85 protein-coding genes and 1 pseudogene (2 of these 86 only partly in view) are annotated in these 115343 nt (G+C 51.6%); 41 read left to right on the forward strand and 45 right to left on the reverse strand.

Annotated features, from left to right (window positions below; genetic code table 11):
* From GW590_RS09565 to serC, 6 genes are all read right to left on the reverse strand, one after another.
* On the reverse strand, window positions 1–2159 hold the 5' portion of the coding sequence (locus tag GW590_RS09565) for a ComEC family protein (protein ID WP_169402787.1). It extends 133 nt beyond the left edge of the window; the window shows 2159 of its 2292 coding nt (coding positions 1–2159); it begins with the start codon at window positions 2157–2159; its stop codon lies off the left edge, out of view.
* A 268-nt stretch (window positions 2160–2427) separates the two neighbouring features.
* Entirely contained in the window at window positions 2428–2712 is a 285-nt protein-coding gene (gene ihfB / locus GW590_RS09570; protein ID WP_009636638.1) for an integration host factor subunit beta, read from the reverse strand.
* 121 nt (window positions 2713–2833) lie between these two features.
* On the reverse strand, window positions 2834–4507 hold the full coding sequence (rpsA, locus tag GW590_RS09575) for a 30S ribosomal protein S1 (protein ID WP_211186715.1): 1674 nt from the start codon (window positions 4505–4507) through the stop codon (window positions 2834–2836).
* 178 nt (window positions 4508–4685) lie between these two features.
* Window positions 4686–5384, reverse strand: a complete 699-nt coding sequence (gene cmk / locus GW590_RS09580; protein ID WP_169402789.1) for a (d)CMP kinase — start codon at window positions 5382–5384, stop codon at window positions 4686–4688.
* Between the two features lie 410 nt (window positions 5385–5794).
* A complete protein-coding gene (aroA, locus tag GW590_RS09585) occupies window positions 5795–7078 on the reverse strand; it encodes a 3-phosphoshikimate 1-carboxyvinyltransferase (RefSeq protein ID WP_169402790.1) in 1284 nt (427 codons plus the stop codon).
* A gap of 133 nt (window positions 7079–7211) precedes the next feature.
* Window positions 7212–8297, reverse strand: a complete 1086-nt coding sequence (gene serC / locus GW590_RS09590) for a 3-phosphoserine/phosphohydroxythreonine transaminase (protein WP_169402791.1) — start codon at window positions 8295–8297, stop codon at window positions 7212–7214.
* Window positions 8298–8696: 399 nt separating this feature from the next.
* Here serC and ycaO point away from each other — a divergent pair, with 399 nt between their 5' ends.
* The 5 genes and pseudogenes from ycaO (at window position 8697) to pflA (ending at window position 15558) form a co-directional block, all read left to right on the forward strand.
* Window positions 8697–10460 (forward strand): 30S ribosomal protein S12 methylthiotransferase accessory factor YcaO, encoded by a 1764-nt coding sequence (ycaO, locus tag GW590_RS09595; RefSeq protein WP_169402792.1) that lies wholly within the window; start codon window positions 8697–8699, stop codon window positions 10458–10460.
* Window positions 10461–11094: 634 nt separating this feature from the next.
* Window positions 11095–11949, forward strand: a complete 855-nt coding sequence (gene focA / locus GW590_RS09600; protein WP_169402793.1) for a formate transporter FocA — start codon at window positions 11095–11097, stop codon at window positions 11947–11949.
* A 97-nt stretch (window positions 11950–12046) separates the two neighbouring features.
* Window positions 12047–14329 carry a formate C-acetyltransferase gene (gene pflB, locus GW590_RS09605; RefSeq protein WP_169402794.1) on the forward strand — a complete coding sequence of 761 codons (2283 nt, stop codon included), beginning with the start codon at window positions 12047–12049 and terminating at the stop codon, window positions 14327–14329.
* 224 nt (window positions 14330–14553) lie between these two features.
* Window positions 14554–14744 (forward strand): annotated as a pseudogene (locus GW590_RS24330) (site-specific integrase); the annotation flags it as partial.
* Window positions 14745–14817: 73 nt separating this feature from the next.
* A complete protein-coding gene (gene pflA / locus GW590_RS09615) occupies window positions 14818–15558 on the forward strand; it encodes a pyruvate formate lyase 1-activating protein (RefSeq protein WP_169402947.1) in 741 nt (246 codons plus the stop codon).
* A 727-nt stretch (window positions 15559–16285) separates the two neighbouring features.
* Here pflA and GW590_RS09620 read toward each other — a convergent pair.
* From GW590_RS09620 to GW590_RS09680, 13 genes are all read right to left on the reverse strand, one after another.
* Window positions 16286–17431 (reverse strand): MFS transporter, encoded by a 1146-nt coding sequence (locus tag GW590_RS09620; protein ID WP_169402795.1) that lies wholly within the window; start codon window positions 17429–17431, stop codon window positions 16286–16288.
* 127 nt (window positions 17432–17558) lie between these two features.
* Window positions 17559–18122 (reverse strand): ferredoxin-type protein NapF, encoded by a 564-nt coding sequence (napF, locus tag GW590_RS09625; RefSeq protein WP_169402796.1) that lies wholly within the window; start codon window positions 18120–18122, stop codon window positions 17559–17561.
* Window positions 18122–18730 carry a Tat proofreading chaperone DmsD gene (gene dmsD / locus GW590_RS09630; RefSeq protein ID WP_169402797.1) on the reverse strand — a complete coding sequence of 203 codons (609 nt, stop codon included), beginning with the start codon at window positions 18728–18730 and terminating at the stop codon, window positions 18122–18124. Before dmsD ends, napF begins: the two co-directional genes overlap by 1 nt.
* Before the next feature lie 52 nt (window positions 18731–18782).
* Entirely contained in the window at window positions 18783–19640 is an 858-nt protein-coding gene (locus GW590_RS09635; protein ID WP_169402798.1) for a DmsC/YnfH family molybdoenzyme membrane anchor subunit, read from the reverse strand.
* A gap of 1 nt (window position 19641) precedes the next feature.
* Entirely contained in the window at window positions 19642–20259 is a 618-nt protein-coding gene (locus GW590_RS09640; protein WP_169402799.1) for a DMSO/selenate family reductase complex B subunit, read from the reverse strand.
* Window positions 20260–20339: 80 nt separating this feature from the next.
* Window positions 20340–22796, reverse strand: a complete 2457-nt coding sequence (ynfE, locus tag GW590_RS09645) for a selenate/tellurate reductase subunit YnfE (RefSeq protein ID WP_169402800.1) — start codon at window positions 22794–22796, stop codon at window positions 20340–20342.
* Between the two features lie 408 nt (window positions 22797–23204).
* Window positions 23205–24497 carry a serine--tRNA ligase gene (gene serS / locus GW590_RS09650; protein ID WP_169402801.1) on the reverse strand — a complete coding sequence of 431 codons (1293 nt, stop codon included), beginning with the start codon at window positions 24495–24497 and terminating at the stop codon, window positions 23205–23207.
* Between the two features lie 219 nt (window positions 24498–24716).
* The gene (locus tag GW590_RS09655; protein WP_169402802.1) at window positions 24717–26060 is read right to left on the reverse strand and encodes a replication-associated recombination protein A; all 1344 of its coding nucleotides are present in this window, start codon (window positions 26058–26060) and stop codon (window positions 24717–24719) included.
* A 7-nt stretch (window positions 26061–26067) separates the two neighbouring features.
* Window positions 26068–26679: an outer membrane lipoprotein chaperone LolA gene (gene lolA / locus GW590_RS09660; RefSeq protein ID WP_169402803.1), complete on the reverse strand. Its 612-nt coding sequence runs from the start codon at window positions 26677–26679 to the stop codon at window positions 26068–26070.
* A gap of 244 nt (window positions 26680–26923) precedes the next feature.
* Window positions 26924–30376: a DNA translocase FtsK 4TM domain-containing protein gene (locus GW590_RS09665; RefSeq protein ID WP_169402804.1), complete on the reverse strand. Its 3453-nt coding sequence runs from the start codon at window positions 30374–30376 to the stop codon at window positions 26924–26926.
* Window positions 30377–30502: 126 nt separating this feature from the next.
* Window positions 30503–30997 (reverse strand): leucine-responsive transcriptional regulator Lrp, encoded by a 495-nt coding sequence (gene lrp, locus GW590_RS09670; protein ID WP_009636652.1) that lies wholly within the window; start codon window positions 30995–30997, stop codon window positions 30503–30505.
* A 615-nt stretch (window positions 30998–31612) separates the two neighbouring features.
* Window positions 31613–31798, reverse strand: a complete 186-nt coding sequence (locus GW590_RS09675) for a hypothetical protein (RefSeq protein ID WP_169402805.1) — start codon at window positions 31796–31798, stop codon at window positions 31613–31615.
* Between the two features lie 88 nt (window positions 31799–31886).
* Complete coding sequence (locus GW590_RS09680; RefSeq protein ID WP_169402806.1) at window positions 31887–38897, reverse strand: LysM peptidoglycan-binding domain-containing protein; 7011 nt, start codon at window positions 38895–38897, stop codon at window positions 31887–31889.
* 387 nt (window positions 38898–39284) lie between these two features.
* Here GW590_RS09680 and trxB point away from each other — a divergent pair, with 387 nt between their 5' ends.
* The 7 genes from trxB (at window position 39285) to GW590_RS09715 (ending at window position 47548) form a co-directional block, all read left to right on the forward strand.
* Window positions 39285–40253 (forward strand): thioredoxin-disulfide reductase, encoded by a 969-nt coding sequence (gene trxB, locus GW590_RS09685; protein ID WP_169402807.1) that lies wholly within the window; start codon window positions 39285–39287, stop codon window positions 40251–40253.
* Between the two features lie 299 nt (window positions 40254–40552).
* Window positions 40553–42319, forward strand: a complete 1767-nt coding sequence (gene cydD, locus GW590_RS09690) for a heme ABC transporter permease/ATP-binding protein CydD (RefSeq protein WP_169402808.1) — start codon at window positions 40553–40555, stop codon at window positions 42317–42319.
* A 2-nt stretch (window positions 42320–42321) separates the two neighbouring features.
* Window positions 42322–44079 (forward strand): heme ABC transporter ATP-binding protein/permease CydC, encoded by a 1758-nt coding sequence (gene cydC / locus GW590_RS09695; protein WP_169402809.1) that lies wholly within the window; start codon window positions 42322–42324, stop codon window positions 44077–44079.
* A 66-nt stretch (window positions 44080–44145) separates the two neighbouring features.
* Window positions 44146–44865, forward strand: a complete 720-nt coding sequence (gene aat / locus GW590_RS09700) for a leucyl/phenylalanyl-tRNA--protein transferase (protein ID WP_169402810.1) — start codon at window positions 44146–44148, stop codon at window positions 44863–44865.
* Window positions 44866–44973: 108 nt separating this feature from the next.
* Window positions 44974–45192, forward strand: coding sequence for a translation initiation factor IF-1 (gene infA / locus GW590_RS09705; protein ID WP_002211347.1), 219 nt, complete (start codon window positions 44974–44976; stop codon window positions 45190–45192).
* 354 nt (window positions 45193–45546) lie between these two features.
* Complete coding sequence (locus GW590_RS09710; RefSeq protein WP_169402811.1) at window positions 45547–47091, forward strand: inositol phosphate phosphatase SopB; 1545 nt, start codon at window positions 45547–45549, stop codon at window positions 47089–47091.
* Window positions 47092–47200: 109 nt separating this feature from the next.
* Window positions 47201–47548 (forward strand): type III secretion system chaperone family protein, encoded by a 348-nt coding sequence (locus GW590_RS09715; RefSeq protein WP_169402812.1) that lies wholly within the window; start codon window positions 47201–47203, stop codon window positions 47546–47548.
* A gap of 93 nt (window positions 47549–47641) precedes the next feature.
* Here GW590_RS09715 and clpA read toward each other — a convergent pair whose 3' ends face one another.
* Together clpA and clpS are read right to left on the reverse strand one after the other, a co-directional pair.
* Window positions 47642–49921, reverse strand: coding sequence for an ATP-dependent Clp protease ATP-binding subunit ClpA (clpA, locus tag GW590_RS09720; protein ID WP_169402813.1), 2280 nt, complete (start codon window positions 49919–49921; stop codon window positions 47642–47644).
* Between the two features lie 27 nt (window positions 49922–49948).
* Window positions 49949–50269 (reverse strand): ATP-dependent Clp protease adapter ClpS, encoded by a 321-nt coding sequence (clpS, locus tag GW590_RS09725; RefSeq protein ID WP_169402814.1) that lies wholly within the window; start codon window positions 50267–50269, stop codon window positions 49949–49951.
* Between the two features lie 534 nt (window positions 50270–50803).
* Here clpS and cspD point away from each other — a divergent pair.
* Together cspD and GW590_RS09735 are read left to right on the forward strand one after the other, a co-directional pair.
* The gene (gene cspD / locus GW590_RS09730; RefSeq protein ID WP_169402815.1) at window positions 50804–51031 is read left to right on the forward strand and encodes a cold shock-like protein CspD; all 228 of its coding nucleotides are present in this window, start codon (window positions 50804–50806) and stop codon (window positions 51029–51031) included.
* Between the two features lie 275 nt (window positions 51032–51306).
* Window positions 51307–52257: a VirK/YbjX family protein gene (locus GW590_RS09735; RefSeq protein WP_169402817.1), complete on the forward strand. Its 951-nt coding sequence runs from the start codon at window positions 51307–51309 to the stop codon at window positions 52255–52257.
* A gap of 16 nt (window positions 52258–52273) precedes the next feature.
* Here the strand turns inward: GW590_RS09735 and GW590_RS09740 are convergent, their stop codons facing one another.
* The gene (locus GW590_RS09740) at window positions 52274–54100 is read right to left on the reverse strand and encodes an ATP-dependent nuclease (protein ID WP_169402818.1); all 1827 of its coding nucleotides are present in this window, start codon (window positions 54098–54100) and stop codon (window positions 52274–52276) included.
* A 246-nt stretch (window positions 54101–54346) separates the two neighbouring features.
* On the opposite strand from GW590_RS09740, the gene GW590_RS09745 reads away from it, so the two are divergent.
* The 7 genes from GW590_RS09745 to GW590_RS09775 all read left to right on the forward strand — a co-directional run bounded on the left by GW590_RS09745 (window position 54347) and on the right by GW590_RS09775 (window position 63983).
* Window positions 54347–55246 carry a lysine exporter LysO family protein gene (locus GW590_RS09745; protein WP_169402820.1) on the forward strand — a complete coding sequence of 300 codons (900 nt, stop codon included), beginning with the start codon at window positions 54347–54349 and terminating at the stop codon, window positions 55244–55246.
* A 187-nt stretch (window positions 55247–55433) separates the two neighbouring features.
* Entirely contained in the window at window positions 55434–57086 is a 1653-nt protein-coding gene (gene hcp / locus GW590_RS09750; protein WP_169402821.1) for a hydroxylamine reductase, read from the forward strand.
* Window positions 57087–57132: 46 nt separating this feature from the next.
* On the forward strand, window positions 57133–58146 hold the full coding sequence (gene hcr / locus GW590_RS09755) for an NADH oxidoreductase (RefSeq protein WP_169402823.1): 1014 nt from the start codon (window positions 57133–57135) through the stop codon (window positions 58144–58146).
* A 227-nt stretch (window positions 58147–58373) separates the two neighbouring features.
* Window positions 58374–60095: a ubiquinone-dependent pyruvate dehydrogenase gene (gene poxB / locus GW590_RS09760; protein ID WP_169402824.1), complete on the forward strand. Its 1722-nt coding sequence runs from the start codon at window positions 58374–58376 to the stop codon at window positions 60093–60095.
* Between the two features lie 139 nt (window positions 60096–60234).
* Entirely contained in the window at window positions 60235–61248 is a 1014-nt protein-coding gene (ltaE, locus tag GW590_RS09765) for a low-specificity L-threonine aldolase (RefSeq protein ID WP_169402825.1), read from the forward strand.
* Window positions 61249–61335: 87 nt separating this feature from the next.
* The gene (locus GW590_RS09770; protein WP_169402827.1) at window positions 61336–62790 is read left to right on the forward strand and encodes a DUF2867 domain-containing protein; all 1455 of its coding nucleotides are present in this window, start codon (window positions 61336–61338) and stop codon (window positions 62788–62790) included.
* Window positions 62791–62951: 161 nt separating this feature from the next.
* A complete protein-coding gene (locus GW590_RS09775) occupies window positions 62952–63983 on the forward strand; it encodes an NAD-dependent epimerase/dehydratase family protein (RefSeq protein WP_169402828.1) in 1032 nt (343 codons plus the stop codon).
* An 84-nt stretch (window positions 63984–64067) separates the two neighbouring features.
* Here GW590_RS09775 and GW590_RS09780 read toward each other — a convergent pair whose 3' ends face one another.
* On the reverse strand, window positions 64068–64913 hold the full coding sequence (locus tag GW590_RS09780) for an N-acetylmuramoyl-L-alanine amidase (protein WP_169402830.1): 846 nt from the start codon (window positions 64911–64913) through the stop codon (window positions 64068–64070).
* Window positions 64914–65235: 322 nt separating this feature from the next.
* On the opposite strand from GW590_RS09780, the gene artP reads away from it, so the two are divergent.
* The 7 genes from artP (at window position 65236) to sanA (ending at window position 73152) form a co-directional block, all read left to right on the forward strand.
* Window positions 65236–65964, forward strand: coding sequence for an arginine ABC transporter ATP-binding protein ArtP (gene artP / locus GW590_RS09785; RefSeq protein ID WP_169402832.1), 729 nt, complete (start codon window positions 65236–65238; stop codon window positions 65962–65964).
* 69 nt (window positions 65965–66033) lie between these two features.
* On the forward strand, window positions 66034–66765 hold the full coding sequence (gene artJ, locus GW590_RS09790) for an arginine ABC transporter substrate-binding protein (RefSeq protein ID WP_169402834.1): 732 nt from the start codon (window positions 66034–66036) through the stop codon (window positions 66763–66765).
* 11 nt (window positions 66766–66776) lie between these two features.
* The gene (gene artQ, locus GW590_RS09795) at window positions 66777–67493 is read left to right on the forward strand and encodes an arginine ABC transporter permease ArtQ (protein ID WP_169402835.1); all 717 of its coding nucleotides are present in this window, start codon (window positions 66777–66779) and stop codon (window positions 67491–67493) included.
* Window positions 67493–68161: an arginine ABC transporter permease ArtM gene (gene artM / locus GW590_RS09800; protein WP_169402837.1), complete on the forward strand. Its 669-nt coding sequence runs from the start codon at window positions 67493–67495 to the stop codon at window positions 68159–68161. Before artQ ends, artM begins: the two co-directional genes overlap by 1 nt.
* A 1131-nt stretch (window positions 68162–69292) precedes the next feature.
* A complete protein-coding gene (gene cdd, locus GW590_RS09805; protein ID WP_169402838.1) occupies window positions 69293–70177 on the forward strand; it encodes a cytidine deaminase in 885 nt (294 codons plus the stop codon).
* A 227-nt stretch (window positions 70178–70404) separates the two neighbouring features.
* Window positions 70405–72102, forward strand: coding sequence for an NAD-dependent malic enzyme (locus GW590_RS09810; protein ID WP_169402840.1), 1698 nt, complete (start codon window positions 70405–70407; stop codon window positions 72100–72102).
* A gap of 288 nt (window positions 72103–72390) precedes the next feature.
* Entirely contained in the window at window positions 72391–73152 is a 762-nt protein-coding gene (gene sanA / locus GW590_RS09815) for an outer membrane permeability protein SanA (protein ID WP_169402842.1), read from the forward strand.
* Between the two features lie 51 nt (window positions 73153–73203).
* Here sanA and GW590_RS09820 read toward each other — a convergent pair whose 3' ends face one another.
* The 8 genes from GW590_RS09820 to GW590_RS09855 form a co-directional block, all read right to left on the reverse strand.
* Complete coding sequence (locus tag GW590_RS09820; RefSeq protein ID WP_169402844.1) at window positions 73204–75912, reverse strand: polysaccharide lyase family 8 super-sandwich domain-containing protein; 2709 nt, start codon at window positions 75910–75912, stop codon at window positions 73204–73206.
* Between the two features lie 406 nt (window positions 75913–76318).
* Window positions 76319–77329: a galactose/methyl galactoside ABC transporter permease MglC gene (gene mglC / locus GW590_RS09825; RefSeq protein WP_169402846.1), complete on the reverse strand. Its 1011-nt coding sequence runs from the start codon at window positions 77327–77329 to the stop codon at window positions 76319–76321.
* Window positions 77330–77347: 18 nt separating this feature from the next.
* On the reverse strand, window positions 77348–78868 hold the full coding sequence (mglA, locus tag GW590_RS09830) for a galactose/methyl galactoside ABC transporter ATP-binding protein MglA (RefSeq protein ID WP_169402848.1): 1521 nt from the start codon (window positions 78866–78868) through the stop codon (window positions 77348–77350).
* A gap of 173 nt (window positions 78869–79041) precedes the next feature.
* A complete protein-coding gene (mglB, locus tag GW590_RS09835; protein WP_169402850.1) occupies window positions 79042–80040 on the reverse strand; it encodes a galactose/glucose ABC transporter substrate-binding protein MglB in 999 nt (332 codons plus the stop codon).
* 289 nt (window positions 80041–80329) lie between these two features.
* Window positions 80330–81361 (reverse strand): HTH-type transcriptional regulator GalS, encoded by a 1032-nt coding sequence (gene galS, locus GW590_RS09840; protein ID WP_169402852.1) that lies wholly within the window; start codon window positions 81359–81361, stop codon window positions 80330–80332.
* A 254-nt stretch (window positions 81362–81615) separates the two neighbouring features.
* Window positions 81616–82773, reverse strand: a complete 1158-nt coding sequence (gene yeiB, locus GW590_RS09845; protein WP_169402854.1) for a DUF418 domain-containing protein YeiB — start codon at window positions 82771–82773, stop codon at window positions 81616–81618.
* Between the two features lie 84 nt (window positions 82774–82857).
* Window positions 82858–83520 (reverse strand): GTP cyclohydrolase I FolE, encoded by a 663-nt coding sequence (folE, locus tag GW590_RS09850; RefSeq protein ID WP_169402856.1) that lies wholly within the window; start codon window positions 83518–83520, stop codon window positions 82858–82860.
* A gap of 124 nt (window positions 83521–83644) precedes the next feature.
* On the reverse strand, window positions 83645–84772 hold the full coding sequence (locus tag GW590_RS09855; RefSeq protein ID WP_169402857.1) for a YbfB/YjiJ family MFS transporter: 1128 nt from the start codon (window positions 84770–84772) through the stop codon (window positions 83645–83647).
* Window positions 84773–84909: 137 nt separating this feature from the next.
* Between GW590_RS09855 and ptrR the strand changes: the two genes are divergently transcribed.
* Both ptrR and fghA read left to right on the forward strand, forming a co-directional pair.
* Window positions 84910–85821: a putrescine utilization regulator PtrR gene (gene ptrR / locus GW590_RS09860; RefSeq protein WP_169402858.1), complete on the forward strand. Its 912-nt coding sequence runs from the start codon at window positions 84910–84912 to the stop codon at window positions 85819–85821.
* Entirely contained in the window at window positions 85805–86656 is an 852-nt protein-coding gene (gene fghA / locus GW590_RS09865; RefSeq protein WP_169402859.1) for an S-formylglutathione hydrolase, read from the forward strand. Before ptrR ends, fghA begins: the two co-directional genes overlap by 17 nt.
* Window positions 86657–87358: 702 nt before the next feature.
* Here fghA and gsiD read toward each other — a convergent pair.
* The 6 genes from gsiD to GW590_RS09895 form a co-directional block, all read right to left on the reverse strand.
* Complete coding sequence (gene gsiD / locus GW590_RS09870; RefSeq protein WP_169402860.1) at window positions 87359–88276, reverse strand: glutathione ABC transporter permease GsiD; 918 nt, start codon at window positions 88274–88276, stop codon at window positions 87359–87361.
* An 8-nt stretch (window positions 88277–88284) separates the two neighbouring features.
* Window positions 88285–89205 carry a glutathione ABC transporter permease GsiC gene (gene gsiC, locus GW590_RS09875; RefSeq protein WP_169402861.1) on the reverse strand — a complete coding sequence of 307 codons (921 nt, stop codon included), beginning with the start codon at window positions 89203–89205 and terminating at the stop codon, window positions 88285–88287.
* A 93-nt stretch (window positions 89206–89298) separates the two neighbouring features.
* The gene (gsiB, locus tag GW590_RS09880) at window positions 89299–90822 is read right to left on the reverse strand and encodes a glutathione ABC transporter substrate-binding protein GsiB (RefSeq protein ID WP_211186719.1); all 1524 of its coding nucleotides are present in this window, start codon (window positions 90820–90822) and stop codon (window positions 89299–89301) included.
* A gap of 60 nt (window positions 90823–90882) precedes the next feature.
* Window positions 90883–92799: a dipeptide ABC transporter ATP-binding protein gene (locus GW590_RS09885; protein WP_169402862.1), complete on the reverse strand. Its 1917-nt coding sequence runs from the start codon at window positions 92797–92799 to the stop codon at window positions 90883–90885.
* Between the two features lie 73 nt (window positions 92800–92872).
* Complete coding sequence (locus GW590_RS09890) at window positions 92873–93871, reverse strand: isoaspartyl peptidase/L-asparaginase family protein (RefSeq protein WP_169402863.1); 999 nt, start codon at window positions 93869–93871, stop codon at window positions 92873–92875.
* A gap of 305 nt (window positions 93872–94176) precedes the next feature.
* The gene (locus tag GW590_RS09895; RefSeq protein WP_169402949.1) at window positions 94177–94407 is read right to left on the reverse strand and encodes a DeoR family transcriptional regulator; all 231 of its coding nucleotides are present in this window, start codon (window positions 94405–94407) and stop codon (window positions 94177–94179) included.
* A gap of 343 nt (window positions 94408–94750) precedes the next feature.
* Here GW590_RS09895 and moeA point away from each other — a divergent pair, with 343 nt between their 5' ends.
* Together moeA and moeB are read left to right on the forward strand one after the other, a co-directional pair.
* Window positions 94751–95995 (forward strand): molybdopterin molybdotransferase MoeA, encoded by a 1245-nt coding sequence (gene moeA, locus GW590_RS09900; protein ID WP_169402864.1) that lies wholly within the window; start codon window positions 94751–94753, stop codon window positions 95993–95995.
* A 4-nt stretch (window positions 95996–95999) separates the two neighbouring features.
* Window positions 96000–96755: a molybdopterin-synthase adenylyltransferase MoeB gene (moeB, locus tag GW590_RS09905; protein WP_169402865.1), complete on the forward strand. Its 756-nt coding sequence runs from the start codon at window positions 96000–96002 to the stop codon at window positions 96753–96755.
* A gap of 56 nt (window positions 96756–96811) precedes the next feature.
* Here moeB and GW590_RS09910 read toward each other — a convergent pair whose 3' ends face one another.
* From GW590_RS09910 to GW590_RS09925, 4 genes are all read right to left on the reverse strand, one after another.
* Window positions 96812–98407: an ABC-F family ATPase gene (locus tag GW590_RS09910; RefSeq protein ID WP_169402866.1), complete on the reverse strand. Its 1596-nt coding sequence runs from the start codon at window positions 98405–98407 to the stop codon at window positions 96812–96814.
* Window positions 98408–98832: 425 nt separating this feature from the next.
* The gene (locus GW590_RS09915) at window positions 98833–99705 is read right to left on the reverse strand and encodes a nucleoside-specific channel-forming protein Tsx (protein WP_169402867.1); all 873 of its coding nucleotides are present in this window, start codon (window positions 99703–99705) and stop codon (window positions 98833–98835) included.
* 310 nt (window positions 99706–100015) lie between these two features.
* Window positions 100016–100480 carry a DMT family transporter gene (locus GW590_RS09920; RefSeq protein WP_169402868.1) on the reverse strand — a complete coding sequence of 155 codons (465 nt, stop codon included), beginning with the start codon at window positions 100478–100480 and terminating at the stop codon, window positions 100016–100018.
* A gap of 32 nt (window positions 100481–100512) precedes the next feature.
* Window positions 100513–100944: a DMT family transporter gene (locus GW590_RS09925; RefSeq protein WP_169402869.1), complete on the reverse strand. Its 432-nt coding sequence runs from the start codon at window positions 100942–100944 to the stop codon at window positions 100513–100515.
* A 141-nt stretch (window positions 100945–101085) separates the two neighbouring features.
* On the opposite strand from GW590_RS09925, the gene GW590_RS09930 reads away from it, so the two are divergent.
* Window positions 101086–102027, forward strand: a complete 942-nt coding sequence (locus GW590_RS09930) for a LysR family transcriptional regulator (protein ID WP_169402870.1) — start codon at window positions 101086–101088, stop codon at window positions 102025–102027.
* A gap of 1608 nt (window positions 102028–103635) precedes the next feature.
* Here the strand turns inward: GW590_RS09930 and GW590_RS09935 are convergent.
* The gene (locus GW590_RS09935; RefSeq protein ID WP_169402871.1) at window positions 103636–104736 is read right to left on the reverse strand and encodes an endonuclease/exonuclease/phosphatase family protein; all 1101 of its coding nucleotides are present in this window, start codon (window positions 104734–104736) and stop codon (window positions 103636–103638) included.
* 12 nt (window positions 104737–104748) lie between these two features.
* Window positions 104749–106413, reverse strand: a complete 1665-nt coding sequence (gene eptB, locus GW590_RS09940) for a kdo(2)-lipid A phosphoethanolamine 7''-transferase (protein WP_169402872.1) — start codon at window positions 106411–106413, stop codon at window positions 104749–104751.
* Between the two features lie 523 nt (window positions 106414–106936).
* Here eptB and GW590_RS09945 point away from each other — a divergent pair.
* The 3 genes from GW590_RS09945 to GW590_RS09955 are packed head-to-tail and all read left to right on the forward strand — an operon-like array spanning window position 106937 to window position 108965.
* The gene (locus GW590_RS09945) at window positions 106937–107557 is read left to right on the forward strand and encodes a hypothetical protein (protein ID WP_169402873.1); all 621 of its coding nucleotides are present in this window, start codon (window positions 106937–106939) and stop codon (window positions 107555–107557) included.
* Window positions 107558–107581: 24 nt separating this feature from the next.
* Window positions 107582–108208: a cytochrome b/b6 domain-containing protein gene (locus tag GW590_RS09950; RefSeq protein WP_169402874.1), complete on the forward strand. Its 627-nt coding sequence runs from the start codon at window positions 107582–107584 to the stop codon at window positions 108206–108208.
* Window positions 108201–108965, forward strand: coding sequence for a molybdopterin-dependent oxidoreductase (locus GW590_RS09955; protein WP_169402875.1), 765 nt, complete (start codon window positions 108201–108203; stop codon window positions 108963–108965). The genes GW590_RS09950 and GW590_RS09955 overlap by 8 nt, the downstream gene beginning before the upstream one ends.
* Before the next feature lie 102 nt (window positions 108966–109067).
* On the opposite strand, the gene ompX is transcribed toward GW590_RS09955, so the two are convergent.
* Window positions 109068–109598 (reverse strand): outer membrane protein OmpX, encoded by a 531-nt coding sequence (ompX, locus tag GW590_RS09960; protein WP_169402876.1) that lies wholly within the window; start codon window positions 109596–109598, stop codon window positions 109068–109070.
* Between the two features lie 503 nt (window positions 109599–110101).
* Between ompX and rhtA the strand changes: the two genes are divergently transcribed.
* The 5 genes from rhtA (at window position 110102) to glnQ (ending at window position 114959) form a co-directional block, all read left to right on the forward strand.
* Complete coding sequence (gene rhtA, locus GW590_RS09965; protein ID WP_169402950.1) at window positions 110102–110995, forward strand: threonine/homoserine exporter RhtA; 894 nt, start codon at window positions 110102–110104, stop codon at window positions 110993–110995.
* A 644-nt stretch (window positions 110996–111639) separates the two neighbouring features.
* On the forward strand, window positions 111640–112143 hold the full coding sequence (gene dps / locus GW590_RS09970) for a DNA starvation/stationary phase protection protein Dps (protein ID WP_169402951.1): 504 nt from the start codon (window positions 111640–111642) through the stop codon (window positions 112141–112143).
* A 580-nt stretch (window positions 112144–112723) separates the two neighbouring features.
* The gene (gene glnH / locus GW590_RS09975; RefSeq protein WP_169402877.1) at window positions 112724–113467 is read left to right on the forward strand and encodes a glutamine ABC transporter substrate-binding protein GlnH; all 744 of its coding nucleotides are present in this window, start codon (window positions 112724–112726) and stop codon (window positions 113465–113467) included.
* A 113-nt stretch (window positions 113468–113580) separates the two neighbouring features.
* Entirely contained in the window at window positions 113581–114240 is a 660-nt protein-coding gene (gene glnP / locus GW590_RS09980; RefSeq protein WP_169402878.1) for a glutamine ABC transporter permease GlnP, read from the forward strand.
* Entirely contained in the window at window positions 114237–114959 is a 723-nt protein-coding gene (gene glnQ / locus GW590_RS09985; protein WP_169402879.1) for a glutamine ABC transporter ATP-binding protein GlnQ, read from the forward strand. The genes glnP and glnQ overlap by 4 nt, the downstream gene beginning before the upstream one ends.
* A gap of 132 nt (window positions 114960–115091) precedes the next feature.
* On the opposite strand, the gene GW590_RS09990 is transcribed toward glnQ, so the two are convergent.
* Window positions 115092–115343, reverse strand: partial view of a phage integrase gene (locus tag GW590_RS09990; protein WP_169402880.1) — the 3' portion only. Its footprint extends 732 nt past the window's final position; the window shows 252 of its 984 coding nt (coding positions 733–984); its start codon lies beyond the right edge, outside the window; it ends in the stop codon at window positions 115092–115094.

The raw sequence follows: 115343 nt of genomic DNA on the forward strand, positions 1-115343 counted from the left end.
CAGATCACCCCATTTTCACGGTAACTTTGTTTTATTTTTTGCGCCGGTAAACGCCAGCGATTAAAGCGAGAGGCAGAAGCCATTGCGACTTCAGGTCTGCTGGCCCGCAGAAAAGGGCCAATTGAGGAAGTACGACTGCCGTGGTGCGGTACTTGTAATAAATTGACCGCTAAATGCGACCGTTGATATTTAACTAACAAGGTTTCGGCCTCGCGTTCAATATCTCCGGTCAGTAACAGACTGAATGTCCCGTCGCTGACGCGCAAGACACAGCTTTGGTTGTTACCGGCATGGTCATGAGTGGACGGTGGCCACAGCACGGTAAATAACAAACCTTGCCAATGCCATTGCTGTCCCTGACGACAGGGTGAATAACCCTGAAATGAGGCGCGGATTGTCGCCTCGGGAAAGGCCGCGCTTATTCGGTCGGTGCCGCCGTGATGGTCCAGGTGACTATGGCTGATAATGATTTGCTCAACAGCCAGATTACGCCACTGCAGATAGGGCAGGATCTGCATCTCGGCCTGTGAGCCGCCTTCCCAGCGATTGCCGGTATCATAGAGCACGGCGCGACCATTCTTTTCAATCAACACCGCCAGTCCGTGGCCAACATCCAGCATATCCACTCGCCAATTCTCTTTTTCACGATAGCTGGACTGTCGCCAGCAGAATATCAGTACGCATAGCGTCAGTACGTTGAGCGGATAGCTATATAGCCAGCCCATACGCCAGAGGATAACGCCAAGCCAGCCGGTAACACCCAGGACCAGAGTGCTCTCCCCTAACGGCAGCCAATAAATCTCGGCCCGCCACAGTCCGGTTAGCATCCAGGAGAGCGAGCGATCCGCTGCCCACCACAGCACCGCGTTCAGGGAAAGCGCCATATCAAAGGGCAAGTGATTTAAAAACAGCGCCGCCAGCACCAGCGGCACGGTGACCAGCGAGACAATCGGCACCGCCCACAGGTTGGCAAAGAAAGAGGCAAGACTCAAACCGTGAAACAGGGCAATCTGCATCGGTAGCAGCAGGAAGGTCATCCCCAGTTGCAGATGCCCCCAGCGCAGCCAGGCCCAATACCAATGCCGTGAAAACCGCGCCGCCAATGGCACCCATTGAAACCAGAAAATCAGCGCTGCCACAGCAAAACACGACAGCCAAAAACTGTCTGAAAGGATATTTAGCGGATCGCTACACATCAATAATGCCACGCCCCACAGCCAGACTTGCCAGGGATGGCAGTGCACCCGAAACAGGCGCAGCAGCAGCCATAGCGAGATAGCAACGGCGGCGCGCATGGCAGGCGGATTGACGCCGGATAGCCAGGTGTAATAGAGCATGGTTATGCCGCTAAGCAGCAGGGGGAAACGATAGTCTATCCAGCGTATTGGTAACAGATACTGGATGGCGCGCGCCAGCAACCAGCCTATCAGCGCCGCTACCCCGATATGCAATCCGGAGATGGCCATCAGATGCGCGGTGCCGGTCATTTTAAATAATTGCGCCAGCGGTGAGTCGAGTAACGAGCGTTCACCAAATGCCAGCGCCAGCAGGATCGGCATATTGTCGACGCCGGTCAGTTGCCGCTGCACAGCGCTAATCACCCGCTGACGCGCTGTGCATGCCGTGGTTAACGGCGTTGCCGCGTCCACATGTCCGTTTAGAGTTTGTCGGTTAGCCACAGCCCAGCGCTGTCCATCAAAGCCACCGAGATTAAGTTGGCTGTGCACCGGGCGTAAACTTAGGGTCAGCAGCCAGCGCTGCCCTGCGCAATAGTCAGCGGGAAGGTCCTCGCTGGATATGCGCGCCGCCAGCGGCGGGAATACCCGCTGACCGTTAATCTCTTTTAAGGCAATCAGCAGATTATGCTTATCTTCTCGCTGCAAAAACGGGGTGATCACCTCGGCGACTACCTGCTGTTTCCGCCCGCTAAAATCGTCGGTTTGCTGCAAAATTTGCTGCGCGTTGACGGTGGCCCATAGAAAAGCGGCTAGCGCAATGCACAGCAATTTACTGAGTCGATAAGGCAAATAACCGGCAATAGCGGTGATAAGCAGCAAAACAATACCCAGCGTGAGGTCGGGTAATACCGGCAGCACCGTCAGCGGCAAGATCCCGGTTATCAGCGCCAGCGCCAACTGGCTGAGTGTGATTTTGATCATCTCGCCTCCTTACAATATTAGCCCAAAGACCGACCGAATGGAGAGAGCAGAAGCGGGAAGTCTCTGTGCGACCGTCGCCTGGCGGCTGGCGGTGCAGAAAGCAGATTGTTGTCAAAAGACGCGGTGGGGGCAATCTTCAGCGATTAAGGTTGCGAGGCATTACGCAGATTATCTGCCAGGGTTGAGGCCATTTAAACAAAAAAAAACGGTGTCCGTTAAGACACCGTTTTGTTCGCAGTAGGCATACACCCAGGTTGAGGATTAATCCTCAGCCATAAATGTTCGCACGGTCGCGCAACTCTTTGCCTGGCTTGAAATGAGGAACGTATTTACCGTCCAACTCAACTTTGTCACCAGTTTTAGGATTACGTCCAACGCGCGGAGCACGGTAGTGAAGAGAAAAACTGCCGAACCCGCGGATTTCGATGCGTTCACCATCAGCTAAGGTTGCAGCCATATGTTCAAGCATCTCTTTCACGGCATCCTCAACGGCTTTCGCCGGAACATGAGAGTGCTGGCCTGCAAGTCTTTCAATAAGTTCAGACTTGGTCATATAACCTCCAAGCTTTGCAGCTAAACTACCGTATAGAAGCGGTTAACAAAACCGCTTCCCGTTTTATAACCTGAATCGTTAACGTGACAGCAGAGCTGCCACGCTGGCGACTTTGGCTATATTACTCGCCTTTTGCCGCTTTGAATGCTTCAGCCATTGCGTTGGAGAAGTTGGTTTCGTCTGGTTTGTTGTTAACCACAGCGATAGCATCTTTCTCGTCAGCTTCGTCCTTGGCACGGACGGACAGGCTAACAACACGGTTCTTACGGTCAACACCGGTGAATTTAGCTTCAACTTCATCACCAACGTTCAGAACCAGAGTTGCGTCTTCAATACGGTCGCGAGAAGCTTCAGAAGCACGCAGGTAACCTTCTACACCGCCTGCTAATTCAACTGTAGCACCTTTGGCGTCAACTGCAGTGACTTTACCAGTAACAATAGTACCTTTCTTGTTTACAGACAGGTAGTTATTGAACGGATCTTCAGCCAGTTGTTTCACGCCCAGGGAGATGCGTTCGCGCTCTGCGTCAACCTGCAGAACCACAGCTGCGATTTCGTCGCCTTTTTTGTATTCACGTACTGCTTCTTCGCCTGCAACGTTCCAGGAGATGTCAGACAGGTGAACCAGGCCGTCGATGCCGCCGTCCAGACCAATGAAGATACCGAAGTCAGTGATTGACTTGATTTTACCTTCAACACGGTCGTTCTTGTTGTGGGTTTCTGCGAACTGCTGCCATGGGTTGGCTTTACACTGTTTCAGGCCCAGAGAGATACGACGACGTTCTTCGTCGATGTCCAGAACCATAACTTCCACTACATCACCAACGTTAACAACTTTGGATGGGTGGATGTTTTTGTTGGTCCAGTCCATTTCAGACACGTGAACCAGACCTTCAACGCCTTCTTCGATTTCTACGAAGCAGCCGTAATCAGTCAGGTTAGTTACGCGACCAGTCAGCTTGGTGCTTTCTGGGTAACGTTTAGCGATAGCGACCCAAGGATCTTCGCCCAGCTGTTTCAAGCCAAGGGATACACGGGTACGTTCACGGTCGAATTTCAGAACTTTAACAGTGATTTCGTCGCCAACATTTACGATTTCGCTTGGATGCTTAACGCGTTTCCAGGCCATATCGGTAATGTGCAACAGGCCGTCAACACCGCCCAGATCAACGAATGCACCGTAGTCAGTGAGGTTCTTAACGATACCTTTAACTTCCATGCCTTCCTGCAGGTTTTCCAGCAGTTGATCGCGCTCAGCGCTGTTCTCAGACTCAATTACTGCACGACGAGAAACAACAACGTTGTTGCGTTTCTGATCCAGCTTGATGACTTTGAACTCAAGATCTTTGCCTTCGAGATGCAGCGTGTCGCGAACAGGACGAACGTCTACCAGTGAACCTGGCAGGAACGCACGAATGCCGTTCAGCTCAACGGTGAAACCGCCTTTAACTTTACCGTTGATAACACCGGTAACAGTTGCAGCTTCTTCATAAGCTTTTTCCAGCATCAGCCATGCTTCATGACGCTTAGCTTTTTCACGGGACAGCAGAGTTTCACCGAAGCCGTCTTCCACAGCGTCCAGCGCAACATCAACTTCGTCGCCTACCTGGATTTCCAGTTCGCCCTGTGCGTTTTTAAACTGTTCTGCCGGAATAGCAGACTCAGACTTCAGACCGGCGTCAACCAGTACGATGTCTTTGTCGATAGACACAACAACACCACGGACGATGGAACCCGGACGGGTTTCGATTGTTTTTAAGGATTCTTCAAAGAGTTGAGCAAAAGATTCAGTCATGTTGATAATCTTTAGGTTCTTAAGTTTAACGTCCATCTGGCTTCATGCTGGATGGGGTTGTTTCAAATGCCCCGCTACCGTCCTGGCGGCGAGGTTAAAAAAAACGATAGCCAAAACTGGCACTGAATGGCTATTCTCGATAAAACAAGAACAGTTCAGCACCAGATAATGGCGCGGATCACCGGGTTTGTTTTTGCGGTAATCCTAGAATTTCAGTGGCATACGCCAGCGCTTGTTCGATAACTGCGTCGATGGACATACTGGTTGAATCCAGTATTAACGCGTCCTCGGCAGGAACTAAAGGCGCAACAGGCCGATTACGATCACGGTCATCCCGTTCTTTTATCTCGGCTAAAAGACGTTCAAAGTTAACACTAAAGCCCTTTTCCTGCAACTGTAGCATTCTTCTGTTTGCACGTTCTTCAGGACTGGCATCGAGAAAAATCTTCACTGGCGCATCGGGAAACACCACGGTGCCCATATCTCGACCATCGGCGATCAGCCCCGGCAGATCTCTGAAAGCCCGCTGGCGGCGCAGTAGCGCCTCACGAACCCGAGGGAAAGCCGCTGCCTGTGATGCCGTGTTGCCTACGGTTTCGGTGCGGATCTCCTGACTGACATCCTCACCCTCTAAAATGACGTTTAATTGTCCATTGTTGGCCACAAAGCGAACATCGAGATGTGCAGCCAGTGGCACTAAAGCCTCTTCGGAGACAATATCGACCTGATGGTGCAGCGCAGCCAATGCCAAAACGCGATAAATGGCGCCCGAATCCAGCAAGTGCCACTCAAATGCTTCTGCCAATGCCTTACAAAGCGTGCCTTTACCGGCGCCACTTGGCCCATCAACGGTTATCACCGGAGCTATAGCCGTCATTTCACTCTCCTTTCGGTGGGGAAAACCCTCATCATTAACCCAAAGGGGGCTAATTCAGGTGCAGCATTATACGCTGCCTTTTTCCTAACTGTTACCCTGCGTCAGCAACTTACGAAAAATAAGCCTCAGTCGCAGATGAAATTGTTAACTCAATCAACAAATCAGGATAACTAAGTTTAGCGACGAGAAGATGACCATGCCAAAAAAAACGGATATCAGTGATATCCGTTTCAGACTGCTGACAAAGTCCGTTATTAGGGAGAGTGCACCGTTGGGGTCGTAGCGGGCTTGCCCGCCGGAGCGCCCCTAGGTGTGCTATGCCCGGGTATCTCGATCATCAAGACAACTTTGTCATCAAACTCAAACGGATATCAGTGATATCCGTTTTAACCAGCTTATGTGCGCTTCGCTCAGGCCAGGGTACTGATTGCCGCCAGACGTTCGAAGTAATCAGGGAAGGTTTTGGCGGTACATTTCGGATCAAGAATAGTCACGGGGGTATCGGACAACGCCACCAGCGAGAAACACATCGCCATGCGGTGATCGTTATAGGTGCCAATTTCGGCGAAGGTCAACGACGCCGGAGGATCGATACGAATATAGTCCTCGCCCTCTTCCACGGTAGCGCCCACTTTACGCAACTCGGTCGCCATTGCCGTCAGGCGATCCGTCTCTTTTACCCGCCAGTTATAGATATTGCGCAGCGTGGTTGGCCCCTGGGCAAAAAGTGCGGCAGTAGCAATGGTCATGGCAGCATCCGGGATATGATTCATATCCATATCAATGCCGTGCAACTCACCGCGGCTGCATTCGATATAGTCATCCGCCCAGCGAATGGTGGCGCCCATTTTTTCCAGCACGTCGGCAAAACGAATATCGCCCTGCATGCTGTTCTTGCCAATCCCGGTGACACGCACTGTGCCGCCCTTAATGGCCGCTGCGGCCAGAAAATAGGATGCTGAAGAGGCATCGCCTTCCACCAGATAATTGCCCGGTGACAAATACGTCTGTTTGGCCTGCACGCGGAACTGCTGGTAATTTTCGTTGACCACCGTCACGCCAAAGGTTTTCATCAGATTCAGGGTGATATCGATATAAGGTTTTGACACCAGATCGCCTTTGATGCGGATTAGCGTATCGGTTTCCGCCAAAGGTGCGGTCATGAGTAGCGCGGTAAGAAACTGGCTGGAAACACTGCCATCAACGCTGATTTCCCCGCCTTTAAAACCGCCGCGCAGGCGCAGGGGGGGATAGTTTTCCTGTTCCAGATAATCAATTTGGGCACCACCGAGACGCAATGCATCGACCAGATGGCCGATGGGACGTTCTTTCATGCGCGGTTCACCGGTCAGTACCACATCTTGCTGGCCTAAACACAGCGCCGCCGCCAGCGGACGCATGGCGGTGCCAGCATTGCCCAGGAACAGTTCCAGCGCCTGGGTCTGTGGGAAAATACCGCCCAGACCGTCAATTTCGCAGTGGGTGCGGTCGGCCGACAAACGGTGGGTAACTCCCAATTGTGTAAGCGCATTGAGCATATGGCGAACATCATCGCTGTCGAGCAAATTGGTCAAACGCGTGGTGCCACGGGCAAAAGCCGCCAGTAACAGGGCACGATTGGATACGCTTTTTGAGCCAGGTAAGTTGATGCTACCGTTAACCAGAGCAACAGGTTGTAGGGTCAGGGCTTCCACAGAATATCCATCCTTACTATCTTTTCATTATTCATCTAAAAACATAACCCCGGACGCGATGCCGGGGTTAGGCTTCATAACCAGCACTCCTGTAAAAAGAAGTGCAAATCAAACAGTTGGCAATAAAACTAACTTAAGCGTGACGTTTTTCAAAATCGGTCATAAACGAGGTCAACGCCTGTACGCCAGCCAAAGGCATGGCATTATAGATGGAGGCACGCATCCCGCCTACCACGCGATGGCCTTTCAGCGCATGCAAACCGGCATCTACCGACTCTTTCAGGAACAGGGCATCGAGGGCTGAATCGGCCAACTGGAAAGGCACGTTCATACGCGAACGGTTAGCGTCGGCCACCTGATTGCGATAGAAATTGCTGCTATCGATGGTGTGATAAAGCAGCTCGGCTTTCGCCTGGTTGCGTTTTTCCATTTCTTGCAGGCCGCCCTGCTCTTTCAGCCACTTGAATACCATGCCAGACAGGTACCAGGCAAAGGTCGGTGGCGTGTTGAACATGGAGTCGTTGTCGGCCAGCACTTTATAGTCGAGGATTGACGGCAACTCTTTACGCGCTTTACCCAGCAGGTCGTCGCGGACAATAACCAGCGTCAGACCAGCAGGACCGATGTTTTTCTGTGCGCCGGCATAGACGATACCAAAACGGCTAACATCAATAGGACGCGAAAGGATGGTAGACGAGTAGTCCGCCACTATCACTTTGTCGCCAAAATCAGGCATTTCGTCAATGGCCAGGCCGTCGATGGTTTCATTCGGGCAGTAATGCACATAAGCGGCATCCTTGCTGAGTGTCCATTGGCTCATTGGCAGCAGAGCACGCTTGTCGCCCTGAGTGGTGGTAATATCAATAACGTTAGGGGTGCAATATTTTTGCGCTTCTTTTACTGCGCTATGCGCCCAGTAACCGCCATCGATATAATCTGCCGTTGCCTTGTCGCCCAGCAGGTTCATCGGGATCGCCGCGAACTGTGCACGGGCACCGCCGTGACAAAACAGAACCTTATAGTTCGAGGGAATATTCATCAGGTCACGAATATCCTTTTCGGATTCTTCGGCTACCTGGATAAACTCCTTGCTGCGGTGACTGATTTCCATCACCGAGGTACCGAGACCGTGCCAGTTGCAGAGTTCTTGTTCAGCACGACGTAACACTTCAGCCGGGATCATCGCCGGACCTGAGCTAAAATTATAAACCTGAGTCATTTCCCCTCACCACTTCTCTTAGATAGTCATTCATTTGAAAGCCTGTAGATACCCGGCACGCTGAAAACTATCGGGTATTGTTGTTGCCGGTTCGCCATCTTGACCCGCTTGCCATAGCAACAACCATTTTATCGGTTTTATCACTGGTATCCCATTGCTGCAATGGTTATTCATCCTTGAGTCATAATCAGTAATAAATTTCATACCCTGTGGCCTGATATTCTTTCTGCTTTTCCCCAAGCATCCGCTCTCTGACGGCGATCACAAAAATTTGCCGACAAGTTACCGCCTGATCACCACGAATTCGACGGTTATTAACAATCATGTAATGAATACGTGGAGCTAAAAGGGAAAACCCCGTATCATTGCGCGTTTTTAGAACGCATATAAGTGAACTCAATGACGCAAACCTTTATCCCAGGCAAAGACGCGGCGCTGGAAGTCTCCATCTCCCGTTTTCAGCAAAAACTCACCGACCTCGGTTTTAATATTGAAGAGGCCTCGTGGCTGAATCCGGTTCCACACGTATGGTCGGTGCATATTCGCGATCGCGATTGCCCGCTGTGCTTTACCAACGGCAAAGGAGCCAGTAAAAAAGCGGCATTAGCCTCGGCGCTGGGCGAATACTTTGAACGCCTGTCTACCAACTATTTCTTTGCCGATTTCTATCTTGGCAAAGCCATTGCCGAAGGCGAGTTTGTTCACTATCCCAATGAAAAGTGGTTCCCTGTACCGCAGGATAACAGCCTGCCCGCCGGGATCCTCGATCCACGTCTGCATGCGTTTTACGACGAAAATCAGGAACTGACCGCCAGCGATCTGATCGATCTGCAATCCGGCAACCTCGAGCGCGGTATCTGCGCCCTGCCGTTTACCCGTCAGTCCGATCTGCAAACCGTTTATATTCCGATGAACATTATCGGTAACCTGTATGTCTCTAACGGCATGTCGGCCGGTAATACCGCCAACGAAGCCCGCGTACAGGGGCTGTCCGAAGTCTTTGAACGTTATATCAAAAACCGCATTATTGCCGAATCTATCAGCCTGCCTGAGATCCCGGCTGAGGTGCTGGCCCGCTACCCTGGCGTGATTGAAGCCATCGCCAAACTGGAAGAGGAAGGGTTCCCGATCCTGTCCTATGATGCGTCACTGGGTGGCAACTACCCGGTTATCTGCGTAGTGTTGTTTAATCCAGCCAATGGCACCTGCTTTGCCTCGTTCGGTGCCCACCCTGATTTTGGTGTCGCCCTGGAGCGTACCGTCACCGAGCTGCTGCAAGGTCGCAGTCTGAAAGACCTCGACGTTTTCACTGCGCCGACCTTCGACGATGAAGAAGTGGCGGAATATGCCAACCTTGAAACCCACTTTATCGATTCCAGCGGTCTGATTTCCTGGGATATGTTCAAACAGGATGCCGACTACCCGTTTGTTGACTGGAGTTTTAGCGGCAGCACCGAAGAAGAATTTGCTACGTTGATGGCGATCTTCCAGAAAGAAGATGCCGAAGTCTATATCGCTGATTACGAACATCTGGATGTTTACGCCTGCCGCATCATTGTTCCCGGCATGTCTGATATCTATCCGGCCGAAGACCTGCTGATGGCCAACAACAGTATGGGCGCGCATCTGCGTGAACAGATCCTGGCGCTGCCAGACAGCGAATTTACGCCAGAAGAGTACCTCGGCATGATCACCGCCTTCGATGATGAAGGTCTGGATGACTTCACCCGCGTTCGCGAGTTGCTGGGTATTGCCAGCGGCAAAGATAATGGCTGGTACACTTTGCGCGTCGGTGAACTCAAGTCAATGCTGGCGCTGGCCGGTGGTGACTTTGAGCAGGCACTGGTCTGGGCTGAATGGGCTCATGAGTTTAACGCCTCGGTCTACACCGCAGAGCGCAACAACTATTATCGTTGCCTGCAAACCTTGTTGCAGTTGGCGCTCGAGCCTGAACGCGATGCCGCGCAGTATTACAACGCCTTTGTGAAGATGTACGGTCAGGATGCCGTTGAACGTGCCTCGGCAGCTATTAGCGGTGAAGAGCGTTTCTATGGCTTGTTTGCCGTGGATGCCGATCTGCGCGCACTGCCTGCCCATCAGGGTCTGCTGGCCGCGTATGAGAAACTGCAGGTTGCCAAAAAACGCTATTGGTCAAAAGCCTGACGGACAACGATCACCCAACCGCATTACCTTAATATACCGGCGGGAAACTGCCGGGCAGACTGCTGACAAAATCCGTTATTAGGGAGAGTGCACCGTTGGGGTCGTAGCGGGCTTGCCCGCCGGAGCGCCCCCAGGTGTGCTATGCCCGGGTATCTCGATCATCAAGACGACTTTGTCATCAAACTCACCGGCGGGAAACTGCCGGTTTTTTATTGCCGATAAGAAGCTTGTCGGCCTGCAGATGCTTTGCAAGCTGGCGATACGCGGTTTGACTCTTGTACAAAAGAAGGGTTAAATGTCGGCAAATTAAAAACAGCTCAGGTTTTTCCCACCAACAAATGCCCGTTTTTATTTCTGAATAGTGATTTTTTCAACCACGACATTAAACAAAATTTAACAATCACAGATAAAATGCAATCTCTCAAGTCATTTACTTTTGTTGAATTAAACTTTTTCTGTAAAATTTAAAAAATTGTTTATACTTAATAAACAACGAGTTATCTAGAAAACACCCCCTTACTGCTTAGTTCCTGTACGACACGTTTAGTCTGCTTATGATCCAAATCAATATCCAGACTATACTGCCTTGCTACTATTAGTCATGTAGTACATAGCCCTTATAGAGAGAGTTAATGTGAACACTGACAACCCCTTCAATTTAATATTACCTGCGGCAACAGCAAAAATCGCTGAAGATGCCGGGGTATATAAAGCTACCAAGCAGCCGATTAAAACCTTTTTTCTGGCTATCACTGCCGGTGTCTTTATCTCGATTGCCTTTGTTTTTTACATTACCTCAACGACCGGGACCTCATCCGTTCCTTTTGGCTTGGCCAAATTGGTCGGAGGTATCTGTTTTTCCCTGGGATTAATGCTGGTTGTTGTTTGCGGCGCGGATTTGTTCACCTCAACGGTGCTTATCGTTATCGCCAAAGCCAGCGGCAGGATCACCTGGGGTCAGCTGGCACGCAATTGGCTGAATGTCTATATTGGTAACTTGATCGGTGCACTGTTTTTCGTAGGGCTGATTTGGTTCTCGGGCATGTATATGACCGCCAATGGACTCTGGGGGCTGAACGTTTTACAAACCGCCGACCATAAATTACATCATACCTTTGTAGAAGCCGTATGCCTGGGTATCCTGGCAAATCTGATGGTATGCCTGGCGGTGTGGATGAGTTACTCTGGTCGCAGCCTGATGGACAAGATGTTCGCCATGATCCTGCCTGTTGCCATGTTTGTTGCCAGCGGTTTTGAGCACAGCATTGCCAACATGTTTATGATCCCGCTGGGGATCGTCATTAAAAATTTCGCCACTCCTGACTTCTGGCAGGCAGTAGGCAGCGCACCAGAAAAATTTGCCGAACTGAATATTTCCAACTTTATTATGGACAACCTGATCCCCGTCACTATCGGTAACATTATTGGCGGCAGTCTGTTGGTCGGCTTAACGTACTGGGTCATATATCTGCGTGATGAGCAACATTAAGTTTGATGGTGCTTGTTGCGAAAGTTTCAACTGGTTTTCAAGTCATTCCGTTAACGCTATTTCTTGAAAAAAAATCATATTAGAAGGTAGGTGCAAAATGTCCAAGCTCAATGAAAAATTGACCACCGCATGGCAGGGTTTTAGCGCTGGTGACTGGCAGAATGGAGTCAACGTACGCGACTTTATTCAGAAAAACTATGCCCCTTACGAGGGTGACGAGTCTTTCCTGGCTGGTGCAACCAAAGCGACCTCCACTCTGTGGGACAGCGTTATGGAAGGCATCAAACAAGAGAACGCTACCAAAGCGCCTGTTGATTTTGATACCGACGTTGTTGCAACCATCACTTCTCACGATGCCGGTTACATCAATAAATCTTTAGAAACCATCGTTGGTCTGCAAACTGACGCGCCATTGAAACGTGCCCTGATCCCATTTGGCGGCATTAAAATGGTTGAAGGTTCATGTAAAGTTTATGGTCGTGAACTGGATCCACAGATCAAGAAAGTCTTCAGCGAATACCGTAAGACTCACAACCAGGGTGTGTTTGACGTTTATACCAAAGACATTCTGAACTGCCGTAAATCTGGTGTGCTGACCGGCCTGCCTGATGCATACGGTCGTGGCCGTATCATCGGTGACTATCGTCGCATCGCACTGTACGGTATCGATTTCCTGATGGCCGACAAATACGCTCAATTCCTGTCACTGCAAGACCGACTGGAAAATGGCGAAGACCTGGAAATGACCATCCAGCTGCGTGAAGAAATCTCTGAACAGCATCGTGCCCTGGGTCAAATCAAAGAAATGGCAGCCAAATATGGTTATGACATTTCTGGTCCTGCTACCACCGCACAAGAAGCTGTACAGTGGACTTACTTCGGCTATTTGGCTGCGGTTAAATCTCAGAACGGCGCTGCCATGTCATTCGGTCGCGTATCTACCTTCCTTGACGTATTCATCGAACGCGATATCAAAGCCGGTAAACTGACTGAAGAACAAGCTCAGGAACTGATTGACCACCTGGTCATGAAACTGCGTATGGTGCGTTTCCTGCGTACTCCTGAATATGATGAACTGTTCTCCGGTGACCCAATCTGGGCAACAGAATCTCTGGCAGGTATGGGCGTTGATGGCCGTACTCTGGTTACCAAAAACAGCTTCCGTTTCCTGAATACCCTGTACACCATGGGGCCTTCACCAGAACCGAACATGACCATCCTGTGGTCTGAAAAACTGCCAGTTAACTTCAAGAAATTCGCAGCTAAAGTCTCTATCGATACTTCATCAATTCAGTACGAAAATGATGATTTGATGCGTCCTGACTTTAACAACGACGACTACGCGATTGCTTGCTGCGTGAGCCCAATGGTTGTGGGTAAACAAATGCAGTTCTTTGGCGCACGTGCCAACCTGGCAAAAACCATGCTGTATGCAATCAACGGCGGCGTGGATGAAAAACTGAAAATCCAGGTCGGTCCGAAAGAAGCACCAATGATGGACGACGTGCTGGAATACGAAAAAGTGCTGGCCCGTATGGATCACTTTATGGATTGGCTGGCTAAACAGTACGTGACTGCGCTGAACATCATTCACTACATGCATGACAAATACAGCTATGAAGCTGCATTGATGGCACTGCATGACCGTGACGTTTATCGCACCATGGCTTGTGGTATCGCTGGTCTGTCTGTTGCTGCCGACTCACTGTCAGCAATCAAATATGCCAAAGTCAGCACCATCCGTGATGCCGATGGCCTGGCAATCGACTTCAAAATTGAAGGCGAATATCCACAGTTCGGTAACAACGATTCACGCGTTGATGACATCGCCTGTGACCTGGTAGAACGTTTCATGAAGAAAATTCAGAAACTGCGTACCTACCGTGGCGCTGTAGCAACTCAGTCAGTACTTACCATTACTTCTAACGTTGTATACGGTAAGAAAACCGGTAACACTCCAGACGGTCGTCGCGCTGGCGCACCATTCGGACCAGGTGCCAACCCAATGCACGGTCGCGATCAGAAAGGTGCTGTTGCCTCTCTGACCTCTGTTGCCAAACTGCCGTTTGCCTACGCTAAAGATGGTATCTCTTATACCTTCTCTATCGTTCCAAACGCACTGGGTAAAGATGATGACGTTCGTAAAGCTAACCTGGCTGGTTTGATGGATGGTTATTTCCATCACGAATCTTCCATCGAAGGCGGTCAACACCTGAACGTTAACGTTATGAACCGTGAAATGCTGTTAGACGCGATGGAAAACCCGGACAAATATCCGCAGCTGACCATCCGTGTATCAGGTTATGCCGTTCGCTTTAACTCATTGACCAAAGAACAGCAACAAGACGTTATTACTCGTACCTTTACCAAAACCATGTAAAGGATGTTGCCAGGCCATTAATTTACCTGCGGGCAGATAAATGGCCTAAAATAGAGGCTCCACAACTGTGGGGCCTTTCTTCTATCTGATATCTGACACTCCATCGCAACAAGCAATCTGTTTTGCCAGAGGTCTAGCCCACTGGTTCGCTGGCAAAACAGTTTTCACGTATAAAAACTCAATACTTGGTAACACCCATAATATCTATAGTACTCCAGGTGTAGCGGCACAGATTCGCCACGCATTTTATGGTGAATGGAGGTAATATTATTACACTACAACGAATTTTGGGGCATTCCAGCGGACAACAGATCCTGGTTTATGCGCACTTTGCACCGCCGTTGAGCACGATGCAGTCTCATTGAACCCACTTAACGGAGTGTCCATATCATGTCCACGAATCTGCACTACTTAGGACTAAGTGAAACTTTATGACTAACTTAACCAATTGTAATCCAACGGAAATAGCCGCTGAATCAGAAGAGAAGGTGCCCGTACTCGGTCGCATCCACTCCTATGAATCCTGCGGTACCGTTGATGGCCCTGGCATACGCTTTATCGCGTTTTTCCAGGGTTGCCTGATGCGCTGTCTGTATTGCCATAACCGCGATACCTGGGACACCCACGGCGGTAAAGAGATTAACGTCGAAGACTTGATGAAAGAGGTGGTGACCTATCGCCACTTTATGAATGCCTCCGGCGGCGGTGTGACCGCTTCCGGCGGTGAAGCGATATTACAGGCCGAGTTTGTACGCGACTGGTTCCGCGCCTGCCACAAGGCGGATATCAATACCTGTCTCGATACCAACGGCTTTGTCCGTCGCTATGACCCGGTGATTGACGAACTGCTGGATGTTACCGATCTGGTAATGCTGGATCTGAAGCAGATGAATGACGATATTCACCAGAATCTGGTCGGGGTATCCAATCATCGCACACTGGATTTTGCCCGCTATCTGGCTAAACGCAATCAACGTACCTGGATACGCTACGTGGTAGTACCAGGCTGGTCAGATGACGATAAGTCGGCGCATATGCTCGGTGAATTTACCAAGGATATGACCAATATCGAAAAGATTGAGCTGCTGCCGTATCATGAGCTGGGCAAACATAAATGGATTGCCATGGGCGAAGAGTATGGTCTCGAAGGCGTCAACCCGCCGACTAAAGAGATTATGGAGCGCGTAAAAGGCATTCTCGAAGGTTATGGTCATAAGGTTATCTATTAAGATATCCCCTCCCCCCGGTCACTTACATTAGTAAGTGACCGGGGTAAGCGAAGGCAGCCAACGCGGCTGTAGCCTGAAAGATGACTCTCTTTATTCCCCTATAGATTTCAGGTTACAGCAAGGCGGCAACTGAGCGCATCCCCGGGAGCTTACACTAGTAAGTGACCGGGGTAAGCGAAGGCAGCCAACACGGCTGTAGCCTGAAAGATGACTCTCTGTATTCCCCTATAGATTTCAGGTTACAGCAAGGCGGCAACTGAGCGCATTCCCGGGAGCTTACATTAGTAAGTGATCGGGGTAAGAGAAGGCAGCCAACACGGCTGTAGCCTGAAAGATGACTCTCTTTATTCCCCTATAGATTTCAGGTTACAACAAGGCGGCAACTGAGCGCATCCCCGGGAGCTTACATTAGTAAGTGACCGGGGTAAGCGAAGGCAGCCAACGCGGCTGTAGCCTGAAAGATGACTCTCTGTATTCCCCTATAGATTTCAGGTTACAGCAAGGCGGCAACTGAGCGCATCCCCGGGAGCTTACATTAGTAAGTGACCGGGGTAAGCGAAGGCAGACAACGCAGCTGTAGCCTGAAAGATGACTCTCTTTATTCCCCTATAGATTTCAGGTTACAGCAAGGCGGCAACTGAGCGCATCCCCGGGAGCTTACATTAGTAAGTGACCGGGGTAAGCGAAGGCAGCCAACGCAGCTGTAGCCTGAAAGATGACGGGGAATTTAGGCAGCGGCGATCGGCGTTGATCGATGATCCGCTTTTCGCAGCAACATCACCAAATAGACCAGCGCTACCGCCGCAATACTAATAAACAGCACGCCATCGGAATAGTTTTGCATCAGCATTGCGGTCATACTTGGTCCGGCAAGGCTCCCGAGAGTGTAGCTCATCAATAATGCCTGGTTCATGGCCACCAGCTCGTCGGGATTGACCTTTTCGCAAGCCCAGGACATGGCCACCGGATAGAGCGTAAATCCGGCACAGCCAAGGATAAACAGCGCGGGGGCCATGGCATAGCCGCTGAGCATCGCCATACAGGCCAGGATAACCACAAATACCTGGACGCGCAGCACGATCAATCGACCATAACGGTCGGCCAAACGCCCCACCGGCCATTGACCGATAATGCCGGAGCTGATCAACAGCGCCATCCAGTAACCTACATCGGCATCATCAAGACCTCGATGCGCCAGAAACAGCGGCATCAGGCCGTATAGCGAGCCCAATACCACGCCCGAAATAATACAGCCATGAAGGCCCAGGCGGGCACTGCGTCGTCTAAACATTGGCCAGACGGCGACATGGGATTGCGCACTGTCCTGGTTGACAATATGGGCAAACAGCAGTGGCAGCATGGCGATAACAATCAGCGCCGTCACCCAGGGGATCACACTTAGCAACTGGGTGGGAACTTTGCCTAACAGCAGTTGGCCTGCTACGGTGCCGATATAGTAGACGATCATATAAGCCGCCAGCAGTTGCCCGCGATTCTTCAGGGTGCCGCTGCGCAATAATGCGCTCTCCACCACCACCCAAATCAGCGCACAGCCGATACCGGCGATAAAACGCCAGCCGATCCAGGCAAAAAAGTTGCCGGAAAAAGCCAGCCCGGCGGTCGCCACGGCAAAAAACAGACATGAAAGTTGATAGCTGTTGTTAAAACCAAGCCGTTTAATCAAACGACCGGCGATCAGCGTTCCCAGCAGATTCCCCGCATAGTAAGAAGAGCTGACCAGCCCGACCTGCCAGGTAGGTAATGACTCATGGGTCAGCCACAAAGGCACCAGCGTGCTTAACACCGCCATAGAGACGGTCAACAGTAAAAGGCCACAGAGCAGCAATATCACCGGGCGAGAATAAGCAGACATAGGGAATGACCGACCAGAAATGCAATGAAATTGGCGGCATCATGCCATTGGCGAGATAAAAGTCAATCGGCTGAAATTGGCGTTGCGCACAATCTGCATTGTCATGATTTAAATAACTCATCAATCGCTAGCCGGGGTAAAAGTCAGCCTTAATGGTGAGGGTTATAGCTCCATGATAACAAACAAATTTACATTTACCGCAACCGGTACATTGATCGTTTTTAACCACAGGTTGATGATGTTGATTAAAAAATATCGCTGAACCTGGACAGGCAATTTCACACATACGACAGCCATCATCCAGTCGGCCAAGACACTGGCTGGAAATCACCGGCCGTAACCCGGTATCCATGGGTAAAGTGGCATCAAGAGCGTCTTTGCTACAGGCACGGGTACAGTCGGCGCATAAATTACAATCGGCATAATCGACCTGCAACTGCGCTTTTTGCTGCTCAAGATAAATAATACCGTAGGCACAGGCCTGTACGCAGTCGCCACAGCCATCGCAACGTTGCAAAAACAGCGGTTCAACGACGGCCTGCGGCGGTCGCGGCACCTGGCGACGCCATACCTGCGTAGTCGGTGCCGGTAACAGCGCCTGCTTGCCAGGCTGTAACAGGCTGCGAAACAGGGCACGTCGACTGATCGTACGCACGCTCATCCAGGCACGGTAATAACGGGCATCGCGCATTAGTAGTAAAGCTCCACTTCCTTGATATTACCTGCGCAGCGCTGCTGCCACCCTTGCAAGGTAGCACGGGTCAGCAAGGCGATAGCCTGATAGAACGGGTGCTGCGCCCCTTGCTGCAACCGCTCCAGGTAGCGCCCGCTCCAGCATAAAAGATGATCGCCAAGAAATTCGGGCAACCATTGCGGTTCCTGCTCCGCCAGCCAGGCGGCCATCATCAGCATCAGCCCGATATGATCCTCCGGTTCTGCCTGATCAAAATGGGGGGCGATGCCGTGGGACTGCATCCATTGCCGCAGTTGCAGCGTCGAGGTACCAAACAGCACGCTCTCTTTATCCAGGTAGACCGATCCCCACGGCGGTGCCGGCAAAGCATAGGGACCAATAAACAGGCGCTGAAAAGCGTCGCTTAGTGACTCGGGATAAGTTGCACTTGCCGCTATATCATTGGCGATGGCCGCGCTAAGCGCATGACTAAGGTCAGGCCATTGTGCCAGCCCCTCTTCTTGTGCCAGGAGTCGAATCAACGGCTGCACCTGTGGCGACTCGGGGGGAAAATAGAGCAGTGCCCCCAGGATCCTGCCAGTCACCCCGATCAATGCTGTGGACATGGTTACCTCATAGCCCGGCGGCAAGTGCATGGGTAACTTGCCGCCAATAAAATCAACCGGCAATAGCCAGTCCAACGGTCATATGCAAACCATAGAAGATCGCCCGACCCAGCATTTCACCGGAGAACACCAGAACAAAAGCCAACACCAGGGAAGCAATCGCCGGTCGTTTGCGCAGAATAAGCGGACACAGCCAACAACCTAGTCCCAGCACCAGCAACAGCAGCCGCCAGACTGATAACAGCGCATAATCAGGTATCAGGGTCGAGGCTGACTGTAGTGAAGTGTGGATCGTCGCCAGATCACTGCTTTGTAAAATCACCGCCGACAGACTGATTAATAGCGCCAGCACGCTAATCGCCGGTAAAATACGCAACGCTGCCCCCTGAATATCCGCACCGCGCAACAATAAATAACCCAGTAGCGGACCGGCAATCAGCACGGTCATGATGAAGGAAATCGCGGTAAAACCGTTATCCCAGGTAGGAACAGTATTGATGGCATACACCCGACACATGGCATACACAAAGCCGAGTGCAGCGATCAGCGTCAATCCCAGCCAGACCCGACCTAGCGCCAGCGGCATTTTTTTCAGCGTCGCCAGCAGCCAGTAGATGCCACCGAGAGCGAAAAACAGTGAACCACTGCCGATTTCATTACTTAGCGGCGAAGCCCCCAGACGGTTAAGGGAGTTCAGGGCGCGCAAAGGGGAGCCAAGGTGCAACACCGAGGCAATAAAGGCTATCGCCATCAGGACCCAGAGAAAAAACATGGCCAGGTGAATACGGCTTCGCTCTTGCGCTGTAAGCCGGGTAAACAGTGCCAACGCCAGTACAATAAAACCGCCCACTACGCACTGCCCGAGGACCGTAAAGACCATCAGGGGCCATTCTTGCCATCCGTTTCCCATCTTAAACCTCCTTCGGATTGGCCAAAAAGCCGCTGGTATCGCCTACCGGGCGGCACTGGGCATTCGGCTTAATCACAATATTAGGTTGGGTAAAGTGCGCCGCGGGCAAGGGGGCCACTTCGGCCAGCGATCCGTATTTGGCACGCAGTTCGTCAATGGGTGCCATATCCAGCGCACGCAGCGGGCAGGATTCGACGCAGATCGGTTTTTTACCCTCGGCCACCCGCTGGTAGCAACCATCACATTTAGTCATATGTCCCTTGGCGGCGTTGTACTGTGGCGCGCCGTAAGGACAGGCCATATGGCAATAGCGACAGCCGATGCAGATATCCTCATCGACCACCACAAAGCCGTCTTCCCGCTTGTGCATGGCACCGCTGGGACACACTTTGGTACAGGCCGGATCGGCGCAGTGGTTACAGGCAATCGACAGATAATAGGCAAAGACATTCTGCTGCCATCCGCTGCCATCCTGTTGCCACTCGCCCCCGGCATACTCATAGATACGGCGGAAGCTGACGTCCGGCGTCAGATTCTTGAAGTCTTTACAAGCCAGCTCACAGGTTTTACACCCGGTGCAGCGACTTGAATCAATATAAAAACCATATTGTGTGGTCATCGAACACTCCATTAAACCTTAGCCACCCTGACCATCATCCGGCCAGGGTCAAAGCACAACGCACCCTTTGCTGCTGTGGTTTATACCTTTTCGAGCTGGATCAGATTGGTATGTTGCGGGTTACCTTTCGCCAACGGAGAAGGTCGTTGCGTGGTCAGCGTATTCATACAGGCCCCGTGGTCGACGCGATCGCCTTGCATATCGGCCTGATGCCAAGCGCCCTGCCCCATGGCCACTACGCCGGGGAGAATACGCGGTGTGACTTTTGCCGCTACCCGCACTTCACCACGGCCATTAAACACGCGCACCTTGTCACCGTTGCTAATGCCCCGGCTCTCGGCATCGAGAGGATTAATCCAGATCTCCTGGCGACAGGCAGCCTGTAGAACATCAATATTGCCGTAGGAGGAGTGGGTACGAGCTTTATAGTGGAAACCAAACATCTGTAGCGGATACTTGCTGCGTAAAGGGTCGTCCCAACCTTCAAAGGTGGAGGTGTAAACTGGCAACGCGGTAATGATCTCGTCTTCAGCCAGCTGCCACTCAGCGGCAATTTTTGCCAGTGCGGCGGAGTAAATCTCGATTTTTCCCGAAGGGGTACTCAACGGATGGGCAACGGGATCCTGGCGGAAGGCTTTATAGGCAACAAAGTGTCCGTCAGGATCTTTACGCTTGTAGATCCCCTGCTCACGCAGCGTTTCATAGGCAGGTAGCGCCGGATCTTTTGCCAACATCTTGTTATAGAGAAAATGCAGCCAATCCCGCTGGCTTCGACCTTCGGTGAATTTTTCATAGACCTGCGGGCCAAGTCGTTTGGCGACTTCGCTCATCATCTCATAGATGCCTTTGCGCTGAAATTTTGCCGAGGTCGCAGGCTGGCTGAAGATCAGGTAGCCCATATTGCCGGCGTAATCATTGGGGATAATATCTTCCTGCTCGGTCGTCATCAGATCGGGTAGCAGAATATCGGCATACTTCGCCGATGAAGTCATAAAATTCTCAATCACTACGATCATTTCGCACTGGCTGTCGTCCTGCAAAATATCGTGGGTTTTATTGATTTCAGAATGCTGGTTGGTAATGGTGTTACCGGCGTAATTCCAGATAAACTTGATCGGCACATCGAGTTTGTCTTTGCCACGGATACCGTCCTTTTTAGCGGTCATTTCCGGGCCGCGCTTGATGGCGTCCGTCCAGCTAAAGCAGGAAATCTGGGTTTTAACCGGATTACTCAGCACCGGCATACGCTCGATGGTGATGTTATAGGTAGACTCGCGCGCGCCGCTGTTACCGCCGTTAATGCCAACATTACCAGTGAGGATCGCCAACATGGCGATAGCACGGGAGGTTTGTTCACCGTTGGCCTGACGCTGCGGTCCCCAGCCCTGAGAAATACACACCGGCTTGGTCTGGCCGATTTCACGTGCCAGTTTGATAATACGATCGGCAGGAATACCGGTGATTTGCGATGCCCATTGCGGGGTTTTTGCCAGGGCGTCGTCACCCTGACCGAGAATATAAGCCTTATAATGGCCATTGGCCGGTGCCCCGGCAGGCAGGGTTTTCTCGTCATAACCCACGCAATAGTTATCAAGAAACGGCTGATCGACCATATTCTCGCTGATCAATACATAAGCCATCCCGGCGACCAGCGCGGCATCGGTTCCTGGCCTGATAGGCAGCCATTCGTCTTCACGACCGGCTGCGGTATCGGTATAACGCGGATCGATGACCACCATTTTAGCGTTGGATCGCTGACGTGCCTGCTCCAGAAAATAGGTGATGCCGCCGCCGCTCATGCGGGTTTCTGCCGGGTTATTGCCGAAAAGCACCACCAGTTTGCTGTTTTCGATATCGGAGGTACTGTTGCCATCATTACTGCCGTAGGTATAGGGCATAGCACAGGAGATTTGCGCGGTACTGTAAGTGCCGTATTGACCTAAATAGCCGCCATAGCAGTTCATCAATCGGGTCACCAACGAGGCGGTGGGTGACGATCGGGTAATATTGCCCCCCACTACGCCGCTGCTGTAGTTGATATACACTGCTTCATTACCGTATTTCGCCACAATGCGTTTTAAATTATCGGCGATTTCATCAAAGGCCTGTTCCCAGCTGATGGGCTTGAATTTACCTTCGCCGCGCTTGCCGGTGCGCTTCATTGGATAGTTGAGCCTTTCCGGATGATTCATACGTCGGCGCATTGAACGCCCGCGCAGGCAGGCCCGCACCTGGTGATAGCCATACTGGTCATTACCGGTATTATCGGTTTCAACCCAATAGACCTCATCATTGCGCACATGTAAACGCAGGGCGCAGCGGCTACCGCAGTTCACTGAGCAGGCACCCCACACTACTTTATCTTGCGGCTGCGCCGCCTGGCTATTCTCGGGTGTTGCGGGAAAGGCCCGGCGGCTAAAAGGAGGAATAATGCCCCCGGCGGCGGCGACCAATCCGGCCAGCGCCGAGGTTTTCATCAGGTTGCGGCGACTGATACCGTTGCCGTTGGTCGGGTTATCTGATTTGCTTGCTGACATGCTTCTGCTCCCATAGATGACATCGCCAACAAAAATGCTGCTGGTCACTGAGCAACTGACTATGGATAGCGCAAGAAAAATTTAAGATAAGCGATATCCATATTTAATCTATGGATATTACCTTTAAGCAGGTTAATTACTTTGTCTGCTATCAATAAAAGGGAAATGGCGGCAACTGGATAGCAGAACTGTGCCATGGATCAGGTTTAAAAAAAAGCGCCCATAAGGCGCTTGAGTTTGATGACAAAGTCGTCTTGATGATCAAGATACCCGGGCATAGCACACCTAGGGGCGCTCCGGCGGGCAAGCCCGCTACGACCCCAACGGTGCACTCTCCCTAATAACGGACTTTGTCAGCAGTCTGAAGCGCCCAAAAGGCGCTTTTTTACAGCATAGGACGAAATGACCTTAGCCGATAACTTCCAGTCCGCGCATATATGGACGCAGCACTTCCGGCACTTCAATACGGCCATCCGCCAACTGATAGTTCTCTAGCACGGCAACCAGCGTACGCCCTACAGCCAGACCCGAACCGTTAAGGGTATGCACCAGACGCGGTTTTTTCTCGGTTTTGCTGCGGGTGCGAGCCTGCATGCGACGTGCCTGGAAATCCCACATATTGGAACATGAGGAGATCTCGCGGTAGGTATTTTGCGCCGGCAGCCACACTTCCAGATCGTAGGTTTTGCTGGAGCCAAAGCCCATATCACCGGTGCAGAGCAGTACTTTACGGTACGGCAGATTCAACAGTTGCAGCACTTTCTCGGCATGGCCGGTTAATTCTTCCAGCGCCTGCATGGAATCTTCCGGACAGACGATCTGTACCATTTCGACTTTGTCGAACTGGTGCATACGGATCAGACCACGGGTATCACGACCGTAGGAGCCCGCTTCAGAACGGAAGCACGGGGTATGCGCCGTCAGCTTCAGCGGCAGCAGCTCTTCTTCCAGAATTTCGTCACGCACCAGGTTGGTCAAAGGCACTTCAGCCGTCGGGATCAGCGCATAGTTGCTGCTGTCAGCTTCTTCGTCCAGCGGTTTGGTGTGGAACAGGTCTTCGCCAAACTTAGGTAACTGACCGGTACCAAACAGCGAATCCTGGTTGACCAGGTAAGGCACTACCGCTTCGGTATAACCATGCTGTTCAGTGTGCAGGTCGAGCATAAACTGCGACAATGCGCGGTGCATACGGGCGATCTGCCCTTTCATCACTACAAAGCGCGCACCGGTCAGCTTGACACCAGCAGCGAAATCCAGCCCATCGGCCAGTTCACCGAGCGAAACATGATCGCGGACTTCAAAATCATACTGACGCGGTTCGCCCCAGCGGCTGACTTCGAGGTTTTCGGTTTCGTCTTTACCAACGGGAACAGAATCATCCGGCAGGTTAGGAATAGCCAGGGTGACAGCACGGATTTCGTTCTGTAGTGTTTCCAGCTCCGCCTTGGCAGCATCCAGCTTCTCACCCAGTTCGTTAACTTCCTGACGCAGGGCATCGATGTCTTCACCGCGAGCTTTTGCTGCGCCGATCGATTTCGATCGCGCATTTCTTTCGGCCTGAAGATTTTCTGTTTCAACTTGCAGTACTTTGCGGCGCTCTTCTTGAGCGCGCAATGTTTCTACATCGAGTTTAAAACCTCTGCGAGCGAGTTTTTCTGCAACTGCGTCTAGCTCATTACGCAGCAGATTGGGATCGAGCATGCTAATCCTGTTCGTGTTGTTTACCCTTCAGCACTCGACGACAGCCTGCGACCATTACGCATAATTCCCCTCGATGAAACCGACAGGTTGCTGCGCATTGATTGCCTTGCCGCATCGTCAATGACGTTGGGTAGATTGAATAATGTTTGTTATCACATGCCACCTGAACCGGCAACATGTCAAAGAGTTATCAGCCGTAACCTTACCGCAACAGCCTCTTTATCGGTAGCGTTTTGTCGGGCTATTTTGATCTTGTTCGTGCAACCAGGCCAGCTTTTCAGCGATCTTGGCTTCCATCCCGCGAGCAGTGGGAAAATAGTACTGGCTGTCGGCCATTTCCGGTGGGAAGTAGTTCTCCCCGGCGGCATAGGCATTGGCTTCATTATGCGCGTAGCGATACTCGGCTCCCAGGCCCATCTCTTTCATCAGCCGGGTGGGTGCATTGCGTAAATGGTCGGGGACGTCGTAATCTGCATGCTCTTTGGCATCACGCATGGCAGCGGCAAAGGCAGTGTATACCGCATTGCTTTTCGGTGCACAGGCCAGATAAACAATCGCCTGGGCAATGGCTCTCTCTCCCTCTGCCGGGCCTATACGAGTAAAGCAGTCCCAGGCGGCCATCGCGACCTGCATGGCGCGCGGATCGGCGTTGCCGATATCTTCTGACGCAATGGCCAGCAGTCGCCGGGCCACATATAGCGGGTCGCCACCGGCGGTAATAATGCGCGCATACCAATAGAGCGCGGCATCCGGTGCCGAACCGCGCACCGATTTATGCACCGCGGAGATCAGATCATAAAAACGATCGCCCTTGTTATCAAAGCGGGCACTGCGTTCGCCAGAGATCTCTTTTAACAGTTCCGGCGTCAGCGTACGTACTCCCTGGGCATCGATTTCAGCCATATCGGCCATCATTTCAATGCTGTTTAACGCACGCCGTGCATCGCCATTAACCAGTTCGGCCAACATGCGACGCGTCTCGGCAGGAACCTGGATATGCTGATTGGCATAACCCCGTTCGACGTTGTTCATGGCCTGGTCGATAACCTGCTCAATTTCTTCGCTGGTCAGTGATTTAAGCAGATAGACGCGGGCGCGGGACAATAAGGCGGAGTTAAGCTCGAACGACGGATTCTCGGTAGTGGCACCAATAAAGGTGATAGTCCCGTCTTCAATATGGGGCAGAAAGGCATCTTGCTGGCTTTTGTTAAAGCGATGCACTTCATCTACAAACAGGATAGTGCGCCTGCCGACATCACGATTTTGCCGCGCGCGTTCAATCGCCTCGCGGATCTCTTTGATGCCGGAGGTGACGGCCGAAATGCGCTCGACATCGGCATTGGCATAACGACCAATCAGTTCTGCCAGCGTGGTTTTTCCGGTACCCGGCGGTCCCCATAAAATCATCGAATGCAGTTGTCCTGCTTCGATGGCCCGCGGCAGGGGCTTGCCGGGTGCCAGCAAATGCTGCTGACCAATGTATTCAGCCAGGGTCACCGGCCGCATACGCGCGGCCAGGGGCTGAAATTCATTATTGGAAAAATCCAGTGACAGGTTACTCACAAGGTCCTCACTGACGCTGATCGTCTACCGTAACACCCTTAGGTGGAGTGAATTTGAATTTCGCATCATCAACCGCGGCATTTTGCTCACCTTTCAGCGCATAGGCGCTGCGTTGACCATCCTGTTCGACGGCGGTAAAGCTCTTAATGGTCCCCGTTGGCGTAACGGTAATCGCAAACTGTTTCAGATTACCGGCGGCGGACTTGGGGGTCAGATTAAAATCATCACCTTTTTGCGTCACGTTGTAATTGGCCCAATCGCTGCTGTCGTTACGGGTGATCAGCATAAACGGCGTATTGCCGGTGGCATTTTTCAGCCAGGTGGCGGTCACCTGTTCAACAAAGGGGTTGTAGAACCATAAGGTTTTACCGTCAGAAACCAGAATACTTTCATCTGGCGTAGTCATATGCCAGTTAAACAAGTTGGGACGTTTTACCCACAGTTGGCCTTCGCCCTGCTGCACATTGGCACCGTCAGCACCGGTTACCGTCTGGGTAAAGCTGGCATGGAAGGTATTCAGTTTGCCTAAACGGCTTTTTAAATCGCTGCTGGCATCCGCCAATACCGATCCGGAAATAAATGCAGTCAACAAACAGCCTACAGCCAATAATTTCTTCATTGTTATTGTTACCTTAAAATCCATTGCGAACAGACGATCTCGCCCAACCATTGGGGGGAACATCCAGGGGAGACAACCCCAGTTACCTAACTTTAGCCCAAGCCCATTGTGCTTTGATAGCTCAATCGTCTGATATAGTTTGCTTTTACGCTTCTTTGCATTCGGCTGATTGATAGGCAACCAGCGAAATGGCAGCGAACAGAATTGCCAAGGGCCGCTTTCGCGGCCCTTTATGCTCCTGCCATCAGACTTCGTGCGGTGGCGGAGCCAGAACTTCGCGGTTGCCGTTATGGCCTGGCGCACTGACGATAGACTGCGCCTCCATTTGCTCGACAATGCGCGCCGCCCGGTTGTAACCAATGCGGAACTGACGTTGCACCCCCGAGATTGAGGCACGGCGTTTTTCGACCACAAACGCCACGGCCTGATCGAACAGCGGATCAAGCTCCTCGCCCTCTTCCAGTCCCAGCGCACCGCCTTCGCCCTCTTCGCCGCCGCTAAGAATGTTGTCGACGTACTGCGGACGACCACGGGCTTTCCAGTCCTGAACCACGGCATGGACTTCCTGATCGCGAACAAAAGCGCCGTGCACACGGATCGGAATCGAGGAGTTAGGGGCCATATACAGCATATCCCCCATACCCAGTAACGACTCGGCGCCGGACTGATCGAGAATGGTACGCGAATCGATTTTGCTCGATACGGTAAAGGCAATACGGGTCGGTATATTAGCCTTAATCAAACCGGTAATGACATCCACCGAAGGGCGTTGAGTCGCCAACACCAGGTGGATCCCGGCGGCACGGGCTTTCTGCGCCAGGCGGGCAATCAGCTCTTCGACTTTTTTACCGACGGTCATCATCAGGTCGGCAAACTCATCGACCAGCACGACAATAAAGGGCTCTTTAGCCAACATGCGCGGTTCGTTGCCCATGCTGTCGCTTGGTTTCCAGAACGGATCGGGGATTGGCCGGCCCATCGCTTCGGCTTCTTTAACTCGTTCGTTATAACCGGCGAGATTACGCACACCCAGGGCAGACATCAGCTTGTAGCGGCGTTCCATTTCGCCCACACACCAGCGCAGTGCATTGGCCGCGTCTTTCATATCCGTGACCACTTCGGTCAACAGATGCGGAATGCCTTCATACACCGACAGCTCCAGCATTTTTGGGTCGATCATAATAAAGCGCACATCTTCCGGCGTCGCTTTATACAACATGCTGAGGATCATGGCGTTAACGCCAACGGATTTACCAGAACCGGTGGTACCGGCAACCAGCAGGTGCGGCATTTTTGCCAGATCGGCCACCACCGGCTCACCGGCGATATCTTTACCCAATACCACGGTCAGCGGCGACGGATCGTTTTTGAATTTCGCACAATCCAGCACTTCTCGCAGATAGACCGTTTGACGCTTTTTATTCGGCAACTCAAGGCCGACATAGGGTTTGCCGGGAATAACCTCGACAATACGCACGGCAACGGTTGACAGGGAGCGCGCCAGGTCACGGGAGAGATTGGAGATACGTGCTGCTTTGACACCCGGTGCCAGATCCAGCTCAAAACGGGTGATTACCGGCCCCGGCAGTTTATCGACCACCACCGCCTTGATGCGGTAATCATTCAGACGCGCTTCAATCAGCTGTGCCGTTTGCTCAAGGGCAAACATATCCACCGGTTCTTCTTCCGCCGGGGCCGAAGTCAGCAAATCCAGGCTCGGCAACGGCGTGGTTGGCTTGCTCATTGGCTGTTCATTGCGCATCAGGAATGGATGGATCAGGCTGTCCATTGCCGGTTTGGCCGGTTCAGGTGCCGGCTGAGGAACCACAGTGGCCGGCGCGGCACTCTGACTATAGGCAGCAGGCTGAGGTGAGGCTTCAGTCTGCGGCGGCAAGGTAAATAACGGTTCCACCGGGCTATCATCAACCAGATCGGCCAGCGGAGAAAAATTGAAGGCGTCATGGGTGCTGATATTTTGCCGGGTGATCGGCTCATGGCTAAAAGCGGGCTCGGCGGCTGTTTGCTGTATTTCGTGCGCGGGTTGCTCGGCAGGCTGATAGCGTGCCTCTTCGCGGGCAGCAAACTGCTGACGCAGTTGCGCCTGTAACAGGGCATCTTCGTCATCTTCAACTTCAACCTGCTCAGCGGTTTCATCACCATAGCGCTGATTCTGCTGGGCCACCCAGGCCTCGCGGAGGGCGGCTTCCTGCAACGCGGCTTCGTCAGCGGCGGCGGTATCTTGCTCTTGTTGAGACAGCGCTGCCTGTGCCTGCTGCGATTGTGCCTGCAACGCCTGCTTTTCTTGCAGCTCGGCCATCCGCTGCGAAGGTAATTTAATGCCATAAGAGGCCAATTCACGGCGGGTTGGCAGTTTCACCGGGTTAGGTCGCGGCAACTCGGGACCGAAACCTTTTTTGACCTGGGGTTTATCCTCACTGACAGCGCTAAATGCCGGCATAAAGGTGCTGTCACCCACTGTCGACTGCGCAGCATGCGCCAGCCCAGGAGTGACCGCTGCCGTAGTGGTGGTGGCAGTCAGAGTTGCCGCCACGTTATCCACGTCAGGTGTGGTATGGAAATCAAAGGGTGAACGCGATGGCGCAGGTTCGGCTGCGCGGTTCCAGTCTCCCCATTGCGGCTGGTCGTCGCGGTGCGTCAGCGGAGCCACAGTAGGTTGAATGCTACGCGGTGCCGGGGTTTCCTCGGGGAGTTCGAAACTGTACAGCGGTGGTGTTTCCGGCACAGCAGGCGTCGCCTCAATCGGTACCACAGGCGGCGCAACCGGCGCAGCCGCAATAACAGGAGTCGGTGTTACTTCAATGGGGTCTACCGTCGCCGCAGCAGGCTGCAATGGCTGGACAGCGGCTGTGGACACCAACTCGCGCAGCGACGGCGCAGAGAACAGCACATCATCGTCGTCGTCATCAGCCTCAGGCAGTGGAGCAGCCGCAAGGGGCGCAGCAGCTACCGGCACAGGGGCCTTTTCGACTCTCTGTATATCCTGATGGTCTTGACGATCGTCATCTTCCTGATGCCCATGGTCATCATAGCGATCGTCGTAATCGTAATCATCATCACGACGCGAGCGGTTGGTCATAAAGGTGGTGACACCCAGCACCACGCCACCGATTTTCTCGGCAATGGTCAACCATGACCAGCCGGTGAACAAGGTCAGACCAGCGGACCAGACGCACAGCAGCACCAGGGTGCCACCAACGTTATTAAACCACGGCATCATCGCCGTTCCGAGCAGACTGCCGATCACCCCGCCAGAGGCAAAGTAGTAGAGGTCGTCAATATTTAGCGACGCCAGTCCGCACGAGGTGACAATCAGTGCCAGCGTGCCTATCAGACGAAGTGACAGAGAGAAGTAGTCGATGTATTCATGATTATCACGCTGGCGGAAACCGGCCCAGCACAGACAGATCATGATTGGGGGAATGGCATAAGCCAAAACGCCAAAAATAAACAACAGCGTATCCGCCATCCAGGCACCGACACCGCCCCCCAAATTATGGATAGGGCCATGCCAGGAGGTTTGCGACCAACTGGGATCGGACGGATTAAAACTGAGCAATGCTGCCATCAGATAAACGGCAAACAGCGCGACCACAACCAGCACAGCCTCCAGAATGCGGCGGCTACTGCTGAGTTTTTTCAAGGTTACGTCTTTGTCTTCTGTATATTCCTGGCTCAAGAAAGGCTCTCCAGGTTCCTGTGAACTGAAATAGCAATAGCGCCGAGAACAACCCTCGGCGCCAGCGCTGTATGAATACACAGGAGTGTAGCTAAAAAAATAAGGTTTTGCACCTGTACCTTTTGCTTATCGGGTCTTAATGACCAGACGGTTAGTCTGTTTCACTTCTTCCATAACCACATAGGTACGGGTGTCGTTAACGCCAGGCAAACGAAGAAGCGTTTCGCCAAGCAGTTTACGGTAAGCAGACATATCGGGTACACGGGTCTTCAACAAGTAGTCAAAATCCCCGGAAACCAAATGACACTCCTGAATATCTTCTAGTTTTTGCACTGCTGCATTAAATTGCTCAAACACATCCGGTGCACCACGGTTGAGTGTAATCTCAACGAACACCAACAACGAAGCATCCAGATAGTGAGGATTAAGCAACGCAGTATAGCCATGAATGAAATTTTGACGCTCTAAACGACGAACGCGTTCCAGACATGGTGTAGGTGACAACCCTACGCGTTTGGAAAGCTCAACGTTAGAGATCCGCCCATCCTTTTGCAGCTCGTTAAGGATGTTGCGGTCAATGCGATCGAGATCTTTTCCCGGACGTTTCTTATTATCTACCATTTATTATTATCTCTCTGCTGTCCTTCCCTGCACTTGCCATACCCTAACCAACTTCAATGTATAAGGGTTTATACCCACCGTACCTGAAGCGGCAACGGCGTTGGCTGCATCACTTACCCGGAACATTTACTGATGTAAGCTCGCCGGGATGGGTTAACTTGGCCTTGCCGCCACTTCAGTGACTTCGGGTCTATCCTAAGCGAAGACCTGTTCTTATAGGTTTTAGCGACTCACGTAAGACGTCTTACCCCTGTCAGAAGAAAACGAATTTTTCAGTCGAGTCAAAAAGAAATAACGCTAAGTGATTAATCAGGCAAGTAAAACCTGAATTTTTCATGCCTGGACCAGCAAAATGCACCCTGCCATCCCCATATCGGGTGATTGAGCAGCATATTGCCTAATTCTGAGTCACCGGCAGGCGTTTAATTTCTTCTTCCCTAGATGTTTTCGCAAATGCACAGCGGATTGTCAAAGTAAAAGAAGCAAAATCAGAAGAACGTGCCAGATTGAAAACGCTGACCTTCCTTTTTTAGCTATCTTTGCAGATTGCACAATAACAAAAGTAAATTGCCGGAGAAGCTTTGTAGGCAACAGATTATCGTCGGCGACGGTTGGCTAATGATAGCCCGGCAACTGGTTGCGCAGCGCCGCTTTCAATGCCTTATTGCCCGTCCGTTTCTCCTGAGAATCAGCGACCATGTTGAGCGGTTTAACCGCTGTCGGGCATTTCCTGGACGTCGAGCTTTCAATGATCATGGTCAGCCATGCCCCGGCTGACCATTGGCCTACTGTTTTGCTCACTGGGTGGCTGGCAGCTTGCCGCGATCTCTACACTCTTTAATCTGACCGATACCTTTATAAACAAACAGTAACGGTCAGACCTGAGCAACTACGACATAGGGATATAAATTTTGGTACCGACATTCAGTTCCACCATCTCGAGACCTGGAATATCAGGCACATCAGGATTGACTTGTTTAAATGCGTCCATTGTCGTTTCCGGCGTAGTAGGAAGATTGCAGTACTTCGCAAATATACTCGCCAGACTATCCCCGGGTTGTGAAATATATACCTTGCCTGGCGCTATGATATTTTCCGGGTTATCTGAGGCAATGCTTTGTGCAACGGACTTTGTCATTTCTGTTGCATCGGCCGTTGCTGTATTGGCCGTTGTTGTATTGGCGGCTGTTGTACTGGCCGTTGCTGTATTGGCGGTTTTGGTTTCTGCTGCCTCTGTCTCCTGTATAGCCTTGCTGCCCACAAATACCAATACTCCATCTTTACGCTCAAAGTGTAATTCTACACGCTCTACAGCATTATCTGCGGCGCCTTCGGATCCACTATCGGCTGCTTTCGAAGTCCCTTTGGCGGTTATACTGTTAAGAGGGTATGAACCACTGGCTGGTTTAGTGGACGGTGTCCGACATGCAAAAATAACCACATGATTATAGCCTTGATAGGTAGCAGAATCGTTGAGGTCCTTCAGAACACGTTCAAGGGTAACGACGTATTCAGGTTCAATAACCAGTAGATCCCCTGCAAATTCAGGGTTTTGTGCGCCCTGAAAATGAAGAGAATCGACACCCCGCGCGGCATCTTTTATTTGCTCATTGGTATCCAAACCTGGATATTTGTATTCAGTAAACAGCATGTTCCTGACTTTTCCAGATTCTCTGGTACCAGTGACTAATTTTTGCTCGTTTTCAGGCTTAACCTCGTCATGACGTCTTAATCCTTGCTCTTCCGCTAATTTAGCTCTGTCCTCAGGTGTCATCTTCAACACTTTTTCATTAATTTCCAGGGATACATCATGAATTGGATTTGCCTGATACGAGTCCGAAGTTACCGTCCCAAAAGGGCTGTGAGAAGGTGCCATTCTTAATTCGGTACTTGTTTTCATGGTATCGGTTTTTTTGCCATGCGGGCTGGAGAAACTGACCTTCTTACCCTTAGGAACAGGTACAGAATGCGTAATTTTCTCTTCTTCAATACCAGAACCAGAGAATATTTCTCTGATTTTGTTAAAAAAAGACCTTAATGGCGAAGGGGTGTTTTGATAACGGCCATGGCTGTCGACATACAATGTTTTGGCTTGGCTATTTTCGGCCTTGATAAGCCTCATCCCTTCGGAAGGTTGAGTCATGATAATATTCTGCCCTGAAACGGAAGTATCAGCAGGTATCAACGTTACGTCTTCCGCAAGTTTCTTTTCAGCGGCTAATACGTTTTTAGTCGCAGAGGTGTGAATATCTTTATCCGGCTCACTTTTAGTTCTCGGGGTATTTTCCGCTGAATGAGCAGTTGGCGATTTTTGAGCCACCGGAGGCGGTGTTTCAAAACTAAGCGCCTGCGCCTTTGGCGGTTTTTTCGCCATGCTGGTTGCTAAATCAGCAAGATCGTAAACAGGGAAAATCTCGCGAAGTGGGGCTGTTATCGCCCCCTTTGCTGCACTTTTTAGCCAGGGAGTCATACCTTTAAACATGAACTGCTTAAAGTTTTTTCCTTTCAAACCTAATGTTCTTGCTTCTTTGACTAACTCCAGAGCCGTTTTTGTCGCCTGTGCGCTTTTAATTACCGTGCCGATACCGACTGTCCCGACCGCCAGTGCCAAATCCAGATAAGCTTCAGCCATCTCTTCTTCTGAAGGCTTGTATCCTGCATCTTCCAGCGAGCGTATATAGAGCTCAAGTGGCTTGAAAAGGGCCAGGTTGAAATCCTTGATATGGCCCCAGGCATTACCCATTGAACGCAATAACTTCTGTTGGTAGCTCAGATTGTCCCAGTTTGCCGGTTTTGTTCTTCGGTCAAAGGAACTGAAATTTTTCTTCTCATCTGCCGCCATTTTATTCGCCGCGGTTGCATCTTCAACCATCAACGCATTCATACTTTTGCTTTGAGTCGTCGGTGAAGCTTCGCAAGAATTTACTTTGTAATAGCGCTGCTCTACCGGAATGGTAGGCAACACACGTTTTGGCTCTCTGCCAGTGATCTTGCGGCCTAAGTGATAAAAGAAAAACGTTATGCTATCCGTAATATCCAAATACTTGTTGGCAACAGACGTTGTTTTTGGCTCAGGAAGTGATTCTTCGGCCACACCGGTGTCTTTAAAAAATTCTTTAACGGTAGCTTCGTCATTGATCCCCGAGGTCGGCGAATATTTTTCAAAGGTCGCTTTATCTATTTTAATTAAAGACTTATTGTTGCCTACTGTACTTAATGACCAATAGTCACCAGATTTGGTTTGAAATAATGTTACGCTACCTTTTTCAGTATTATAATGGTTAAAATCTCCTTTTACTGTTTTCCCGGGTTCACTAAGTCTTACCTCGGCAACAGGCACCTCTATTTTAAAGGTTTTAACAGCAACAGGCGGCTGATTTAAATCAGCAGGATCGACTCCCGCCGACGCGGCCAGGAAGTACATATCATCAATAGCTTCATTTTCTGCATGGTTGGCTTTATAGTCTTCAATCTGCTGATAATATTCGCTATCAGGCCGGTCCCAATACTCCCAAATTGGCTGGAGATCGGAGAGACCGGTATACTCTGCCGCCGGTGATTTTAAAGAATCAGAAAAGGTCTTGAAAATCTCGGCAATGGACACTTTTTTGCCTTCAGACGCACTGATATATTTATAAAAGCTATTTGCAACGCGAATATCCGTTGGGGCTCCTTCCCACTCTTTTTTATTAAAAATTATATAATGCGCAATCTGATGCGCACTGGCTAAAGTCTGTGCCTTTTCAGGATCGGCACTTTTATTGGCGAGTATCGATAGCGCTTTCTGATAAATTTGCTTTTCCGACAGCCCAATACATTCCGCCGGAAATTTGACTTGCAATGCCAAAACAAGGGATTGTTGCAAACGTAGTGCCGGATCGTCCGAAAAAGTTTGTGGATGAGTTTTTAAGTAATCTATGACACTGGTAAACTCCCCTTTCAAATTAATCTGAAATGCCTTTTCCTGATATAAATAGGTGATGCTATTTCTAATACTCTGGGTATACTCAGGATTATCGCCATGATTTATTAGCAGAAATTTTTCTTTTATCAGTTTATCAATGCTTAGAATTATATCTGTTGAACCATGCATCCCCTGCAACAGGCTATCCAGCTCATCTTGAGTTTCTTTTATAGTATTCCATGAGTCCCGGGATGACTCCGGCATATCACCACTGGCTATCAATTTATTTAATACAGAAATATCGCCTCCTGTACGATTATAGAGTGCGATAGTATTTTGAAAGTCCTGACTCTCTTTTTTTATACGCGCATCTTCGGCAGCCGCTTTGGCCCGGAAGTATTTTTGTTGTATGGCTCTGTCACTTTTTACTTTTTTATCAGTAGAACGCTTGCTTCGATTTGATCTCTCTTCGCTGGCCGGTTCCATGTCTGTCTCTTGCAGTTGCGTCGAATTCTCCTCAGTTAATTCCCTGATCGCCTGCAACGTGGCGTTACTGGTAATATCAATACTTTCCAGGTTCGTCCCACTGGTCAGACACTGTTTTATACGCTCAACGTCTTTACGTTCCATAGACTGACTTATCGACTGGTAGGTTTTGTGTCCCAGCGTATATGCGCCCCCCAGGAAACTCGACAGTAACGCATCGTTCGGCGCACGATTGATCGCGCTCTTGATAACCGCCTTGGCACCTTCATGCTTAATTTGAGCCGCCGTCAGCAGAGTATCGATACCCATTTTGATCGCCGTGGGGAGTAAAGACTTCACGATCTTGTGCGCTTCTATGGCCAGCAGATTACCCAGCACGCAGTCGATCTCATCGCTTGGCCGCGGCTGTGTCGGCATCACGGTGCGCATCAGTTCCGCTTCCACTTTGTGACAGGTATAAGGCAACATCATAAGTTTTAATGAAGCGCGCACCGCACCGCCAAGGGGAAAAGCGGTACTTAACAAGCTATCCAGACTGTTATTTACCGCCTTATATACCAGCCGCGACTGCAAGCTCTTGGCGCCTGCATGCAACAAATACTGGGAATAAGTCTGGTGTTTCGCCATCGCCTTCTCGATACTTTGCGGCAGCACCAGCTTATCGCGTAGTGCCCGCATATACTCATTCTCCAGGCGCAGGGCGAAAGCCTTGCCCTCGATGTCACCGGGTTTACCAAAATCGCCAGCCATCTCGGTGATGGTCATCATTACGCTATGGGCATGCTTATCCCTAACTTCGGCGGTCACGGATTTGGTCTGTTCCGCAAAGGCGTTGGCCAGGTGTTTGACGATCCTTGCATCACGGGAAAATATATCGATGTTTTTACCGGTAGCCTTGGAAACGGCCAGCTCGGCGGCCCCTACCGAGGTATTAATCTCGCGCACCGCCGCTCTGATCTCTCTAAGCGTCTTGTCAATGGTGGCCTTCTCCGGCAGTTCACTCTGCTTTTCCTGCGTCAGCGTGGGAGAAACAGCCGATTTTTCAGCGCGCCCTGGCGCTGTAAGACTGTTGGCGGCTTCATCCAGTATTTTGGCGGCCTTCTCGCACGCTGCGGTCGCCGCCCTGAGATCTTTGCGCAGCGTTTGCGTTCTTTTGTGCTCTTCAGCGTGCTGTTTTTTGGGATAGAGTTCCTCCGCCAGGTCGAGATCCTCTTGCGCTTTTTTAACTTCCCACTGAACATCTTGCAGTGCCGCGCGTACCGCATCGCGTGGACCATGCAGTCTTTGCAGTCGCTCAGCCAGTTGTGCCCTTTTGGTTGTTGCGGGCGCTGTTTTTTTTCGGGCAAGTGGCTGCGTACCGGCAGCATCTTCCTGTTGTAAAGCGGATACCCCTTCATGCAAGGCGGCAAACAGCGCCTCATTGCCGCCACCAGTCTCCTCCGGTAACGGCACGTCGGTCATACCGTCCGCCTTCTGAGCCATATGGGCTGCCCGCGACAGGTCGCTGACGGCATTACGGAGTGTTTCCATTGCTCCCAGCGTCCCGATGCCGGCGGTTCTCAGGCGTGCGGAATACTCGGCCGCCACCCCTTGAGATTTTTTATGGGTAAGATGAATCAGGTTGGACTGTGCGGCATGGGTTTTATTGGTGAGGCTGTGTTTAATGGCCGAGACTACTTCGCCCGCAGTTGCCCCGGTTTTTTTCAGACCGTGATTCACCTTGTCTGCCGCCACTTGAAGCAGGTTTTTTGCTGGCCTTAATTGGTGCTTAACCTCCAGCAATTTATTGGCAACCGCCTCGAGCGCGCCGTACGCAGTGTGAGTATCGTGGGTAAATGACCAGGCAGTCTCGGCTGCCTGATGCAGTCCGGGGCCCAGCTTATCGCCCAGGATATCCGCCGTACGACCCAACGAATCCATGGCCTTGTGCAGTGTATCTATGCGCTGTTGCAGCTTGTCTGCCATCGGCGAAGCCTCTCTTTTGGCTGTTGCCGATACTGACAACCTGGTGGCAGCTTGCAGCGTGTCTTGAGCCATCTGCAACGCTTCAGAGACCTCCGATAGCCTGCGAGTGATTTGGCTTAGTACCTTGAGCTCGCTATTTTCCTGCGGAACAGCCAACAGTGCTTTCACCTGCTCGCAAAGTGCCTGCAGACTGTTGGCCGCCTGCCCGATAACCTGAGGGTCTTTACTGCCCGCCAGGATGTCGAGATTGGTCACTTCGTCCTGCAGGCAGGCCGTAAGCCGTCCCGCTTCGTGGGTGACAGCCTGCTGTTTCAGCCATTTATCCTGTTTAAGCTCCGCACCACGTTTTTTCAGTGCATCAATAACATCGCCACAGGCATCATCAACCCGAAAACGTCCGACAGCCGCCTCGCTAAATGCCTGTTCCCATTCGCCGTCGCCCTGCCCTGTCAGACGGGTGAGCAACTGAAATGTATCATCACTGGCGCGAACAAGATTTTTTGTGGCGACTTTCAGCTCGCCGGTTAGAGACGGATCGGGACGGGTAAAGGCAGCGGCCCGGGTAAGGATGCTATCCGCCTGCTGCAGCGCAGCAGCAAGCGCTGTCAGGTTCTTGATAACTGCCGTCATGCTCTCTTTATGTTGACCCGTGCGTAGCGGCAGATCATCAAGCATTTTCTGGCTGAGTTTTTGCAGCGCCTCTGCCGCTTTACCGCCTGGCGTATACGGTTTTTCCTGCACCAGATCTGATAACTGCCTGGTCGCCGTCTTCAGCATGTCGGTATTTACCGCCTGGAAGCCACGGTTATACCCCAGGTCACGAAACTCATGCAGCATGGAGGTGTTACCTGCCGGGGTCGTGCGCAGATCCGCAGGTATGGCGACTGGGGTTGACTCAGCGGCCAAAGGAAAACGTGGCAGGTGTTTTTGCTCAGGCTGCCGGGATGAATAGTCACTAAACTCATCCATCAATGCCTGCAGTTCATCACTCTCCTGCAAACTTGTTGTCGTCGGTACGGTTTCCCCTTGCCCGCTGAGCTTATTCAGGTACTTGGCTTCTGATTGCCTAAATTGTGCCTGTTCAGCAGCACTCAACGCCTTGGTTTCAGGCTCCATCCAGCCATCGGGATCCCCAAGTACGGTGTGGGTAATTTGTTGATCCAGCGCTTGCCACAGTGCTTCGCCCTCCTCTGGCGTCAGAGGCTTGCCTGCCATGCTATTCAGGGTGGTACTCTCTCCGGACGGCGGGAGGTTAAATGGGCTTGAGGTGACGCGGTTAAACCAATTGCGTAAAGGTTCGTTATGCATCAGCGCATCGGCAACCAACAGGCCAACGAATTCACATTGCGTCCAGTCACCGTCCCCGGCTTTACCTTGACGGTAATTGTCTATCACCGTGTGTGCAGTGGCGATAGACAGGGGGATCTGGCGAGGAAAAGAGTTAGCATCAGCGCCGCTGGTGGTAGTCTTTCTTGCGGCTGAAATAGCCGGAGCCAACGCTGGTTCAACAGAAGAGTGTGACGAATGTTTAATGCCGAGAGTCATGATAAGCCTATTACTAGAGAGAAAAATTAATTAGGCAAAATTGTATCTGTCGCGGCATACAGAGATTTTCGAAAAAGCACGGAAGCTTACGGATTTGTCGTAATGGAAAGTAAAGGATGGTAAGGACAGGTCTATGAATTTGATGAAACCTCAAATTCAGGCCCGGCGCAGATATACCTCAGCTGACAGTGCCTTTATTTTTAGATTATTTGCCCACTGCCCGTTGTCAGGCAGCTGTGTCGCTGTTTATCGCGGCATCGTTTCCTGTTTGGCGGGACAAACTATCAGAGAAATCGCTAACAACAGCCGAGTTTGCTTTTTTTACGCGGCAGTTTTCCCTACAATCGGCAGAATAATGTAGTTCGCCCCCACGGAGATAAATTGCTCATGGCTACGGTTAAACATAGTAAGTTACTTATTTTAGGCTCAGGCCCGGCGGGTTATACCGCAGCAGTCTATGCTGCACGCGCCAACCTGAATCCGGTATTGATCACCGGGATTGAAAAAGGCGGCCAACTGACCACCACCACCGAAGTGGAAAACTGGCCAGGGGATCCTGAAGGATTAACCGGACCGGGTCTGATGGAGCGCATGCATGAACATGCGGTAAAATTTAATACCGAAATCATTGTCGACCATATTCAGCGTGTTGATCTGCAAAGCCGCCCCTTCCGTTTGTTTGGTGACAGTGAAGAGTACAGTTGCGACGCGCTGATTATCGCCACAGGGGCATCTGCGCGCTATATTGGCCTGCCATCAGAAGAAGCGTTCAAAGGCCGTGGCGTATCTGCCTGCGCTACCTGCGACGGTTTCTTCTACCGTAACCAGAAAGTGGCAGTGGTTGGTGGCGGTAATACCGCTGTTGAAGAAGCCCTGTATCTGGCCAATATTGCTGCGGAAGTCCATTTGATCCACCGTCGCGAAAACTTCCGTGCGGAAAAGATCCTTATTGACCGCCTGAACGAAAAAGCCACCAGCGGCAATATCGTGCTGCACACCAATAAAACCCTCGATGAAGTTCTGGGCGATGAAATGGGTGTCACCGGTGCCCATCTGCGCGATGTACACAGCAATGAGCTGCAAAAACTCGACGTCGCCGGCATGTTTATTGCCATCGGTCATAGTCCGAACACCGGGATCTTTGAAGGCCAGTTGGCGCTGGAAAACGGCTATATCAAAGTACAGTCCGGCATCCACGGCAACGCCACGCAAACCAGCATCCCGGGCGTCTTTGCCGCCGGTGATGTGATGGACCATATTTACCGCCAGGCTATTACCTCCGCCGGTACCGGTTGTATGGCCGCGCTGGACGCCGAGCGTTATCTCGACGGGTTGGCCAACGTCAACTTCAAATAATCGTCCCATGGCGACCTCCAGGCGACCTACGGGTCGCTTTTTTTTATGGCTAACCGGCGAGATTATTTATAAAAGTCGGCTGTTTTCACCATCGGTCCAGCCATGTAGTATATAGCGGCTTTCCACAGCCACTGGAAACCAACGGACAATGGCATCCTCAGTGGTGTTTTTTGGATCATGCGTACTGCGTTCGGGGTTCTCTGGAGCGGTCTCACTCCACCCTGTTTTGCCGCATGTCACTTTTTACAGGCGCGACCTGTCAGCAGGCCCCTGTCTTTGCTACGCAGACTGATTTTCTGATGAATAAAACACGGCAACAAGAATTAATCCGCTGGCTCAAGCAACAGAGCGCCAGGGCAAAAAGTTGGATCCGCCTCTCCATGATGCTGGGTCTGTTATCGGGTCTGCTTATTCTGGCCCAGGCCTGGTTACTGGCAGGCTTGCTGCATAGCCTGATTGTCACCCAGACACCACGGGACACTCTGTGGCAAAGCTTTCTTTTCCTGGCACTGACCTTTGTCTTGCGCGCGGCGATCACCTGGTTACGCGAGCAAGTGGGATTTATCTGTGGTCGCGTGATCCGTGAAGAGATGCGCAAACTGGTGCTTGACCGCTTGCATACCCTGGGCCCCGCGTGGATCAAGGGCAAACCGGCGGGCAGTTGGGCGACGCTGATCCTCGAACAGATCGAGGATATGCAGGACTATTATGCCCGCTATCTGCCGCAAATCTCGTTGGCGGGGATTATTCCCTTACTGATCCTGGTCAGCATTTTTCCCATTAACTGGGCTGCCGGTCTGATTTTATTTGCCACTGCGCCGCTGATCCCGGTGTTTATGGCGCTGGTCGGCATGGGCGCGGCGGATGCCAATCGCCGCAACTTTGTAGCACTGGCGCGTCTGAGTGGCAATTTCCTCGACAGCCTGCGTGGCCTGGACACGCTACGACTGTTCGATCGTGCCGCTGCTGAAACCCGACAGATCAAAGACTCGACCGAACAGTTTCGCGCCCGCACCATGGAAGTGCTGCGCCTGGCTTTTCTCTCCTCTGCCGTGCTGGAGTTTTTTGCCTCGATCTCCATTGCCGTGGTAGCGGTCTATTTTGGCTTCTCCTACCTGGGCGAGTTGCACTTTGGCAGTTACGGCACGCCGGTGACCCTGTTTGCCGGTTTTCTGGTACTGATCCTGGCCCCTGAATTCTTTCAGCCACTGCGCGATCTGGGGGTGTTTTATCATGCCAAAGCCCAGGCCGTCGGTGCTGCCGAAAGTCTGCTGGAGTTTTTAACCAGCGAAGTGGATATCCCTTCTACCGGTCAACAACCGTGGGACAATAGCGCGCCATTAACCTTGCAGGCCGAGGAGATGTATATCTTGTCCCCGGAAGGCAAAACCCTCGCCGGTCCACTGAATTTCACTTTGCAGGCCGGCCGCCGCGTGGCCATTGTCGGTTTAAGTGGGGCCGGGAAAAGTTCGCTGCTTAATGCGTTATTGGGCTTTCTGCCTTATCGCGGCTCGTTGACGGTAAACGGCACAGCGTTGCGCGATATTGATGCCGATGCATGGCGGCAGCAGATCAGTTGGGTAGGACAAGATCCCCATTTACCGGCGGTGACGCTGCGGCAAAATATTCTGCTCGGTCAGCCACAAGCTACGGAACAGCAACTGGCGGCAGTGATTGAACAAGCCTATGTCAGCGAGTTTTTACCTTTGCTTCCCGCTGGCCTCGATACGGCGATCGGCGAAGATGCGGCACGTCTGTCCGTCGGGCAGGCGCAGCGAGTTGCTGTCGCCCGTGCCCTGCTGTCACCCTGCGCCCTGCTGCTGCTCGATGAGCCAACGGCCAGTCTGGATGCGCACAGTGAACAACGGGTAATGAGTGCCCTTAGCCAGGCGGCCATCCGGCAAACCACCTTATTGGTGACCCATCGTCTGGAAGATAGTGAAAACTTTGACGAAGTATGGGTGATGGATAAAGGCCAGGTGGTAGAACAGGGAACCAGTCAGCAACTGCGAGATCAACATGGCCATTTTGCCAGACTGCTTGCCCAACGAAGCCAGGAGCTGTAATTGTGAAAACTCTGCTGCCCTTTTTAGCGCTCTACCGCCGCCATAGCTTTCTGATGGCACTCGGCATCCTGCTGGCGATCGTCACCCTGTTAGCCAGTATCAGTCTGCTCAGCCTTTCCGGCTGGTTTCTGGCTGCGTCGTCGCTGGCCGGGATCGCCGGTCTGTACAGCTTTAACTATATGCTGCCGGCAGCAGGCGTACGTGGGGCGGCTATTTTCCGCACCGCCGGGCGCTATGCCGAACGCCTGGTCAGCCACGATGCCACCTTCCGCGTATTGGCGCATCTGCGCGTCTTTACTTTTACTCGCCTATTGCCCCTCTCCCCCGGTGCCATTGCCCGTTTCCAAAAAGCCGAGCTGCTCAATCGCCTGGTGGCCGATGTCGATACCCTCGACCATCTGTACCTGCGGGTTATCTCACCGTTAATCACCGCGCTGGTGGTGATTGTCGTGGTCACGCTCGGGCTGGGTTATCTGGACCTCAGGCTGGCATTGACCCTCGGCGGTATTATGCTCGGGCTGCTAGTGCTGCTGCCGGTAGTGTTTTACCGTGCTGGTCAGCCAATTGGCCGTGACCTGACGCAACTGCGGGCCGAGTATCGCACGCAGTTGCATAGTTGGTTACAAGGCCAGGCGGAGCTGGTGATCTTTGGCGAACAGGCGCGCAGCCGCCAGCAACTCGATGCCATCGAACAAAACTGGCTGGACCGTCAGCAACAGCAGGCAAAACTTTCTGGTCTGTCGCAGGCGTTGATGATTGCCGCTTCGGGCCTTACCCTCTGTCTGCTGCTCTGGCTGGCCGCTGGCGGCATTGGTTCACTGCCTGCCCCCGGTGCACTGTTGGCGCTGTTTGTCTTTACGCCGTTGGCGGCCTTTGAAGCTCTGGGACCGGTTGCCGGTGCCTTCCAGCATTTGGGCCAGGTGATCGCCTCTGCCGGGCGCGTCAGCCAGATTATCGATCAGCAACCTACCGTGACTTTTCCCGGGGAAGGCGCGCCGCTGACGAAACAGGCCAGCATCAGACTGCAGGATGTCAGTTTTAGCTATCCACTCCAGCCGCTCGCGGTACTCAAGGGGATAGACCTGACCCTGACCACCGGGGAAAAAGTGGCGCTGTTGGGTAAGACCGGCTGCGGTAAATCGACGTTGATTCAGTTAATGACCCGCGCCTGGGACCCACAGCAAGGCAGCATCCTGCTCAACGACCAGCCCCTTGCCAACTATGCCGAATCGACGCTGCGCAGCATGATGACCATCCTCAGCCAGCGCGTTCACGTATTTAACAGTACGCTGCGCGATAATCTGTTACTGGCCGCGCCTGACAGCAGCGACGATCGTCTTGCCGAAGTATTGCGCCAGGTTGAATTGCAGAGCCTGCTGGAAGACCAGGGACTGAACGCCTGGCTTGGCGAAGGCGGTCGGCAGTTATCCGGGGGGGAACAGCGCCGTCTGGGTCTGGCTCGTGCGCTGTTACACGATGCGCCACTGTGGATCCTCGACGAACCTACCGAAGGACTGGATGCTGAAACCGAGCGCCATATCCTCAGCCTGCTGGAGACACATTGTCAGCATAAGACCTTGCTATTGGTCACCCACCGTCTGGCGGGTCTGAATAAAATGGACCGTATCTGTGTGATGGAAGAAGGGCAGATTGTCGAACAGGGCCAGCCGGCCGAATTATTGGCCAGACAAGGGCATTATGCTGGTTTATATACAAAAACCTTAATGATGCAAGGTGGAGAGGCTAACGCTCAACTATAATCTTACTCACACTCCTCTATCTTGACGTTTCAGGGGAGCAGTTTTTGCCCCCTGATTAGGATATCTATGCGTTTGGTGCATCTCTTAGCAGACTCTGTCGCCTTCCCTCACCCGGAGACAGCATTGGGTCACCCCAACGGGTTGCTGGCCATGGGGGGCGATTTATCCCCCTCTCGTTTACTTGCTGCCTACCGCAGCGGTATCTTTCCCTGGTTTGAAACCGGGGGGCCGATCCTCTGGTGGTCACCTGACCCACGGGCCGTTCTGCTGCCCACAGAGCGTCATATCAGTCGCAGCATGCGCCGCTTTCTGCGCCAGACATCCTATCGCTATACCCTTAATCGCGCCTTTGAGCAGGTCATCAACGGCTGTGCCGAACAGCGCATAGAGGGAACCTGGATTGGTCCTCTGGTTAAGCAGGGCTATCTGCAGCTCCATGAGCTGGGTCATGCACACTCTATTGAGGTGTGGTCGGGCGATCAATTGGTCGGCGGAATGTACGGCGTGGCCATGGGTGGATTATTTTGTGGGGAATCAATGTTCAGCCGCAGTTTGAACGCCTCCAAATGCGCAGTAATGACTTTTTGCCAATATTTTACCCGTAATGGCGGAGAACTGATTGACTGTCAGGTGCTCAACCCTCACACTGCGTCGCTGGGTGCGAAAGAGATCCCCCGCCGCCAATTTTTGCAGCAGTTATCCTTGCTTTCGCCTCGCCAGTTGCCGCCAGAATGCTGGCAGCCACAAGACTTACCCCCACATGACGTGATTTGCCATCCCTCCTGATGGATTAGGGAATGGGTGCGGAATACACCAACACTTCTTTACATAATGTGGGTTTTTCGGCATTATCTTGCCGGTTAAAAACTATGGTAGTAACACCTAGAGGATTCGATGGCCAAAGAAGACAACATTGAAATGCAGGGCACCGTACTGGATACGTTGCCAAACACCATGTTCCGCGTGGAATTAGAAAACGGGCACGTGGTAACCGCACACATCTCCGGTAAAATGCGCAAGAACTACATCCGCATACTGACGGGCGACAAAGTCACTGTAGAGCTGACCCCGTACGACCTGAGCAAAGGCCGCATTGTCTTCCGTAGCCGCTGATAGGCTCACTCATCGCTGATTTATCCCGCGATACTTGAGGTTACCCATTGCGCTCTGCCCGCATTTAGCAATAAATGTGGCCAGGGCGTTTTGTGGTTTCCGCCATCTATGATCTGTACAGTCAACAATAGCGACTGCGCAGATTTCAACTACACCCATAGTTAGACTTTGAGCCTAACTATGGGTGCAGTTATATAACATCAACATAAAACCTCTTCTTCTTGTGATAAATCCATAAGTTTCTGCTTAATTCTGAAAGATAGCTTCCTGCCAACTCGTTATGATCCGCAACATATTGTTATCTTATTCGATTGAAAGAATCGTAAATTTATCCTTGCTTGCGGAGTCTTAATTGTGTGGTCATTAATAAATAAATCAGCACATCAGAGCTATAATTTTAGCACTGAGCTGGCACGGCCCGATGCGGCTTCATCATCAGCCCCTATTTTAACCAAGTATGAAAAAAGTCCACCGAAAGCCGATGAAATAATAAAAACCAGTGGTGAGAATATCACTCCTCCCCCCCGTTCGATTGCGGCTCTTGGCAAAATGCAGACTGAAATGCTGATTACCGCAGGATCCGTTATGGATAAATTACAACTCAATGCGAAAAGTTTATTATCACTGCCTGGGCTTTTAACAATTTCAGGTTCTGGTGACCGCCAGGCCACGCAATCCGAGATAAAAACCGTTAGTCGATTAAAAAAAACATTAATTCGCCATATTGCTGCGCAATTCGATAAAAAGCACAAAGTTGTGACCAAAGGAATTGAGAAAACTATCCGTCAGGAGTTTAAAGATACGGCCATAACCCTGCGCAATAATAAAAACTGGCAATCGGTGCAAACACATTTTGTACATAATAATAAAAGATACATCAGTACATTAGTTCCTGCTGCAGCAATGAAATATTCTTCCTGCGATATGTTTGAAACGCCATACAACAACTCCGGCGTCTGTGGTTCATCGACCAAAAACACTAAACACGCAACGAATTTATGGACCTCAGAAATTTCCGTTCCTGAGGGTAAGGGGAGACCCAGGGAATTATTTAGAGGTGTTCGTCACGGCATTCTTTCCCCTTATGGGTTGAAAAAAAATGATCCGGCACGGCAAGCTGGCGCTTTAGCCCAGGCAAAAGAGGTGGTAACCGCCGCGCTGTATACTAAACCCGATTTGATGCTAAAGGCGCTAGCAGGCGAGCCAGTCTCTCTGCAAATCGTCTCCACTTCGCTGGTAACGGCAAGCCAGATCGGCAACGAGGAAGATATGCTTAACGATCAGATGAATGCCTGGCAAACACTTGCCAAGCAAACACCGTTGAAATTACCTGTCAGGGTGAGCAACGAGGAAGTTAAGGAGATAAAAGTCAGCCTCAACGTTGCAGCATTCAACTTTGGTGTCAACGAATTGGCATTGAAATTTGGCCTGGGTTGGGCAACGTCAGATCGCTATAACCAGCAGGCGGTTAAACAGCTTTTAGGTGATGATCTTATGTCGGCTTCCCCCGGTGGAATGGTAGGTGAATATCTGCTTAACATGCCGAAAAATGGTCAAAAGGTGATGGAGCTAAGTCAGCAGTTCAGGAAAATCCTGCTTGATAAGTCATACTGCCATGATAATGGCACGCCTTATAAGGCGGCACAATATGCTGCCATGCTGGCCTATGAAATTGGCGCAGTCCCCTGCTGGAACTGCAAAAATGGAAAAGACAGAACAGGCATGCTGGATACAGAACTCAAACGCGAAATCGTCAGCCAGAATCAGGGAGAGCCCCTCAGTCAACCCGGGGCGCCTCTCAATGAGAATAACAAACAGTTATTTCAGAAGGTAAAGCTTCACGGCGGTAACCAGGAAGTTCAATCGTATAACGACGGTGTGGCAGATAATAAGGGTTAAAATATTTGCCGCTTCTATGATGAGTTGGTCATTAGTACAACCTATCTATAATCATCAGGTGGGGCAATAGGTGTATTGCCTCCACCTTTGTTAAAAATGCAAAAATACAATGTTGAACATAATTTATAGACTTTATGATGCTCTGGGGCTTGAAATAGATGGCGATGAGCCAGCCCTGGTGATTGATAACGAATTAACGGTATATTTCAAGGAATCGGACGACTGTCTGGAAATGTGTTGCCCCGTTGGCCCATTACCTACGGATGTCTCGCGATTATATAAAGCGTTGCAGTTGAATTATTGCGGCCCAGTCGTTTTGGCTACTGATGCTGAAAATACGGTTTTGCTCGCCCTGCTGCGTTTTGCTGATAGCTGCCTCGCTTCAGAGTTGGAGAGCGGGCTGCAGCAACTTATAGCGACCACACGTCACTTGCGTAAAACCATTATCGAAAGTTGAACCAGCGGAACAGCGGAGTTGGGACACAGCAAGACATATAAAAAGGGCGATGTTGCCATCGCCCTTTTTCATTTTTACTTCAGTTGCAGAGGCTTAGTGCACTGCGCCTTCGGTCTTGATCTTCTGCGCACTCATAAAGTGATAAGTCAGCTTGTCCGCCGCTTTATCCAGCGCAACCGTAACCGATCCACCATCAACCAGCGAACCAAACAGCAGTTCATTAGCCAGCGGTTTCTTCAAGTTTTCCTGCACGATACGCGTCATTGGACGTGCGCCCATGGCACGATCGTAGCCTTTAACGGATAACCAGTCGCGCGCTTCGTCGCTCACTTCCAGCGACACGCCTTTGGCATCCAGCTGCGCCTGCAGTTCGACAATAAACTTATCGACAACCTGCTGGATCACTTCGGTAGACAAGTGGTTAAACCAAATCACATTGTCCAGACGGTTACGGAACTCAGGGGTAAAGACCTTTTTGATCTCTTCCATGGCATCAGGGCTATTGTCCTGATGGATAAGACCAATAGATTTACGCTCTGTTTCACGCACACCGGCGTTGGTGGTCATTACCAGTATCACATTACGGAAGTCGGCTTTACGCCCATTGTTATCGGTCAGCGTGCCGTTATCCATCACCTGCAACAGCAGGTTAAAGACGTCAGGGTGCGCCTTCTCGATTTCATCGAGCAACACCACGGCGTGCGGATGCTTGATCACTGCATCGGTCAGCAGACCGCCCTGATCAAAACCGACATAGCCCGGAGGTGCACCGATCAAACGGCTGACGGTGTGACGCTCCATATATTCCGACATATCAAAACGCAGCAGCTCGATATCCAGTGCTTTGGCCAACTGCACCGTGACTTCGGTTTTGCCGACGCCGGTCGGTCCGGCAAACAAGAAGGAACCGACAGGTTTGCGATCCTGATTCAGACCGGCACGGCTCATTTTGATCGCTTCGGTCAGCACATCAATAGCAGGATCCTGTCCGAACACCAGCATTCTCAGACGATCGCCAAGACCTTTAAGCACGTCACGGTCGGTGGCTGATACGGTCTTCTCTGGAATACGAGCAATACGGGCAACGACGCTTTCAATATCGCTGACATTGACGGTCTTTTTGCGTTTGCTTACTGGCATCAGTCGGCTACGGGCACCGGCTTCATCAATGACATCAATGGCCTTGTCTGGCAAATGACGGTCGTTGATATATTTCACCGACAGCTCAACCGCGGCACGTACCGCCTTGGCGGTATAGCGGACATCGTGATGCGCTTCGTATTTGGTTTTCAGACCATTGATGATCTGGATCGTCTCTTCAGGTGAAGGCTCAGTAATATCAATTTTTTGGAAACGACGTGCCAGAGCACGATCTTTTTCAAAGATACTGCTGAATTCCTGATAAGTGGTAGAGCCAATAACGCGGATCTTGCCGCTGGATAACAGCGGTTTAATCAGATTCGCGGCATCGACCTGACCACCGGACGCAGCCCCGGCACCGATGATGGTATGGATTTCATCGATAAACAGGATGCTGTTTTTGTCTTGTTCAAGTTGTTTGAGCAAGGATTTGAAACGTTTTTCGAAATCACCACGATACTTGGTCCCTGCCAGCAGAGAGCCAATATCTAACGAGTAAAGCGTGCAGTCAGCCATCACTTCCGGCACATCGCCCTGCTCAATACGCCAGGCGAGCCCTTCGGCAATCGCGGTTTTACCCACGCCAGATTCCCCCACCAGCAGCGGGTTGTTTTTGCGGCGACGGCACAGAACCTGAATAGCACGTTCCAGTTCTTTGTCACGACCAATCAGCGGGTCAATACCACCAACGCGCGCCAATTGGTTAAGGTTAGTGGTGAAGTTCTCCATACGATCTTCCCCTGCCGACTGCTCTTCGTTAACCGGGTTCTCCGCATTGTTCGGAGCCTGGCTCGCTTCGTCTTTACGCGTACCGTGGGAAATAAAGTTCACCACGTCAAGGCGGCTGACATCATGCTTACGCAGCAGATAAGCAGCCTGAGATTCCTGTTCACTAAAGATGGCTACCAGCACGTTTGCGCCGGAAACTTCACTTCGGCCTGAAGACTGCACATGGAAAACAGCTCGTTGCAGCACACGTTGGAAACTCAACGTAGGCTGGGTATCACGCTCTTCTTCACTGGCGGGTAAAGTGGGTGTGGTTTGTTCGATGAAGGCTTCCAATTCCTGACGTAAGGCCACTAAATCGACCGTACAGGCCTCAAGCGCTTCACGAGCTGCCGGGTTGCTGAGCAACGCCAACAGCAGGTGCTCGACGGTCATAAACTCATGCCGGTGCTCGCGGGCTCTTGCGAAAGCCATGTTGAGACTGAGTTCAAGTTCTTGATTGAGCATAGGCACCTCCCAAATAGATTGCCTTAATCAGGCTTTTTCCAGCGTACACAGCAACGGATGCTCGTTCTCCTTGGCGTAACTATTCACGTGTGCGACTTTGGTTTCGGCCACTTCTGCGGTAAAAATGCCGCATATGGCCTTGCCCTTATAGTGCACAGTAAGCATCAGTTGCGTTGCACGTTCAATATCATAAGAAAAGAACTTTTGCAGTACGTCAATCACAAATTCCATAGGAGTGTAATCGTCGTTGTTTAATATAACTTTATACATAGATGGCGGTTTTAGCGCATCCTTTTGTTTATCTGCCGCCAAGTGTTCAAAATTTAACCACTCTTGATTGTCGCCCATCGCCTGTCCGTCACCTTGTAAACAACTTGATTCGACACATGACGAAGGATGGCCAACTTCACATCTCGTCTTGAGTCACTACATTACTCCACTTATTTTATCATTTTTTGGATATCCTTGCCGCACGACCAAAGCAGCAATTTTTTAGGTGGCGCAATGGGCAAAGTACGTCCAAAAAAATGTCAATAGCGTTACCTGCTTCAAACTTTGGATATCTGCTCCCCTCCGGCAAATACCCTTCTCTTGACGTCCTAGCCTATTACACTAAAGTGTAAATTTATGAGCCGGATGAGCTATTGCTCACCGCTGTTTTGCGCAGTGTTCATCGGCAATAAACGCAAAACGACCCAAAGGTTTATCGTTCGTCGCAGCGGCAATCAAACGGCAACCACCCCGACCTCAGTTCAGCATACGGGATGAGCCATCTATCCGCCGACGGCCAAGTCACACAACCTAATGCCGGCAACGCGAAAGATAACGGGTACGGCTTTATCTCTTTAACTACCACCATAGTCATGAGAGGGATGTAATAGCATGGAGACGGGTACTGTTAAATGGTTTAATAATGCCAAGGGCTTTGGTTTTATCTGCCCTGTGAGCGGCGGCGAAGATATATTTGCCCACTACTCAACGATCAAAATGGATGGTTATCGAACACTTAAGGCGGGACAACAAGTCACTTTTGATGTCCATGAAGGCCCTAAAGGAAATCATGCCAGCCTTATCATTCCCATTCCATTGGAGTCTGAAGTGGTCGCCTGAGCAGAGTCAATGTCATAACTGCTGGCGAATTTAATAAAATACCGGCCGCTTATTGGCTGGTATTTTATTTATGGGGGGAAATAGTCTTTTGTTCAAGGGCTACCGCTAAAAAATTTAGTATTTTTTATAGTCACCACGACATTCAGACTTGTCTGTAGAAATTAAACCCTTTATAAACAAAATGGTGACAGCGGCTTAGGCTGCTTCTGCTGTTGTAATCTGGTTTATTATTTGGCTGTTCAAATAGCGCCAATATTTTTTATTGGTCCAAGAACATGTCAATCCTTAGCTATCCCGCCGATACCGCAAAACCTCAGTCTGGCCTTGGGCTGATTTCCGCCCTGGTAACTGGACATTTTGTCCCCGGAGGAATGTGGCAAAAGCCCGCGTATCGTTTAAAATTTTTAGCACGAACGCTGGCCTTTCCACGGGCTACTTTAACGCTGATGAACCATATTGCCGCCCATCCGCTGCGCAATGAGATTCTGGCCGCGCAACCTACCTTGCCTTGTAAGGTTCAACGCCCCTATCTGGCGGTCAATATGACGCGTGTCACCTATACTCGCGGTTTATGCGACCACTACGCGTTTATTGCCAGTCGCCTGCCGATGGCAATAAGGCATGGCCATCTCAGCAAGGAGCCATGTAAACTTGCGGTAATGATCGGCAAAGATGAATCCACTTATTCCATCAGCATGAACGCTACCCAACGTTTGGATAAAGAAGGGGAAATCACCCTGATGTTTAATAATGCGGCGGGACAGGCGCTGGCAAATGTGACCTTTATCATTATGAATTATCAGGGACAACGCACGCTGTTTATTGGTGCCTTACAAGGACCCGCCCAACAGGTTGAGCATCAGCTTATTCAGCAGGCAACCAAATCCTGCCATGGATTATTCCCCAAACGTATATTAATGGAAGCCTTGCTGTTATTAGCTGAAAAATTGAATATCGATCAGGTATTGGCGGTAGGCAATAAAACCCATATTTATGAACATCCGCGTTATAACAAACGTAAACACCTGGTCTATGCCGATTACGACAGCTTTTGGCTTACGCTAGGCGCACACCAGGATGCGCAGGGCTATTTTCGCTTTCCTGCGCAAATGGCGCACAAATCACTGGAAGAGATCGCCAGTAAAAAACGGGCCGAATACCGTCGCCGCTATCAATTGCTTGACGAGATGGAAGCGCAAATTCGCCAGCGCTTCTCGGTACATTAAAAGCCCTTGCGTCGACTTAGTCGGCGCGCCCTCGGGCCAACCAGGCAACGCGGGAAAACATTTGCTTAAGCACCACCGGCACCGCATCGGTCCCGCGTCCCGCCGCGGACATTGCTACCTCAATCGCCAGATCCGGCTTGGAGCTACGGTGCACGGCTTTTTCGATAACCCGTCGCGGTGACATCGGCATACTATCGGGCACTCCCGAGGCGCGGCGATAAACATCATCAAAGCCATTGCGATACAGATAATGCTCAATATCCAAAGCCGGTAACTCGGTCAGGCGATAGCGCAGCATATCATCATGATTTTCCACCATGCCATTGACGATAGCAGCGTATTTTTTGCCTGCCTCATCGCCGTCCACCAATACGTGCCATTCAATCCCCATCTGGCGGGCAAAACGCAGTAAAGGCCGTAAGCCACACTGAGCAAACTCAATGACCTTGATCCCTTCCGACTCAAAATTATAGCCGCACTGGCGCGCCAGCTGATTCAGCAACCAGACTTCGGTTTCTCCTTCCACCAGCAGCCAGCAGCGGGCAAACAGCGAGGAGGGACGACTGTAACGAATATGGAAGGCAATACGACGACTATCTTCCGAACTCATGCCCTGCGGGCCAATGCTGTAGGCGGCCACTTTGCCGGACTCGCGCACTAAACGACAGATTTGCTCAACCGGCACCAGCGACAGTAAATCACCGGAGTTGGTGGTAGTGATACGCTGCAACGGCAGTTGCTCCAGCAACCCCCAGGCGACCGATAACATAATGGGGTGCAAGCGGGTTTCGGGGTCTTCGATCAACAGCAGCGGGCGGGCATCAGGATGCAGCACCACCGAGCCCTTCGCCTGCAACAGCGTCGAAAACATGCCCAACAGCATCACGCGCATACTGCGACTGTTAGGTTCGGCAATCATCTGATTAATATTGTTCATCGAACGCCACGCCTGGCGGCTTTCGGCCCGGCCATGACGTTTTTGCTGCCAGGACAGTTTATTCCGGCCACGCTGTTCGGCGCGGTCATCACTGGCGGCATTTGGCTGCTGCGGGTTATTGTCGCCGCCACTAGTGATGCGTTGGCTTTCCACGCTATTCATACCAAAATAGTGCTCGAGCAACTGTTGCATGGCGGACAGCCCCTGGCGCAATTCGGCGTTGGTCAGGTTTTGCGGATTATGGATCAGCTCACGGGTCAAGGCATCGAGCTGTTTGGCCAATGCGCCACTATCCTGTTGCATCTGGGGAGCCAGCGCCTCTTTGCGAATGCGACGAATAAAGCGCGCATCACGCAGACGAAGCACCGGGTGCAGTTTGATCAGTTCCAGGGCCAGAGGGTCGATAGTTTTCAGGGCCAGAGGTTGGCCATTGGCGGCAAGAAATGTGCGCCAGGTGACCACGCTGCCGTCGTCATCCATCTCGCCTTCCAGGCGATAATAAATGCGATTTAAGCGATCGTCGCATTTCACCCATAGCGGTGACAACGGGTTAAAGCGAGGCGCCATATGGTGCCCGGGGTGGTTCTCACAGAAGGTAAATACTACGTGCAGATAGCGCTGCTTGGCCTGCTGCTCACCGGCGGGAAAATAAAAGTCCTGCTCCTGAAAACAGTACAGTTCCGGCTCGGGAGAGAGCAGCAACGTCAAGACATCAAGCAGGCTGGATTTACCCCAGGCATTCTCCCCCAACAATACAGTATTGGTATTGACCGTGCCCAAATTGGTCTGGCCAGGCGCGATTTTGGCATCATTAAGCGCCACGCCGCGCTGGTCGGGCTGGGTCAGGCTCAGGGACAAGCGGTTAATCCCGCGAAAACCAACAATATTAATATGTTCAAGATACATGGGCACCTCCCGTGCGGCGCTGTTTCTGAGCAAACTCCTCCCTTGAGCATGGCGACAAAAGGGCGTATTGGTCAAGCATCGCGGGTAAAGAACGCCGCGCAAGGCGAAGCTGGCGCCCAATGGTGGCTCTCCGCCAGGTAAAACAGCTAATTTCTGCCCTTACCCTATGCCAAACTTTACTCTTTACAGGGTTTTGGTTAGCTTGTGGCACGTTTATAAATTTCCCAAATGAATGGACTCTGTTTTATGTATTCTGGTTTGTTGATCATTCTTATTCCGCTTATCGTTGGCTATCTTATTCCGATCAGGAAGCCCAATCTGTTACATGCCATCAATAAACTGTTGAGTTGGATGGTATATGTCATTCTGTTTATCATGGGCATCAGCCTGGCCTTCCTGGATAATCTCAGCAGCAACCTGGTGATGATCTTCAAATACGCGTCAGTGTTCTTCCTGTGTATTTTGGTCGTCAATCTTATGGCGCTGTGGCTACTGGAGCGTCGTAAACCCTGGAAAACGCAACATCGCCAGGAGGCCCTGCCCTCGCGCCTGCATATGGCCCTCGATTCTCTGCGTCTGTGTGGCGTGGTCGTCGCCGGTTTTCTGCTTGGCCTGACACAATGGCACTGGTTGACGTATGCCAGCCAGGCCAGCGAGGCGGCGCTGATTTTCCTGCTGGTGCTGGTGGGCGCACAGTTGGGCAACAGCAGCATGACCCTGCGTCAGATTGTGCTCAACCGTCGCGGTATGCTGGTCGCCTCGGTGGTCGGTATCACCTCCCTTGGTGGCGGGCTGATTGCCGCGCTGCTTCTCGGATTACCGCTAAAAACCGGTCTGGCCATGGCCTCGGGCTATGGCTGGTACTCGCTTTCCGGCATTGTCCTCAGCGACGCCTTTGGCCCGGTAATTGGCAGTGCGGCCTTTTTTAACGATCTCGCCCGTGAGCTTTGCGCCATTATGCTGATCCCGACCCTGGTGCGCAGCAGCCGCTCCTCGGCGTTGGGCCTGTGTGGTGCCACCTCGATGGACTTTACGCTGCCGGTATTACAGCGCAGTGGCGGGCTGGATATGGTGCCGCCAGCTGTCGTGCACGGTTTTGTGCTCAGCCTGTTGGCGCCAATCCTGATGGCGATTTTCTCTGCCTGACAGCCGGGTATATTTGAGCGACCAACACCGTTGTGTCGCTCAACTCCCATCAATCCCCCTGCAAAAACCTGTGCTAAATCAATTCTTCCTCGATTAATAACAAATTGTGCTTCGTTTTCTCGCAGGGCAGTTTTAGTCTCTCTTTAAACATGCATTTAAAATGCAACATAACAAAGAGGACAGCATCATGTTTTGTATTCAATGTGAGCAAACGATCCAGACACCAACAGCAAAAGGCTGTAGCTACTCCCAGGGCATGTGTGGCAAAACTGCCGAAACCTCCGACCTGCAGGACCTGCTGGTTGCCGTGCTGCAAGGGCTGTCGGCATGGGCGTTGCTTGCCCGCGGCCAGGGGATTATCGATCAGCAGATCGACGATTTTTCCCCGCGCGCCTTTTTTTCAACCTTGACCAACGTTAACTTCGATTCCGCACGCATTATCGGCTACGCCCGTGAAGCAATCGCGCATCGCCAACGTCTGATGACACTTTGCCAGCAAGAGGATGCACAATTAGTCCCCGCCCACCCTTTTGCTCTGCTGGAGCTGGTCAGTGACGATTTGGCGCAGCTACAGCAACAGGCCCAGCAGTTTGCCCTTAACAACGATAAAGCCGCGGTAGGTGATGACTGCCACGGCCTGCGTCTACTGTGCCTGTATGGCCTCAAGGGTGCCGCCGCCTATATGGAACACGCTCATGTGCTGGGACAGTCAAATCAGGAGATCACCAGCGAATACCATCGGTTGATGGCCTGGTTAGGCACCCAGCCTGCCGATATGACCGAGCTGCTGGACAACGCCATGGCTATCGGGCAAATGAACTTCCGGGTGATGGCAATGCTCGATACCGGTGAAACCGACGCCTATGGTCATCCGCAACCGACGGCGGTCAATGTGCGACCTGTTGCCGGCAAGGCGATCCTGATTTCAGGTCACGATTTGAAAGATCTGCAACAGTTGCTGGAACAGACCGTCGGTACCGGGATTAATATCTATACCCACGGCGAAATGCTGCCGGCCCACGGTTATCCAGAACTGAAGAAATACCCGCATCTGGCCGGTAACTATGGCAGCGGATGGCAGAACCAGCAGGTGGAATTTGCCCGTTTCCCTGGCCCGGTGGTGATGACCTCCAACTGCATTATCGATCCGCAGGTCGGTGACTATGCTGAACGTATCTGGACACGCAGTATTGTCGGCTGGCCGGGCGTTAAACATCTGCACGGTGAAGACTTTACCGTGGTAATCAATCAGGCGCTGGCAATGGAAGGTTTCCGCTTTAGCGAAATCGAACAGGAGATCACCGTCGGCTTTGGTCGTCAGACGCTGCTCAATGCCTCGGATACGCTAATCGATCTGGTCACCCGCCAAAAACTGCGCCATATCTTTCTGATCGGCGGCTGTGACGGCAGCCGCGGTGAACGCAGCTACTTCACCGACCTGGCGCGCAGCGTTCCCGAAGACTGTCTGATCCTCACTCTCGCCTGCGGCAAATACCGTTTCAACAAGCTGGATTTCGGCAATATTGAAGGTCTGCCGCGCCTGCTTGACGTCGGTCAATGCAACGATGCCTACTCAGCCATTATGCTAGCGGTGCATCTGGCGGACAAACTCGGTTGCGGCGTCAACGATCTGCCATTGAGCCTGGTGCTTTCCTGGTTTGAACAAAAGGCGATCGTTATCTTGCTGACCTTACTGTCACTGGGTGTCAAAAATATTGCCACCGGCCCGACGGCTCCCGCGTTCCTTACCGATAATCTGCTCAACGTGCTTAATGAGAAATTTGGCCTGCGTGCGGTGACCTCAGTAGAACAAGATCTGAGCCTGATGCTGGCGCAATAATCTTCCTTTGCCGACGGTCACGTCGGCATTTTGTGAGACTTTTACTATGACAGCGATACTTTTTCCCGATCAGCCAAGCGCACTGTGTCCAAACCGGATGCAGGTTTATGCCGTTACCCAGGAAACGCCCAATGTCTGGACGCTTTCGCTGTTCACTCATGACCGCTATGACTACCGCCCCGGTCAATTTGCGCTGGTCAATATCGGCACCAGCGGCCTGGAACAGCGCGCCTATACCCTCTCCTCGACGCCTGGGGTAAGCCGCTTTATCGAACTGACGGTTAAACTGCTCCCCGGCGGTTGCGGATCGACCTGGCTGACTGGCGAGGTTAAACCCGGCGACTACCTGTGGCTGTCCGATGCCCAGGGTGAATTCACTGCCGACGGTGATCGCCCGCTGGTGCTGCTGGCAGCAGGCTGTGGCATCACGCCGGTAATGTCGATCTGCCGTGACGCATTACGGCACCAGCCCGCCCAGCCAATTCAGGTGTTCTATAGCATTCACCAACCTGAAGATATGATCTTTGCCGCCCAGTGGCAGCAACTGGTGCAACAATATCCGCAGCTTAAACTGCATATTTTGTGCAGCCAGAACGCACAAAGTGACATGATCGCCGGCCGTCTCAGCCAAGCACTGCTGGCGCAGCATGTGACCGATATTCACAGCACGCGGGTGATGATTTGTGGCCCGAACGACTATATGCAGCAGGCAAAAAGCTGGGTGCTGGCCTTGGGTTGTGCTGAAGAAAATATCATCAGCGAAGCCTTTTATACCCCGGAGCCCGCTGTGAACAGCGAACAGCGCCTGCTGCTGACCTCGTCACAGCCGCTGCAACATTTTTCTGTCAAAGTGGGGGCCAGCTTGCTCTCCGCCCTCGAGCAATATAGCTTGCCGGTGGTGGCCGCCTGTCGCGCCGGCGTCTGTGGCAGTTGCAAAACCCGCATTCTCTCTGGCCATTACCGCACCACCAGCCAGGCTACGCTCACGGCTGACGAACTGGCACAGGGTTATGTCTTGGCCTGCAGTTGCCAGTTGGAAACGGATATCACCCTCGCCTGACCCCTGTCACCTTGCCTGGTACTTTTTATTACATTTTTCCAGGCAAGGTTGAGCATAGCGCACGCCGCTATCCCCCCTTGATCCACCAAGGAAAATGATACCAAGCGCATCATCCTGCCAAAGGGAAAAGCGCCAATGGACTATGCTTACCCCCAGTTGTTTTCACTTTTCTGCATACGCAGGCCAACACCCTGTGAAGAAATTTTAAAAACACATTGGAGGGATTCATGAAACAAAGCATTGCAGCATTTATCGCCAAAACTCTTGAACACGCTGGCGTAAAAAGGATTTGGGGCGTAACCGGTGATTCATTAAACGGCCTGAGCGACAGCCTTAATCGCATGGGGACCATTGAATGGATTGGCACCCGTCATGAAGAAGTGGCGGCCTTTGCCGCCGGGGCCGAAGCGCAAATCACTGGCGAACTGGCGGTGTGCGCCGGATCTTGCGGGCCGGGTAACCTGCATCTGATCAACGGTCTGTTTGACTGCCACCGTAACCATGTACCGGTACTGGCGATTGCCGCTCATATTCCCTCAAGCGAAATCGGCAGCGGTTATTTTCAGGAAACCCATCCGCAAGAGCTGTTTCGCGAATGCAGCCATTATTGCGAACTGGTCAGCAACCCCGAGCAGTTGCCACAGGCGCTAAGCATTGCCATGCATAAGGCGATCCTCAATAAAGGGGTATCCGTTATTGTTCTGCCGGGAGATATTGCCCTGAAACCGGCCCCCGATGACGTGCAGGCCAAATGGTATCCACCGCAGCTACCTGTAGTGCAACCTGCGCCCACTGAGCTGGCCAAACTGGCGGAAGTGCTCAATAGCTCGGCCAATATCACCCTGATGTGCGGCAGCGGTTGCGCCGGCGCCCATGACGAGGTGGTCAAGCTGGCCGAAACCCTGAAAGCGCCGGTGGTGCACGCACTGCGCGGCAAAGAGTATATCGAGTGGGATAATCCCTACAGCGTGGGCATGACCGGGCTGATCGGTTTTTCATCGGGTTTCCATGCCATGATGAATGCCGATACTCTGGTGCTACTCGGTACCCAGTTCCCTTATCGCGCGTTCTACCCCACCGAGGCGAATATTATCCAGATTGATATCAATCCGGGCAGCATCGGTGCACACTGCCAGGTCGATATGGCGCTGATCGGCGATATCAAAGCAACACTCGCTGCGCTGCTGCCTGATTTGCAGGTCAAAAACGATTCGGCATTTCTCGATAAGTCGCTTAAACACTATCGCGAAGCGCGCCAGGGACTGGATGAACTGGCCACGGCAAACGACAAATTGCCAATCCATCCGCAATATCTCGCCAAACAGATCAGCCACTATGCCGATGACGACGCCATTTTCACCTGCGATGTCGGCACCCCCACCGTCTGGGCCTGCCGCTATCTGCAAATGAACGGCAAGCGGCGGCTGCTGGGGTCCTTTAACCACGGTTCGATGGCCAACGCCATGCCACAGGCGATTGGCGCTCAGGCTATCGATCGCCAGCGCCAGGTAGTGGCACTGTGCGGCGACGGCGGCTTTGCCATGTTGATGGGCGATTTTTTGTCTATCGCCCAGCACAAGCTGCCGATCAAACTGGTGATATTTAACAATAGCGTGTTGGGATTTGTGGCCATGGAGATGAAGGCCGGTGGCTATCTGACCGATGGCACCGAGTTACACAATCCGGATTTTGCCGCCATTGCCGAAGCCACTGGCATCAAAGGTATCCGCGTTGACAAGGCATCCGATGTCGATGCGGCACTGCAAGAAGCTTTTGCCCATGACGGACCTGTGCTGATCGATGTCATCACCGCCAAGGAAGAGCTGGCCATGCCGCCGCAAATCAAAATGGAGCAGGCGAAAGGCTTTAGCCTGTATATGCTGCGCGCCATTATCAATGGTCGCGGTGACGAAGTTGTCGAATTGGCAAAAACCAACTGGCTGCGTTAAGGCTGCTGGCGTTATAGTGAAAAGCGCACAGCAAAAAATATCGCCCTGACAGATTGCTGATAACCTCGGGTTGTCAGCAAACACCTTGGGGCGATATTTGTTTGCTATTTTTCAGCCCCAGAGTGAGAGGAAGTCAACGTTGATCGATTTACGCAGTGACACCGTTACACGCCCGAGTGAAGCTATGCGCCAGGCGATGTATCAGGCCGAAGTAGGCGATGATGTTTATGGTGACGACCCGACGGTCAATGCGCTGCAAGCCCTGGCCTGCAAGCTGACCGGCAAAGAAGCCGCACTGTTTTTACCTACCGGTACCCAGGCCAATCTGGTGGCCCTGCTGTCTCACTGTGAGCGTGGCGAAGAGTATATCGTCGGCCAAAAGGCTCACAACTATATGTACGAAGCAGGCGGTGCCGCAGTGCTGGGCAGTATTCAACCGCAACCGCTGGAAATGGCCGATGACGGCACATTGCCCCTCGATAAGGTGGCGGCGGCAATCAAGGCGGATGATATTCACTTTGCCCGCACCCGTCTGCTCAGTCTGGAAAATACCCACAGCGGTAAAGTGCTGCCGCTGGATTACCTGCAACGCGCCTTTGCCTTTACCCGTGAAAAAGGTCTGGCCTTGCATATTGACGGCGCGCGCATCCTTAACGCGGCCGTGTCTCTCGGCGTGCCGTTAAGCGATATTACCTGCTACTGCGATACGCTGACTATCTGCCTGTCGAAAGGACTGGGTGCGCCGGTAGGCTCACTGTTGTGCGGCAGTGCGGAATATATCAAGCGTGCCAATCGCTGGCGTAAAATGACCGGCGGCGGTATGCGCCAATCAGGCATCCTCGCCGCTGCCGGCATTTACGCCCTGGAAAACAATGTGCAGCGTCTGCAAGATGACCATGACAACGCCCGTTGGCTGGAGCAGCAACTGCGCGCCATCGGCGTGGAAATTGCCGCACCGGGGGCGCAAACCAATGTGTTATATCTTCACCAATCCGCCGAGATGGCGGCCAGGCTCGGCCCGTGGATGCGCGAACATGGCGTGCTGATCAGTGCCGGTCCGCTGACACGCCTGATCACCCATATTGATATCAGTCGTCAGGATCTGCAGACCGTTGTCGAACTCTGGCAGCGCTTTTTGCAGCAACAGGACTAACCTGCCGCCCGCAAACTGAGTGGTAACAGGGAGGTCGCTCAGCCTTTGCGGGCTATTTTTCGTCACTTTGAACGAGCAAAATGGAAGATGCCAACATTCTCTAGCGAGAAACGTATTGTTGTACTGGGCGCCAGCGGCTATATCGGCCAGCATCTCACTGCCTTTTTAAACCAGCAGGGCTACGCGGTCACTGCCGCAGCGCGACGTCGCAAGTGGCTGGTGGCGCAGAACTGGCCGGGAGTCCGTTGCTGTTTTGCCGATGTCTATCACAATGCCAGTCTGCGCGATGCCTTTGCGGACGCCGATGTGTTGATCTATCTGGTGCACGCCGTCAGTGATGATGACGACCTGCTGGAAAAAGAGCGGCAGGCGGCGCAAAACACCCTGCTGGCGTTAAAAGACTCGACAATCAAACAGATTATTTATCTGGGTGCCATGCAACCGGAAGGGTTGTCATCGACCCATTTGCAGGCGCGAAAACTGACTGGCGAACTGTTTCGCATGGGGGATATTCCAGTTACCGAAGTGCGCACGGGCATTGTTATCGGCCCCGGCTCGGCAGCCTTCGAAGTGATGCGCGATATTATCTATAACCTGCCGGTTCTGACACTCCCCGCCTGGGTTAGCAAGCGATCTTCGCCGATTGCGCTTCATGACTTGCTTCATTATCTCTCGGCGTTGATTGACCATCCGGCCAGCGAGCATCGCGTTTTCGATATTGCCGGCCCGGAATATGTCAGCTATCAACAAGTGATACAACGAATTATCCGCATTACCGGCAAACGCCGCGCCGTGCTGCCGTTTCCCCTGCCGTCTGCGCTGATTTCCGGGCTGTTGATCAGTTTGATCACCTCGGTGCCAACGCCGCTGGCCAAGGCGTTAATCCAGGGACTGAAACAGGACCTGCCTGCCGACAGCCAGGCTTTGCAACAGTTGATCCCGCTAACATTGACGCCCCTTGATGACGCCATTAAACAGGCGTTGGATCAGGAAGCAAATTGCGTACTCAACTCTGCCGAATGGCGAAATGATGCCGATGCCCACCGGCGCTGGCGGCCAGACTATGCCTACTACCCGAAACAGGCGGGTTTCCGGCTGGAAACTTCGGCGTCGATCAAGGCACTATGGCAAGTTATTCAACAGTTAGGCGGTGAAGAGGGCTTCTTTTATGCCCAGAGTCTGTGGCGGCTACGCGCCAGAATCGACAGAGTGCTTGGCAATAAACTTAAAACGGGACGGCCGACCAGCAATACGCTAAAGATAGGCGATACCATTGACGGCTGGAAAGTGATCGATATTATCCCCGGCCAATCACTGTCACTGCTGTTTACCATGAAAGCCCCCGGCCTTGGTCGTTTAACCTTTACCCTGCAAGATCACGGTGAAAGACGTAGCCTGGATATCAGCGCCTGGTGGCACCCGGCTGGCTCCCGTGGCCTGTTATACTGGTTTTGCATGATGCCGGCCCATCTGTTTATCTTTCGCGGCATGGCCAAACGCATAGCCAGTCTGGCGCGACAAAAAGATCGCTGCGGTCGCTGAAAATATCACGGGTTATTTTGCAGGCGATCGCACCAGAAGAGTCACAACTTAGCTTGTTTCCCATTGCATAGCCTATCATTTCAAGAAAGAATGGCGGCCTATTTGTCCAGCGCTCAATGTTGAGCGTCAGGCAACGACATTTTCATGGAATTCGGATATATATGAAGGTATTGGTTACCGGTGCAACCAGTGGCCCAGGTCGCAACGCAGTGGAATACTTGCGGAGAAAAGGCATTAAAGTGCGGGCAACCGGCCGTAATGCCGCCATGGGGCCATTACTGGAAAAACTGGGCGCAGAGTTTATTCATGCCGATTTGACCAATCTGGTATCTGCACAGGCCAAAGCGTTGCTGGCCGACGTCGATACCCTTTGGCACTGTTCCGGGCTAAGTGCGCCCTGGGGCAGTGAACAGGATTTTGAACTGGCCAACGTCCGCGCTACACGGCGTCTGGGGGAATGGGCAGCGGCCTATGGTGTCGAAAATTTTGTGCACCTCTCCTCGCCAGCGATCTACTTCGACTTTCATCATCACCTGAATATTAAAGAAGATTTCCGTCCGCCACGCTTTGCCAATCAGTTTGCCCGCAGCAAGGCGGCCGCTGAACAGGTGATCACCACTCTGGCGCTCTCCAATCCACAGACGCATTTCACCATTTTGCGCCCGCAGGGGATTTTTGGTCCGCACGACAATGTGCTACTGCCGCGGCTGTTACAGATGATCAAATATGGCACCCTGATGTTGCCGCGCGGCGGTGAGGCGTTGGTGGATATGACCTACGTTGAGAACGTGGCCCATGCCATGTGGCTGGCCACCGAGAGCCAACAGCATGAATCGGGACGCGCTTATAATATCAGCAACCTGCAACCCCGACCGCTTAGCTCGCTGATCCAGCATCTGATGGCCGGGCTGGATATCAAATATCGCATCCGTTCGGTGCCCTACCCGCTGCTGGATATGATGGCGCGCGGTATGGAAAAACTGGGTCGCAAGCAACGCAGTGAGCCGATGTTTACCCACTACAGTGTGGCAAAACTCAATTTTGACGTCACCCTCGATACCCAGCGGGCAGAAACCGAGCTGGGTTATAGCCCGCTGGTTTCCCTCGATGAAGGGATCCAGCGCACCGCACTATGGTTACGGGATCATGGTCGTCTACAACATCCACAGGGCATTATCAGCCATCCTAATTAATGTTTTGCCCGGATTATGGCTGCCATCACCGACGCAATTTATTCGGGTGAACGCGCGCAGCCAACACCGCTACCGTGCCTGGGACTAAGGGGAGGGATATTGTTGTAATAACGCATCAACTGTCGCCTCCGTCTCCGCATCCGCCTCGCCACGATAATCACTTTGCCGGAAATGCATCTGAAAGGCAGCGATAACCCGCCGCTGCTGGCGCGGGGTCATGCCGGGATCTACGCTGTAACCATAGCGCGCCAGTTTATTAAGCAGTAGCACGGGATCCACTGGCTGATGCGCGTCTCGCCCATGCAGCAAAGCCTTGACGCGCCAGGCCTGTGGCCAGGCACCAACGCCATTTTCAGCCAGCTTTTGCCAGGGAAACTGTGGTCCGGGATCTTCTTTGCGCTGCGGGGCGATATCGCTGTGGGCCACCACGTTCTGCGGCGCGATTTGGTAGCGTTTGACGATATCCTGGCTGAGAGAAATTAATAAATTAATCTGCCCGGCGGGGTAAGGATAAAAACGCTGACCGAGCATCGTCGGGGTAAAACCCTGATTCTCCAGCTCGATACCAATGGAAGTATCATTAAGATTATTTCTCCCCTGCCAGCCGCTGGCTCCCGCATGCCAGGCACGCATTGACTCCGGTACCAGTTGCCAGGCGACCGCTTTGCCAGCAACCAACGGCGGACGAGCAGGGATAAGATAGTGTGCACTTACATGTTCGTCGGTCAGCGTATTAAGCGCATTATGGAATTCTTCAGCGGTGTAGTGGATCACCAGAAAGCGGATACGCTGGTCAGCCCCCTGCGCCTGACGGGTGGTTTCCAGTCGATAATTATGCGTCTGGCTGGTCGACGGCTGCGTCTGGCACCCGGCCAGCAGCAAAAATCCGACAAGCTGAACCCCGGCTTGCCATCGTTTTAGAAACTTCATCTTGTCCGGCTTTTCCTTATGATCTTGCCGCCTGACCTGACAGTAACCGCGGCCTGGCGACATTAGAAATCGGTTTTATCCTTAACAGGATACAACGGCTGGCGTTGCCAAACCTTTCTTCTACGGTCGAGAGCCACAATAAAACCGGCAAAATAGCGCTGCGAAGAGAGTAAAAGCTTGTGCCTGCTGCCATAACTGACGATATCTTATGCTACCTTTCAGGAATAAGGTTACCCACAAATAAATTTTAACCCGCGATTGTTGCATAACTATGCTACAGGGGTTACCCTCTGCGGCATTAATGGCTATTCAGTATTTACGCATGAGTATTCAACTAGACAATATCAATTGCTTCTACGGCGCCCATCAGGCGCTCTTTGACATTCAGCTCGACTGTCCGGCCGGAGAAACCCTGGTGTTACTCGGGCCGAGCGGTGCGGGCAAAAGCTCACTTCTGCGGGTGTTAAACCTGCTGGAAATGCCTCGCTCCGGCAATTTGCAAATTGCCGGTAATCATTTCGACTTTCAAAAGAAGCCGGATGAAAAGTCGATCCGCGAACTGCGTCAGAACGTGGGAATGGTATTTCAGCAATATAACCTCTGGCCGCACCGTACGGTGCTGGACAACCTGCTGGAAGCGCCCTGCCGCGTACTTGGCTTAAGCCATGACGCAGCAATGGCCCGGGCAGAAAAACTGCTGACCCGTCTGCGCCTCAATGATTTTGCCCAGCGTTATCCGTTGCATTTGTCGGGTGGACAACAGCAACGCGTCGCCATTGCCCGTGCATTGATGATGGAACCTCAGGTGCTGCTGTTTGATGAACCCACCGCTGCCCTGGATCCGGAAATTACCGCGCAAATCGTGAGCATCATCCGTGAGCTTGCCGAAACCGGCATTACCCAGGTGATCGTGACGCATGAAGTGGAAGTGGCGCGTAAAACTGCGACTCGCGTGGTTTACATGGAAAATGGTCATATTGTTGAACAAGGCGATGCCAGCTGTTTCTCACAGCCGCAGACGTCCGAGTTTGCCAGCTATTTATCACATTGATTTGCCATTTATACCCCTAAGATTTTAAAAAATGACGGGGATAATACTGACGTTATGAGGGAGTTTATAATGAAAAAGCTTTTAATTGCCGCCGTTCTGGCAGGTGTCAGCTTATCTGCCGGCGCGGCAGAAACTATTCGTTTCGCCACCGAAGCCTCTTACCCTCCATTTGAGTTTGTTGATGCAAGCAACAAAATTCAGGGTTTCGATATCGATCTGGCTAACGCGATGTGTAAAGAGATGCAGGCAACCTGTACCTTTACCAACCAGGCTTTTGACAGCCTGATCCCTAGTCTGAAATTCCGCCGTTTTGACGCGGTTATTTCCGGTATGGATATCACCGCCGATCGCCTCAAGCAAGTCTCCTTTACCAATGCCTACTATGACAACTCGGCGATTTTTATCGCACAGAAAGGCAAGTTCACTGATATCGCTTCGTTAAAAGGCAAACGTGTCGGTATGCAAAACGGCACAACGCATCAGAAATATTTGATGGAAAAACACCCAGAGATCACTGCCGTACCTTATGACAGCTATCAAAATGCCGTGCTGGACCTGAAAAATGGCCGTCTGGACGCGGTATTTGGTGATACTGCCGTAGTTAACGAGTGGCTGAAACAGAACAAAAACCTGGCAGCCGTCGGCGACAAGATCACCGATCAGAGCTACTTCGGTACTGGTTTGGGCGTAGCCGTTCGCCAGGACAACAGCGCGCTGTTGGGCAAAATGAATGATGCGCTGGCCAAAGTCAGACAAGACGGGACTTACAAGACCCTGTATACCAAATGGTTCCAGCAATAATCTCACTATCGATGATTGAACTTCAACCTCTGCTCAGTGCCGCCGGGATGACCGTCGGCCTTGCCATTTGTGCGCTGATCCTCGGCCTGTTTCTGGCGATGCTGTTTGCCGTCTGGGAATCAGCGCCATGGCAACCACTAAGCTGGCTTGGCACCGCCTGGGTGACGATTTTACGCGGCCTGCCGGAAATTCTGGTGGTGCTGTTTATCTATTTCGGCTCCTCGCAGTTGCTGATGACACTGGCCGACGGGTTCAGTATCAACCTGTATCTCTTCCAGTTGCCGATCAAGTTGCCAATTGACAATTTCGAAGTCAGCCCCTTTATTTGCGGGGTAATTGCCCTGTCGTTGCTCTACTCTGCCTACGCCTCACAAACGCTGCGCGGCGCGCTAAAAGCCGTTCCGCAGGGCCAGTGGGAATCGGGACAAGCGTTAGGCATGGGCAAGGTGGCGATTTTCTTCCGGCTGATTATGCCGCAGATGTGGCGTCATGCGTTGCCAGGTCTGGGTAATCAATGGTTGGTTCTACTGAAAGATACGGCACTGGTATCACTGATCAGCGTGAACGACTTGATGTTGCAAACCAAGAGTATTGCCACCCGGACGCAGGAGCCTTTTACCTGGTATCTGGCAGCCGCCTGTATTTATCTGCTGGTGACGTTATTCAGTCAGTTCGTCATTAAACGCATCGAACTCCGTACCACCCGCTTTGAACGGAGCGCTTCCTGATGTGGGAATATTTGCCTGAAGTGCTGAAAGGTCTGCATACCAGCCTGACGCTGACCCTGGCCGCGCTGGTGGTCGCCTTGCTGCTGGCGCTGCTGTTCACCTGTATTCTGACGTTGAAAATCCCGGTGGTCAGCCAGATTGTCCGCGGCTATATCACGTTGTTTACCGGTACGCCGCTGCTGGTGCAAATCTTTCTGATTTATTATGGGCCAGGACAGTTTCCGTCTATTCGCGAGATCCCCTGGCTGTGGGAGGTGCTTTCCCAGCCCTGGTTATGTGCGATGTTTGCGTTGGCGCTCAATAGCGCCGCCTACACCACGCAGCTGTTTGCCGGTGCGGTGCGGGCAATTCCTGGCGGACAATGGGAGTCCTGCGAAGCGCTGGGCATGTCCAGAAAACAGTCGCTGCGTATTCTGCTGCCCTATGCTTTTAAGCGGGCGCTGTCGTCTTATTCCAATGAAGTGGTGTTAGTCTTCAAAAGCACGTCGCTGGCCTACACCATTACGCTGATGGATATTATGGGTCATAGCCAACTGATGTATGGCCGCAGTTACGATGTAATGGTATTTGGTGCCGCCGGTGTGGTTTACCTGTGCGTCAATGGTCTGCTGACGCTGGCCATGCGGTTGATTGAGCGCCGGGCGCTGGTCTTTGAGCGACGCAATTAGTCGATAATTGGTTGGGTTTAAAGGGCAATTTTTGGTTTTAAAGTCAACTTTAAGGTTAAGGTTAAGGTCAACTTCAAGGTCAAGGTCAACTGCATTCGCTGCGCTCACTGGGCGGCGGCCCAGACCGCCCAAAGGAGGCGAAGGCGCGCCTCCTTTGGAATCCTGCGCCTTGTCCAAATTGATAAGTGTCGTGCCCTCGGTTCGAGTTCTTTCCAGTAACTTCTGTGTGTGGCCTAAACCACGCCGCTGCGCGGTCCCTTCACTCGGTCGCGAGCCAAAAGCGTCTCGCTCCACGTCGCTCAGCGTAGGTTTTGAATCGGCCAGGAAACATTTAAAGCAAAACCGGCAACATTAAAGGTCAACTGCGAAAGACAAAAAGACAAAAATCTTTGTCTGAAACGGCACGGTGTAGATAGTTTGCTGGCACATTCAGAGACGGCGCCGCGCGAAGCGGAGGGAGACGCTTTTGGCTCCCGACCGAGCAAGGGGACTGCGCAGCAGCGCGGCTCGTGCCACGCGCGGAGTGACTGAAATATAGCCGGTAATAGGCAGCAGACGCATCAACAACACCAAAAGGCCCAGGATTGTTAAGGAGCGGGCCAGCGCTCCTTAACTCGGTTCGGCACAGCGGGTCAAGTGGCCACTGCTATTATAAAACCGAAACAGCTCCTCATAGCTAATTGACTTTAAGACATAAATTGCCATTTAAGCCCAAACCGATACAACTCCTCATAGCCAATTGATTTTAAGCCATAAATTGCCATTTAAGCCCAACCCGAAACAGCTCCTCATAGTCCATTGATTTTAAGCCATAAATTGCCATTTAAGCCCAACGCGATACAACTCCTCATAGCCAATTGATTTTAAGCCAAAAATTGCCATTTAAGCCCAACCCGATACAGCTCCTCATAGTCCATTGATTTTAAAAAATAAATTGCCATTTAAGCTAAAACCGCCCCCTTGTCCTCGGAGTAAATTGACTTTAAAAAAGAAAAATTGCCATTTAAGACCCCTCCCCCACTACACCCTACATTTATTACATCGATTTCATAAATATAGAGATATCCGTCACACTAAACCGCGAAAAAGCCCCCTAGAATAACCAGCCAAATGATCATCAAGGATGTCCCCATGCACATACGTTTTATCGATGCTTTTGCCAGCCTGCCCGCTCTGTTGCAATCTGCCCTTGAGCCGATACTCCGCCATGATGACTTCCCGGCCATGTTGACCGCACAGCAGGTCAGCCAACTTCGCCTGGAAACCGGGTTGGATGACACCGCCCTGGCGTTTGCGTTGCTGCCTTTGGCGGCGGCCTGCTCGCTGACACCAATTTCTCATTTTCACGTTGGCGCCGTTGCCCGCGGGATCAGCGGCAATCTCTATTTTGGTGCCAATATGGAGTTTAGCGGCGCTTCGATGCAGCAAACCGTCCACGCAGAACAATCAGCGGTGACTCATGCCTGGCTACGCGGCGAAACCAGACTGGCGTCCATTACGGTGAACTACACCCCTTGCGGTCACTGCCGACAATTTATGAATGAACTGAATAGCGGCAGCGAGTTGGCTATCCATCTGCCGGATCGTGCAGTGGCCAGCCTCGGTGAATACCTGCCCTACTCTTTTGGCCCACAGGATCTGGATATTGCAACCCTGCTGATGGACAAAGTCGATCACGGTTACCAAACATCTGCCAGTGATGCACTTAGCCAGCAGGCACTGGCCGCCTGTAATCAGAGCCATGCCCCTTATAGCCAGTCACACAGCGGTATTGCGCTGGAAAGTGACAGCGGGAAAATCTACGGTGGTCCCTATGCCGAGAATGCAGCCTTCAATCCGAGCCTGCCGCCCCTGCAAGCCGCATTGATCCTGCTGAATCTGTCCGGTGAAGATTGCCTGAAAATTCGCCGTGCCGTACTGATAGAACGCAGCGATCCGCTGGTCAGCCAACTTGACGCCACGCGGGCCACGCTGTCAGCACTCGGCTGTCAACAGTTGCAACATATTTCGCTGTAAAGCCATATGATACAAGGTCATCGCCCGGTGACCTTGCTGGTGATAACCGTTAACTCCGGGCAACAGAAATAGTCCGATAACAAATAGCCTACATATTTTCTTTATCTTTTCAGTCTCTGTTCTTAGTATAGCTATGGCGCAGGTGACACCACCTCGACCCAGATAAAAACCATGCGCGTTACCCATTTGCCTTTCCTGCTTTTTCCGAGACCAGAAGAGTAAAATCAATGGAACTTGAATACGAAAGTAAACGTCCACTTTATATCCCACACGCTGGCCCTATCCTGCTCGAATTTCCACTGCTGAATAAAGGCAGCGCCTTTAGCCAGGAAGAGAGAACCAACTTTAATCTGCACGGCCTGTTGCCGGAAGCGGTGGAGTCAATTGAAGAGCAGGCTGCCCGCGCCTATCGGCAATTTCAGGAATTTAAAAACGATATCGAGAAACATGTCTATCTGCGCAATATTCAGGATACCAATGAGACCCTGTTTTACCGCCTGATTGATGAACATCTCAGCGAAATGATGCCGGTGATCTATACCCCAACGGTGGGGGAAGCCTGTGAACATTTCTCGGATATTTACCGCCGCGCCCGTGGGTTGTTTATCGCTTATCCCAATCGCGAACATATTGACGATATGCTGCAAAATGCCACCAAACAGCACGTTAAAGTGATTGTCGTCACCGACGGCGAACGCATTCTCGGCCTCGGCGACCAGGGCATCGGCGGGATGGGCATTCCTATCGGCAAGCTCTCGCTGTATACCGCCTGCGGTGGCATCAGCCCGGCCTATACGCTGCCAGTGGTATTGGATGCCGGCACCAACAATCAGCAGTTACTTAACGATCCGCTGTATATGGGGTGGCGTCATCCGCGCATTACCGGTGACGAATACTATGCATTTGTCGATCAGTTTATCGAAGCGGTAAAAATCCGTTTCCCAAATGTTCTGTTGCAGTTCGAAGATTTTGCCCAGAAAAATGCCATGCCGTTGCTGGAGCGTTATCGCAAGGAGCTGTGCTGCTTTAACGATGATATCCAGGGCACGGCGGCGGTGACACTGGGTAGCCTGCTGGCTGCCAGCCGCGCGGCGGGCAGTCGCTTACGCGATCAGACCGTCACCTTCCTCGGTGCCGGATCGGCAGGTTGCGGTATTGCCGAACAGATCGTGGCGCAAATGAAGTCAGAAGGTCTCAGCGAAGAGGAAGCTCGTGGCCGCGTCTTTATGGTCGATCGCTTTGGGCTGTTGACCGATAAACTGACCAACCTGCTCGACTTCCAGAGCCGGCTGGTGCAAAAAAGCGAAAACCTCGCCGACTGGGATGTTAACAGCGACAATATCTCGCTGCTGGAAGTGGTGCGTTATGCCAAGCCGACGGTGTTGATTGGGGTTTCCGGCCAGCCCGGTCTGTTTACCGAAGAGATCATTCGCGAGATGCATACGCATTGCCCGCACCCGATTGTGATGCCGTTAACTAACCCGACATCGCGAGTGGAAGCACACCCGGCGGATATCATCAACTGGACAGACGGCGCCGCCCTGGTGGCTACCGGCAGCCCGTTTGCGCCGGTAAGCTATAAAGACAAGCTGTATCCAATCGCACAATGCAACAACTCCTATATCTTCCCCGGTATTGGTCTGGCGATAATTGCCTCCGGAGCAACGCAGGTTACCGATGGCATGCTGATGGCGGCAAGCCGCGCTCTGGCCGAGTGCTCACCGCTGGCTACCGATGGCGTCGGTTCGCTGTTGCCTGACGTTAACGATATCCAGGGCGTGTCCAAGTGCATTGCCATGGAAGTCGGCAAAGCCGCACAGATTGAAGGGGTGGCAACAGTCACCTCAGAGGATGCGCTTTCCAAAGCGATCCAACACAACTTCTGGGCCCCGCAGTACCGCAGTTATAAACGCACGTCGTTCTAATTCCTGCCTTTCGGCAGCGTCCTGCTCTTAGGGGGCGTTGCCGATTACCCAAAAAATACCCAAGTAGTTGACGTTGCAGCAAGGCGGCAAGTGAGTGAATCCCGATGAGCTTACATCAGTAAGTGATTCGGGTGAACGAGCGCAGCCAACGCTGCTGCGGCGACAAATACGCCGGATATTGATGAAAAATAGAGCAAGTGGTCCATGAACACCCCGTAATTATTGCGTCCTGCCGGTAGGTAAAGTAGCCTTGGATCCTGTGCCCCAACCTATTACTTAAGGCAAACCATGATTAAGCGGCTAATAGTGAGCTTTATCAGCATCTGTGTTGTTATGCTGATCATCGCTATTGGTCTGGATCGTTGGATTAGCTGGAGAACCCAGGACTATATCTACGATGAAGTGCAGGAACTGCCTTATCGCCAGGTTGGCGTGGTGTTGGGCACGGCAAAGTACTATCGCACTGGCGTAATCAATCAGTACTATCTCTACCGCATGCAAGGGGCAATCAACGCCTACAATAGCGGCAAGGTGAAATATTTACTACTTAGTGGTGATAACGCCCTGCAAAGCTATAACGAACCCATGACCATGCGCCGCGATCTGATGGCTGCGGGTATCCCTTCCAGCGATATTGTCCTCGACTATGCCGGCTTTCGTACCCTCGATTCCATTGTGCGCACCCGCAAGGTGTTCGACACCAATGATTTTCTGATTATTACCCAACGCTTTCACTGCGAACGGGCGCTGTTTATCGCCCTGCATATGGGGATCCAGGCCCAGTGTTTTGCGGTACCCTCGCCGAAAGATATTCTTACTGTGCGAGTGCGGGAAATCTTTGCCCGCCTCGGCGCACTTAACGATCTCTATCTGCTGAAGCGTCAGCCGCGCTTTCTCGGTCCGCTTATCCCGATCCCGGCAATCCATAATATTGCTGACGATGCCCAGGGCTATCCGGCAGTGACACCAGAGCAATTGCTGACTCTGCAACAAACGCTGGCAGCAGAAAAGAAATCGGCGGAAAAGAAAACACTGACCAGCGATCGCTAAACGTCGTTCGGGTATACGGCGGGATAACTCCCGCCGTGATTAATGCCGGTTTTATGGCTGACGAAAAACTTTTATCGTCACGCTTTTACCTATCTCCGTCCCGAAAGGCAGGTCAACGTCAAGGGTAGTGTCATCACCCTCTGTCGCTAAAACACGGCAACCTTCGGTGCAAAGGAAGCTTCCCTTTAGTTGCAACTGCACTTTTTTAAGTGAGCTGTTCTGCGTCGGTTCGCTGAGGGTAATCTGCGTTTCTCCGCTATCTTGCGCTTTGGCAAGCAATAACATCGGCAGCGTCGCCTTTACCTGCACATCCCGTGTCAGCGCGATCCATTCATCTTTCACCTGATACACGGCCGCCATACCAAGATTGTTTTGGTTATCCCGCACCGCATGCAGCCAATTTTCGCGGCACGTGGTCAGTTGCGCGACTCTTTTTTCAGCCAACCCCGGCGGGTTATTCATCTCGAAAGAGGCTGACGGTTGCACATAATACAAATAATGACCATCCATGCCCGGGTTATGTTCGATCCACAGGCTAAACACTTCTTTGCTGATTTGTGCCGAGGAAGTGCCGATATTGATATCATGCCAACTGCCGCTTTGGGCCTGAGATTGCAGGGTAATGATTTGTGACTCGCTGGCAGGGAACAGATATTCGATACCGTTATGCTGCACCCAGACAATATCCCCCGACTGCAGACGTTGTCCTTCCTGCAAATGATATACCGTGGCACTATTTTTCAGTCGGTACTGTATATCGCCCTGGCGCAAGGCTTGCTCAACGCTGGTTACCACCTCGGCCTTGGCCTGGCGGGTATCGATATTGGAGCCAATATTCAAGATTGCATCATCAAAATGAAAATAGCTTTTGTGAGCATTGGCGACATTGAGTCGACTTAATTCCATCGCCGCCAATCCCAGCGTGCCATTGCTGACGCCACCGACAAAGCTGTGGCTGCCGTAGGCGGTGTTTCCCCATTCATTTAGCGGCAACGTCAGATCGTCCTGCTCGGCGGTAATACCTGGCAGGCGTTTCCAGTTCCATACCGGCTGAATATCTCGATATTCGTTACCGCTTCGCGTTAACAACTGACTTCCCGCCCCCAGGAAATAACTTAACAGCCCTTCGCCATTGCCGGTTTCAGAAGTCGTGGTGCGTTTTGAGACCATTCGTAATGAAGCCGAATACGCCGGACCAAAATGGAACATATTATCGGTGGTCCAGTAATAACGATTACCACGATAGTATTGATTGGTGGACTCATCCGCCGTTTGACCACGATGCAGCAACTCTTTCAATATCTCTTTACGCGGACTATTGGGATTAATCTCCAGCAACTTGGCGGTAAATTTATTAACCATGCCGCCAAAACTGGCGGTTGAACGGCTATGACTACGTCCAGCGACATGAAAATCCGTAATGCCCGCGTAACCGGACCAGCCCATGCCATCAATCAACCAGCGTTCAAGCAGTTCAAACTGTTTGGCCGGGATAGCATAGTCTGTGCCGTAAACCCCGTTTTGCACCGCGAGAATACCGTCCATAAAGACATAGCCATAACCTGCGGTATATAACTGAGAAATCAGCTGGCCATTAGCGGTGCCACAGTGCGAGGTAAAGGACATATCTGCGCGGATCCCTTCGCAACTGTCGGTATCCTGCCCTGGCTGTATCACCGCCAGGTCGGAGACGGTTTGCGTACTTTCACGCAGAAAGCCATCGTATAACTTCAGGTCGGCGGCCGCAGCGATGCCGCCATTGAGCGCCAATATGGCCCACATTTGTTGAATAGCGGCATAATCGATCAGATTGGCTCCCCAGTTATTTTTGCCACTGGACACGTTCGCCACGCGCAGATAAGGCAAGAGTTTGGCGACCAGTTGGTTGGGAGTTATTTCTGGAAACAGCAGTAAGGCAGCGCGGGCGACAGAGCGGGGATTACCGATAGAGGAGTTCCACCAATTACTGTATTGATAATTCTTGTCTACCAGGAATAACAGGGCACGCAGAGCAGCAGCCTGTGCATCTTTAACGACGACACAATTGGCGGTCATATTGCGGCATTCAGCGCGATTCTGATGGGCGTAAGAGGCCAATTGCAGTACGCGGTCAAGATGTGCACCGGTTACCGAAGTATCGGCAAGCGGTTTTTTATTATCGGGATAGCTGAGATCGGTAAAACTGCCGCCACTCTCTTTGGCGATCCACTGTTTTACGTTAGCCAGTGAATAGCTATAAGCGGCGGCATCAGCCAGACGCTGCAACACCAGGCGGTACTGCGCCAGGTTGGCATGGTCGATATAATAAGTGAAATTAAGCGGCAAATCAGCAGGTAACCAGACCGTATTAAGATAGCTGCTATAGGCAGGCCGGTAAGCGCCCTCTTGCCATTCGCCAACGCGAGCCAGCGTTGACTGGGCATTGACTGCCTTGGCCAGCAGGTAAGGCCAGGTATATTGGCCAGTTTCTGCCGAACCAGGGTTAAGCGTAATTCGTTCCTTGAGTTGATCACTGCCGCGATCGCGCACCTCGAACACTAGTGCCGATCCCGCCAACAACTCGCCTTTCGAGGCGATATACCCCCGTTCCTCACGGACGCCAAATCGGGGCGCGGGCTTGCTTGTCGTGGAGAAAGGTTTGCTGACGGCGAGGACTGCGGCTCCCTGAGTAGTGAGGCCAGTTTGTGCCCCGGCGAGGCTGGTTGCGCAGGCAATGGAAAAGGTGAGCAACGAGCATTTGAATACTTTAACGGCAAGCATGATATTCCTCTATCAATCAAAAAGTTATGACTGACAGAGCATGAAATAATGCTTTTTATTCAGAAATAAGAGGATGCCATTAACCCACCAAGAGTTTCAGTCTTATTAAATAGAAAACTCTCGTTTAACCAGGAGCCTTCTCTTTAGCGGACCAGAAATAAACCAGGCGGGGTTGATAAACCGCAGAAAATGCAACAGGGCACAATTCTGTGCCCTGTCAGACTGCTGACAAAGTCCATTATTAGGGAGAGTGCACCGTTGGGGTCGTAGCGGGCTTGCCCGCCGGAGCGCCCCTAGGTGTGCTATGCCCGGGTATCTCGATCATCAAGACGACTTTGTCATCAAACTCACAGGGCACAATTCTGTGCCCTGTTTAATTAGTGCCGTGTCTGAAAATCGTTTAAGGTTATTTTTTCTTGGCGTATTTCAAGGAGTCGAGCGCTACGGCGAAGATAATAATGCCGCCCTTGATAATGTACTGCCAGTAAGGGTTAACACCGATATAGGTCAGGCCATAGTTGATAACGGTAAAGATCAGTACACCGGTCACCACGCCTGCTACCGAACCAACACCACCGGCGAAGGAAACGCCACCCACCACACAGGCGGCAATCGCATCGAGCTCATACATAAAGCCGAGGTTATTGGTGGCACTACCGATACGCCCTGCTTCCAGCATACCGCCGAAGGCATAAAACACACCGGATAACGCGTAGATCATGATCAGGTTCAGGGGAACGTTTACGCCTGATACTTTGGCTGCTTCAGGGTTACCACCGATAGCAAAGATATTTTTACCAAAGCGCGTTTTATTCCACAGTACCCAGACAAAGGCGATGGCAATAATCGCATAGAAGGTGATATAGGAAAGCTTCAATCCTCCCAGGCTAATAAAGCCCTGCGCAAAATGCGAGAAGTGGCTGTCGAAACCGGCAATTGGCGATGCGCCCACAAAGTCGTAATACAGTGAGTTAATACCGTAAACGATAATCATGGTACCCAAAGTGGTGATAAATGGCGTTACATTCAGATATGCAATGATGATACCGTTCAGCAGACCAATCAACGCACCAATCAGGCACACAGCCAGGATCACTAATGGGATTGGAACGACGCCCATATGTGGGAACACTTTGTTGATGTTATCCATGCCCTGCAACATGGTAGCCGCAACCACTGCCGCCAGGCCAACCTGACGCCCGGCAGACAGGTCAGTACCCTGTGTGACGATCAAACCCGCTACACCAAGGGCAATAATAACACGCACTGAAGACTGGGTAAGAATATTCCCCAGGTTCATCAGACTCAGGAAAGTAGGATCCTGGAAAATAATAATGGCCAACAAGACAAACAGTACAACATAAATCGCGCCCTCTTTAAGATAAGTGAGCATGCTTTTCTTATTTAATGCATTCATAATAAGAACCCTTAAAAATTAGAGGTACAAGGATGCAAGGCGTAATATTTCATTCTGCGATGTATTTTTTGTTTCAACAATACCCGCAACCTGTCCATTGCTCATAACCAATATCCGGTCAGTAATACCTAACAACTCAGGCATTTCCGAAGAAATAATGATGATGCCTTTTTCTTTTTTAGCCAACTCGGTGATTAACTGATAAATTTCGAACTTTGCCCCAACGTCAATACCGCGGGTAGGTTCGTCCAGCATCAAAATTTCCGGTTGTGTCAATAACCAACGACCAATAATAACCTTTTGCTGGTTACCCCCCGAAAGAGAACCAATACTGGTTCTATGGCCCGGTGTTTTAACCCGCATGGCGTCGATAACCCATTGGGTATCGCTCTTCATACGGCTTGTATCCAGTAAACCGACTTTGTTTTTATAGTTACGAATATTCGAAATAAGCGAGTTAAAACCAATATCCAGATAAGCATAAATACCAGTTGATCGACGCTCTTCGGTTACCAGCGCAAATCCGTTATTAATGGCTTCATTAGCGCTATTATTATTAATTTTTTTGCCGTGTAGCTTGATAGTACCCGCAAGCTTTTCACGAATACCAAATAAGGTCTCGACAATATCAGTACGCTTCGCCCCTACCAGTCCGGCAATACCGAGAATTTCGCCCTTATGCAGATCAAATGACACGTCACGAATCGAAGGTTGACGCAAAGAGGTTAAGTTTTGTACCTCCAGGATCACGCCCCCCGGGGTGTTTAAGCGGTCAGGGAAACGCTGACTCAGGGAACGTCCCACCATCATGGAAATAATTTTATCCATGTCCAGTCCTTCCAGAGACTGGGAAACGATCCATTGTCCGTCACGTAGAATAGTAATTTCATCACAGAGTTGGAAGATCTCTTCCATTTTGTGAGAAATATAGACAATACCACAGCCACGATCTTTCAATTTACGAATAATCGTAAACAGATGGTTGACTTCCTTCTCGGTTAAAGAAGAGGTCGGCTCATCCATAATAACGATTTTAGCGTTATAAGAAAAAGCTTTGGCTATTTCGATCATCTGCATTTGTGAAACAGATAATTTACCGACTTTTTCACGTGGATCAATATCAATATCAAGCTCATCAAAGATCGCTTTGGTATCACGATACATTTTGTCTTGATCGACAAAGAAGCCTTTCGTTGGATAACGGCCCAACCACATATTATCCATTACGGTACGTTGCAACACCAGGTTCAATTCCTGATGCACCATCGATACGCCCTGCTCCAAGGCTTCCTTCGAGCTTTTAAAATTGACTTCCTTGCCCTGAAAAAGAATTGTTCCGGAGTCTTTACTATAAATACCAAAAAGGCATTTTAATAACGTAGATTTACCCGCACCGTTTTCACCCATTAAGGCATGAATAGAATGAGGACGAACTTTTAAATTTACATTATCTAACGCCTTTACGCCCGGAAACGATTTATTAATACCACTCATTTCCAGCAGCCACTCGCGGGGCTGTTCCGTATTAATATCGGCCATAGCGCTACCTAATAAAATTGAAACCTGGCTAAAGATTGAAAACCGCCGGTCAGATATTTCTGACCGGCTGACCTAAGCAATATAATGCAGAGTCATCATAACTACGTAAACTATGCCACTACTTCTAGCTTCTTAGCCGTTGGAGAGTTATTCAACAATCTTATGGCAGCTAGTTATTTTACAAAAGTAGACAGGTTGTCTTTGTCGACCGGTACATAAGGGATACGTACAACTTTGTCGACAATCTTCCACTGGGTACCGTCGGCGGCAGGCTTGCCGTCAGCCAGGTTTTTAGCCAGATCGAAGGTTGCTTTTGCCTGGTTGTCCGCATCGTTCAATACGGTACCGGCCATTGCACCAGATTTCACCATTGCCAGCGCTTCTGCCAGAGCATCGACGCCAAATACTGGAATGCTGGATTTGTTATGTGCTTTTAAGGCTTCTACTGCCCCCATTGCCATCGCATCGTTGTTGGCGATAACGACTTCAATTTTGTTGGCATTAGGACCAGATAACCATGCATCAGTTTTGTCTTTAGCCTGTGCGGTATCCCACATTGCGGTATCTAACTGCAGTTGCTGAGTTTTGATACCGGCTTTATCGTTCAGGGTTCTGATCACATAAGTAGTACGTGCTTCAGCATCTGGATGACCCGGTTCGCCTTTCAGCAGAACATACTGGATCACGCCATCTTTATTCAAATCCCAGGCTGGGGTAGCTTTCCATTGTTTGGCAATCAGTTCGCCCTGGATCACACCAGACTCTTTAGAGTCAGTCCCGACGTAATAAACTTTGTCGTAGCTGTCCAGCGCCTTGCGTGAAGGTTCTTTGTTGAAGAACACAACAGGAATGCCGGCAGCACGAGCTTTTTCGATAACAACCGGTGCGGCAGCCGGGTCAACCAGGTTGATGGCCAGCGATTTCACACCCTTGGCAATCAAAACGTCAATCTGATCGTTCTGTTTGGATTGGTCGTTTTGCGAGTCATTCATCAGCAGCTGAACATCTGGGGCGGCTTTGGCATCTTTTTCAAGATCTTTGCGCAGGCCAGACATAAAGTTGTCATCGTATTTGTAAATCGTAACGCCAATACGGGTATCAGCAGCATGAGCGACAGTGCCAAACATCATGCAGGCAGCCAGAGTAGCCAGGGTAAAAACCTTCTTATTCATTTGTATCTCCGGTTTATGTAGGGGGGTACTGACTTCGGCGTCCACTTTATCGATTTCCGGGATGCCTGCCTTCCTTGACTAAGCTCTTCCACAAGTGCATATCATCATTTTTTTTGTTTTGCTTCCGTATCCGGCTTCAAAAAACCGAGAGCGAGAAGTCACTGCCGTAATACATCATTCAAAATACATATACAGAATTATTCTGAAAACGCCTGAATCATAATGGTTACCATGTTAATAATCTGTGAAAGTTCTCACAGATTGAAAACGGTTACATAAGAATTATTGTTCAGGGAGTGACGGGTGCCACACTTTGCCAGGGGGCCACGGTATGCCGCCGCACCAGCGTCGGCATAAAGCAGTGAGAAACCCCGGCAATCAACTGATTGTTGGCCCCTTGCAGCGCCAGCTCGGTAGCCAGCGTTGCCATGGAAATAATGGGATAACGCACGGTCGTCAGCTTGGGGCTGGTATAACGGGCAATGGGGATATCATCAAAGCCCACCAGCGAAAAATCTTGCGGCACACGAATACCGTTTTCTTTCAATACGGCCAGGGCACCGGCGGCCATGGAATCGTTATAGGCAAATACCGCACTAAGATGCAGATTACGCCCCAGCAGCTCCACCATTGCCGCCTCCCCGCCCTGCAGATCCGGGGAACCGGCGGCACGCCAGCTATCCGGGGGACGGCTGCCGTGCTGATCTATCTGCGTCAGAGCATGCACATAACCTTGAAAACGTTGTGCTTCGTCGGCAATGGGATGGTTTGAACCGATATAGCCAATACGGCGATGTCCTTGAGATATCAATAGCTTGGTGGCCATTTCGGCACCGACCACGTTGTTCAGACAGACGCAGCGATGCTCGTAACCATCAATCACCCGATTAATCAGCACCATGCCCGGTACCTGCTGCATAAAATGCGCCAGCTCATCGTCATCAAGGGCTTTAGCATGAACAATCAATGCGTTACAGCGCTGACGAATCAAAACTTCAATGGCATGACGTTCTTTTTCCGCTTGATGATAGCTGTTACCGATCAGCACATATTTATTATGCTGCTGAGCGACGGTATCCACTGCCTTGACCAGCGCACCAAAGAAGGGATCCGAGACATCCATGACCACCACGCCAATGGTATCGCTACTTTGCGTGGCTAACGCCTGAGCATTGGCATTTGGCCGGTAGCCCAGACTTTTTACTGCCTTGAGCACCAGCTCACGGGCTTCCTGACTGGCAATAGCCGGATTATTCAAGACCCTGGAAACGGTGGCAACAGAAACGCCGGCCAGCTTGGCGACATCACGAATGGTAACCATAGGTCGCTCCACAAGTCAGAAACAGTGGCCGACGGCAAGAAAAAAGCGATAAACCCCGGGCAGAAGAGAGAAAGTGTAACGAAAGAGTCAGTACAGTGATCATAAATATTTCCTGTTTTAGTTTGGCGATCGGCTTACTCTGCACGACCGCTATCCTAAACGCTTTAGCGAGAAACCAGCGTGAATCTCGTCACAGCACAGAAAACGTTTACATACAATTATGCAACTTTTATTGCAATTTCAGATAATCGACGTCATTTCACGGCATCTTCAGCCACGCCGGAGGCCTTGGCAGTCAGTTGGCGCCACAGCCATTCCATCGGTCCCTGGCGGAAAAAACGCAGCCACAGCAAGGTGACGGCAAGATTGATCAGCCATACCGCAGGCACCAGCGCAATTAGCTGTAACCGATTGAAATGTTGATAAAAACCCAGATGATTAAAGAAAAAGGTGCAGACCAGGGTTTGCAGTAAATAGTTACTTAATGCCATGCGCCCCACCTGAGAGATACCCGCTACCCAACGTTGTTTCATTAGCCATGGCCATAAGCCATAGCAGAGTGCCAGATAAGCCACCGCCTGCAGCAAGGCGCCAATCTCACGGGGTGCCTGCAGGTAGAAACCACTCCAGCGGTAGTCCCATGCATCCTGCCATTGAAAGATAATGGCAGGTATTTGAATCAACAATGAAAGCGGTAACACTATGACCGCAACCTGCAAATAGTGCCTGCTGGCAAATTGCCCTTTTAACCAGCCGCTACGCATCAAACTGGCACCGATCAGCATGGCACCGCCCAGTTCCCAGCCATACTGCACAGCCACCGAGATCAGACTTGATGACAGCATATCCAGCCGGTTGTTAATCGCCTCCATGCCCCCCTTGAGTCGCCAAAACTGCTCATATTGTAGCTCGGCATACCCCGGCAACCAGAAACTGTCTGGTTTCGGAGAAGAGATCAGTCCCAGCAGCAGCAAAATGCCAACCCCCGCCAGATAGAGTAATACCCCGGTACGCCACAGCGTCTGACTGCTTTTGGCATCGCGCACCAGTCGCCAGAATACCAGCCCGATCAGGCCATAAGAGAGCAGGATATCGCCATCCCAGAAGAAAATGGCATGGATCGCACCGCACATTAACAGCAAGGAAAGCCGCGACTGGATCCAGGCTTTGCCGCGCGGCAGCAACAGTTGCAGACCCGCGCCAAACAGCATGGCAAACATCATCAGGAATTTTCCCTGCGCCAGTACGTCAACCACCGCCCAGGTCCAGGCATCGGTCAGCGAGGGCAGTCCGGCGTAAGCCGGGTTGAGGTAGGCCGCTTTTGGCAAGCCAAACGAACTGATGTTGAGCAAAAGAATGCCGAAAATGGCAATGCCACGGGTAAAGTCCAGCGTGGCAATACGTGGGCGCATGGATGACGTCCTGTAACGGAAAAGCCTAGACTAACGGCCCCCATCGGGAGCCGCAAGTGCTTAAGTTAACGCGGGGGACAGCGATCAGTTATGGCGAATGGTACGCAAAAATTCCTGGCGAGTATTTTGGCTGGTTTTGAACAGTCCGCCCAACGAAGTGGTGGTGGTCGAACTGGTGGCATCACGAATACCGCGTGCTTTTACACAGTAATGGACGGCATCAATCGACACGGCCACGTTGTTGGTGCCGAGCAGCGTTTGCAGCGCAATCAGGATCTGCTGGGTAAGACGTTCCTGCACCTGCGGACGCTGCGAGAAGAATTGCACAATGCGGTTGATTTTCGATAAACCAATTACCGCATCCTTGGGGATGTACGCCACCGTCGCTTTGCCATCAATGGTCACAAAGTGATGTTCACAGGTGCTGGTCAGGGTAATATCACGCACCGAAATCATCTCATCCACCTTCATTTTATTGGTGATAACGGTGATTTTGGGAAAGTTGGCGTAATCAAGACCCGAGAAAATCTCATCGACATACATCTTGGCAATACGCTTGGGCGTCTCGGCCAGACTGTCGTCGCTAAGGTCAAGATTGAGCAACTGCATGATACCGGTCATATGCTCTTTGATCCGCTGTTTACGCGTTTCCGCATCAAGAGAAGGCTCTTCACGCAGCGGGGTTTCAAGACCACGGGCAAGCAGCGCCTCATGTACCAATACAGCTTCTTTACTCAATGTCGCCATGCTTTCTCTCCAGCAGTGAATATCACTTTGATATGGATCACATCAAAATGAGGTGCGTTACTGTAGTAGAGTCCGTGCACAGAATCCAGTGATTGTCCTTCATGATAGATGAAATAGCTGCAAGTTATCGTCCGCGCTTAAAAACCAGGGCACCCGCCAGCCAGAATGTGGCCATGGCGACATAAAGTGCAGGCTCAAGACGATGCGTCAGCGAAGTGGAAATCGCCGACAGCAGCGGTCCGGCCAGTTGCCCTATTGCATAGCCGGTAGTTAATAATCCGGCCATATAGCGACTATGGTTGGGTGCCAGCTCGCGACTGTATTGCAGCGCCAGTTGCACTACACATAAAAAACCACCGCCGGTCAGCACCGCGCCGATAATCAGGCCATTCACTCCCGGGACTATCTCGGCGCACAGCACGCCGCATCCCTGCAGCCAAAGAGTAATGGCCAGACGCTGATGGGTTTTCAGGCAGTGGCGGGTCACAATCCCCAACGCAATGCCAACAATTGCCGCACCGCCGAACACCGGCCAGACAAACTGGGCAAACAGACTATCGGGAAAGCGCGCATTGGCCATCTGCGAGAAAAAGGTAGCGGGTAGAATATAGCCAAATCCCGCCAGGCTATAGCACAGCACCAGGCGTTTAAGTGGTGGGCTGATAATCAGCGGTTCAACGTTGACCAGCGGCCGATGCCACTCTCCGGCACGGGGAAAGTAGCGGTTGACCAGCAGCACCAGAATCAATGCCAGCAAGCCATATACCAGCCAGGCCGTGGCGGCGCTTAACGCCAAACTGTGAATAGCGGCCGCCAGCAAGCCGCTAAGTAAAATCCCCGCCCCTGGCCCGGCAAAGACCGCGGCACTCATCGCCGGACGTCCGTAATGGATCAGGCGCTCATTACACCATGCCGCCACCAGCACCATCGCCCAACCGCTGCTCCAGCCGATCACAAAGCGGATCGCTGCATGCCAGACCTCACCGGTCACCGCCGCCGAAAGCAGGGTCAACAACACCGCCGCCCAGACACCGACCAGCAAACGCCGCTCCACATGACGGGTGGCCCGCATGGCGTCATAGGCACCCAACAGATAGCCGAGATAATTGAATGCCGCCACCAGACCTGCGCCGGTGAGGGTAAACTGATGTTCGGCGATCATTAAGGGCACCTGCGGCGTAAACGCAAAGCGCCCAATCCCCAGGGCTACCACAAAAGCCAAAAAACCTGTTAATGCAATGCGAAATGCCATAGTCGCTCCACGCGATGATTGGGCAGCAAACCCTGAGTGATTATCAATAAGAAAAGCTTTAAATCATCATGCCGTAAAGCTAGAATCACAAATAGTGAATAATTTAAACAAACTTAGTGACGATAAGAGAATAACTAATGGATCTCACCCAGCTACGAATGTTTTGCTGCGTGGCAGAAACCGGGTCTGTCGCGCGGGCGGCCGAACAGCTGCACCGTGTGCCCTCCAACCTGACCACCCGTCTGCGCCAGCTTGAGGTCGAGTTGGGCAGCGATCTGTTTATTCGTGAAAAACAGCGTTTACGCCTGTCGGCCATCGGCCATAATTTTTTAAGTTACGCGCAACGTATTCTGGCGCTAAGTGATGAAGCCATGTCGCTGAGTCACACCGGTGAACCTGCCGGGCAGTTTATGCTGGGGGCCATGGAAAGCGCGGCGGCAACGCGCTTACCGACGCTGCTTGCCGCTTATCATCAACGCTACCCACAGGTGGCGCTGTCATTGACCACCGCCACCTCGGGGGAAGTGATTGACAGTGTGCGCGCAGGCAGGCTGGCGGCGGGTTTGGCGGATGGGCCGATAGATGACAACGACCTGAATGGCTGTATCGCCTTTCGGGAAAGACTGGTGATTATCTCTCCGTTGGGCGAAGCACCGATGGCGGATCTGCCGGGACGACCGGGACATACGGTATTTGCCTTTCGTCCCAGCTGCTCCTATCGTCAACGTTTAGAAAATTGGTTGAAGCATGCCGGTCTGCATAGCAATAACACCATGGAGATCCAGTCCTATCACTCGATGGTGGCCTGCGTCGCCAGCGGTGCCGGTATCGCCATGTTACCGTACAACCTGTTGGCGCAGCTGCCGGGATACGAACGGGTACAGGTTAACGACATAGAGGACCAGTTTGCCGATACTGCCACCTGGCTTTTTTGGCGTCGCGATGCCTTTGGTGCCAATGTGCGCGCACTCAAGGAGCTGATCCTGACGCCAAGCAGCCCATCAAATTTAATAAATCTAATGGAGACAGCAGATGAGCACCTCGATTGAACTTCTTGAAGAACACCGGATGTTTGGTGGCTGGCAGCAGCGTTACCGTTATTTTTCCAGCAGCCTGCAAAGCAGTACAACCTTTAGCCTCTATCTGCCGCCGCCGCGTGATGACAATCCGCCGCCGGTGGTTTACTGGCTATCGGGCCTGACCTGCAATGATGAAAACTTTACCTTGAAAGCCGGGGCACAGCGCGTGGCTGCCGAGCTGGGGTTGCTGCTGGTGATGCCAGATACTAGTCCGCGCGGCGAGGATGTGGCGAATGACGAGGGTTACGATCTGGGGCAAGGGGCCGGATTTTATCTGAATGCCACCCAGGCACCGTGGGCCGCCCACTATCGCATGTACGATTATCTGATCGACGAGCTGCCGCAACTGCTGCAGGAACATTTTAATATCAGCGATCGTCAGTCGATTATGGGCCACTCCATGGGGGGACACGGTGCCTTGATGCTGGCACTGCGCAATCCGCAGCGTTTCCGCTCCGCCTCGGCCTTTGCACCTATTGTCAATCCTGCTCAGGTACCCTGGGGAAGAAAGGCCTTTAGCGCTTATCTGGGGAGCGATGAGAGCCAGTGGTTGCAGTATGACAGTTGTCATTTGCTGGCGTCATTACCTGCCGGGCAGGCGACCTTCCCGATTTTGGTCGATCAGGGGGACAGCGATCAGTTTCTGGCCGATCAGTTACAACCTGCCAAACTGGCAGAAATCGCCCGTGAGCGCCACTGGCCGCTACAGCTGCGCGTGCAGCCTGGTTATGATCATAGTTATTTTACTATTGCCAGTTTTGTGGAGGATCATTTGCGGTTTCATGCGGGGTATTTAGGGGGATGACTTAAAGGGCAATTTTTGGTTTTAACGTCAACTTCAAGGTCAACTTCAAGGTCAAGGTCAAGGTTAAGGGCATTCGCTGCGCTCACTGGGCGGCGGCCCAGACCGCCCAAAGGAGGCGAAGGCGCGCCTCCTTTGGAATCCTGCGCCTTGTCCAAATTGATAAGTGTCGTGCCCTCGGTTCGAGTTCTTTCCAGTGACTTCTGTGTGTGGCCTAAACCACGCCGCTTCGCGGTCCCTTCACTCGGTCGCGAGCCAAAAGCGTCTCGCTCCACGTCGCTCAGCGTAGGTTTTGAATCGGCCAGGAAACATTTAAAGCAAAACCGGCAACATTAAAGGTCAACGGCGAAAGATAAAAAGATAGAAAGATAAAAAGATAAAAAGTTTGCCGCTGAAACGGCACGGTGTGCATAGTTTGCTGGCACATTCAGAGACGGCGCCGCGCGAAGAGGAGGGAGACGCTTTTGGCTCCCGACCGAGCAAGGGGACTGCGCAGCAGCGCGGCTCGTGCCACGCTCGGAGTCACTGAAACATAGCCGGTAATAGGCAGCAGACGAATCAAAGACACCAAAAGGCCCAGGATTGTTAAGGAGCGGGCCAGCGCTCCTTAACTCGGTTCGGCACAGCGGGTTAAGTTGCCACCGCTATTATAAAACCGAAACAGCTCCTCATAGCCCATTGGTTTTTAAAATAGAAAATTGCCATTTAAGACCTCAACCTGGGATCAAGCGCATCCCGTAACCCATCCCCCAACAGATTAAAAGCCAATACGGTTAAAAATATCGCCAGACAGGGAAAGATGGCGACATGCGGGGCCATCACCATATCCGCACGGGCTTCATTGAGCATTGCGCCCCACTCCGGCGTTGGTGGCTGTGCGCCCATACCCAAAAATGACAAACTGGCAGCAGTAATGATCGATGTGCCAATACGCATGGTGAAATACACCACTATCGAAGATAAGGTGCCGGGCAAAATATGCCGAAAGATAATAGTGGCATCAGACGCGCCAATGCTGCGCGCCGACTCAATATAGGTCAGGTTTTTTAGCACCAGCGTATTGGCGCGTACCAGACGGGCAAACGCCGGGATACTAAAAATCGCTACCGCTATAATAACATTGGTCATGCCGTTGCCCATCAGCGCCACCACGGCAATCGCCAACAGGATGCCCGGAAAAGCAAACAGCACATCACAGATACGCATGGTCAGACGATCCCACCAGCCTTCATAGTAACCGGCCAATAAGCCGAGTACCGTGCCAATAATCGCCCCTAAAATAACCGACAATACCCCCGCCGCCAGCGATATCCGCGCCCCCATCAGAATGCGACTAAAAATATCACGCCCCAGCGAATCCACACCCAACCAGTGGATCAGCGACGGTCCCTCGTTTAAACGGTCGTAATCAAAATAGTTTTCAGCATCAAAAGGTACCAGCCAGGGTGCCAGGATCGCCGCGACAATCAGCAACAGCACAAAAACACCGGCCACCAGAGCGATATGCTGTTTGGCAAAACGGCGCAAAAAAGCGCGCCATGGCGTGTGGACCCGCTGACTCTGGCCGTGCGGCGTCACCAATGGCAGGGTTGCCAGCGCGGCTTTACGTCGCCAGTTTTTCATGCGCTTGCTCACTTGTATCGAATAGAAGGATTGATGACGGCATACAGCATATCCACCAGCAAATTGATCAGGATAAATTCCAGCGAAAACAGCAACACTTCCGCCTGGATCACCGGATAGTCGCGCATCTCGACCGAGTCGATCAGAAGTCGCCCCAGCCCCGGCCAGTTAAACACCTTTTCCACCACAATCGATCCGCCGAGCAAAAAACCGAATTGCAGCCCCATCATGGTGACCACCGGGATCATGGCATTACGCAGACCGTGTTTTACCACCACAAAAAACTCGTGTACCCCTTTGGCGCGCGCGGTACGCATATAGTCTTCCTGCATCACTTCAACAAAGGAGGCGCGGGTAAAACGGGCCATAATCGAGGCTACCGCCGCACCCAGCGTCAGTGACGGCAATATATAGTGACGCCAACTATCGGCACCGACGGTGGGCAACCAGCCGAGATTGACCGAAAAAACCTGCATCAACAGCATGCCGAGGGCAAACGCCGGGAAAGAGATGCCGGAAACCGCCAGCGCCATGCCCAGACGATCGGGCCAACGATTTCGCCATACCGCTGACACCACGCCGATGGTCAAACCGAATACCACCGACCACAGCATGCTGGTCAGCGTCAAATAGAAGGTAGGTAAAAAACGCGAGCTGATTTCGTCAATAACCGGGCGTTTTGAGGCCATGGAATGACCAAAATCACCGTGCAGCGCACGCTGGAAAAAAGTCAGAAATTGCTGCCATAAGGGTTTATCCAGTCCCAGATCCTGACGAACCAGCTCAACCACGCCGGGATCGGCGTCCTGACCGGCCATCAATCTGGCGGGATCGCCTGGCAACAGATGCACAAACAGAAACACCAATACGGCGACGATCAGTAAAGTGGGGATCAAGCCCAGCAGGCGCTTGATAAAGTAATTCAGCATAATGGATTATGGCTATTCATTGCGTCATTGATCCTTATATGGCCCCCGTTTAACACGGAGGCCATAACAAGCGAGAAATGGAGTGAACAGAAGTTACTTCACATCGGCATCCGCAAAATTAAAGGACGAGTCCGGCATAACATAAAAACCGCTCAGACGTTTGTTATTGGCTGAAAGCAGACGCTCGGTAGCCAAAAATGCCCAAGGCGCATCGGCCCAGATATGATCCTGGGCATCTTTATACAGCTTGCCTTTGCTGGCGCTATCCGTGGTATTCAGAGCATCGGCAAGATCCTTGTCCACCTGCGGATTGCTGTAAAAAGCGGTATTAAACTGTTTTGGCGGCGCAGACTGGCTGGCAAACAGCGGCGTCAATGCCCAGTCTGCTTCGCCGGTAGATGCCGACCAGCCAGTATAGAACATACGCACACCTGACTCTTTTTGTCCCACGTTTTCGACCTGTGCGGCACGCTGTGCAGCGTCAAATGCGGTCACCGTGACTTTAATGCCCACCTGAGCCAGCTGCTGCTGAGCAAACTGCAACACTTTCTGCGCGGTGCTGGAGTTATGTGAGGACCACAGCGTGGTGGTAAAACCATCCGGATAACCGGCTTCTTTCAGCAACTCACGCGCTTTAGCTGGATCGTAAGGCCACGGCTGATATTTTGCCGAATATTGGATACCGGCAGGCAAAGGACCTTCTGCCGGCACCGCATAACCGGCAAAGGCGACTTTAATTAACGCCTGTTTGTTGATGGCGTAGTTAATGGCCTGACGTACTTTCAGATTATCGAAAGGTTTTTGCGTCACGTTAAAACTGATATAGCGCTGCAAAATCGACGGCGAAGCCACCAGGCTTAGCTTGCTGTTTTTTTCCAGCAACGCCGCCTGCTCATAAGGCACCGGGAATGCAAAATCCGCTTCGCCGGTTTGCAGCATGGCAGCACGGGTGTTGTTATCCACTACCGGACGCCAGGTAATGGTGTCCAGCTTAGGCTCGCCTTTTTGCCAGTAACCGTCGAATTTCTTCACTTTGACAAAATCGGTCTGATTCCATTGTTCCAGGGAATAAGGACCGGTGCCCACCGGATGGAAACCGATATCTTTGCCGTATTTGCCAAGGGCGGTCGGCGAAATCATCACCGCAGAGGGATGCGCCAGGTTATTGATAAATGCCGAGAAAGGCGCCTTTAGCTCAACCTTCACCGTATTGGCATCAACCACGTCGGTTTTGGCGATCATCTTGAACAAATTATAACGCTTAAGATGATTGTCGGGATTGCTGGCACGATCGAGGTTGGTCTTGACAGCCGCCGCATTAAAATCGCTACCGTCCTGGAAATGGATCCCCGGATGCAGCTTGATGGTATAAGTCAGGCCGTCCGGGCTGACGCTATAGCTGTCGGCCAGCACATTAATCAGCTTCATATCCTTGTCAAAACCAAACAGGCCCTGATAGAAGGACTTGGCCACCGCCTGAGAAAGAGTGTCGTTGGCATCATAGGGGTCAAGGGAGGTGAAGTTCGACCCGACGGCAATCACTACGTCCTTCGCTGCCCAGGCTGAGCCAGAAGCCAGGCTGCCAATGATCAAGGTCGCCAGTGCCGCTCGACGCATCGTTTTCTGCTCAATCCTCAATGTCTGGATCATCATGGTTCCTTTTCTGTAATTACCCTGTCAATAAACGCTGGCAATGGTATGACGGGCGACAAAGTGCCCCTCAGAGACTTTTACCAGCGGTGCAATAATAGGTTCATTGCCCAGCGGACGGATCGGGCTGGGCACTTCATCGACCAACAGTGGCTGCTCTACCCTTATATGCAGGGGATTGGCCACCGGTACCGCTGCCATCAACTTGCGGGTATAGGCATGCTGGGGATTTTCAAACACCGCAGCGCGCGGGCCAATCTCGACAATCTGCCCAAGATACATTACCGCCACCCGGTGGCTAATACGTTCCACCACCGCCATATCGTGGGAGATAAACAGGAAGGCAATACCCAGTTCCTTTTGCAAATCCATCAATAAATTAACAATTTGCGCCTGGATGGAAACGTCGAGTGCCGACACCGACTCATCTGCAATCACCACTTTGGGATTGAGCGCCAAAGCGCGGGCAATGCAGATACGCTGCCGCTGTCCGCCGGAGAACTCGTGTGGATAGCGCTGGGCATGCTCGGGCAGCAAACCGACCTTTTGCAATAACCAGGCTACCCGTTCCCTGGCCTGCTGGCGGGTGCCGATGTTATGCACCAGCAAGGGTTCCATAATGGAATAGCCGACGGTCAACCGTGGGTCGAGCGAAGCGTAAGGGTCCTGGAAAATAAACTGAATATCGCGACGCAGATGCTGCAGCGCCGGTCCCGACAGCTGGCCGGGATGCTCGCCGTCGAACATTGTCTGGCCATTAAAGATCACCGAACCGCGCTGACTTTCTACCAGACGCAACAACGAGCGACCGGTGGTTGATTTACCACAGCCGGATTCGCCCACCAGCGCCAGCGTTTCACCCGGATAAAGGTCGAAACTGACCTTTTCCACCGCGTGAACATAGCGGGTAACACGATTAAGCCACCCGCTACGCAGAGGGAAACGAGTAACCAGATCGCGCACCTGCAGGATCGGTGCTGCGCCCGGGATCAACGTCGTCTGGATCAAGGTTTCGCTATCGGCCGCCTCGCGGTGCCCCGTGGAGTCAAGCAATGGAAAACGCGCAGGCAAACGGGTGCCTTTCATTGCCCCCAGTTTGGGTACGGCAGCCAGTAGCGCACGGGTATAAGCATGCTGCGGTGACGAAAACACACGGCCAACCTCGCCGACTTCTACGCTTGCTCCCTGATACATCACCAACACGCGATCGGCGATTTCAGCCACGACGCCCATATCATGGGTAATAAAGATCACCGCCATCTGCATCTCTTTTTGCAGTACGCGGATCAGTTGCAGAATCTGTGCCTGGATAGTGACATCCAGCGCGGTAGTGGGTTCATCGGCGATCAGTAATGCCGGTTTACAGGAAAGCGCCATGGCGATCATCACCCGCTGACGCATACCGCCGGAGAGCTGGTGAGGAAAGCTGTCGAGAATATTATGGGCTTCCGGGATGCGCACCAGTTCCAGCATGCGCAACGCTTCGGCGCGAGCCGCTGTCGCATCTTTGCCCTGATGCAGGCGCACCGACTCGGCGATCTGCTCACCCACCGGAAACACCGGATTAAGCGAGGTCATGGGCTCCTGAAAAATCATCGCCATATCGGCACCACGTAACGCGCGCATCGATGACTGACTGGCCGCCGTCAGATCCATCACCTGGCCATTGCGCCGACGAAAGGCTATTTGCCCGCCGTCGATCCTGCCACCGCCCTGCTCCACCAGACGCATCAGCGCCAGCGAGGTGACCGACTTACCGGAGCCGGATTCACCGACAATCGCCAGGGTTTCGCCACGCTTGATCTCAAAAGCAAGATCGCGCACCGCCTGGATAGTCTGGCCTTCATGCTCAAAGTTTATACTGAGGTTACGTACCGACAGGACCTGATCCTCAGCTAAGGTCAACGCTGTTGAAGGCTGCGCCTGGGGTAAGCTATGACTCATCACCACTCCTTGATCATTAAGGCTCCCTAAGATTGCCAGCCGATATTTTCAATCTGTCGGCTGGCAGGCCGGGTTATCGATAAATTGCCACTTTCGGCATCTGACCCACATGGCCATAGCCGCGATACATGCCTTCACTGTTAAAAGGCAAACAGACATTGCCGAAACGGTCGATGGCAATCATGCCGCCGGAGCCTTCCAGCGCCACCAGTTTTTCCATCACTACCTTGTCGCTGGCCTGCTGCAGCGTCATACCCGCATAGTCGATCAACGCCGCTACATCATAAGCAGCGAGCGTACGCATAAAGACTTCGCCGGTGCCGGTACTGGATATCGCCACCGTGCGGTTACTGGCATAACAGCCGGCACCAATAATCGGCGTATCGCCAACGCGCCCGGCCTGCTTATTGGTCATACCGCCGGTGGAGGTGGCTGCAGCCAGATTACCGAAAGAATCGAGGGCAACGGCACCTACCGTGCCAAATTTGCGATCGGCATCTAAAGGATCGTCGGAAACCGGGGCAGCAAGGGCTGCGGCATCGTGATCGAGCATTACGCCCTCACTGGCCTTGGCGCGCTGCAACTGATCAAAACGTTCCTGAGTAAAAAAGTAGTCTGCCGCCACCATCTCCTGGCCATGCTGACGGGCAAAGTCTTCCGCCCCCTGACCGGTAAACATCACATGCGGGCTATGCTCCAGTACCTGGCGTGCGGTGAGGATCGGATTGCGGATATGGCTGACACAGCTGACGGCCCCGGCGTCGAGGGTGCGACCATCCATAATACAGGCGTCAAGTTCATGAGTTCCCTGATGGGTCAGCACCGCGCCGGTACCGGCATTAAATAAAGGACACTCTTCAAGTAAGCGCACAGCTTCGGTCACCGCGTCCAGCGCGCTGCCTCCGGCTGCCAGTATCCCCTGACCTGCACTGACAATCTGTTCCAGCGCTTGCAAATAGTGACGTTCTTTTTCTGCACTCATTGCTGCTCGGGTAATAGCACCCGCACCACCGTGGATAGCAATTACCGCAACAGCCGGCTGTTGCTCAGTAGAAGAAATCGTTGCGTTCATTGAATATGGCACCCTTGTGTTCAACCAGTCCGGGAAAATAGCATCGAATTTCGACTATATTTACCCCCCAAGCCTAAGTAAAGCTGAAATTTAAATCCAATAAAATGAAGTAGCTGGCTTAGAACATTTAGAGAAAATATCAGAAAGGATGGCATAACGCGGGCAAGCAGGAGGTGAAATTAGTGCGCAAAATAATGCTGGTGTCGTCAGAAAGAGCGGTACCTCACTGATCGGTTGGCCGCAGCGGCTTGCTCACATTGGTGAGGCCGCCAGCGCAGCGGTCTGGCAACCAAGGAGCACGCCAGTCAGCTATGAGAAACCCGCTGTAAACTATTGATCCAGCCATAAGTTGTCGCGGTTTCTACACGCCTGGCACGGCCATGACGCCGCTGAATCAATCCTTTGTCCTGCATTTCACTAAGATCGCGACGGATAGTTTCGAGGCTCACCTCTAACCACAAGGCTAAATCGTTGACCTGAACCACTTCATGTTGATCCACCAATTTGAGTATGGCCTGATGGCGGTTTTTTTTCATCACGATGTAACTCCTGACGCAGTAGACAAATTATTGTGATTTACATCACAAAACTGCCGGTAATGATACGCCGGAGAAAAGATCATTTTTGCGATCGATCTCATTTTTTTGAAAGATTTTTGCTTTTTGTATATTTATTCAGACATTTTTTGGCTGCGGTTTTTTCTTAAATACTGGCCATTATCAGCAGACAGACAATAAACGGCATTGTGCGGTTTTCATTGGGTTCATTTGGGCGCACCTGGCTTTCTCTGGCATAATAAAAGAATGATTTGTCACGTTGACCGGCTCCCCTTTCAGGCCATTCTCGCCTGTCCTCAGCCGCTATAAATAAGGTTTAATGATGGAAAAGACGTTCACCTCTGGCCTGCTGTCACTACAAGAAGCGCTGGATAAAATGCTGTCGCAGACCACACCGATGACAACCCGCGACGCCCAATGGCTACCTCTGACTGACTCTGCAGGCCGCATCACCGCCAATCCAGTCCTGTCACCGATTTTTGTGCCGCCGTTTGATAACTCGGCAATGGACGGCTATGCCATCCGCATGGCAGATTACCAGCAAAACCGTCTGTTTCCTGTGGCGGGTAAAGCCTTTGCCGGTCAGCCATTTAGCGGCGAATGGCCTGTCGCCAGCTGCATCCGTATTATGACCGGCGCGCCAGTACCCGCAGGTGCCGATGCAGTGATTATGCAAGAACAGGCCGAAGAGACCCCGTCGGGAGTGCGCTTTACTGCTCAGGTTAAAGCGGGACAAAATATTCGTTTAATCGGGGATGATATCCGCGAAGGCCAGGAAGTGCTGGCCGCCGGTGTGCGCCTGGGTGCCGCACAGCTACCATTGCTGGCTTCATTGGGCATTGAGAAAGTACAGGTCAACCGCCGGCTGAAGGTCGCGGTGTTCTCCACCGGTGATGAACTGCAACCGGTGGGAACGCCGTTGCAGGCTGGACAAATCTACGATACCAACCGTTTTGCCGTGCATCTGATGCTCGATCAACTGGGTTGTGAAGTGCTGGATCTGGGCATTATCCGCGACGATCCGGCGGCACTGCGCCAGGCGTTTCAACAGGCGGATAGCTATGCCGATCTGGTGATCAGCAGCGGCGGTGTCTCGGTGGGTGAAGCGGATTACACCAAAACCATTTTGGATGAGCTCGGTGAAATCGGCTTTTGGAAACTGGCGATCAAACCGGGTAAACCTTTTGCCTTTGGCAAATTGCACAATGCCTGGTTCTGCGGCTTGCCTGGCAATCCGGTCTCGGCAGCCCTCACTTTCTATCAGTTGGTGCAACCGCTGATCGCCAGACTGTCGGCGCAAAGCGACTGGAGTTTACCGCCAAGATTGCGCGCCAAAGCCACCACTCGCTTTAAAAAAACCCCGGGCCGACTCGATTTCCAGCGCGGTGTTTTCAGCCATAATGCCCAGGGCGAGTTGGAAGCCCGCAGCACCGGCCATCAGGGGTCGCATGTTTTCAGTTCCTTCAGTCTGGCAAACTGTTTTGTGGTGCTGGAACGCGAACGCGGTGATGTTGCCGTCGGCGAATGGGTTGAGGTTGAGCCATTCAATGCGTTATTAAAGGACTGAGTCGATGAGCTTGCCAGAACTGAGTGATGCCGAAAGCCTGCGCTACAATCGCCAAATTGTGTTGCGCGGCTTTGATTTTGACGGTCAGGAAAAACTCAAGGCCAGCCAGGTACTGATTGTCGGTCTTGGTGGCCTGGGTTGCGCCGCCGCGCAATACCTGGCGGCGGCAGGCGTCGGCACGCTGACGCTGGTGGATTTTGACAGCGTATCGCTGTCCAATCTGCAACGGCAAACGCTGCATAGCGACGCCCGTCTGGGGATGAAAAAAGTGGCTTCGGCAGCCATCGCCCTGGCGGCAATCAATCCGCACATTGCCATACAGCAAATCAGTCAACAACTGGACGATGCTGCCCTGTTGGCCGCGGTCAAAAACAGCGATCTGGTGCTCGATTGCACCGACAATGTCGAGACGCGAAATCAACTGAATCAGGCCTGCTTTACACTGAAAAAACCGCTGGTTTCCGGCGCGGCGATCCGTATGGAAGGACAGATCAGCGTCTTTACCTACCAGCAAGATGAACCCTGCTATCGCTGTCTGAGCCGGTTATTTGGCGAGCAGGCGCTAAGCTGCGTCGAGGCAGGCGTGATGGCGCCGTTGGTGGCAACGATTGGCAGTCTGCAAGCCATGGAAGCCATTAAGCTGCTGACGCACTATGGTGAGGTCAAAACCGGGCGATTGCTGATGTTTGATGCGATGACGCTGCAGTTTCGCGAAATGAAGTTGGCAAAATATGCTCACTGCGAAATTTGCGGGCATTAAAACGAAGTCGGGTACAGGGAAGCGTGTTCCCTGCACCCGATGTGCGGCGGAGGTGATTAGCTGTTAATACCCTGGCTGCTCAGATAATCTTCATAATTACCGGTAAAGTCAGTGATTTTAGTCGGTGTCACTTCAATCACACGGGTCGCCAGTGAACTGACGAACTCCCGGTCGTGAGAAACAAAGATCAAGGTACCTTCGTACATTTCCAGCGCCATATTCAGCGACTCAATGGATTCCATATCCATATGGTTGGTGGGTTCATCCATTACCAGAATATTAGGTCGCTGCATCATCAGCTTGCCAAACAGCATACGGCCCTTTTCACCACCGGAAAGCACTTTGACTTTTTTCTTGATATCGTCCTGACCAAACAGCAAACGACCAAGAATACCGCGTACCGCCTGCTCGTCGTCTTTCTCGGACTTCCACTGACTCATCCAGTCAAATACGTTCATGGTATCGTCGAATTCGTATTCGTGATCCTGCGCGTAGTAACCGATATTGCAGTTTTCAGACCATTTGACAGTGCCGTTGTCCGGTTGCAGATCGCCGACCAGGGTTTTCAGCATGGTAGATTTACCCACGCCGTTAGCGCCGAGGATAGCAATTTTCTCGCCCACTTCCATCATCAGACTAAAGTCTTTGAACAGCGGCGTACCATCAAAGCCTTTGCTGAGTTTTTCAACTTCCAGCGCGTTACGGAACAGTTTCTTATCCTGTTCAAAACGGATATAAGGGTTTTGACGGCTTGAAGCCTTGATTTCATCCAGCTGGATTTTATCAATCTGACGCGCGCGTGAGGTGGCCTGCTTGGATTTGGAGGCGTTAGCACTAAAACGGCTAACAAATGACTGCAACTCGGCAATTTGCGCTTTCTTCTTGGCGTTATCCGCCGTCAGACGTTCACGCGCCTGGGTGGCCGCGGTCATGTATTCATCGTAGTTACCTGGGTAAACGCGCAGTTCGCCGTAGTCCAGGTCAGCCATGTGCGTACACACCATATTCAGGAAGTGACGGTCATGGGAAATAATAATCATGGTGCTGTTACGTTCGTTTAGCACCTGCTCAAGCCAGCGAATGGTATCGATGTCGAGGTTGTTGGTTGGTTCGTCGAGCAACAGAATTTCCGGGTTGGAGAACAGTGCCTGCGCCAACAATACGCGCAGTTTAAAACCCGGGGCAATTTCGCTCATCGGACCGTAGTGCTGCTCGACGGGAATGCCCACGCCCAGCAGCAGTTCACCGGCGCGGGATTCTGCGCTGTAGCCGTCCATCTCACCGTAGGCGACTTCCAGATCGGCCACTTTATAGCCGTCTTCTTCGCTCATTTCGGCCATGGCGTAGATTTTATCGCGCTCTTCTTTGACTTCCCACAGTTCGCTATGGCCCATGATCACGGTATCAAGGACGCTAAAGCTTTCAAACGCAAACTGGTCCTGGCGAAGTTTACCAAGACGTTCATTGGGATCGAGCACAACGTTACCCGCGGAAGGCACCAGATCGCCCCCGAGGATTTTCATAAAGGTCGATTTTCCACAGCCATTTGCACCGATCAAGCCATAACGGTTACCACCGCCAAACTTAACGGAAATATTTTCAAATAGCGGCTTGCTGCCGAATTGCATGGTGATGTTATAAGTACTAAGCACAGCGCTCGCTCTTCAGTGTAATTAAAATTGAGATACTCGCTAGATTTCAGGGTGCAGCAATGCGGCATCGTAACTTATCGCAGTAAGGGACTGGCGTGAGTTACGGCGATCAACGCAACGGCAACGTGAAAGATGAAAAGTATCAAATGTGACTTGGCGCGCATTATGCCATAACGGCGGCAAGAGATCGTGCGAAGTTTTGGTGAATTATTGCGCTTCCCGGGTAGGCGGCGTCATTGAGAATAATCGAAATTAGCCGGCCAGTCTGGCAAAACGGCATGGCAGAAAACATTTTTTGCCATTACAGGCACAACGGCCGTCATCAACATCTGGCGAAGCTTGCCTGGTGACGAATATAAAAATAAAAACCGCCGCCATAAAATCACTTATGACGGCGGTCTGAAACGGTATTAAGGAGCAGGAGGTTAGAAGTTATAACCGATCACTGCATAGTAGCCCCAGCCGGTGGATCTGACGTTAAAGTCGCCATCGCCAAAGTTCAACTGACTGCCTTCGGCCCACTGTCCGCCGTTATGGAAGTAACGCGCCACCAGTGAATAGTGCCAATGAGCATAGTTGAGCGCCAGAATATGGCTGGACGCAATGGCGTTGTTAGTGCGCGCCGTGTTGCCGTTATCCGCCAGATCCGAACCCCAGTCAAAGTTGGTAAAGCCGATATAACTGACGTTGCCGCCCAGAGCCTGGCCTAACGGCAGGAAATACTTCACTTTAAAACGGTAGCCGTCCCATTTGTTTTCATTGGCAGCACCGTAGTTTTTACCCTGGTATTTGGCGTAGACATTGAGGGACAAATTCAGTGGCGTGTAAGTATTGACGTCGGTGCCTAGCCCCATATACCAGGTGCTTTGGCTATTGGCGTGATTTGGCCCCATATCGTAGATATAGTTATTGGCGAAATACCACTCTTTAAACGGACCAAAGCTCAAGTCGGTACCGGTCAACTTGTCGATAGAGAAACGCGGTTCAATTTCGGTAAAGACCGGCGATCCTGCTTTACGGTCCCAGACACCGACATCATTGCCATTGCCTGCACCAAAGAATTTTGGCACATCGACGTAACCATAAAAATCAAACCAGTCTTTATGGGCGAAAGCTTCGTATTCGAGGTAGACGTCGTTATTGAGATGGGGCCCAAAACGGGTGTGGTAGCTGCCCACTACGTTGGCGCTCTGATGCCACCAGTCGGAAACGTATTGATCCTTGGCATCATCAGCAAGCGATTGCGCGCTGTAAGATGAAGCGATAAGTACACCTGCTATTAAGATTTTAGTTTTCATGTAGTTACCAGAAGCAAATAGAAAGATGGCTCCCTGCCAGATAAGGAGACCCTTGGATGTAGCAAAACAATATGCCGCAGTGTCGGCGACAGCCGTTGGCACTGTCTTAACATCTGTTGAAAATGCTGCTGCATTCCGGGCAATCACTCGTCCATCTGGACGTACCCATCGGAAAATTCTGCAAGCAGCCAAATAGTCGCTACTTAATTATCGACTTGGTCAACATTTGTCAATTTCAGTTTCATCTTGATACATAACTTATGTGATTCATGTCACATAAAATTCATCTTTTTATGCTTCTGGTGTGATCTCAGGAGGCGCTGACCTTAGCGGACTGGTTACTGCGATAAATTAACCATAAGGCTACCGCCAGGCAGAAAATGGCGGCAACACGCTGCCAGGAAAAAGCAATTGGCGGATTATCCAGCCAGCCGAAATTATCAATCAGCATGCCCATCGACAACTGTCCGAGGATCACGGCAACGGTGGCGACTGCGGTACCAACACGTGGAACGGCGGTGACCATAATGATGATATAGGGCACACCAAACAGCGCGCCCATCAGTTGCCATTTCGGTACAGTAAGCAAGGTGGCGGCATGTGGAGTTTGCACAAACAGGATCAATAAACCGGTGATCAGCGCGCCAAGGCTAAAGGTCAGAAATGCACTTCTCATCACCCCCACCTGCGCACCCAGTTTACCGTTAATCGCTGCCTGTACGCTCAAGGCCGCACCGGCGATAATCGCCAATATAATCATGATAATTTCAGTCATTTTTTTCTCGTTATTGAGTAAACAATCGGCCACTACCAGGCTATCAACACTAACGCGGCGACAATAAATAACAGAGCCAGCAGGCGTTCGCGCCCCACCGGCTTGGGCTGGGTAGCAAACCAGCCGTAGTGGTCAATCAGCAGGCTTTTTGCAACCTGACCAGAGAGAATGCCAATCATGGTCATGCCAATTCCAATCACTGGCGTGGCCAGCGTCAGCACGATAACGTAGACCGGCCCAAGAATGCCGCCAAGTAGTGTCCATCCCGGCTGCGAGGTATATGCCGGAGCGCCACGCGGGCTAAAAAACAGCACCAGCAGCAAGGTCAGTGCCGCCCCGACGCCAAAGATACTCATCGTCGCCCACAGTTGCCCGACTTCGCTACCGAGCGGACCAATAAGGCCAGCTTCGACTGACAACCCCATACCGCCGAGAACGACTAATAAAATCAATATGATATTCATGGAAAACGCTTACCCCAGGGTGATAACAATGTTCCGCCGGTAGCAGAAGGCCACCGGCAGCAAACAGCAGGCGACTATACAGTGGCGCTTCATTGCGTAAAACCGGATAATAGGGAAAATACTTTTGCGGAAAACGCACAAATGGAAGCTTTCAACCAGCTCAGTATCAAATCGTTGCGTCTGTTGGTGGCCATCCTGGAACACGGCAGTTTTTCAGAGGTAGCACGGCGTGAAGGTATGTCGCCCTCAACGGTGTCGCGTACTATTCAACAAATGGAGCTGCTGCTGCAAACCCAGTTGCTCTATCGCAATACCCGTGCCGTGGTGGCAACCGAAGCCGGGCAACTGCTGGGCGTGCACGCCAGGCGGATTATGGAACAGTTGGAGGAAGCCGCCGAGGGGCTACAGGAAAAAGAGTCCGATCCCCGCGGGCGGGTGCGCATCAATGCGCCGGTGGTGTTTGGCCAACGTCATATTGCACCCTGGTTATACCAGCTCAGTGAACGTTTTCCGCATCTGCAAATTGAGTTGATGCAAACCGATGATTTTATCGATCCCTTGCAGGATGCTACCGATCTGCTGATCCGTATTGGCGCGATGAGTGATTCGACCTTACAGGCCAGAACGTTGGCGCAGCAGCAGTTTCGTCTGGTGGCCAGTCCGGCCTATTTGCAACGTCACGGCACACCGGCCGATCCGCAGGCGCTATCGCAGCATAGTTGTCTGGTATTTAAAGGTTTTGCCGGTTCACAGCGCTGGTTTTTCCGGCAAGGTGACCAGGCCTGGCAGGCTTATAGTTTTCGCGGTCCCCTGACCGGTAACAATGCGGAAACCCTGACCCAGGCCGCCATCGACGGTATGGGTTTTGCCCTGTTCCCGACCTGGCTGGTGGGTGAAGCGTTACATCAGGGACGCCTGGTGTCGGTGCTTGCCGATTATCAGGTATCAAATTCTCTGGAGCCGCAAACCATCTCAGCCGTTTATCCCAATAGCCGTCGGTTGTCGAAGAAAGTGCGGACGGTGATTGATTTTTTGGTGGAGAAGTACGGGGAGCCGGCTTACTGGGATCAGGGGATGGCTTAAATGTCAATTTTTGGTTTTAAAGTCAACTTCAAGGTTAAGGTCAAGGTCAAGGTCAAGGTCAACTGCATTCGCTGCGCTCACTGGGCGGCGGCCCAGAGCGCCTTTATAGCTTAAAAGTCAATTTTTGGTTTTAAAGTCAACTTCAAGGTCAAGGGCATTCGCTGCGCTCACTGGGCGGCGGCCCAGACCGCCCAAAGGAGGCGAAGGCGCGCCTCCTTTGGAATCCTGCGCCTTGTCCAAACTGATAAGTGTCGTGCCCTCAGTTGTAGTTCTTTCCAGTGACATCAGTGTGTGGCCTAAACCACGCCGCTTCGCGGTCCCTTCACTCGGTCGCGAGCCAAAAGCGTCTCGCTCCACGTCGCTCAGCGTAGGTTTTGAATCGGCCAGAAAACATTTACGGCAAAACCGGCAACATTAAAGGTCAACAGCGAAAGATAAAAAGATAAAAAGATAAAAAGATAAAAAGATAAAAAGACAATTTTGCCGCTGAAACGGCACGGTGTAGATAGCTTACTGGCACATTCAGAGGCGGCGCCGCGCGAAGAGGAGGGAGACGTTTTTGGCTCCCGACCGAGCAAGGGGACTGCGCAGCAGCGCGGCTCGTGCCACGCTGGGAGTAACTGAAACATAGCCGGTAATAGGCAGCAGACGCATCAAAGACACCAAAAGGCCCAGGATTGTTAAGGAGCGGGCCAGCGCTCCTTAACTCGGTTCGGCACAGCGGGTTAAGTAGCCACTGCAATGATAAAACCGAAACAGCTCCTCGGAGTTAATTGACTTTAAGACAACAATTGCCATTTAAGACATGCTGACTGGCACATTCAGAGACGGCGCTGCGCGAAGCGGAGGGAGACGCTTTTGGCTCCCGACCGAGCAAGGGGACTGCGCAGCAGCGCGGCTCGTGCCACGCTCGGAGTTGCTGAAACATAGCCGGTAATAGGCAGCAGACGCATCAACAACACCAAAAGGCCCAGGATTGTTAAGGAGCGGGCCAGCGCTCCTTAACTCGGTTCGGCACAGCGGGTTAAGTGGCCACCGCTATTATAAAACCGAAACAGCTCCTCATAGCCCATTGACTTTAAAAAAAGAAAATTGCCATTTAAGCTAAAACCGATACAACTCCTCGGAGTTAATTGACTTTAAGCCAAACCGGTACGACGTACATAGCTAGTTGGCACATTCAGAGACGGCGCCGCGCGAAGCGGAGGGAGACGTTTTGGCTCCCGACCGAGCAAGGGGACTGCGGAGCAGCGCGGCTCGTGCCACGCTGGGAGTGACTGAAACATAGCCGGTAATAGGCAGCAGACAAATCAAAGACACCAAAAGGCCCAGGATTGTTAAGGAGCGGGCCAGCGCTCCTTAACTCGGTTCGGCACAGCGGGTTAAGTAGCCACCGCTATTATAAAACCGAAACAGCTCCTCTAAAGCCAATTGATTTTAAAGGCACAAATTGCCATTTAAGCTAAAACCGAAACAACTCCTCATAGCCCATTGACTTTAAAAAAAGAAAATTGCCATTTAAGCCCACCCCGATACAGCTCCTCATATCCCATTGAATTTTAAGTAATAAATTGACTTTTAAGCCAAACTTTAAGCCAAATTTTTTACTTAAAAATCCCCCCGAATTTCCGCCCGATGCACATCCCCACTTTTCACTCCGGCATGATCCATCTTCTCCTGAGCCTCGGCGAGATCCTCAGCGTCAATCTCCAGCGTCTCCTGATCGCTGCCCTCAAGCGGAGTAAACGCCAGCTCGACCATAATGGGAAAATGATCCGACCCCATCGCCTCCAGCCGTTTCATCTCCACCAGCGTAAAATCCCGGCTATGAAAAACATGATCCAAAGGCCAGCGCAAGAAGGGATAGCTGGCATGAAAAGTATTAAACATGCCACGCCCGCGTCTGGGATCCAGCAAGCCACTGACCTTCATAAATAACCGCGTGGTGCGCGACCAGGCAACATCATTAAGATCGCCAGTGACAATCGTTGGATAGCGGGCCTGCGCAGCCGTATGCCCCACCGCTACCAGTTCACCATCGCGATTGGTTGACTCGTCATCCTCCGTCGGGCTCGGCGGTTTCGGATGCAAACAGTGCATCACCACCTGCTGACCATCGGCCAGCTCAACGCGAAAATGCATCGACGGGATCCCTGCGGCAACCAGATACTGAATGCGTGACTTGGACAACGGCAAACGCGAATAGACATGCATGCCATATAAATTGTCCAAAGGACATTTCAGACTATGGGGATACTCGGCCTCAAGGGGGGTCATCTGCTGTTGCCACCAACTGTCGGTTTCCAGCAGCACCACCACATCCGGCTGATGGCGGCGGATAATATGCAACAGCTTTTCACTATGACGATTGGTCATCAACACATTACAGTTAATGATTTTTATACGCGGATTCTGGCTCTCCGGTGTGGTTTTTACCTGCACTCTCGCCAGACGCGTATAGGGAAAAATCCACCAGCCGTGGTAAAGCGCACAGGCTAACGAAAGGGCCACCACCAGCCAGGCCAGCGGCCCGGCGGAAGGCAGCAAACATAACTCAATCAGCAGAAAAACGACCGACAGCACCGCCATTTGTAGCCGCGGAAAATCCCAGACACGAACCCACCAGCGCTGATTACGCGACAATGGCAATAGGGTTAACAGTGTCATTATCAACGTCAGAATAGCCACCACCAGGCGAGCTCTATGCATGTTTATCTCTTATCAGGGTGCCGTCGCCGGTACATTACACCAGTTATGCTGTGCCACAATGCCGCCATCGGGCGAGGTATAACCCATGCAGCCTAAAATACTGTCGAACAGTTTTTCATGATATACCGGTGTTTTATCTTTAGCCAACTGCTGTAACTGCTGGAAACCCTGACGATTATGTCCATTGGCAAGGAACTTGTCAGAGGCCCACACCATGATCGGCACCTCGCGCTGTTCAATAGGGGCATGATCACGCGGCGTACCGTGAAAGTGCATGTTTTTGGAAATGGATTCACCGTGATCAGAAGCGTAAAAGACAATGGCATTTTTATCACGCATCTGATTTAACACCTGCTCAAGGAAGTTGTCGGTATACAGCAGTGTATTATCGTAGGCGTTGATCATTTCGTCGGTGGAGCAGGAATCATCGATGCCCATACATTCCGGTTGGTAACGGGCAAAATTACGCGGATAGCGATCCGAATAAAGATAGTGGGAGCCTTTGGTATGCAAAATGATTAGATGCTTGCCTTGAGGATGGCGTCCGATAGAGTCTTTCATCTCATCGATCAATAGCATGTCGTCAATAGGTTTTCCGGCATTGCGCTTTTCTGAAGCAATGCTTTCCCGCAGCGAGTAGTCATCAGCCTTGGTCTTGTTATAGAACCAGGCCTCACTTTGCATCGAATAGAGGTCAGAGCTGAACCCCTGACTTTTTAACAGCGAAAATACGTTCATTTCTTTAAGCGTGCGCTCGGGATTATCAGCGGCGCCGCCCATGCGGACAAACATGCAACGTAAAGAGAGTTTGGTGGAGGTATCACAGGAATAACCCTGCAAGGCGACCAGATTTTTCTCTTTATCAAGATTGGGGGTGTTGTCACGGGCATAACCATAGAGGCCCATATGGTCGCGGCGTGCGCTTTCACCGATCACAAAGACCACATAAAGATCTTTCACATCAGTTGGTGGAACGTAAGTGAAATGTTTGGCCGGATCGAAAAGGTTTTTGGTGTCTTCCGCCTGGCTGTAAGAGCTGTAGGCAAAAAGTCCCAGAGCGGAAAGCCAGTTTGACGGTGAATAAGTGCCGGCCACAACGCCGCCATAGCTGGCCATTGAACGATTATTGACCCGATCGTGCGCGTCCTGACGGTTACCCATCAATTTCAGCGGTACCCAGCACACCAGTCCAAACATAATCAGCAGGGCGAATTTGCTCGCCAGTTTTCGCCAGCGGGTTTCCAGTAGCGCGTCGCCAGGCATTTTTGCGACCCACAATAAAACCAGCGGCAGCAGGCTCAGCACCACCACCCAGAGCAAAAAGTGGTTGCCCACTGATTCTTTTGACAGATCGAAAGAATCCACTGCCAGCGCAGAGGCAAGAATGCCGTAGCCAATATCGACATTAAAAATAATCATATAGTAGGCGGCTGCTACTGAGGAAACCACCACAATACTGAGCAAAATGCGGTAGACGGTCTTGCCGGTAAAAGAGACCAGCAAAGTCAGGAAATAGACCAGTGCAAACGCTGACAACATCTCAACCATCAATGACAGGTTGTTATCATTTAATTGCTGATAGCGGCGGAAAAAAATCGGAAGGTTAAGCAAGATGCCTAAGTACAGCGCAATAAACAGTGAAATTTTCTGTTGTGATAATTCTCGTAATTTATACATCAGTAGATAAAGGCTCATTCAAAGTATTAGTATGCGTCTGCTGCACGCTCGTACCGGAGCCAAACTACTTTACCAAGAGGCTACCTCCGTTATCCCTATAAGACCCTGAAATTCGAGTTTTGGTTTCATTTCATTTATTTCAAACGATAAATTAATGTAACATATTTTACTTTTAAGATAAAAATCAATATTTTACGTATTTATTAAAATCATATTTTTTATATTTTATTGCCGATTTATTTAATCTTTTTGTGCTATGGCTGAAGTTTATGCCCAAAAAACCACCAGCCAACTTTCCAACAAGGCACGATCCCTTTGCCGCCCTCTGCAACCAGATGCTCTACGACAGAAATCTTTAATAACAAAATTGTCAACAAGTTGTTACCAACGAAGTCTGGTATATAACCTGTTTTTACCTATTATCAATAAACAGCTCACCGTCCCCCCTTTTACCCGCAGCCCATTGATTGGACTGTTTATTGAATTCCCATCTATTTTTACGACAACCACTTTGGAGCTTTTTATGATTACGTCTACACGCCTTGCCGGCCTGCTGCTGTCTTCGCTGCTGATGACCAGCGGTGCTTTTGCCGCCGATAGCGGCCACGCTATCAAACCGACGCGGGGCACCATTGATTCTGTTACCGCCACCTCCCTCTCCTTGACCACGCGCCAGGGTGAAAAACTGGATGTTAAGCTCACCGATCAAACCAAAGTTACCCAGGTGACAGAAGGTAAAATGTCTGATATCCAGCCCGACAGTTTTATTGGCACCGCCGCTGTTCCGCAGGCAAATGGCACGCTGAAAGCGCTGGAGGTGCACGTATTTGCTCCCAGTATGCGCGGCAGTGGTGAAGGTTTTAATCCATTTGAGTCTGCGGATGGCAAAATCAACACCATGACCAACGGCACTGTCGGCAAACTGGTAAACAGCAATGGTCGTACGCTGACGGTTAAATATCAAAACGGTGAAAAAACCGTTGTAGTGCCGGATGATGTCCCCGTCGTCCTGCTGGCACCAGGCGATCGCAGCCTGCTGAAACCCGGTGCGCATGTGGTGCTATTCCCGATGAAAGATGCCCAGGGAGCATTGGTCGCCAGCCATATCTCGGCCGGGAAAGACGGTGTTGTTCCGCCAATGTAATCGGTTTGCTGCAGGGAAACACCTATGCGTAAAACAAAGATTCACCCCTGGCCAGTGAGGCTATGTCACTGGATCAATCTGCCGGTGATGATTGGCATGGTGATGAGCGGTTGGGGGATCTATAACGCCGATCCTCTGTTCGCTTTTACTTTCCCGCAGAGCGCTACCTTGGGTGGATGGCTGGGTGGCAATATTGCCTGGCATCTGGCGATAATGTGGCTGCTGGCAGCCAATGGGCTGTTTTATCTGCTCTGGGGTCTGCTTAGCGGCCATTTTTCCCGCCGTTTGTTACCTGTCACCCCGACCTCGGTCTGGCAAGATCTGCGCCGGGCGCTGCGTTTTGCTTTGCCTCATTCGGCTGGCCACTACAATGCGGTGCAGAAAGTGATGTACCTGGCGGTGCTATTGCTCGGGATATTACTGGTAGTGTCGGGTTTATCGATTTGGAAACCGGTGCAATTAAGTGGACTGGTGGCGTTGCTGGGCGGCTTCACCCTTGCCCGTTATGTCCACTTCTTTGCCATGAGCGGCATTGTGCTTTTTGTGGTGATCCACCTGATTATGGTGCTGCTGGTGCCTAAAACGCTGCCGGCAATGATCACCGGTGGCAACGCCGGGGTAATCAAGAAACAGGAGCAGGTCGATGAGTGACCTACCACCGCGGCCCAAAATCATTTTGCAAGCAGACCAGCGCAAACAGCTGGCGAATATTCAGCGTCGGTTGCTGCTTAAATCAGGACTGACGCTGGGTGCTATTTCGATGCTCACCGGCTGCAATATGCAAGATGGTGATGAGGTAGATAAAGTCTTGTGGGCGATGTCTCGTTGGAACGATCGGGTACAAAGCTGGTTGTTCAGTGGACAGAAGCTGGCGCAGACTTATTCCGCAGATCAAATTACGCAACCATTCCGTTTTAACGCCTATTATCCCGAATATAATGTGCCGGAGATAGATATCCCTAACTATCGCCTTGAGGTGTCGGGAAAAGTCGAGAAAAAAGCCCCCTGGACTCTGGAGCAGTTGCGGCGTTTACCGCAAAGCAGCCAGATCACCCGGCTAATCTGCATTGAAGGCTGGAGCGCTATCGGCCAGTGGCAGGGCGTACCGCTAAAAGTCTTCCTGCAACAGGTGGGGGCCGACCTTAATGCCAAATATGTGGGATTCAAATGTGACGACCGCTACTATTCTAGCATCGATATGGCCACGGCACTCCATCCGCAAACTATTCTGGCCCTCGATTTTGGCGGCAAACCTTTGCCTCCCGACTTTGGCTATCCGCTGCGGCTAAGAATGCCAACTAAACTTGGCTTTAAAAATGCCAAACATATTGCGGCCATTTTTGTAACGGATAATAATCCGGGCGGCTATTGGGAAGATCAGGGCTACAACTGGTTTAGCGGTATCTAATGACCGGAGACGGGATAACGGGGTATTGCCCATAAAAAAACCGCCCCGAAAGGCGGTTTATGCGAATCATTGCTGCCCCGACAGGCAGCCATGGTTCGATAATTAGAAGCGGTAACCCACGCCAGCAATCCAGGTGCCAACATCAACACTGCGGATACGGCTTTGTTCGTAAGATACGTCCAGAGCAACGTTTTGCATTGGGTTGAACTGCAGACCGGCACCGTAAGAGAAACCGACATCGCTGGTGTCAGATTTCTGACGCAGTTCGGTAGACTGTGCATTCTGGTTTTCAGCAAATTTGCCGTAACCGATACCGACTACACCGTAGATGCTAGCCCAGTCGTTCAGACGGTAAGCTGGACCTGCAGTGATGCCGTAGTACTGAGCTTTATCATAAGAGTTGCTGCTCAGAGAGTGATCTTTTTCAATATAAGTAAAAGATCCGATAACACCAAGTGGGTTGCTATCTTGCTCGAAGCGATATTTCAAGTTGAAACCTTCGGCTTTGTTAGCGACGCCCTGCATATCGCCCTGAGCATAACCAGCTGTCACAGTGCTGGTATCAGCGAATGCACTTGAAGTACCTAAAGCTACTACGCAAGCTAATGCGGAAAGACATGCAATTTTCTTCATAACCACCTCAAAAAAGGGAACCAAAAATAACCTTCACCATCAAAATATAACAAAAAGCAGTGTGAAACTCTGCCTCATATAAGATGTCCAAAGCATCATAAGGTGTAACATAAAGTTTCCAACTCGTTATATCCCCTTCAATTCATTCTGTTTTTTGCCTGTAATAATATAAGGTAAACTTATTGAACTTTTTGGCATTAGCAGAAAAATCCTAATTTTTTGTGCAAATAACCAGCAATTTTTTGGGTGATTTTCTGATTAGCTCATTGAAGAGAAAGTTTTTTTTCCACTCAGCTCACACAAATGCATCATAGATCTCCGGTTGCCAGTACACTATCAGGGCTGCCAAAGTCGACCTCCCCATTGCGGGCAAAAACCTTAGCGGACAAGAAATACAAGCTCGCCAACGTCAGCGAAGCGGAAACCTCTACTCTATGGATCCATCGTCAGTGAAAAATAATCCGTCAGAAAATCAGCCTGCTAAAACGTCAATCCCGCCTTTGATGCCCGTTGTCGCCAAAGCACCCAATCCTCTGTTTGCGGTGGCGATGATCCTGATCGCCATGCTCTCTTTACAGGGAGGGGCCGCTTTGGCGAAAACCTTGTTCCCATTGGTGGGTGCACAGGGGGTAACCGCATTGCGCCTGGGAATAGGTTCGTTGATTTTGCTTGGCTATTTCCGCCCCTGGCGCCTGAGCATGCGCGGCGGCAACCTGCGTGCATTGTTCATTTATGGTCTGGCGCTCGGTTGTATGAATTACACCTTTTATCTGGCAATACGTACGGTGCCGCTGGGGGTTGCCGTAGCGCTGGAATTTACCGGGCCGCTAACCGTCGCCATGTTCTCTTCGCGACGTGCGGTAGATTTTATCTGGGTATTACTGGCGGTATTGGGCCTGTGGTTCCTGCTGCCGATTGGGCATAGCGTCTCGACCATCGACCCTATGGGGGCGTGCTTTGCGCTGATAGCGGGTGCTTGCTGGGCGGTATATATTCTGGCAGGCCAACGGGCGGGAAGCAGTTACGGGCCAGGCACGGCGGCGCTGGGATCGGTGATTGGGGCATTGATATTTTGCCCGCTGGGCATTATGCAGGCACAAAGCGGGCTGTTCAGCCTGGATATCCTGCCTATTGGGCTGGCCATTGCCTTGCTGAGTACCGCGTTACCCTACTCCCTGGAGATGATGGCATTGACGCGCTTACCCGCCAAAACCTTTGGTACCTTAATGAGTATGGAACCGGCAATGGCGGCTCTTTCAGGGATACTGTTCCTTGGTGAGCTGCTGACCCCATTGCAATGGCTGGCGCTGGCGGCAATTATTGCCGCATCGGCCGGATCCACCATGACGCTGCAAAAACGGGACAAAATCCGCGACCTCAAAGTCGATCCGCAATAATTCCATGCTGCAGTTGCCTGGCAACAGGCAACTTCGCCTTGCGGCCCCGCAGGCCACCACCCCGCACCTGATCATTCCGCCCGACCCAGTGAGTGCTGACTAACAACGCAGCCCATATGGGCGCAGCCTGCGCCAGCGAAGGTTATTGCCTGAGGCGATCATTTTGCCTGGTTTTTTAATTTATCCTGTTAATAAATCAAGATTGTTTATTACCCTCTGACATCTGCGCTAATAAAGCTTCTTTTCACAAATAGCCCTGTACTTATAAAATTGCCGTTATGCAGAATTATCTTAAAGATAACTCAGGCTCCCCTACCCAAACGGAAATAATAATCAAAAGCATTACTACCCGAAATAATCAAACCTTAGCGCCATGAAAAAAATAAATATTTTCAATGATTTAAATATATATATCATAGCGTAAATTGATATTCAGAAAGCGAACGTTCAACCTTAATCCAGCCATCTGAAAATAACTGATTAACTTATATATCAGCAGTAAAGCCTCTATTTATCAGCCGCTATGGGTCTATTTACTGCTGCCTATATCATTGATAGGTGATGTTTTCCAATGCGATGTTGAAAGCTTGCTATACTTATTCCCGTAACCCAAAAATGACAACTCACTGAAGAGGATATTAATGATGAGTACCGCTAAACTGGTGAAAACAAAATCTTCAGACCTGCTCTACACACGTAATGATGTTGATGAAAGCACCAAACTTGAAACCATCAAGATACTTAACAAGTTAGTCACTGAATTCATCGACCTGTCGCTGATCACCAAGCAAGCCCATTGGAACATGCGTGGTGCCAACTTTATTGGCGTGCATGAAATGCTCGACGGCTTTCGCACCGCCATCACCGATCATCAGGACACCATAGCAGAACGTGTTGTGCAGTTGGGCGGTGTCGCCCTGGGTACCGTGCAGGTGGTCAATGATAAAACGCCGCTTAAAAGTTACCCTACCAATATTCATACCGTTCAGGAGCACCTTAAAGCGCTGGCCGAACGTTATGCGGTGGTCGCCAACGATACCCGCAAAGCGATAACCCAGGTTGAGGACGAAGACACAGCCGATATCTTTACCGCAGCCTCTCGTGACCTCGATAAGTTCCTGTGGTTTATCGAATCCAACATTGAGTAACGACCAAAATCTGTACTGCTCCACAATAAATGTTGGCAACAATCAAGATAATGGAGAGCTTCGGCTCTCCGTTTTTTTTTAATAAAGCTGGCTAAATTCCGCCATACCGCGTAAAACGTCGCGACTGTAGGCCATAATCATCCTGCCGGACATGTTCTACCCCCGGTTTGTGCAATGATTGGCTGGATCTTTGTTGCACCATAAAAGCGCCAACACTCCCTCTTGCAGTAGCAATCCTGACTTTCCCATCGTCTGATCGCTCCACAAACAAGCACGAAACCATCAACGCAAGATAAAAAATTAGCATAAATGCGCACTTTTTGTATTACAATGTTAACAAGTACGCCTATTTATCAGCAAAATTGGTCATAGTTTATGCTATGCACCATAATGAGACTCTATCGGGTTGCGTGGCACCATATTGGTGCATGACCAGGCTGCATCGCCCATTTTGTAGAGCAAAATGATAGCTAACCCTTTGAATTAAAAGATTCACACAAAAACGGCATAACTTTTGCTTATCACCCTGCGTAACGATAAAGGGTATGTTTTCCCATAAAATATAAAGGAAATTGCACTTATGAAGTCGATGTTAAAAGTTTCCCTGGCCGCTCTGACGCTGGCCTTTGCAGTTAGCTCTCACGCAGCAGAAGAAAAACTTATCGTGGCAACCGACACGGCTTTTGTCCCTTTTGAATTTAAACAAGGTGACAAATACGTCGGTTTTGATATCGATCTGTGGGCAGCACTGGCAAAAGAAATGAAGGTTTCTTACACCCTGAAACCTATGGACTTTGATGGGATTATTCCTGCTCTGCAGACTAAAAACATCGACCTGGCTCTGGCCGGTATCACCATCACCCCACAGCGCGCCCAGGCCGTTGATTTCTCTGATGGTTATTACACCAGCGGTCTGATCACCATGGTGAAATCAGACAACAAGGACATCAAGGGCACTCAGGACCTGAATGGTAAAGTGGTTGCAGTGAAAAGCGGCACCAGCTCCATTAACTACATCACTGCCAACCTGAAGCCAAAAGACGTTCGCCAGTTCCCGAACATTGACAGCGCCTACATGGAGCTGGGCACCGGTCGCGCCGATGCGGTGTTGTTTGATGCGCCAAATATTCAGTACTACATCAAAACTGCCGGTCATGGCAATTTCAAAACTGTAGGCCCGGCAGTTGCTGGTCAGGACTACGGTGTTGCCTTCCCGAAAGGCAGCCCACTGCGTGATAAAGTTAACGCCGCTCTGAAAACCCTGCGCGCTAACGGTACTTATGCTGCTATCTATAAAAAATGGTTTGATGCCGAACCTAAATAATTGCCGTATTGAGGTATAGCTGCTTTTTGCCATAAAAAGTTGGCTGTATCGCCCGACCCTGCGTGAAATTTTCACCAGGGTCGGCTTGTTTTTATTGATCAGGAGATTAATCCATGCAGTTTGACTGGAGCGTTGTTTGGGCCGCTCTTCCAATTCTTTTCGAAGGCGCCAAGATGACCCTGTGGATTTCTATCCTGGGTTTAGTTGGGGGCGCAATTATCGGCGTCATTGCGGGCTTTGCGCGCGCGTTTGGCGGAGCTATCAGCCGTAATATTGCCTTGGTATTTATTGAGCTTATTCGTGGTACGCCGATCGTCGTTCAGGTGATGTTTATCTATTTTGCCTTGCCAATGATGATCAGTGGTCTGCGTATCGATCCGTTTACCGCTGCGGTGGTAACCATTATTATTAACTCCGGTGCCTATATTGCCGAGATCACGCGCGGTGCCGTGCAGTCTATCAACCGGGGCTTTCGTGAAGCGGGACTGGCATTGGGACTTTCCCGTCGTGCAACCTTGCGTTACATCATAATGCCACTGGCTTTGCGTCGTATGTTGCCACCTTTGGGTAACCAATGGATTGTCAGTATCAAAGATACTTCGCTGTTTATCGTTATCGGCGTAGCGGAACTCACTCGTCAGGGTCAGGAAATCATTGCCGGTAACTTCCGTGCCATGGAGATCTGGAGTGCTGTTGCCGTTATCTATCTGATCATCACGCTGGCACTGAGCTTTGCTATGCGCCGCTTAGAACGCAAACTGAAAATTTTATGATTGAATTTAAAAATGTCTCCAAACACTTTGGGCAAACCCAGGTGCTACACAATATCGACCTGAAAATTACCCAGGGCGAAGTCGTGGTCATCATTGGACCTTCAGGTTCAGGAAAATCAACGCTGCTGCGCTGCATCAATAAACTGGAAGAGATCACCGCCGGCGAACTGATTGTCGACGGACTGAAAGTCAACGATCCTAAAGTTGACGAACGTCTGATCCGTCAGGAAGCCGGTATGGTATTCCAGCAGTTTCACCTCTTCCCGCATATGACTGCCCTGGAAAACGTGGCCTTTGGCCCGATCCGTGTGCGCGGTGCCGGTAAAGAAGAAGCACAGAAACTGGCGAAAGAGCTGCTGGCCAAGGTCGGTTTGTCAGAGCGAGCGCATCACTATCCATCCGAGCTTTCCGGTGGCCAACAGCAACGTGTGGCTATTGCCCGCGCCCTGGCGGTAAAACCCAAGCTGATGCTGTTTGATGAACCTACTTCTGCACTCGACCCGGAACTGCGCCATGAAGTGCTGACCGTGATGAAGGATCTGGCGGAAGAAGGCATGACCATGGTGATTGTGACCCACGAAGTCGGCTTTGCCGAGAAAGTGGCATCGCGCCTGATCTTTATTGACAAGGGTCGCGTCGCCGAGGATGGTCCTCCGGCTGAGCTGATTGCTCACCCGCCAAGTGACCGGCTGCGCGAGTTCCTGCAACACGTATCATAATAAAAAGGCCTCGGTTGAGGCCTTTTTATTGGGCTCTACATAAGGGCCGGTGATTACTTTCAACAACTTAACCAACACTACAAGCAATCAGGAGCAACCTCAAGCACCTGTAGTGTGGACAGTATGTGGACGCTAAAGGCTTACATTACCTTTTAATGGATTAAAGGTAATTGCGTCTTTAAGGAAGTCCGGCGAAAAATGAGCATATGTCATAGTTTGCTTTATAGAAGCATGGCCAAGAATCCGCTGTAGCGTAATAATGTTCCCGCCGTTCATCATAAAATGCGTCGCGAACGTATGGCGTAAAACATGCACAGCCTGACCTTTGGGTAAGTCCGGCTTTACTTCCTTTAATAGCAGCCTGAACTCGGCATAATCTGCTTT

Origin of the sequence: Rouxiella aceris (genome assembly GCF_012933545.1) — a bacterium.
Classification (GTDB): Bacteria; Pseudomonadota; Gammaproteobacteria; order Enterobacterales; family Enterobacteriaceae; genus Rouxiella; species Rouxiella aceris.

Coding starts and splice junctions, on each gene's coding strand:
- ihfB (WP_009636638.1), bottom strand. CDS start 2,712: ATGACCAAGTCTGAACTTATTGAAAGACTTGCAGGCCAGCACTCTCAT.
- rpsA (WP_211186715.1), bottom strand. CDS start 4,507: ATGACTGAATCTTTTGCTCAACTCTTTGAAGAATCCTTAAAAACAATC.
- cmk (WP_169402789.1), bottom strand. CDS start 5,384: ATGACGGCTATAGCTCCGGTGATAACCGTTGATGGGCCAAGTGGCGCC.
- serC (WP_169402791.1), bottom strand. CDS start 8,297: ATGACTCAGGTTTATAATTTTAGCTCAGGTCCGGCGATGATCCCGGCT.
- ycaO (WP_169402792.1), top strand. CDS start 8,697: ATGACGCAAACCTTTATCCCAGGCAAAGACGCGGCGCTGGAAGTCTCC.
- pflB (WP_169402794.1), top strand. CDS start 12,047: ATGTCCAAGCTCAATGAAAAATTGACCACCGCATGGCAGGGTTTTAGC.
- GW590_RS09620 (WP_169402795.1), bottom strand. CDS start 17,431: ATGTCTGCTTATTCTCGCCCGGTGATATTGCTGCTCTGTGGCCTTTTA.
- napF (WP_169402796.1), bottom strand. CDS start 18,122: ATGCGCGATGCCCGTTATTACCGTGCCTGGATGAGCGTGCGTACGATC.
- dmsD (WP_169402797.1), bottom strand. CDS start 18,730: ATGTCCACAGCATTGATCGGGGTGACTGGCAGGATCCTGGGGGCACTG.
- GW590_RS09635 (WP_169402798.1), bottom strand. CDS start 19,640: ATGGGAAACGGATGGCAAGAATGGCCCCTGATGGTCTTTACGGTCCTC.
- GW590_RS09640 (WP_169402799.1), bottom strand. CDS start 20,259: ATGACCACACAATATGGTTTTTATATTGATTCAAGTCGCTGCACCGGG.
- ynfE (WP_169402800.1), bottom strand. CDS start 22,796: ATGTCAGCAAGCAAATCAGATAACCCGACCAACGGCAACGGTATCAGT.
- serS (WP_169402801.1), bottom strand. CDS start 24,497: ATGCTCGATCCCAATCTGCTGCGTAATGAGCTAGACGCAGTTGCAGAA.
- lolA (WP_169402803.1), bottom strand. CDS start 26,679: ATGAAGAAATTATTGGCTGTAGGCTGTTTGTTGACTGCATTTATTTCC.
- lrp (WP_009636652.1), bottom strand. CDS start 30,997: ATGGTAGATAATAAGAAACGTCCGGGAAAAGATCTCGATCGCATTGAC.
- GW590_RS09680 (WP_169402806.1), bottom strand. CDS start 38,897: ATGACTCTCGGCATTAAACATTCGTCACACTCTTCTGTTGAACCAGCG.
- trxB (WP_169402807.1), top strand. CDS start 39,285: ATGGCTACGGTTAAACATAGTAAGTTACTTATTTTAGGCTCAGGCCCG.
- cydD (WP_169402808.1), top strand. CDS start 40,553: ATGAATAAAACACGGCAACAAGAATTAATCCGCTGGCTCAAGCAACAG.
- aat (WP_169402810.1), top strand. CDS start 44,146: ATGCGTTTGGTGCATCTCTTAGCAGACTCTGTCGCCTTCCCTCACCCG.
- infA (WP_002211347.1), top strand. CDS start 44,974: ATGGCCAAAGAAGACAACATTGAAATGCAGGGCACCGTACTGGATACG.
- GW590_RS09715 (WP_169402812.1), top strand. CDS start 47,201: ATGTTGAACATAATTTATAGACTTTATGATGCTCTGGGGCTTGAAATA.
- clpA (WP_169402813.1), bottom strand. CDS start 49,921: ATGCTCAATCAAGAACTTGAACTCAGTCTCAACATGGCTTTCGCAAGA.
- clpS (WP_169402814.1), bottom strand. CDS start 50,269: ATGGGCGACAATCAAGAGTGGTTAAATTTTGAACACTTGGCGGCAGAT.
- cspD (WP_169402815.1), top strand. CDS start 50,804: ATGGAGACGGGTACTGTTAAATGGTTTAATAATGCCAAGGGCTTTGGT.
- GW590_RS09735 (WP_169402817.1), top strand. CDS start 51,307: ATGTCAATCCTTAGCTATCCCGCCGATACCGCAAAACCTCAGTCTGGC.
- GW590_RS09740 (WP_169402818.1), bottom strand. CDS start 54,100: ATGTATCTTGAACATATTAATATTGTTGGTTTTCGCGGGATTAACCGC.
- GW590_RS09745 (WP_169402820.1), top strand. CDS start 54,347: ATGTATTCTGGTTTGTTGATCATTCTTATTCCGCTTATCGTTGGCTAT.
- hcp (WP_169402821.1), top strand. CDS start 55,434: ATGTTTTGTATTCAATGTGAGCAAACGATCCAGACACCAACAGCAAAA.
- hcr (WP_169402823.1), top strand. CDS start 57,133: ATGACAGCGATACTTTTTCCCGATCAGCCAAGCGCACTGTGTCCAAAC.
- poxB (WP_169402824.1), top strand. CDS start 58,374: ATGAAACAAAGCATTGCAGCATTTATCGCCAAAACTCTTGAACACGCT.
- GW590_RS09770 (WP_169402827.1), top strand. CDS start 61,336: ATGCCAACATTCTCTAGCGAGAAACGTATTGTTGTACTGGGCGCCAGC.
- GW590_RS09775 (WP_169402828.1), top strand. CDS start 62,952: ATGAAGGTATTGGTTACCGGTGCAACCAGTGGCCCAGGTCGCAACGCA.
- GW590_RS09780 (WP_169402830.1), bottom strand. CDS start 64,913: ATGAAGTTTCTAAAACGATGGCAAGCCGGGGTTCAGCTTGTCGGATTT.
- artP (WP_169402832.1), top strand. CDS start 65,236: ATGAGTATTCAACTAGACAATATCAATTGCTTCTACGGCGCCCATCAG.
- artJ (WP_169402834.1), top strand. CDS start 66,034: ATGAAAAAGCTTTTAATTGCCGCCGTTCTGGCAGGTGTCAGCTTATCT.
- artQ (WP_169402835.1), top strand. CDS start 66,777: ATGATTGAACTTCAACCTCTGCTCAGTGCCGCCGGGATGACCGTCGGC.
- artM (WP_169402837.1), top strand. CDS start 67,493: ATGTGGGAATATTTGCCTGAAGTGCTGAAAGGTCTGCATACCAGCCTG.
- cdd (WP_169402838.1), top strand. CDS start 69,293: ATGCACATACGTTTTATCGATGCTTTTGCCAGCCTGCCCGCTCTGTTG.
- GW590_RS09810 (WP_169402840.1), top strand. CDS start 70,405: ATGGAACTTGAATACGAAAGTAAACGTCCACTTTATATCCCACACGCT.
- sanA (WP_169402842.1), top strand. CDS start 72,391: ATGATTAAGCGGCTAATAGTGAGCTTTATCAGCATCTGTGTTGTTATG.
- GW590_RS09820 (WP_169402844.1), bottom strand. CDS start 75,912: ATGCTTGCCGTTAAAGTATTCAAATGCTCGTTGCTCACCTTTTCCATT.
- mglC (WP_169402846.1), bottom strand. CDS start 77,329: ATGAATGCATTAAATAAGAAAAGCATGCTCACTTATCTTAAAGAGGGC.
- mglA (WP_169402848.1), bottom strand. CDS start 78,868: ATGGCCGATATTAATACGGAACAGCCCCGCGAGTGGCTGCTGGAAATG.
- mglB (WP_169402850.1), bottom strand. CDS start 80,040: ATGAATAAGAAGGTTTTTACCCTGGCTACTCTGGCTGCCTGCATGATG.
- galS (WP_169402852.1), bottom strand. CDS start 81,361: ATGGTTACCATTCGTGATGTCGCCAAGCTGGCCGGCGTTTCTGTTGCC.
- yeiB (WP_169402854.1), bottom strand. CDS start 82,773: ATGCGCCCACGTATTGCCACGCTGGACTTTACCCGTGGCATTGCCATT.
- folE (WP_169402856.1), bottom strand. CDS start 83,520: ATGGCGACATTGAGTAAAGAAGCTGTATTGGTACATGAGGCGCTGCTT.
- GW590_RS09855 (WP_169402857.1), bottom strand. CDS start 84,772: ATGGCATTTCGCATTGCATTAACAGGTTTTTTGGCTTTTGTGGTAGCC.
- ptrR (WP_169402858.1), top strand. CDS start 84,910: ATGGATCTCACCCAGCTACGAATGTTTTGCTGCGTGGCAGAAACCGGG.
- fghA (WP_169402859.1), top strand. CDS start 85,805: ATGAGCACCTCGATTGAACTTCTTGAAGAACACCGGATGTTTGGTGGC.
- gsiD (WP_169402860.1), bottom strand. CDS start 88,276: ATGAAAAACTGGCGACGTAAAGCCGCGCTGGCAACCCTGCCATTGGTG.
- gsiC (WP_169402861.1), bottom strand. CDS start 89,205: ATGCTGAATTACTTTATCAAGCGCCTGCTGGGCTTGATCCCCACTTTA.
- gsiB (WP_211186719.1), bottom strand. CDS start 90,822: ATGCGTCGAGCGGCACTGGCGACCTTGATCATTGGCAGCCTGGCTTCT.
- GW590_RS09885 (WP_169402862.1), bottom strand. CDS start 92,799: ATGAGTCATAGCTTACCCCAGGCGCAGCCTTCAACAGCGTTGACCTTA.
- GW590_RS09890 (WP_169402863.1), bottom strand. CDS start 93,871: ATGAACGCAACGATTTCTTCTACTGAGCAACAGCCGGCTGTTGCGGTA.
- GW590_RS09895 (WP_169402949.1), bottom strand. CDS start 94,407: ATGAAAAAAAACCGCCATCAGGCCATACTCAAATTGGTGGATCAACAT.
- moeA (WP_169402864.1), top strand. CDS start 94,751: ATGGAAAAGACGTTCACCTCTGGCCTGCTGTCACTACAAGAAGCGCTG.
- moeB (WP_169402865.1), top strand. CDS start 96,000: ATGAGCTTGCCAGAACTGAGTGATGCCGAAAGCCTGCGCTACAATCGC.
- GW590_RS09915 (WP_169402867.1), bottom strand. CDS start 99,705: ATGAAAACTAAAATCTTAATAGCAGGTGTACTTATCGCTTCATCTTAC.
- GW590_RS09920 (WP_169402868.1), bottom strand. CDS start 100,480: ATGACTGAAATTATCATGATTATATTGGCGATTATCGCCGGTGCGGCC.
- GW590_RS09925 (WP_169402869.1), bottom strand. CDS start 100,944: ATGAATATCATATTGATTTTATTAGTCGTTCTCGGCGGTATGGGGTTG.
- GW590_RS09930 (WP_169402870.1), top strand. CDS start 101,086: ATGGAAGCTTTCAACCAGCTCAGTATCAAATCGTTGCGTCTGTTGGTG.
- GW590_RS09935 (WP_169402871.1), bottom strand. CDS start 104,736: ATGCATAGAGCTCGCCTGGTGGTGGCTATTCTGACGTTGATAATGACA.
- eptB (WP_169402872.1), bottom strand. CDS start 106,413: ATGTATAAATTACGAGAATTATCACAACAGAAAATTTCACTGTTTATT.
- GW590_RS09945 (WP_169402873.1), top strand. CDS start 106,937: ATGATTACGTCTACACGCCTTGCCGGCCTGCTGCTGTCTTCGCTGCTG.
- GW590_RS09950 (WP_169402874.1), top strand. CDS start 107,582: ATGCGTAAAACAAAGATTCACCCCTGGCCAGTGAGGCTATGTCACTGG.
- GW590_RS09955 (WP_169402875.1), top strand. CDS start 108,201: ATGAGTGACCTACCACCGCGGCCCAAAATCATTTTGCAAGCAGACCAG.
- ompX (WP_169402876.1), bottom strand. CDS start 109,598: ATGAAGAAAATTGCATGTCTTTCCGCATTAGCTTGCGTAGTAGCTTTA.
- rhtA (WP_169402950.1), top strand. CDS start 110,102: ATGCCCGTTGTCGCCAAAGCACCCAATCCTCTGTTTGCGGTGGCGATG.
- dps (WP_169402951.1), top strand. CDS start 111,640: ATGAGTACCGCTAAACTGGTGAAAACAAAATCTTCAGACCTGCTCTAC.
- glnH (WP_169402877.1), top strand. CDS start 112,724: ATGAAGTCGATGTTAAAAGTTTCCCTGGCCGCTCTGACGCTGGCCTTT.
- glnP (WP_169402878.1), top strand. CDS start 113,581: ATGCAGTTTGACTGGAGCGTTGTTTGGGCCGCTCTTCCAATTCTTTTC.
- glnQ (WP_169402879.1), top strand. CDS start 114,237: ATGATTGAATTTAAAAATGTCTCCAAACACTTTGGGCAAACCCAGGTG.